General features: G+C 67.0%; 94 protein-coding genes and 3 pseudogenes (1 of these 97 running past the window's edge). 42 read left to right on the forward strand and 55 right to left on the reverse strand.

Annotation, left to right across the window (positions count from 1 at the left end; genetic code table 11):
• On the forward strand, positions 1–256 hold a 256-nt coding region (locus ABE424_RS14195), incomplete at its 5' end, for a DUF1214 domain-containing protein (protein WP_346491240.1).
• Positions 257–261: 5 nt separating this feature from the next.
• Here ABE424_RS14195 and ABE424_RS14200 read toward each other — a convergent pair.
• The 7 genes and pseudogenes from ABE424_RS14200 to ABE424_RS14230 form a co-directional block, all read right to left on the reverse strand.
• Entirely contained in the window at positions 262–1,131 is an 870-nt protein-coding gene (locus ABE424_RS14200; RefSeq protein ID WP_346491239.1) for an aldose epimerase, read from the reverse strand.
• The gene (locus tag ABE424_RS14205; RefSeq protein ID WP_346501940.1) at positions 1,121–2,137 is read right to left on the reverse strand and encodes a glycoside hydrolase family 43 protein; all 1,017 of its coding nucleotides are present in this window, start codon (positions 2,135–2,137) and stop codon (positions 1,121–1,123) included. Before ABE424_RS14205 ends, ABE424_RS14200 begins: the two co-directional genes overlap by 11 nt.
• Positions 2,114–3,583, reverse strand: a pseudogene (locus ABE424_RS14210) (MFS transporter); the annotation flags it as partial. The pseudogene ABE424_RS14210 and the gene ABE424_RS14205, both read right to left, overlap by 24 nt.
• A gap of 10 nt (positions 3,584–3,593) precedes the next feature.
• Positions 3,594–6,218 (reverse strand): glycoside hydrolase family 3 C-terminal domain-containing protein, encoded by a 2,625-nt coding sequence (locus ABE424_RS14215; protein ID WP_346491248.1) that lies wholly within the window; start codon positions 6,216–6,218, stop codon positions 3,594–3,596.
• Positions 6,219–6,289: 71 nt separating this feature from the next.
• Entirely contained in the window at positions 6,290–7,978 is a 1,689-nt protein-coding gene (locus tag ABE424_RS14220) for a glycoside hydrolase family 43 protein (protein ID WP_346491238.1), read from the reverse strand.
• Complete coding sequence (locus ABE424_RS14225) at positions 7,978–10,008, reverse strand: sialate O-acetylesterase (protein WP_346491237.1); 2,031 nt, start codon at positions 10,006–10,008, stop codon at positions 7,978–7,980. The genes ABE424_RS14220 and ABE424_RS14225 overlap by 1 nt, the downstream gene beginning before the upstream one ends.
• A complete protein-coding gene (locus tag ABE424_RS14230; protein WP_346491236.1) occupies positions 10,005–12,119 on the reverse strand; it encodes an alpha-glucuronidase family glycosyl hydrolase in 2,115 nt (704 codons plus the stop codon). Before ABE424_RS14230 ends, ABE424_RS14225 begins: the two co-directional genes overlap by 4 nt.
• Positions 12,120–12,230: 111 nt before the next feature.
• On the opposite strand from ABE424_RS14230, the gene ABE424_RS14235 reads away from it, so the two are divergent.
• Positions 12,231–13,286, forward strand: a complete 1,056-nt coding sequence (locus ABE424_RS14235; protein ID WP_346491235.1) for a LacI family DNA-binding transcriptional regulator — start codon at positions 12,231–12,233, stop codon at positions 13,284–13,286.
• A 17-nt stretch (positions 13,287–13,303) separates the two neighbouring features.
• On the opposite strand, the gene ABE424_RS14240 is transcribed toward ABE424_RS14235, so the two are convergent.
• The 8 genes from ABE424_RS14240 to ABE424_RS14275 all read right to left on the reverse strand — a co-directional run bounded on the left by ABE424_RS14240 (position 13,304) and on the right by ABE424_RS14275 (position 26,784).
• A complete protein-coding gene (locus ABE424_RS14240; protein WP_346491234.1) occupies positions 13,304–15,868 on the reverse strand; it encodes an exo 1,3/1,4-beta-D-glucan glucohydrolase in 2,565 nt (854 codons plus the stop codon).
• Positions 15,865–17,274: a sugar porter family MFS transporter gene (locus ABE424_RS14245; RefSeq protein ID WP_346491233.1), complete on the reverse strand. Its 1,410-nt coding sequence runs from the start codon at positions 17,272–17,274 to the stop codon at positions 15,865–15,867. The genes ABE424_RS14240 and ABE424_RS14245 overlap by 4 nt, the downstream gene beginning before the upstream one ends.
• A gap of 47 nt (positions 17,275–17,321) precedes the next feature.
• A complete protein-coding gene (xylA, locus tag ABE424_RS14250; RefSeq protein ID WP_346491232.1) occupies positions 17,322–18,656 on the reverse strand; it encodes a xylose isomerase in 1,335 nt (444 codons plus the stop codon).
• A 42-nt stretch (positions 18,657–18,698) separates the two neighbouring features.
• The gene (gene xylB, locus ABE424_RS14255; RefSeq protein ID WP_346491231.1) at positions 18,699–20,192 is read right to left on the reverse strand and encodes a xylulokinase; all 1,494 of its coding nucleotides are present in this window, start codon (positions 20,190–20,192) and stop codon (positions 18,699–18,701) included.
• Between the two features lie 64 nt (positions 20,193–20,256).
• Complete coding sequence (locus ABE424_RS14260) at positions 20,257–21,786, reverse strand: tryptophan halogenase family protein (protein ID WP_346491230.1); 1,530 nt, start codon at positions 21,784–21,786, stop codon at positions 20,257–20,259.
• A 13-nt stretch (positions 21,787–21,799) separates the two neighbouring features.
• Positions 21,800–22,819, reverse strand: a complete 1,020-nt coding sequence (locus ABE424_RS14265) for a cupin-like domain-containing protein (RefSeq protein WP_346491229.1) — start codon at positions 22,817–22,819, stop codon at positions 21,800–21,802.
• A 3-nt stretch (positions 22,820–22,822) separates the two neighbouring features.
• Positions 22,823–23,581, reverse strand: coding sequence for a SapC family protein (locus ABE424_RS14270; RefSeq protein ID WP_346491228.1), 759 nt, complete (start codon positions 23,579–23,581; stop codon positions 22,823–22,825).
• Between the two features lie 68 nt (positions 23,582–23,649).
• Complete coding sequence (locus tag ABE424_RS14275; protein ID WP_346491227.1) at positions 23,650–26,784, reverse strand: TonB-dependent receptor; 3,135 nt, start codon at positions 26,782–26,784, stop codon at positions 23,650–23,652.
• A gap of 326 nt (positions 26,785–27,110) precedes the next feature.
• On the opposite strand from ABE424_RS14275, the gene ABE424_RS14280 reads away from it, so the two are divergent.
• Positions 27,111–28,172, forward strand: coding sequence for a LacI family DNA-binding transcriptional regulator (locus tag ABE424_RS14280; protein ID WP_346491226.1), 1,062 nt, complete (start codon positions 27,111–27,113; stop codon positions 28,170–28,172).
• 24 nt (positions 28,173–28,196) lie between these two features.
• On the opposite strand, the gene ABE424_RS14285 is transcribed toward ABE424_RS14280, so the two are convergent.
• Complete coding sequence (locus ABE424_RS14285) at positions 28,197–28,721, reverse strand: GNAT family N-acetyltransferase (RefSeq protein WP_346491225.1); 525 nt, start codon at positions 28,719–28,721, stop codon at positions 28,197–28,199.
• A gap of 145 nt (positions 28,722–28,866) precedes the next feature.
• Between ABE424_RS14285 and ABE424_RS14290 the strand changes: the two genes are divergently transcribed.
• Complete coding sequence (locus ABE424_RS14290; RefSeq protein ID WP_346491224.1) at positions 28,867–29,214, forward strand: hypothetical protein; 348 nt, start codon at positions 28,867–28,869, stop codon at positions 29,212–29,214.
• A gap of 20 nt (positions 29,215–29,234) precedes the next feature.
• Here the strand turns inward: ABE424_RS14290 and ABE424_RS14295 are convergent, their stop codons facing one another.
• From ABE424_RS14295 to ABE424_RS14310, 4 genes are read right to left on the reverse strand one after another with little or no spacing between them, the layout of a single operon-like run.
• Positions 29,235–29,612: an antibiotic biosynthesis monooxygenase family protein gene (locus ABE424_RS14295; protein WP_346491223.1), complete on the reverse strand. Its 378-nt coding sequence runs from the start codon at positions 29,610–29,612 to the stop codon at positions 29,235–29,237.
• Between the two features lie 48 nt (positions 29,613–29,660).
• Positions 29,661–30,485 carry a carboxymuconolactone decarboxylase family protein gene (locus tag ABE424_RS14300; RefSeq protein ID WP_346491222.1) on the reverse strand — a complete coding sequence of 275 codons (825 nt, stop codon included), beginning with the start codon at positions 30,483–30,485 and terminating at the stop codon, positions 29,661–29,663.
• An 8-nt stretch (positions 30,486–30,493) separates the two neighbouring features.
• On the reverse strand, positions 30,494–31,651 hold the full coding sequence (locus ABE424_RS14305) for an MFS transporter (protein ID WP_346491247.1): 1,158 nt from the start codon (positions 31,649–31,651) through the stop codon (positions 30,494–30,496).
• Between the two features lie 50 nt (positions 31,652–31,701).
• Positions 31,702–32,760 carry an alpha/beta hydrolase gene (locus ABE424_RS14310; RefSeq protein ID WP_346491221.1) on the reverse strand — a complete coding sequence of 353 codons (1,059 nt, stop codon included), beginning with the start codon at positions 32,758–32,760 and terminating at the stop codon, positions 31,702–31,704.
• Between the two features lie 106 nt (positions 32,761–32,866).
• On the opposite strand from ABE424_RS14310, the gene ABE424_RS14315 reads away from it, so the two are divergent.
• Positions 32,867–33,760 (forward strand): LysR family transcriptional regulator, encoded by an 894-nt coding sequence (locus ABE424_RS14315; RefSeq protein ID WP_346491220.1) that lies wholly within the window; start codon positions 32,867–32,869, stop codon positions 33,758–33,760.
• Positions 33,761–33,763: 3 nt separating this feature from the next.
• Here ABE424_RS14315 and ABE424_RS14320 read toward each other — a convergent pair whose 3' ends face one another.
• The 6 genes from ABE424_RS14320 to ABE424_RS14345 all read right to left on the reverse strand — a co-directional run bounded on the left by ABE424_RS14320 (position 33,764) and on the right by ABE424_RS14345 (position 39,295).
• The gene (locus ABE424_RS14320) at positions 33,764–34,249 is read right to left on the reverse strand and encodes a DUF2165 family protein (RefSeq protein ID WP_346491219.1); all 486 of its coding nucleotides are present in this window, start codon (positions 34,247–34,249) and stop codon (positions 33,764–33,766) included.
• A 180-nt stretch (positions 34,250–34,429) separates the two neighbouring features.
• A complete protein-coding gene (locus ABE424_RS14325; protein WP_176988916.1) occupies positions 34,430–34,777 on the reverse strand; it encodes an RcnB family protein in 348 nt (115 codons plus the stop codon).
• A 132-nt stretch (positions 34,778–34,909) separates the two neighbouring features.
• Positions 34,910–35,437, reverse strand: a complete 528-nt coding sequence (locus ABE424_RS14330; protein WP_346491218.1) for a DUF6622 family protein — start codon at positions 35,435–35,437, stop codon at positions 34,910–34,912.
• A 95-nt stretch (positions 35,438–35,532) separates the two neighbouring features.
• Positions 35,533–36,714 (reverse strand): serine hydrolase domain-containing protein, encoded by a 1,182-nt coding sequence (locus tag ABE424_RS14335; protein WP_346491217.1) that lies wholly within the window; start codon positions 36,712–36,714, stop codon positions 35,533–35,535.
• Positions 36,715–36,837: 123 nt separating this feature from the next.
• Complete coding sequence (locus ABE424_RS14340) at positions 36,838–37,842, reverse strand: PHB depolymerase family esterase (protein ID WP_346491216.1); 1,005 nt, start codon at positions 37,840–37,842, stop codon at positions 36,838–36,840.
• 49 nt (positions 37,843–37,891) lie between these two features.
• Positions 37,892–39,295 carry a GntP family permease gene (locus ABE424_RS14345; protein ID WP_346491215.1) on the reverse strand — a complete coding sequence of 468 codons (1,404 nt, stop codon included), beginning with the start codon at positions 39,293–39,295 and terminating at the stop codon, positions 37,892–37,894.
• A gap of 181 nt (positions 39,296–39,476) precedes the next feature.
• Here ABE424_RS14345 and ABE424_RS14350 point away from each other — a divergent pair, with 181 nt between their 5' ends.
• The 4 genes from ABE424_RS14350 (at position 39,477) to ABE424_RS14365 (ending at position 46,425) form a co-directional block, all read left to right on the forward strand.
• Positions 39,477–41,651 carry a TonB-dependent receptor gene (locus ABE424_RS14350; protein ID WP_346501942.1) on the forward strand — a complete coding sequence of 725 codons (2,175 nt, stop codon included), beginning with the start codon at positions 39,477–39,479 and terminating at the stop codon, positions 41,649–41,651.
• An 11-nt stretch (positions 41,652–41,662) separates the two neighbouring features.
• Complete coding sequence (locus ABE424_RS14355) at positions 41,663–42,541, forward strand: alpha/beta hydrolase (protein ID WP_346491213.1); 879 nt, start codon at positions 41,663–41,665, stop codon at positions 42,539–42,541.
• Positions 42,538–43,020 carry a MaoC family dehydratase gene (locus ABE424_RS14360; protein ID WP_346491212.1) on the forward strand — a complete coding sequence of 161 codons (483 nt, stop codon included), beginning with the start codon at positions 42,538–42,540 and terminating at the stop codon, positions 43,018–43,020. The genes ABE424_RS14355 and ABE424_RS14360 overlap by 4 nt, the downstream gene beginning before the upstream one ends.
• A 69-nt stretch (positions 43,021–43,089) precedes the next feature.
• Positions 43,090–46,425, forward strand: a complete 3,336-nt coding sequence (locus ABE424_RS14365; RefSeq protein WP_346491211.1) for a PAS-domain containing protein — start codon at positions 43,090–43,092, stop codon at positions 46,423–46,425.
• Positions 46,426–46,466: 41 nt separating this feature from the next.
• Here the strand turns inward: ABE424_RS14365 and ABE424_RS14370 are convergent, their stop codons facing one another.
• A complete protein-coding gene (locus ABE424_RS14370) occupies positions 46,467–47,141 on the reverse strand; it encodes a response regulator transcription factor (RefSeq protein WP_346491210.1) in 675 nt (224 codons plus the stop codon).
• Between the two features lie 88 nt (positions 47,142–47,229).
• Here ABE424_RS14370 and ABE424_RS14375 point away from each other — a divergent pair, with 88 nt between their 5' ends.
• Together ABE424_RS14375 and ABE424_RS14380 are read left to right on the forward strand one after the other, a co-directional pair.
• Positions 47,230–49,083, forward strand: coding sequence for a 3-hydroxybutyrate oligomer hydrolase family protein (locus ABE424_RS14375; protein WP_346491209.1), 1,854 nt, complete (start codon positions 47,230–47,232; stop codon positions 49,081–49,083).
• A 24-nt stretch (positions 49,084–49,107) separates the two neighbouring features.
• On the forward strand, positions 49,108–50,769 hold the full coding sequence (locus ABE424_RS14380; protein ID WP_346491208.1) for a fatty acid--CoA ligase: 1,662 nt from the start codon (positions 49,108–49,110) through the stop codon (positions 50,767–50,769).
• Between the two features lie 72 nt (positions 50,770–50,841).
• Here the strand turns inward: ABE424_RS14380 and ABE424_RS14385 are convergent, their stop codons facing one another.
• A complete protein-coding gene (locus tag ABE424_RS14385) occupies positions 50,842–51,738 on the reverse strand; it encodes a LysR substrate-binding domain-containing protein (RefSeq protein ID WP_346491206.1) in 897 nt (298 codons plus the stop codon).
• A 103-nt stretch (positions 51,739–51,841) separates the two neighbouring features.
• On the opposite strand from ABE424_RS14385, the gene ABE424_RS14390 reads away from it, so the two are divergent.
• Complete coding sequence (locus ABE424_RS14390) at positions 51,842–52,240, forward strand: tautomerase family protein (protein ID WP_346491205.1); 399 nt, start codon at positions 51,842–51,844, stop codon at positions 52,238–52,240.
• Positions 52,237–52,797, forward strand: a complete 561-nt coding sequence (locus tag ABE424_RS14395; RefSeq protein WP_346491204.1) for a DUF4865 family protein — start codon at positions 52,237–52,239, stop codon at positions 52,795–52,797. Before ABE424_RS14390 ends, ABE424_RS14395 begins: the two co-directional genes overlap by 4 nt.
• Before the next feature lie 28 nt (positions 52,798–52,825).
• Here ABE424_RS14395 and ABE424_RS14400 read toward each other — a convergent pair whose 3' ends face one another.
• A complete protein-coding gene (locus tag ABE424_RS14400; RefSeq protein WP_346491203.1) occupies positions 52,826–54,208 on the reverse strand; it encodes an aldehyde dehydrogenase family protein in 1,383 nt (460 codons plus the stop codon).
• A 34-nt stretch (positions 54,209–54,242) separates the two neighbouring features.
• A complete protein-coding gene (locus ABE424_RS14405) occupies positions 54,243–55,898 on the reverse strand; it encodes an acetolactate synthase large subunit (protein WP_346491202.1) in 1,656 nt (551 codons plus the stop codon).
• A 114-nt stretch (positions 55,899–56,012) separates the two neighbouring features.
• Here ABE424_RS14405 and ABE424_RS14410 point away from each other — a divergent pair, with 114 nt between their 5' ends.
• From ABE424_RS14410 to ABE424_RS14420, 3 genes are all read left to right on the forward strand, one after another.
• Positions 56,013–57,200 carry a DUF6708 domain-containing protein gene (locus ABE424_RS14410; RefSeq protein WP_346491201.1) on the forward strand — a complete coding sequence of 396 codons (1,188 nt, stop codon included), beginning with the start codon at positions 56,013–56,015 and terminating at the stop codon, positions 57,198–57,200.
• 132 nt (positions 57,201–57,332) lie between these two features.
• Complete coding sequence (locus tag ABE424_RS14415) at positions 57,333–61,982, forward strand: autotransporter outer membrane beta-barrel domain-containing protein (protein ID WP_346491199.1); 4,650 nt, start codon at positions 57,333–57,335, stop codon at positions 61,980–61,982.
• A gap of 88 nt (positions 61,983–62,070) precedes the next feature.
• A complete protein-coding gene (locus ABE424_RS14420; protein WP_346491198.1) occupies positions 62,071–63,327 on the forward strand; it encodes a membrane dipeptidase in 1,257 nt (418 codons plus the stop codon).
• Here ABE424_RS14420 and ABE424_RS14425 read toward each other — a convergent pair.
• From ABE424_RS14425 to ABE424_RS14460, 8 genes are all read right to left on the reverse strand, one after another.
• Positions 63,308–64,489: an MFS transporter gene (locus ABE424_RS14425; RefSeq protein ID WP_346491197.1), complete on the reverse strand. Its 1,182-nt coding sequence runs from the start codon at positions 64,487–64,489 to the stop codon at positions 63,308–63,310. The genes ABE424_RS14420 and ABE424_RS14425 overlap by 20 nt on opposite strands.
• A gap of 101 nt (positions 64,490–64,590) precedes the next feature.
• The gene (locus ABE424_RS14430) at positions 64,591–65,496 is read right to left on the reverse strand and encodes a LysR substrate-binding domain-containing protein (protein ID WP_346491196.1); all 906 of its coding nucleotides are present in this window, start codon (positions 65,494–65,496) and stop codon (positions 64,591–64,593) included.
• Positions 65,493–66,413: a hypothetical protein gene (locus tag ABE424_RS14435; protein ID WP_346491195.1), complete on the reverse strand. Its 921-nt coding sequence runs from the start codon at positions 66,411–66,413 to the stop codon at positions 65,493–65,495. The genes ABE424_RS14430 and ABE424_RS14435 overlap by 4 nt, the downstream gene beginning before the upstream one ends.
• 141 nt (positions 66,414–66,554) lie before the next feature.
• On the reverse strand, positions 66,555–68,786 hold the full coding sequence (locus ABE424_RS14440) for a TonB-dependent receptor (RefSeq protein WP_346491194.1): 2,232 nt from the start codon (positions 68,784–68,786) through the stop codon (positions 66,555–66,557).
• A 251-nt stretch (positions 68,787–69,037) separates the two neighbouring features.
• Positions 69,038–70,036, reverse strand: coding sequence for a dipeptide epimerase (locus ABE424_RS14445; protein ID WP_346491193.1), 999 nt, complete (start codon positions 70,034–70,036; stop codon positions 69,038–69,040).
• Positions 70,037–70,220: 184 nt separating this feature from the next.
• Positions 70,221–71,663, reverse strand: coding sequence for a serine hydrolase (locus tag ABE424_RS14450; protein ID WP_346491192.1), 1,443 nt, complete (start codon positions 71,661–71,663; stop codon positions 70,221–70,223).
• A 39-nt stretch (positions 71,664–71,702) separates the two neighbouring features.
• Positions 71,703–73,322 (reverse strand): D-aminoacylase, encoded by a 1,620-nt coding sequence (locus ABE424_RS14455; protein WP_346491191.1) that lies wholly within the window; start codon positions 73,320–73,322, stop codon positions 71,703–71,705.
• Entirely contained in the window at positions 73,322–74,380 is a 1,059-nt protein-coding gene (locus ABE424_RS14460) for an alpha/beta hydrolase (protein WP_346491190.1), read from the reverse strand. The genes ABE424_RS14455 and ABE424_RS14460 overlap by 1 nt, the downstream gene beginning before the upstream one ends.
• 175 nt (positions 74,381–74,555) lie before the next feature.
• On the opposite strand from ABE424_RS14460, the gene ABE424_RS14465 reads away from it, so the two are divergent.
• From ABE424_RS14465 to ABE424_RS14475, 3 genes and pseudogenes are all read left to right on the forward strand, one after another.
• Positions 74,556–75,122, forward strand: coding sequence for a DUF2946 domain-containing protein (locus tag ABE424_RS14465; protein WP_346488164.1), 567 nt, complete (start codon positions 74,556–74,558; stop codon positions 75,120–75,122).
• Between the two features lie 251 nt (positions 75,123–75,373).
• A pseudogene (locus tag ABE424_RS14470) lies at positions 75,374–77,293 on the forward strand (TonB-dependent receptor).
• Between the two features lies 1 nt (position 77,294).
• Positions 77,295–78,704: a PepSY domain-containing protein gene (locus tag ABE424_RS14475; RefSeq protein ID WP_346491189.1), complete on the forward strand. Its 1,410-nt coding sequence runs from the start codon at positions 77,295–77,297 to the stop codon at positions 78,702–78,704.
• A 23-nt stretch (positions 78,705–78,727) separates the two neighbouring features.
• Here the strand turns inward: ABE424_RS14475 and ABE424_RS14480 are convergent, their stop codons facing one another.
• Positions 78,728–79,711: a helix-turn-helix domain-containing protein gene (locus tag ABE424_RS14480; RefSeq protein ID WP_346491188.1), complete on the reverse strand. Its 984-nt coding sequence runs from the start codon at positions 79,709–79,711 to the stop codon at positions 78,728–78,730.
• A 95-nt stretch (positions 79,712–79,806) separates the two neighbouring features.
• Between ABE424_RS14480 and ABE424_RS14485 the strand changes: the two genes are divergently transcribed.
• The 6 genes from ABE424_RS14485 (at position 79,807) to ABE424_RS14510 (ending at position 85,971) form a co-directional block, all read left to right on the forward strand.
• Positions 79,807–80,676, forward strand: a complete 870-nt coding sequence (locus ABE424_RS14485) for an MBL fold metallo-hydrolase (protein ID WP_346491187.1) — start codon at positions 79,807–79,809, stop codon at positions 80,674–80,676.
• Positions 80,677–80,687: 11 nt separating this feature from the next.
• Entirely contained in the window at positions 80,688–81,176 is a 489-nt protein-coding gene (locus ABE424_RS14490; RefSeq protein WP_176988891.1) for a cysteine hydrolase family protein, read from the forward strand.
• Positions 81,177–81,316: 140 nt separating this feature from the next.
• Positions 81,317–82,669 carry a TolC family protein gene (locus ABE424_RS14495; RefSeq protein ID WP_346477680.1) on the forward strand — a complete coding sequence of 451 codons (1,353 nt, stop codon included), beginning with the start codon at positions 81,317–81,319 and terminating at the stop codon, positions 82,667–82,669.
• The gene (locus ABE424_RS14500; protein ID WP_176988890.1) at positions 82,662–83,678 is read left to right on the forward strand and encodes an efflux RND transporter periplasmic adaptor subunit; all 1,017 of its coding nucleotides are present in this window, start codon (positions 82,662–82,664) and stop codon (positions 83,676–83,678) included. Before ABE424_RS14495 ends, ABE424_RS14500 begins: the two co-directional genes overlap by 8 nt.
• A complete protein-coding gene (locus ABE424_RS14505; RefSeq protein ID WP_346491186.1) occupies positions 83,675–84,862 on the forward strand; it encodes an ABC transporter permease in 1,188 nt (395 codons plus the stop codon). The genes ABE424_RS14500 and ABE424_RS14505 overlap by 4 nt, the downstream gene beginning before the upstream one ends.
• Positions 84,859–85,971 carry an ABC transporter permease gene (locus ABE424_RS14510; RefSeq protein WP_346491185.1) on the forward strand — a complete coding sequence of 371 codons (1,113 nt, stop codon included), beginning with the start codon at positions 84,859–84,861 and terminating at the stop codon, positions 85,969–85,971. Before ABE424_RS14505 ends, ABE424_RS14510 begins: the two co-directional genes overlap by 4 nt.
• A 28-nt stretch (positions 85,972–85,999) precedes the next feature.
• On the opposite strand, the gene ABE424_RS14515 is transcribed toward ABE424_RS14510, so the two are convergent.
• Positions 86,000–86,356: a YkgJ family cysteine cluster protein gene (locus ABE424_RS14515; protein WP_176988887.1), complete on the reverse strand. Its 357-nt coding sequence runs from the start codon at positions 86,354–86,356 to the stop codon at positions 86,000–86,002.
• Between the two features lie 137 nt (positions 86,357–86,493).
• Between ABE424_RS14515 and ABE424_RS14520 the strand changes: the two genes are divergently transcribed.
• Positions 86,494–86,934 carry a response regulator gene (locus ABE424_RS14520; protein WP_346491184.1) on the forward strand — a complete coding sequence of 147 codons (441 nt, stop codon included), beginning with the start codon at positions 86,494–86,496 and terminating at the stop codon, positions 86,932–86,934.
• Here ABE424_RS14520 and ABE424_RS14525 read toward each other — a convergent pair.
• The 5 genes from ABE424_RS14525 to ABE424_RS14545 form a co-directional block, all read right to left on the reverse strand.
• Positions 86,902–87,486 carry a hypothetical protein gene (locus ABE424_RS14525; protein WP_346491183.1) on the reverse strand — a complete coding sequence of 195 codons (585 nt, stop codon included), beginning with the start codon at positions 87,484–87,486 and terminating at the stop codon, positions 86,902–86,904. The two genes, ABE424_RS14520 and ABE424_RS14525, sit on opposite strands and share 33 nt — an antisense overlap.
• Before the next feature lie 132 nt (positions 87,487–87,618).
• The gene (locus ABE424_RS14530) at positions 87,619–88,890 is read right to left on the reverse strand and encodes a carbohydrate porin (protein WP_346491182.1); all 1,272 of its coding nucleotides are present in this window, start codon (positions 88,888–88,890) and stop codon (positions 87,619–87,621) included.
• A complete protein-coding gene (locus tag ABE424_RS14535; RefSeq protein ID WP_346491181.1) occupies positions 88,887–90,284 on the reverse strand; it encodes a cytochrome c in 1,398 nt (465 codons plus the stop codon). The genes ABE424_RS14530 and ABE424_RS14535 overlap by 4 nt, the downstream gene beginning before the upstream one ends.
• A complete protein-coding gene (locus tag ABE424_RS14540) occupies positions 90,281–91,921 on the reverse strand; it encodes a GMC family oxidoreductase (protein ID WP_179458858.1) in 1,641 nt (546 codons plus the stop codon). The genes ABE424_RS14535 and ABE424_RS14540 overlap by 4 nt, the downstream gene beginning before the upstream one ends.
• A gap of 46 nt (positions 91,922–91,967) precedes the next feature.
• Positions 91,968–92,576: a sugar dehydrogenase complex small subunit gene (locus tag ABE424_RS14545; protein WP_346501944.1), complete on the reverse strand. Its 609-nt coding sequence runs from the start codon at positions 92,574–92,576 to the stop codon at positions 91,968–91,970.
• 119 nt (positions 92,577–92,695) lie between these two features.
• Between ABE424_RS14545 and ABE424_RS14550 the strand changes: the two genes are divergently transcribed.
• The 4 genes from ABE424_RS14550 to ABE424_RS14565 all read left to right on the forward strand — a co-directional run bounded on the left by ABE424_RS14550 (position 92,696) and on the right by ABE424_RS14565 (position 96,774).
• Entirely contained in the window at positions 92,696–92,947 is a 252-nt protein-coding gene (locus tag ABE424_RS14550) for a hypothetical protein (RefSeq protein ID WP_346491179.1), read from the forward strand.
• A gap of 6 nt (positions 92,948–92,953) precedes the next feature.
• Positions 92,954–93,148 (forward strand): hypothetical protein, encoded by a 195-nt coding sequence (locus ABE424_RS14555; RefSeq protein WP_346491178.1) that lies wholly within the window; start codon positions 92,954–92,956, stop codon positions 93,146–93,148.
• Between the two features lie 189 nt (positions 93,149–93,337).
• Positions 93,338–94,924, forward strand: coding sequence for an SDR family oxidoreductase (locus ABE424_RS14560; RefSeq protein WP_176988875.1), 1,587 nt, complete (start codon positions 93,338–93,340; stop codon positions 94,922–94,924).
• Between the two features lie 125 nt (positions 94,925–95,049).
• A complete protein-coding gene (locus ABE424_RS14565) occupies positions 95,050–96,774 on the forward strand; it encodes an EAL domain-containing protein (protein WP_346491177.1) in 1,725 nt (574 codons plus the stop codon).
• Here ABE424_RS14565 and ABE424_RS14570 read toward each other — a convergent pair.
• Positions 96,764–97,435, reverse strand: coding sequence for a ChrR family anti-sigma-E factor (locus ABE424_RS14570; RefSeq protein ID WP_346491176.1), 672 nt, complete (start codon positions 97,433–97,435; stop codon positions 96,764–96,766). The two genes, ABE424_RS14565 and ABE424_RS14570, sit on opposite strands and share 11 nt — an antisense overlap.
• Positions 97,432–98,058 carry a sigma-70 family RNA polymerase sigma factor gene (locus ABE424_RS14575; RefSeq protein WP_346491175.1) on the reverse strand — a complete coding sequence of 209 codons (627 nt, stop codon included), beginning with the start codon at positions 98,056–98,058 and terminating at the stop codon, positions 97,432–97,434. Before ABE424_RS14575 ends, ABE424_RS14570 begins: the two co-directional genes overlap by 4 nt.
• A gap of 163 nt (positions 98,059–98,221) precedes the next feature.
• Here ABE424_RS14575 and ABE424_RS14580 point away from each other — a divergent pair, with 163 nt between their 5' ends.
• The 3 genes from ABE424_RS14580 to ABE424_RS14590 are packed head-to-tail and all read left to right on the forward strand — an operon-like array spanning position 98,222 to position 100,977.
• Positions 98,222–99,361 carry an SPFH domain-containing protein gene (locus ABE424_RS14580; RefSeq protein ID WP_346491174.1) on the forward strand — a complete coding sequence of 380 codons (1,140 nt, stop codon included), beginning with the start codon at positions 98,222–98,224 and terminating at the stop codon, positions 99,359–99,361.
• Between the two features lie 21 nt (positions 99,362–99,382).
• Positions 99,383–100,729 (forward strand): TFIIB-type zinc ribbon-containing protein, encoded by a 1,347-nt coding sequence (locus ABE424_RS14585; protein ID WP_346491173.1) that lies wholly within the window; start codon positions 99,383–99,385, stop codon positions 100,727–100,729.
• Positions 100,726–100,977 carry a hypothetical protein gene (locus ABE424_RS14590; protein ID WP_179458850.1) on the forward strand — a complete coding sequence of 84 codons (252 nt, stop codon included), beginning with the start codon at positions 100,726–100,728 and terminating at the stop codon, positions 100,975–100,977. Before ABE424_RS14585 ends, ABE424_RS14590 begins: the two co-directional genes overlap by 4 nt.
• Positions 100,978–101,039: 62 nt before the next feature.
• Here the strand turns inward: ABE424_RS14590 and ABE424_RS14595 are convergent, their stop codons facing one another.
• Positions 101,040–101,504 (reverse strand): prepilin-type N-terminal cleavage/methylation domain-containing protein, encoded by a 465-nt coding sequence (locus tag ABE424_RS14595; RefSeq protein ID WP_346491172.1) that lies wholly within the window; start codon positions 101,502–101,504, stop codon positions 101,040–101,042.
• Positions 101,505–101,701: 197 nt separating this feature from the next.
• Between ABE424_RS14595 and pip the strand changes: the two genes are divergently transcribed.
• Positions 101,702–102,649, forward strand: coding sequence for a prolyl aminopeptidase (gene pip, locus ABE424_RS14600; protein ID WP_346491171.1), 948 nt, complete (start codon positions 101,702–101,704; stop codon positions 102,647–102,649).
• 9 nt (positions 102,650–102,658) lie between these two features.
• Positions 102,659–103,411 carry a sulfite exporter TauE/SafE family protein gene (locus ABE424_RS14605; RefSeq protein ID WP_346491170.1) on the forward strand — a complete coding sequence of 251 codons (753 nt, stop codon included), beginning with the start codon at positions 102,659–102,661 and terminating at the stop codon, positions 103,409–103,411.
• On the opposite strand, the gene ABE424_RS14610 is transcribed toward ABE424_RS14605, so the two are convergent.
• Entirely contained in the window at positions 103,341–104,816 is a 1,476-nt protein-coding gene (locus ABE424_RS14610; RefSeq protein WP_346491169.1) for a serine hydrolase domain-containing protein, read from the reverse strand. The two genes, ABE424_RS14605 and ABE424_RS14610, sit on opposite strands and share 71 nt — an antisense overlap.
• A gap of 231 nt (positions 104,817–105,047) precedes the next feature.
• On the opposite strand from ABE424_RS14610, the gene ABE424_RS14615 reads away from it, so the two are divergent.
• Together ABE424_RS14615 and ABE424_RS14620 are read left to right on the forward strand one after the other, a co-directional pair.
• A complete protein-coding gene (locus tag ABE424_RS14615; RefSeq protein ID WP_346491168.1) occupies positions 105,048–106,271 on the forward strand; it encodes an MFS transporter in 1,224 nt (407 codons plus the stop codon).
• A complete protein-coding gene (locus ABE424_RS14620) occupies positions 106,268–106,948 on the forward strand; it encodes a hypothetical protein (RefSeq protein ID WP_346491167.1) in 681 nt (226 codons plus the stop codon). The genes ABE424_RS14615 and ABE424_RS14620 overlap by 4 nt, the downstream gene beginning before the upstream one ends.
• On the opposite strand, the gene ABE424_RS14625 is transcribed toward ABE424_RS14620, so the two are convergent.
• Positions 106,905–107,702 carry a helix-turn-helix transcriptional regulator gene (locus ABE424_RS14625; protein ID WP_346491166.1) on the reverse strand — a complete coding sequence of 266 codons (798 nt, stop codon included), beginning with the start codon at positions 107,700–107,702 and terminating at the stop codon, positions 106,905–106,907. The two genes, ABE424_RS14620 and ABE424_RS14625, sit on opposite strands and share 44 nt — an antisense overlap.
• A gap of 104 nt (positions 107,703–107,806) precedes the next feature.
• A pseudogene (gene xth / locus ABE424_RS14630) lies at positions 107,807–108,583 on the reverse strand (exodeoxyribonuclease III); the annotation flags it as partial.
• Between the two features lie 182 nt (positions 108,584–108,765).
• Here xth and ABE424_RS14635 point away from each other — a divergent pair.
• The 4 genes from ABE424_RS14635 (at position 108,766) to ABE424_RS14650 (ending at position 111,728) form a co-directional block, all read left to right on the forward strand.
• On the forward strand, positions 108,766–109,386 hold the full coding sequence (locus ABE424_RS14635) for a DNA-3-methyladenine glycosylase (RefSeq protein WP_346491165.1): 621 nt from the start codon (positions 108,766–108,768) through the stop codon (positions 109,384–109,386).
• 17 nt (positions 109,387–109,403) lie between these two features.
• Positions 109,404–109,967 carry a M23 family metallopeptidase gene (locus ABE424_RS14640; protein ID WP_319206497.1) on the forward strand — a complete coding sequence of 188 codons (564 nt, stop codon included), beginning with the start codon at positions 109,404–109,406 and terminating at the stop codon, positions 109,965–109,967.
• A 93-nt stretch (positions 109,968–110,060) separates the two neighbouring features.
• Complete coding sequence (locus tag ABE424_RS14645) at positions 110,061–110,558, forward strand: ferritin-like domain-containing protein (RefSeq protein WP_346477328.1); 498 nt, start codon at positions 110,061–110,063, stop codon at positions 110,556–110,558.
• A 90-nt stretch (positions 110,559–110,648) separates the two neighbouring features.
• Complete coding sequence (locus ABE424_RS14650; RefSeq protein ID WP_346491164.1) at positions 110,649–111,728, forward strand: catalase family protein; 1,080 nt, start codon at positions 110,649–110,651, stop codon at positions 111,726–111,728.
• 15 nt (positions 111,729–111,743) lie between these two features.
• Here the strand turns inward: ABE424_RS14650 and ABE424_RS14655 are convergent, their stop codons facing one another.
• Positions 111,744–112,637, reverse strand: a complete 894-nt coding sequence (locus ABE424_RS14655) for a LysR family transcriptional regulator ArgP (protein WP_346491163.1) — start codon at positions 112,635–112,637, stop codon at positions 111,744–111,746.
• A gap of 102 nt (positions 112,638–112,739) precedes the next feature.
• Here ABE424_RS14655 and ABE424_RS14660 point away from each other — a divergent pair, with 102 nt between their 5' ends.
• Positions 112,740–113,357, forward strand: coding sequence for a LysE/ArgO family amino acid transporter (locus ABE424_RS14660; protein ID WP_346491162.1), 618 nt, complete (start codon positions 112,740–112,742; stop codon positions 113,355–113,357).
• A 3-nt stretch (positions 113,358–113,360) separates the two neighbouring features.
• Here the strand turns inward: ABE424_RS14660 and ABE424_RS14665 are convergent, their stop codons facing one another.
• The 3 genes from ABE424_RS14665 to ABE424_RS14675 all read right to left on the reverse strand — a co-directional run.
• Positions 113,361–113,984 carry an AAA family ATPase gene (locus tag ABE424_RS14665; protein ID WP_346491161.1) on the reverse strand — a complete coding sequence of 208 codons (624 nt, stop codon included), beginning with the start codon at positions 113,982–113,984 and terminating at the stop codon, positions 113,361–113,363.
• Between the two features lie 3 nt (positions 113,985–113,987).
• A complete protein-coding gene (locus ABE424_RS14670; protein WP_179458839.1) occupies positions 113,988–114,329 on the reverse strand; it encodes a type II toxin-antitoxin system prevent-host-death family antitoxin in 342 nt (113 codons plus the stop codon).
• Positions 114,330–114,421: 92 nt separating this feature from the next.
• A protein-coding gene (locus ABE424_RS14675) for a GH92 family glycosyl hydrolase (protein WP_346491160.1) crosses the window boundary here: on the reverse strand, positions 114,422–115,343 show its final stretch. The gene runs 1,373 nt beyond the window's last position; 922 of the gene's 2,295 nt are visible here — the last part of the coding sequence; its start codon lies off the right edge, out of view; it ends in the stop codon at positions 114,422–114,424.

Genomic DNA, 115,343 nt, shown 5'->3' on the forward strand with positions numbered 1-115,343 from the left:
CAACCGCTATCTGATCAACTCGCCGATGCTGGCTGGATTGAAGAAGGATCCTGACGGTGGGCTGACGATCTACATCCAGGCGGATTCGCCCGGCAAGGAGAGGCAGGCCAACTGGCTGCCCGCTCCCAAGGGACCGTTCGTGATGTTCATGCGCTACTACCGTCCCCAGCCGGCGCTGTTGGAGGGCCGCTGGACCACCCCCGCCGTGGTCAGAACGACCGACAGCGGAGCAGCGGCGAAACAAGCCGATCAGTGACCCGGCTAGCGATCCCCGGGCGCCGGAACGTCGCCAGTGTCGATCTCCCACCTCAGCTCAAACGTCAGCTCAAGCCGCTGACTTGGCTGCAGGTGGTTCGGCGCCAGCGTGAACCCATCGGGCGGGCCGGTCTGAGGCTCCACGCAGGTGGCGTGCGCGGCGCCGTCGTAGATCACCCAGTGATCGGTGTCCGCTCGCATGCGCAGCCGCTGGCCGGCTGAGACGAGCATGACGTCGGCGGGGCTTACAAAGCAGTCATCCCAGGGGCCGGGCGCCGGACTCACACAAGGCAAGGTGGCGATGCCCTCCCCGTCCCGGGGGTACATCGCCTTGGGAGCGAATAGCAGTTGGTCCGGTTTGCGGAACCAGGGATGCCAGCCGAGTACGGCTGGCATGGGCTGGTCGCCAGCCTGCACGGCAAGTTGCAGATCGAGGCCGTCGGAATGCACGTGGATGGCCTGTGTCGCTGTGCCACCGAAAGGCCAATACCCATTCTCAGGAAGCGCCAGCGACAGCGCTGCGCCGTCCGCCCCGAGACTGTCGATACGCCACGGCCGTGAGAAGCCCACCCCGTGGATCGCGTGCCCGCCAAAGTTCCGCGGCAGCGCATACGGCTTGCCATCAAAGGCAAAGCGCCCCTGCCGGATCCGCCCGGCCCAAGGCACCATGGGATAGCACCCCCATCCGATCGCAGCCGCCCCACCCTCCTGCTCGCCCACCAGCCAGTCGACCCCGTCGTACCGTATCTGCGCAATGCGTCCACCGGCTTCCGGTGCGAGCGCGACCTCCAGCTTTCCTGCCCGCAACCAGTACAGGCGGCCACCCGGCAGCGGCGCCTGCGCATCGTCTTTCGGTGACGCCGCTTCAAGCGCCATACGGATCGATCGTCCGGATGCTGCCGTCGGCTTCCATCTGCAGCGGCGTGTACTTGACCGAGCGCAGGTGGGTCACGCCGCCCGACAACAAGGCGTCATGGTAGAAGAGATACCACTGCCCCTTGAACGCGCAGATGGAGTGATGCGTGGTCCAGCCCACAACGGGCTTCAGGATCACCCCGGCATAGGTGAACGGTCCATACGGGCTGTCACCGATGGCATAGCACAGCAGGTGCGTATTGCCCGTGGAGTACGAGAGGTAATAGCGGCCCTGGTACTTGTGCAGCCACGGCCCTTCGAAGAACCGGCGCGCATGGTCATCGGCACGCAGCGGCTGTCCGTGCTCGTCCAGGATGACGACCTCGCGCGTGGGCTCCGCCAGCCGCGTCATGCCCGCGTCCAGTCGGCCAACACGCGGTCCGAGTGCCGGGGCCTCCCCGGTCGGCTCTTCGTGCGTCGCATCAAAGCGGTTGTCACGGTACTTCTGCAGCTGGCCGCCCCAGATGCCGCCGAAATAGAGGTAATGCGTGCCGTCGTCGTCTTCGTACACGGCCGGGTCGATCGAGTACGTGCCCTCCATCGGGTCGGGTTCGGCAGTGAACGGCCCCTCCGGGCGATCCGCGACCGCCACGCCGATCCGGAACATGCCCTGCCCGTCCTTGGCCGGGAAATACAGGTAGTAGCGGCCGTCGCGGTGAGCCGCATCCGGCGCCCACATCTGCTGCGCGGCCCAGGGTACGTCGCGCACATGCAGCGCCATGCCGCAATCGATGGCATCGGCCTCGGGCGAATCCATCCGCAGCACGTGGTAGTCCTCCATGCCGAAATGCCCGCCCTCATCGTCGAAGGGCGCGCCGCCGTCGATATCGTGCGACGGATAGATGTACAGGCGCCCCTCGAATACGTGGGCCGAAGGATCGGCGGTATAGATGTGGGTCACCAGCGGCTGGGAAATGGCATGCGCCGCGAGCTGATCGAGGGTGCTTCCCTGGCGACGCAGATGCAGGTCATGCTCGATGCGCGTCTCCATGCCTTTGTCGATCCTGTAGAGGAAGAGCAGCGCAACCGCGACCAGGAAGGGAATGGAGCAGTAGAGGCTCACGGTCAGGCGGATGCCGTCCACCACGGCCTGGGGCTGCTGTTCCGCGCCGGCCTGATAGCCGTGGTGCGCGAGAATCCCGGCGACCAGCGCCCCGCCGATGCTGAGCCCGATCTTCAACCCGCACAGCATCGCGGAGAAGATGATCGCGGTGGCGCGGCGATGGTTCTTCCATTCCGAATAGTCGGCAACGTCGGCGATCATCGCCCACAGCAGCGGGATGGTGATCCCGTAGCAGAACCCGTGCAGCATGAAGGCGCCAAAGGCCACGCCGACCGCCGTGGGCGGAAACAGGTAGAACACCAGCAGGAACACGGTGGACACCAGCAGCGCGCCGCCGAAGACATCACGCTTGCCGAAGCGGTCGGCCAGGCGGCGGGACACGCCGATGCCCAGGATCATGCAGAGGATGCCGCAGGCGTTGAACAGGCTGAAGGCCGACGTCGCCGGATCCTCCGGCCAGGTGAAGCCGGACAGGCCCCATCCGTTGAGGGCCGCGTTCACTCCTGCGATGAAGCCGTTGAAACCGGAGGCGTCGAGAAAACCCGCCAACGCGGCCTCGCTCATGTAGTACTGGAAGTAGTAGATGTAGGTGCCGCCCTTCAGGGCGAGGTTGATGAAGACCAGCACCGTCAGGGCCAGCATCACCTTCCACGGCCGGTTGTGCAGCAGGTCGGACAGGTCCTGCATCACCCCGCCCGTCTGCTCCTTGGCCGGCACGATGCGCTCGCGGGTGGTGGCGAAGGTGATCAGGAAGAACAGCGTGCCCACGACGGCGAACACGGTCATTACCCGCTGGAAGCCCTGCACACGGTCCCCGTCGCCCAGGATCAGCACCAGCGGCAGCAGCAGCACCTGGATGATGAACTGCGCGATCATCACCGCCACGAAGCGGTAGGCCGACAGGCTGTTGCGTTGGGCCATGTTGCCGGTCAGCACGCCGCTGAGCGCGGAGTACGGCAGGTTGTTGGCCGCGTACACGAACATCAGCAGGCCATAGGTCACCAGGGCGTAGATGACCTTGCCATGCCCGCCGAGGTCCGGCGTACTGAAGGCAAGCAGCGACAGCGCGCCGAAGGGAATCGCCGTCCACAGGATCCAGGGCCGGAACTTTCCCCAGCGGCTGACCGTGCGGTCAGCGGCAATGCCGATCAGCGGGGTGAACACGAAAGCGCCCAGCAGGCCGATGACAAGGATGATCGTCGCCGCCGTGGCGGGCGGCAACCGGTACACATCGGTGTAGAAGAACGCCAGGTAGGTGATCAGCGTCTGGAAGATCAGGTTGGCCGCGAGGTCGCCCAGGCTGTAGCCCAGCTTCTCCCGGACGGACAGCGTGTGCTCGGGAATATCCATGTGGCGGGCCTCAGTCACGACGTGCCTCCACGGTGAAGCGGCTCTGCACACGGGCATCGGCGCTGGAGCCGCCGACCCTTACTTCGTACTCCCCCGGCGGGACCGCATAGGTGCCGCGTGCGTCGTCGTACTGGCGCAGCGCCTGCTGTGCGTGCAGATCGAATGCCACGGTGCGCCGCTCGCCAGGCGCCAGGTGGACACGCTGGAAGCCCTGCAAGGTCTGCTGCGCATCGCCTGCGCCGGCCGCCAGCCGGCGCACATATACCTGCACCACTTCGTCACCCGCGCGCTTGCCCGTGTTGGAGACGTCCACCTGCACCTTGAGCGTGCCGTTGTCGGCGATGCGGGGCGCATCGAGACGGAGTTTGCCGTAGCCGAACCGGGTATAGGACAGCCCATAGCCGAACGGATACAGCGGTGTGCCGCGGAAGTAACGGTAGGTGCGGCCTTCCATCGTGTAGTCGTCGAAGGCCGGCATCGCCTGGTCCGCAGTGTAGAAGGTCACCGGCAGCCGGCCCGCGGGATTGGTGTCGCCGAACAGCGCTTCGCCCACTGCGGTGCCACCGCGCTGCCCGGGATACCAGCTCATCAGGATCGCGGAGAGGTTTGCCTGGGCCCACTCCACCGCCAGCGCCGAGCCCCCGGTCAGCACCATCACCACCGGCTTGCCGGTGGCATGCAGCGCTTCCAGCAGGGCGCGCTGGGTGGCGGGCAGGCGCAGGTCGGTGCGGTCGCCGCCGGCGAAGCCCGGATAGTTCACCGTCATCTCTTCGCCCTCGACATCGCCGGTCAGGCCGCCGACGAAGACCACCACGTCTGCATTGCGGGCGGCATCGACCGCTTCCTCGAACGGCGGCTTCGCGCCGGGCATGCGCCAGCCCAGCCGCACGCCGGCGTCGCGTTCGTTATCGAAGTACTCCAGCGTGAGCTCGTAGGCGCGGCCCGCCTGCAGGTCCAGGTCGACACCGTCGCTGCGCAGGCGATCACTGTTGGCCCAGTGGTCCAGCACCCGCTTGCCATCCACGTAGAGACGGAAGCCGTCATCGGCGGCGGCCTCGATCCGGTAGCGACCCGAGACCGGCGGCAGCAGCTGGCCCCGCCAGCGGATACTGAAGCCATCGTTGGGAATGCCCTGCCCCGGCGCCGCTTCACCGCGGGCCAGCAGGTTGTCGGTGGGTGAACCCCGGTCCCAGCGGAAACCGATCTGTGCGTCGGTGCGGACCAGCGCCGGCGTCCCTGACAGATCCGGCGTGCGGAAGTACTCACCGCGCAGGCCACGTTCCGGGGAATCGGCCGACGGCCGCAGGTATGCCGCCTCGATCAGCGGTGTCGCACCGGGATCGTCGCGCCCTTCGACCAGGTCGACGCCGCGTGCGTACTGCACCTCGACGCCCTTGGCGGCGTCGCGGATTCCCTGCAGGATGGTCACCGGCGCGGCCGGCGTGCCGAAGTAGTTGCCGAGCAGGGCCATGGTGTCATCGGCGGTCGGGCCGACCACGGCAATGCGCTTGAGGCTGCGCGACAACGGCAGCACGCCATCGTTCTTCAGCAATACCAGTGACTGTTGCGCGGCCTTCAGGGCCAGCGCGTCGTGCGCCGGGGCCTGGTTCACCGAGGCCGGTATCCGCGCCCAGCGCACGCGCTCGGGCGGATCGAACATGCCCAGCCGCATCCGCGCGGTGAACAGCCGCGTCACCGCATCGTCGATCTCCGCTTCGCTGATCAGCCCCTGGCGTACCGCGGCCGGCAGCGTGGCGTATTCCTGGCCGCACTCCAGCTCGGTGCCGTTCTTGACCGCCAGTGCCGCTGCGGCCTCGCGGGTCGGCACGATTTTGTGATGCTTCCAGATATCCACGATGGCCCAGCAGTCGGACACCACGTAGCCCTTGAAGCCCCAGTCCCGGCGCAGCACGTCGCGCAGCAGGAACCTGCTGGCGCTGGCGGACTCGCCGTACACCCGGTTGTAGGCGCCCATCACCGCGTCGACCTGGCCTTCCTTCACCAGCGCCTCGAAGGCCGGGAGGTACGTGTCGTACAGGTCGCGTTTGCTGGGGCGCGCGTCGAAGTGGTGGCGGTCGGCCTCGGGTCCACTGTGCACGGCCAGGTGCTTGGCCGTGGCGTCGAGCTTGCGGTACACCGGGTCGTCGCCCTGCAGGCCGTGCACGAAGGCGACGCCCATGCGCGCGGTCAGGTACGGGTCCTCACCGTAGGTTTCCTGGCCACGGCCCCACCGCGGATCGCGGAAGATGTTGATGTTCGGCGACCAGTAGGTCAGGCCCTGGTAGCGGCCATGCGACCCCTCGCGTACGAACTGGTGATGCTTGGCGCGCGCCTCGTCGCTGATGGTGGTCGCGACCTGCGCCATCAACGGCACATCGAAAGTGGCAGCCAGCCCGATCGCCTGCGGGAAGACGGTGGCCTGCCCTGCCCTCGCCACACCGTGCAGGCCCTCGTTCCACCAGTCGTAGGCCGGAACGCCCAGGCGCTCGATGGCCGGCGCGGCGTTCTGCATCTGGGCGGCCTTTTCCTCCAGGGTCATCTGCCCCACCAGCGCGGCGGCGCGGGTTTCAAAGCTGGCCGAGGTGTCCAGCCAGGGCTGGGTTTCCGCCGCTTGACCGGCGGTCGCCGATGCCATGGCGGCGCACAGCGCCAGGATGCGGAAGATCGGGCCACGACGGCCACTGCAGAGGTAAGGCGCACGCGTCATCATTTGCTCCTCAAGGCGCGCTCGTCGCGCGCGAATGGTCCCAGCAGCGCGCCGACAAAGCCGCCTGCGCGATCCGTACTCAACACCGTTCCGTCCACGTCGTCAGCGAGCGTCTGCCAGCCTTGCCCATCACCCGTGTCGAACGCGAACGCATAGCTGCCCTCGTCACCGGCGATCTTCAGGCGCAGCGACGTGGACGCCGTCGCGGTGCGCGTGGCCAGGGTGCGGGTCGCCCCGCTGCCATCGCGCCCTTCCAGGAACACCGCCACGCGATCCCCGCCGAGGCTGCGCACGCCCAGGAAGTACCAGTAACTCTCGCTCTGGAACGCAGCAAGGCCCGCCGCCACATCCGTCGCCGGTCGCGTCATTTCAGTGCTGGCCTCGAAGCGCAGATGCTGCTGACGGTGGCCAAGGAAGGCAGGGTTGCGCAGCGTGTCGAGGTTCTCCGGCAGCGGATGCACGGCCAAGCTGCCCGGACGCATACCCAGGTCTGCCCACGCCTGTTTGGGGACCCGCACCTGCAACCATCCCGTGCCGAGCGTCGGTGCATCGAAACCGTCGCGATCGACGAAGTTGCCGGTTGATGGCGCCTGCAAGGCATCGCCCCGCATCCATGACGGCGCCTTGACCACATACGGGACGGCCTGCTCGGCCGGCAGGATCACCGGCCAGCCATCCCGCCACTGCACGGGCAGCAGATACGTCTCCCGGCCCGTGTTGTAGTGGCGCGTCTGGTAATTGCGACTGGCCAGGAACACCGCCCACCAGGTGCCGTCCGGACCTTCCACCAGATCGGCATGGCCGGCATTGGTGATCGGCAGCGGCCGGTCGTCCGGCAGGTCGCGCTGGGTAAGAACCGGATTGCCCGCGTACGGGAGGTACGGCCCCCAGACCTTGCGGCTGCGCAGGACCACCTGGGAATGCTGCGGCCCGGTGCCCCCCTCGGCGTCGGAGAGGTAGTACCAGCCATCGCGCTTGAAGACATGCGGCCCCTCGATCCAGATCGGGTTCTTCGCCGGCTCCACCCCGCCGTCGATGAGCACCCTGCGCGGCCCCACCGGCTTGAACGCGGCCAGATCGATCTGCTGCATCCAGATGGCGCGGTGGCCTTCGTAGCGCTGCGGACCGGGCGGCACATCGTTGTTCACCAGGTAGACGGCGCCGTCTTCGTCGAAGAACAGGGACGGGTCGATGCCCTCCACGCTGGGCAGCCAGTGCGGGTCGGACCAGGGGCCGGCCGGGTCGCGCGCGGTCGCGATGAAGTTGCCGCCACTGTCGACGGCCGTGGTGACCACATAGAACATGCCGTCGTGGTACTCGATCGCCGGCGCGAAGATGCCGCGCGAAATGCTCAGTCCATCGAAGTCCAGCTGCGTCGGGCGGTCGATTACGTTGCCGATCTGTTTCCAGTGCACCAGATCGATGCTTTCGAATACCGGAATACCTGGGAAGTAGGTGAAGCTGGAATTGACCAGATAGAAGCGGTCATTGGCGCGGACGATGCTCGGATCCGCATGGAAGCCGGCCAGGATCGGGTTGCGGTAGTGACCGGTGGGCAGCGGTGCTTCAAAGGCCGCGTCGTGACCGGCGTATTCAAACCAGTCGAAGAAGACCGGCGGCGCCGCCGTGGCACCGAGCGATGGCGCAGCAGGCAGCAGCAAGAGCAGCGTGGCAATCAGCAGGCGCATCAGGGAACCTCGGCGGCAGTGAGGGGAATATCGAAGGGCCCGGCCGGCGCACCGCTGCTGTCGCGCAGCGTGCAGACCGGGCCGTCGGCCCAGCAGTAGCGCACACGCAACGCGCCGCTACTGTAGTGCCGGCCGCTGGCCGGCTCCACGCAATCCACGCAATCCAGGCAATCCCGGCATGACAGCACCACGTCGCGCCCCTCCAGCACCGCCTCGGCATAGCGGCAGTGGCGTGCGTCGGCGTCACAGAGCTCGAATCCTATGGGGCCGTTCGCACCGGTCGTGGCCAGGGTGCCGGTGACGTTGTCGAACGCGATCCTTGTTTCGCCCTGCGCGCGCGACGCGGTGCGAACCGTCGGGCCGGAAGGTGCCAGCGCCCGTTCGCCGTAGACCACGTGACGTGCCACCCGGGCCAGGCGCCGGCCCAGCTCCTGTTTGTTGGGCGGGTGGATGTCGTACGCGTCGCCGATGTCGATCGCCACCGCGAGCCCGGTATGGGGGTCTTCCGCCGCGACGCGACGCTGCGCCTCGCGCACCTGTGCCCAGCCACTCTCCACCGGCGCCTGGGGCGGCTGCCCATAGCCGGCCAACTGCACCACCAGCAGCGGCATCCGCGCACCGAACCGGCTGCGCCAGTCGTCGCGCAGGCTGCGCAGCCGGTTGGCATAAGCGGCGCCGTCGCCCGTGTTCGACTCGCCTTGGTACCAGAGCATCCCACGCAGGCCATAGCCCCCGAGCGGCGCGATCATGCCGTTGTACAGCGTCGACAGACCCGTGGCGGCATGCCAGGGCGCCAGCGGCGGCGCCTGTGCACCGGGCGCCACCCGGTAGTGCCACGGCGCGTCAAGGACGATGCGCGTGCCGTCGTCCAGCTCCACCGCGTGGGCGGCGGCCGGTCCCGACAGCCCACCCTCGCCGTAGGTGTCCAGCACGTTGATCACCACCGTGTTCTCACCGGCGTTCAAGAGACCGGCCGGAAGGGTGTAACGCCGCGCCTCCCCTGCACCGTACTGGCTGCCCACCGCCACGCCGTTGACCCAGGTCATGTCCGTCTCATCGATGGCGCCCAGCGCAAGCCGTGCGCCCTGCGCCGCCTGCGCGGCGGTCAGCGTGACCTGGGTGCGGTACCAGACCATGCCGTTGTACGCGGCAAGCGCCGGCACGCCCCAACGCTCCCAAGCCCCCAGTGCGGCGGGTGCCGTGTGCCATGCCGTGCTGTCTGTGCCCGGCTGCCAGGGGGTGTCGCCTTGCTGGGCTCCCTCGCGCTTCGACCACCACTGCTGCCATACCTCGCCCCAGCCCGCGGTTGCCGCCGCAGGGTTGCTTGCGTAGAGCGTGAGCAGGTCAAGCGCAGGGTCCATGCCGCCCTGCGCACGCAGCGCGTCGGCGCTGGTCCACGCCTCGATCCGCGAGCCGCCCCACGCCGCCTGGATCAGCCCCATCGGGACGTCGACGGTCTTCTGCACTTCACGCGCAAAGTAGAAGCAGGCGGCGGAAAAGGCGCGCACCGCGGCGGGCGGCGCCGGCTTCCACGCCGTCGGCGCCCGGAACGTGCTCTGCGGCGTGACGGCTGCCGCCTTGGGCACGGTGAACAGGCGGATCGTCGGGTGCGTGGCGGAGGCGATCTCACTGTCTGCGTCTAGCGCGCGCCACACCGGCAGTTCCATGTTCGACTGCCCGGAACACAACCAGACATCACCCATCTGCACGTCATGCACGATCTGGGTGGTCTGCCCTGCGCGGACGGTCATGTCGTGAGGGCCGCCTGCGGGGATGGGCTGCAGCGTTGCATGCCACTGGCCGCCGGCATCCGCGCGCGTGGTGACGGTTTGTCGCGCGAACGCCACGGAAACCGGAATGCCGGGCGCAGCATGGCCCCAGACCGGAATCTGCTGATCGCGCTGCAGCACAGCGTGATCCTGGAACAGCGGATGCAACAGTGCTGTGGCCGGCTCCTGTGCCACGGCCGGCATGGCGCAGCACATCACGATGGTCGCCAGTATCCAGCCCATCCACGCTGTCCGACTCATCGCCCATCTCCCGGCGCGGAAGGAAACTGCAGGCGCTGGTACCAGCCCAGCGCGTGTGGCGGCGCGGTTTCGCCCGCAGGCAAGGGCCTGCCGCTGACCGACTGGAAGTACGCGACACTGGCATCGCGCCACCACTGCGCTTCGCGCCGCTGGATGCCGAGGAAGGCGGCGACCTGCGCATGCCGCTGCGCATCCACCCTGCCCTGCAGGCCTGCCCAGGTGGCCTGCATGCCCTCTACCTGGCGTATACCCAGGGAGTAACGCCCCACCAGTTCGTCCCACAACGGTCGTCCCGAGGCCATGCGGTGATCCCACGGGACATGGTGGAACCACAACAGGAGCGGCTCCGGCACCCGCGCCAGGTCGCCGTACACGGCGGCCACCTCGGGGGCGTACTGGGCCACCGCGTCGCTGCCGCGCGCGGTGCGATCGAAGCCGATGCCATCGCGGTCGGCGCGGTGGTAGTACACGGCGGTCCAGTCCGCGCGCGGACCGCCGTCCACCCAGGGGCCGGGCCCGTAATGATGCCCGCGCGCCATCAGGTGGTGCAGGCCCAGCGGCGTCATGTAGTTCACCGCGGCCTCGCGCGAGGCCATCATCATGTCGACGATGGGCGCCACCACCTCGGGATCCGACGCGAACGTCATCGCTGCCCAGTCCGCCGCGATGTCGCGGGCGGACTGGTCCGGATTCCAGGCGAGACGGCCGAAGGCGTACCAGTTGGCCTGGTCGAAGTGCGACCCACTCCAGGTGCGATCGTTGCCGATGTTGGCCACGCCGGCAATGCCGGTCAGGAGCTGCGCGACCGTGGCGCCCGCGCCGCGTGCGTGGGTATCGGACTGCAGCACCTCCTCGTACAGCGGCCCCAGGTACACCAGATGTGTGGCGAAGCCGAGATACTCCTTGGTGATCTGGACCTCCATCATCAGCGGCGTGCGTGGCATGGCCCCGAACAGGGGATGGAACGGCTCCCGCGGCTGGAAGTCGATGGGCCCGTTCTTTACCTGCACGATCACGTTCGGGCGGAAGTCACCGTCCAGGCCGACAAATTCGGTGTAGGCCTGCGTGGCGCGGTCCTCGGGCACCTCATGCGCGTAGACGAAGGCGCGCCACATCACCACGCCGCCATGCGGTGCCAGCGCGTCAGCCAGCAGATTGGCGCCGTCCGCATGCGAGCGGCCATAGTCCTGCGGTCCGGGCTGTCCTTCCGAATTGGCCTTGACCAGGAAGCCGCCGAAATCCGGAATGCGCGCGTAGATCTCGTCAGCCTTGTCGCGCCACCAACGTTGCACGTCCGGGTCGAGCGGATCGGCGGTTTTCAGCCCGCCCAGCTCGATGGGGGCGCTGAAGCGCGCGCTCAGGTACACGCGGATGCCGTACGGCCGGAACATGTCCGCGAGCGCGGCCGCTTTGATGAGATATGCCGGCGCAAGGCTCTGCGCGCTCGCGTTTACATTGTTCAGCACGGTGCCGTTGATGCCGAGCGAGGCGTTGGCACGCGCATAGTCCGTATAGCGTGGGTCCCGCCACTCCGGCAGGGTCTGCCAGTCCCACAGCGAGCGGCCCGCGTAGCCGCGCTCCACGTAGCCGTCCAGGTTGTCCCAGTGGTCGAGCACGCGCAGCCGGAGCCGTGGTGCTTCGCGAACCTCGAGGGCATCGAGTGACGCACCGGTCTGCAGCAGTCGCAGCAGATGGAACACGCCATACAGCACCCCGATATCCTCGCGTGCGGCCACCAGCAGCACCTCGCGCCCGCCGATGTGCGCACGCCTGAGCAGGTAGCCATCGTCGCCGAGTGAGTCCATCTCCTTGCGGAGCGGCGCGATCACGGCCGACGAATCGGGGGTGCCCAGCACCACGCTGGGGTCCGCGCTGGGCGCCCTCTGCATCCGCGGCGCGCGACCCAGCAGGCCGGTGAGGCCACGCACAAGTTCCTCGCGCGCGGCACGTTGCGTCGGGGTCTGATCGGGGGCCACGACCCCGCCCAGCCGTGTCCGGTAGTCGGTCGCGAGGGCAGGTTCCAGCGGTGCATAGCGCAGCCAGAGGGCGTAGCCGTCCTCCGCGCGCACGCTGCCCGCGCAGGCGAAAAGTGCCAGGGCGACACCCAACATCCAGTGACACCGCTCGACATTCCGGCGGAGCAGCAGTGTCGCCAGCAAACCTTGTAAGCTGCGGACGTGCCCGCCTCGCGGCAGCGTCACAAAGAAGAAAGGCAACACGCATTGGACAAGCCGAAGAAATCGGTCCGCCGCAAAACCAGCGGCGTGACGATCGACGAGGTGGCTGCCCTGGCCGGGGTCTCGCCGATGACCGTGTCGCGCGCGATCAACCAAGGCAAGGTGCGCGATGTCACGCGCGAACGGGTGATGCGCGCGGTGCGCGAACTGGGTTACACGCCCAACCTGGCCGCGAGTTCGCTGGCGGCGGCGCAGCACACGCGGATCGCGCTGATCTACACCAACCCCAGCGGCGCCTACCTGCGGGAGCTGCTGGTGGGGCTGCTGCGTGTCGCGTCCAACGCGGCCATCCAGCTGGTCATCCACTACTGGGACAACTTCGACCCCGAGGCCGAGCGCAACGCTGCGCGCGCCCTGGCGGGCCGTGTGGATGGCGTCATCCTGCCGCCCCCGCTGTGCGAGTCGCAGGCGGCCGTGACCGAACTGGTCAGCGCGGGCATCCCGGTGGTCGCGATCGCGTCGGGGCACCTGAGGGACGATCTTTCCTGCGTCCGCATCGACGACTTCCACGCGGGCAAGGAGATGGCCGAACACCTGATCCAGCACGGGCACCGTCGCATCGGCTTCATCTGCGGCCGCAGCGACCTCAGCGCGAGCGCGCGCCGCTACGATGGATTTGTCACCGCCCTGCAGGAGGCAGGGCTGCAGGTAGAACCCGGCCTCGTCGAACAGGGGGATTACACCTACCGTTCCGGGCTTGCCGCAACCGAGAAGCTGCTGTCCCAGCGTCGGCCGCCGACGGCCATCTTCGCCAGCAACGACGACATGGCCGCAGCGGCCATCTCCGTTGCACACCGACGCGGCCTCGAGGTGCCCCGTGACCTGTCGGTGGTGGGCTTCGATGACACGTCGGCGGCAACGACCGTCTGGCCCGAGCTCACCACCATTCATCAACCGATCGCTGCGATGGCGGACGCCGCCATCGATATCCTGTTGCGCATCATCCGCCGCAAGGGCGATGACACGCGCGTGTTGACCGATCACGTCATGCCGCACCGGCTGGTGGTGCGCGACTCGGTCGCGCGCCCGCCCAAGCGCTGAGGGCGCACGCCGCATCGTCACGCGCCGGGGCATGCGATGGTGGCCTCCGCTTCGTTCAAGGCGCCCAGGGCAACGCGTGACACCGAGAGCGTCATCGCGCCTGCCGTCCCGATCGCCCAGGGGCGATCCAGCTTGCCGACCGCCGCGCCTGCCGCCGCCAGACACTTCAAGGGCACGCCCACGCGGGTCCATTGGCCCACGGGCAGCGTTGCCAGCGCCGGTCCGAGCGCGACGCGCGCCGAACAGCCCGTGCCGCAGCCCACGGACAACCACGCCTCGCCCTGGGGGGCGGCGTCGACGCGCATCGTGGTCAACAGCATCAGATCGCCGTTGCTCTCGCGCTGCAGGTCCAGTGGCGTGTGCGACTGCAGCGCGATGATCGCCTCACCCTTGCCCGACCACGCGAGACGGCGGCCATCTTCCTGCGCCAGGTGATCCACGCCGGTGACCTTCAGCAGATCGCCTTCGAGGGATTCCGGCACCTGGGTGACGGTCACCCCCTGCCCTGTGCTGCCCTCCAGCCGCAGGGCCATGCCGGAGCCGGCATCCCCACGCGCGAAGAACACACCGACGGCTCCTTCGTTGCCCGTCACGCCCGATGCTTCCGGCAGCGCGGCCAGATCACCGTTGTCGGCATAGGTCAGGCCGAAGCCGAAGGCGAACAGGGGGTTGTAGTCCTTCTGCCCGACATTGTTGGCGTACTGCGTCGCGGTGCGCGGCCAACTGAAGCTCAACGTGCCTTTGAAGTCGTGCTGCACGCTGCCATCCGGCCTGCGCAGCAGCACATCGGCAATGCCGGCCCCTTCCGAACCAGGCAGCCAGGCCGCCACGAAGGCATCGGCGGCATTGATCTCACGGTTCACCCAGAGCGGGCGTCCGCTGAGGAACACCGCGATCACGGGGATGCCGTCGGCCTTGAGCCGCTTGATCAACGCGAGATCCGCGTCGTCGCCCGGCTTGTAGGCCAGGGTGGGCAGGTCGCCCTGGAACTCCGCATAGGGGTTCTCGCCGAACACCACCACGGCCACGTCCGGTTTCGTGGTGTAAGCACCATCCACCGCCAACTGCGCCTCGCCGCCAGCGGCCTTGGCCTGCTGCGCAATACCTTCGTAGATCGTGTCCGCATTCGGGAAGTCTTTGCGGGTGGTGCCGGTACCCTGCCAGTTCAGCGTCCAGCCGCCCGCCTGCTTGCCCACGTCGTTGGCACCGTCACCGGCCACCAGGATGCGTTGCTTCGGCGACAGCGGCAGCACGCCGCCCTGGTTCTTCAGCAGCACCAGCGATTCGCGCACCGCCTGGCGTGCAACCTGACGATGCTCGGGCGCGCCGACGAGTGCGAACTGCCCACCGACGGCGCGCGACGACGGCTTGCCCGCCTCGAACAGGCCCAGCCGCATCTTGACCCGCAGGATCCGGCGCACTGCGTCGTCCAGGCGTTGCTGGGGAAGCGTGCCGTCCTTCACTGCGGCCAGCGTGGTCTCGTAGAAGCCCTTCCAGCTGTCCGACGCCATGGCCATGTCCAGGCCGGCATTGATCGTGGCCGGGCAATCGGTGGTGGTGCAGCCCTTGACCTGCCCGTGGCCGTTCCAGTCGCCCACCACGAAACCGCCGAAGTGCATGCGCCCCTTCAGCGCATCGGTCAGGTACGGCTTGTTGCCGTGCATCTTTTCGCCGTTGACGCTGTTGAAGGACGCCATCACCGTCTGCGCGCCCGCCGCGATGGCGGGCGGATAGCCGGCCGCGTGGATGCGCACCAGCTCGGCCTCGCTGATCCGGGTATCGCCCTGGTCCTTGCCATCGGTGGTGCCGCCATCACCGAGGAAGTGCTTGACCGACGCGATGACATGGCGACCGTCAAGGAAGCCTGGCGAGCCCACCTTGCCCTGCAGGCCCTCGACCATCGCGCCGGCATAGCTGGCCACCACCTCGGGCGACTCGGAGTACCCCTCGTAGGTACGCCCCCAGCGGTCGTCCTGTGGTACCGCCACGGTCGGCGCGAACGCCCACTCCATCCCGGTCGCACGGGTTTCCAGCGCGGTGATCTCGCCGATGCGGCGCAGCAGGTCCGGATTGCGGGTCGCGCCCAGGCCGATGTTGTGCGGGAACAGGGTCGCGCCGGTGATGTTGCTCTGCCCGTGGACGGCGTCGATGCCGAACAGCACCGGAATCGCCTTGCCGCCTTGCGAGGTGTCCATCGAGGCCGCATAGAACGCATCGGCCAGCGCCAGCCATTCGGCCGGCGAGGCATCGTAGCGGCCGCCGGGGTCGGAGTTGCCGCCCGCGAGAATGGAGCCGAGCCGGTAGGTGCGCAGGTCCTCCGGCGTGATGCTGGCGATATCGCCCTGCACCAGCTGACCCACCTTTTCCTCCACCGTCATGGTGTCCATCAGGTCGGTGATCCGCTTCTCCAGCGCGGCATCCTGGGGCAGCGGCCAGGCCACCTGCGGCCACGGATCCGGATCGGCCGCCGCCGGTGCAGCAGCCTTGTCATCGTTTCCGCAGGCAGCCAGCACCCCGATCAGTGCGGCCAGCAGCACGCCACGGCGGGCGTGGGTAAGGGGTCGATTCGTCATCGTGTTCATCCTTCCATCTGCTCCAGTTCCTTGCCCTTGGTTTCGTGCACATACCTGAGCACGAAGAAGACCGAGATGACGGCCGACGCCAGGTAGAGGCTGTAGGTCGCCGCGAGCCCGATGGCGGCCAACAGAATGGGGAACGTCACCGTGACGGCGAAGTTCGCGGTCCATTGCGCCGCACCCGCCACGGCCAGTGCCGAGCCGCGGATCTGGTTGGGGAACATCTCGCCCAGCATCACCCACATCACCGGGCCCCAGGAGAGATTGAAGAACACCACGTAGGCATTGGCCGCCACCAGCGCCAGCGTGCCCATGCTCCCGGGCAGCTGCAGGCGCCCATCGACCAGCGAGCCACTCGCGAAGGCGACCACCAGGAGCGCCAACGACACCGCCATGCCGGCCGAGCCGACCCATAGCAGCGGCTTGCGCCCGATGCGGTCGATCAGCAGCACGGTGACGATGCAGGCGCCGATGCTGAGCGCACCGGACAGCACGTTGATCAGCAGTGCGTCGTTCTCGGAGAAACCGACCGCTTGCCAGAGCACGGCGCCGTAGTAGAACACCACGTTGATGCCGACCAGTTGCTGGAAGATGGCGAGGCCGATGCCGACCCAGACAATCGGGCGCATCTTCCCGGTGGCCTTGCTGCGGAGATCCGACAGCCGCGGGCGATGGTGATCGGTCGACAGCGAGGCGTCGATCTCGGCCAGCTTGGCCTGTGCCTCGGCACCGCCGAACAGCCGCGTCAGCACGTGCAGCGCCTCGTCCTTGCGGCGCTTCACCACCAGGTAGCGTGGGCTCTCCGGAATGGTCAGCAGAAGCGCCAGGAACAGCAGCGAGGGCACCGCCTGCATCCAGAACATCCAGCGCCACGCCGCGTACCCACCCCACAGCGCCTCGGTCGAGGCACCGGCGGTGGCCGCCAACAGATAGTTGGACAGGAACGCGACGGTAAGTCCGCTGATGATGGCGATCTGCTGGACCGTCGCGAGGCGGCCACGGTAACGCGCTGGCGCGACTTCGGCGATGTACGCCGGCGAGATCACGCTGGCTGCGCCGACCGCAAAGCCCCCCATCACCCGCGCGATGATGAACATGGTCGACGACGCCGCCGCGCCCGCTCCGATCGCCGACAGCAGGAACAACACCGCCGAGACGATCAGCACGTTGCGGCGTCCCAGGCTGTCGGACAGCCGGCCGGCGCTGAAGGCACCGATGGCGCAGCCCAACAGCATCGAGGCGATCTCGAACCCCTGCATCCACTCGCCGGACCGGAACGTCTGGTGCAGGCCGTCCTGGGTGCCGTTGATCACGCCGCTGTCGAAGCCGAACAGGAATCCGCCAATCGTCGCCACCACGCTGATCAGTACGATCAGCCGGGTGTTCTCCCCACCGCTCACTGCCTGGTTCATTGCCCTGCCCCTCCCCGGTTCGGTGTCATCGCTGCGAACTGTCGCGCTCAGCGCAGCAGGTACTGGTTGAGCAGGTTCTCGTAGCGTTCCTGCTTGCCGCTGGTCTGGTTGGGCTCACCGCCCTTGGCACCCAGTGCGGCCAGGTCCGTGAGGCTGAGCGCGCCTTGCGCGAACTCCTTGCCGGCACCAGTGTCGAAGCTGGCGTAGCGCGCCGTGCGCCACTGTTCCAGCGGCGAGTCGTTGAGCAGCGCGTGGGCCACTTCCAGCCCGCGTGCGAACGCGTCCATGCCGCCGATGTGGGCGATGAACAGGTCTTCCATGTCGGTGGATTCGCGACGCAGCTTGGCGTCGAAGTTCAGGCCGCCCTCCAAGCCGCCCTGCCGCAGGACGACCAGCATCGCGCCCACGGTGTCGTAAAGGTCGGTCGGGAACTGATCCGTATCCCAGCCGTTCTGCGCGTTGCCGCGGTTGGCGTCGATGCTGCCCAACAGGCCGTGGTCCGAGGCGACCTGCAGATCGTGCTCGAAGGTGTGGCCGGAAAGCGTGGCGTGGTTCGCCTCGATGTTGAGCTTGAAGTCCTTGTGCAGACCATGCTCTTTCAGGAAGCCCGCCACGGTCGCGCTGTCGAAGTCGTACTGGTGCTTCATGGGCTCCATCGGCTTGGGTTCGATCAGGAAGTTGCCCTTCAGCCCGATGCTGCGGCCATAGTCGCGCGCCATCGTGAGGAACCGCGCGAAGTGATCGACTTCGCGCTTCATCTGCGTGTTCGCCAGCGAGGCATAGCCTTCGCGGCCACCCCAGAACACATAGTGTTCGCCGCCCAGCTCAACCGTCGCCTCCAGGGCCGCCTTCACCTGCACGGCGGCGCGCGCCACCACGGCGAAATCCGGATTGGTGGACGCACCATTCATGTAGCGCGGGTGTGAGAACAGGTTGGCCGTGCCCCATAGCAGTTTCATGCCGGTCGCATCCTGCCGTGCCTTGGCCAGGCCCACCATGTGCTTCAGGTTCTTCTCGTACTGGCCGACGTCGTCCGCATCCGGCGCCAGGTCGATATCGTGGAAGCACCAGTACGGCACGCCGAGCTTGGTGAAGAACTCGAACGCCGCGTCCACCTTGGCCTCGGCGGTCGCCATCGGCGAGCCGGTTTCCCACGGGAAATTGCGGGTGCCCGGACCGAACGGATCATGCCCGGCGTTGCAGAAGGTGTGCCAGTAGCAGGCCGCGAAGCGCAGATGCTCCTGCATCGTCTTGCCACCGATGACCTTGTCCGCGTCATAGACCTTGAACGCGAGCGGATTGTCCGAGCCCCGGCCTTCGAAGGGGATGCGGCCGATGCCGGGGAAGTACTCATTGGCGCCGATGAAGGGTTGATTGCTCATGGTGCGTCTTCCTGTCGTTGTGCGAGGTGGTGCGTAGAGGGATCAGCCGCGATACAGCGGCGTGAGGGCGTCGAGGTGTCGCAGGAAACGTGCATAGGCCGTGGCATAGGCGTGCGTACGCATCGGATCCGGGTGAGCGGACTGCAGCGGATCGACCGCAACGTGCTGGTCCGCGATGTCGGCGATGGAGGCGGCGTCACCGCGCGCGTGCCCCAGCGCCCACAGGGCCTGCAATGCCGCACCGAACGCCGCCCCCTCGGACTGGGTCGGCACGTCCACCGGCAGGCCGAAGACATCGGCCACCATCTGCCGCCACTGCGCGCTGTTGCTGCCGCCACCGGTCAGCACGATGCGGTCGAACCGCATGCCCGCGCGGACGAAGGCGTCGTATCCATACTTCAGGCTGTAGGTGGCGCCTTCCATGGCCGCGCGGTAGAGGTGCGCCGGGGTCATGTTCGTCGTGTCCAGACCGGCCAGGACGCCCTTGCCCAGCGGCAGGTCCGGCGTGCGTTCGCCATTGAGGAACGGCAGCATCACCAGGCCGTCGGCACCGGGCGAGGTCGCCCGCAGGTGGGCATCACCGTCGCGGGTGCTGAAGCCGAAGGCATCGGCGACCTGTTCGGTCACCACGGTGCAGTTCATCGTGCAGATCAACGGCAGCCAGCCACCGGTGGACGAGCAGAACGCGGCCCAGGCGCCGTCCGGATCGACCACGGGCGTGTCCGAATAGGCGAACAAGGTCCCCGAGGTACCCAGGCTCATCGCCAGGCGGCCGGGCACGACGCAGCCGGTACCGATGGCCGCCATCATGTTGTCGCCCCCGCCGACCGCAACCTTCACCGTCCCGGGAAGCCCCAACACGCCTGCCGTGGCCGGCTCGATGTCGAACAGCTCGTCGGGCGCGGCGATGCGCGGCAGGCAGAGGGCCAGGTCGCGCTCCGGATCGGTCGCGCGCAACAGCTCGGCCGACCAGGTGCGGGTTCGCACGTCCAGCCAGCCCGTGCCCGACGCGTCACCATGTTCGCAGAAGCGCTGGCCGGTCAGCACGAAGTTGAGGTAGTCGTGCGGCAGCAGGATCGTGGCCAGCCGGGCGTAGGCGTCGGGCCGGTGCGTCTTCGTCCAGGGCAGTTTGGATGCGGTGTAACCGGTCAGGATGGGGTTGCCGGCCAGCGCAATCGTGCGCGCTGGTCCGCCGAGTGCGTCCATGATCTGCACGCACTCGGCCGAGGTGCTGGTGTCGCACCACAGCTTGGCCGGCGCGAGGACCTCACCCGCGGCGTCGACCGGTACGAAGCCGTGCTGTTGCCCCGAGATCGCCAGCGCGGAAATGCGGGATCGAACCGTGGAATCGATCGCGCGGAAGCAGTCCTGAAGGGCTGCGACCCACGCGGCCGGCTGCTGCTCACGGCTGCCATCGGCGGCGGACGCCAGCTCCAGGCGCGCGCTCGCGCTGGCAATGACTTGCCGCCCGGCAGGGTCGTACACCACCACTTTCAGACTCTGTGTACCTGCATCGATTCCTGCAACCAGATCCATCTATCTCATCCCGTGGGTGTATGGAGGTAGCGCTACCATTTCTGTGCAGCAGCGTGCTGCCCTGCTAGGCCAGGGCTGGGGCCCGTGGCCAGACGTCCTGCGCCGCCCTGCAGTAGCGTTCAATGAACGCTGCCTGCGACGGCATCGTCGCGACCGCCTGCTCCACCGGCTGGCGGAGCCGCATCAACAGCGTGCGCAGGTCCGCATCGCTGATGGCAGCGGCAAGCGGATGCGGAGGTCCCGGCTGGATCCCCTGCCCCATCAGCACGCTCGTCCAGGAGTCCACCCGGAACAACTCGCCGGGGTCCTGCCAGGCATGCGCACGTTCGCGCCAGGCGCGCAGGCGGACAGCGAGCGATTCGGGCAGTTCCATCTCCCGACAGGCCTTCCACATCGGCTCGTCGCGCTGGTTGGCGTGGTAGTGCAGGATGATGAAGTCGCGCACGTGCTCCATCTCCTGGCGGCTGACATCGTTGTACAGGTCCATGAGCGCCGGGCTGATACCGTCGAACGGGAACAGCTGGATCAGGCGCACCACGGCACTGATGGTCAGGTGGATGCTGGTCGACTCCAGCGGCTCGATGAAGCCACTGGCGAGGCCCAGCGCTACCACGTTCCTGTTCCAGGCCTTCAACCGGCGCCCGCTGCGGAACGGCACCAGCCAGGGATCGCGCAGCGGCGGCCCGTCGACGTCACGCAGCAGCTTGGCCTGCGCTTCGTCGTCGGACATGTGGCGGCTGGAGAACACCACGCCACAGCCGACCCGGTGCTGAAGCGCGATATGCCATCGCCACCCCGCTTCGTGCGCGATGGCGCGGGTGTACGGCACCGGCGGGCCGACCGACTCGGTCTGCACCGCGACGGCGCGGTCACTGGGCAACCATTCGTTCCAGTCCTCATAGCCGGTATGCAGGGTCTGCTCGGTCAACAGGCCGCGGAAGCCGGTGCAGTCGATGAACAGATCGCCCTCGATGACCTGCCCGTCTTCCAGCACCAGGGAGGCAACGGAGCCGTCATGCGGATGTTGCCGCACCTCGCGGATCTTGCCTTCCACCCGGCGCAGCCCGTGGCCTTCGGCTTTGCGGCGCAGGAACTTCGCGTAGAGCCCGGCGTCGAAGTGATAGGCGTAGTTGACCTGGGGCTGGGTCTGCAGCGAGAACCGGTCCTCCCGCGAGGCCACGCTTTCCAGGCAGAAATCGCCCAGGTCCGACGGCATGCCGCGGCGCAGGCTGTCCAGCCAGAAGTGGTGGAACGGCGTGGCCCAGGTGCCCTGCCCGATCGTGCCGAACGGATGGATGAAGCGGTCGCCGGGCCGACGCCAGTTCTCGAACGAGATCGAGAGCTTGAACGTGCCGGCGACGGCCTGCAGGAACTCCTGCTCATCGATCTGCAGGAAACGGTGGAACGTGCGGATGGGCGGCACGGTCGACTCGCCGACACCCACCGTACCGATCTGCTCGGACTCCACCAGGGTGATGTCCAGCTGGTCGCGGAACTGGTGCGCCAGCGCACAGCCGGCCAGCCAGCCTGCGGTGCCGCCACCGGCGATGACGACCTTGCGGATACGCCCTTCGGTTGTGTTCGCCACGTTCAATGCGGTGCTCCCATCAGCGGTTGAGTCGGGACAGCAACTGGGCGCGCATGCGGCGCGCCTGCGTCTCGTCGAACGGTGCCAGGTCGCCCCGGGCGGCGTCGGGCAGGTGCTGTCCTGCGCGCTCACCCGGACCGAATACGTAGTACTCGAAGATCTTTGCCCAGGCCTGCTTCTCGCGCGCAGGCAGATCGCGCACGGCCCACATCGCGTGATGGAGTGCCGGCAGCGGTGAGGAAAGGAAGGCCGGCGAACTGCGCCACCAGTAGTTCACCAGCACATTGAACGGCGCGAGGCTGCGCACGTGATGCCACCACAGGCCGGGAATGAAGATCGCATCGCCCGGTTCCAGCTCGGCGGTCCGTGCGCTTGCCAATGCATCACGGAACCGTGGGTGGCGCGCGAAGTCCGGGCGGTCGAAATCCACCACGCTCACCACCTGCCCGCCCGGGGTCGGTTCCAGCGGTCCGGGATACAGATTTTCGATCTGCTCGGGCGGAAACAGCGTGAACCGGCGTCGGCCCACGGCGCAGCACGCCAGGTTGTCGGGGGTGTCGAAATGGCAGGAGGCGGTCACGCGGTTGCCGATCCAGATGCTCGCCGAGGCCTCGATGCCCTGCCCCGCCAGCCCGGCGTCGTTGGCCTCCGCGAACCCGGGCAGCGCCCTATCGATCAGCAGCGACGCGAGATAGTAGGTGGGTGGCCTCGGGTCGTCGAGATGATCGGCAATCCCGTCCAGCACCTGGCTCAACAGCCCACGCCGGACCTCGACGTTCAATCGGGTGAAATCCGCGGTGTAGAACGGGCGCCCCTCGATCTCGGGTCCGCCGAAGGAGTATTGGACCGGGATTCCCGCATCGAAGCCGCGCAGATACCCCATCGCCGCCTGCGTGGAGCGCAACCCCGCCTGCACCAGCCCCCAGTCGCGCGCGATGCCGCGCAGCACCACCGGCTCGCCGGCGGCCACCAGCGCCTCCAGCGGAAGCGCGCCGGGCTCCAGGTCTTCCAGCGTCTGCATGGCAATGTCGTCCAGCACCGGTCAGTTCCTGCCCGCCGCCGCAGCGGCATCCTGCAGGCGCAGACGTTTCTGCTTCTCGGCGATCAGGCGCCGCATGTTGTGCAGCGACGCCAGCATCAGGTACGCGCCTTCCAGGTAGCCGGCGCGGTTGAGCTCGGCCAGTGCGGAGCCGTCCAGCTGGCCAAGCCGGTCACGGTCGATGGCGTGCAGACCGTTGACACCCACCCGATGCTCCTGGGCAATCTGCACGTCGAGCGTGACCGGTTGAATGAGTCCTTTGGCATCGAGCGCGGCACACATCTGCGCGCCGAAGGCGTGGCCATCGTGAATGCCACGCAGCACACCTGCGATATGGTCCAGATACGGCGTGTTGCCCCCCTGCGGCAGGAACACCGGCTCGCCCTGCATCGCATTCACGCGCGGATGATCCAGATCCACGTGCAGCACCGCTTCCTGGACGAGCGCGCCATCGATGCGGTTTTCCTGGAAGCCGATGAGGAACGGCCCCTTGGCCGCCGCCCCGGGCAGGTAGGACGCATTCCAACGGCCGTCCTGCAGGAACAGATTTTCGTGCTGCTCGAACCCGAGCAGGACCACCGACTGCCACTCACCCGTGGCGGCGTCCCTGCGAAGGAAAATGGGATATTCGCGCTGCAGTTCGGCGAACTCGCTCGGGTAGGCCGGGACCATGCCGACCGCGTCGCCGAACTCGGGGCCGAAGTCGGTGGCCACGCGCAGATCGCGGTGGGCGATGTTGTTGAGCATTTCGTAACGCGGCATGGTGTTCTTTCAACCCCATCAGGACCCTTGAACGGGTGCCGCCACCAGGGCAGCGGCACCCCCACACATCAGAACCGGTACCGAACGCCAAGCATATAACGCGGACTCTGGTCTGCCAGCTTCACGATCATCTGCGAGGTGCGCGAGCGCCAGCGGACGTCCTCACCGGTCAGGTTGATTGCCTCCAGCCCAAACGACCAGTGATCATCCAGGGTGTAGTTCACGCTGAGATCCCACTGTTCGTACGCTTCCACATAGTACGGATTACGGCTGGCGCCCTGGTTGGCCAGGATCAGATATTGATCACGCCAGTTCCACGCCAGGCGTACCGACCAGCCGTATTTTTCGTACATCAGCATGGCGTTGGCGGTGTCACTGAGGCCGGTCAGCGAGAACTGGTCGATGCCCGGGTCGCCCCCGTTGTTGTACCCGACATCGCCGTTCACGAGGGTGTAGTTGGCCAGGACGCCGAACCCGGTGTCGCCGAAGAAGTACTGCCCACCGAGCTCCCAGCCATGCAGCTTGGACTCGTTCTGGTTGATGGGCCGGTTGACGTTGAACTGGTACAGCGGGTCGGCCGCCGTGCCATACAGATCGTAGCTGGCTTCGGTGGCCAGGACCTGCGCGTCCGTACCGTTGTAGGCACCCAGTCCGGCGGGATTGTTGCGCAGCAGCGCCAGCGCGGTGAACAGCGCGGTGTCGTTGCCGTTGCAGGCCGCCGCATTGGCCGAACCGACCTGGGTCACGCAGGCGCCGCTGTTGAGGAACGCCAGCGCCGACTGTGCATCCGGACCGGAAGTGGGATCCCGCAGGCCGTACAGGTTCTCCTGGACCACGGTGTTGCCGATGAAGTTGGCGACCCGCTTGTTCCAGTAGGTGACCGACACGTAGCTCGCGTCAGCGAAGTACCACTCCAGCGCAAGGTCGAGGTTGTCCGACTCCAGCGGCTTCAGCTGCGGGTTCTGTGCCGTGCCGCTGGCCCGCGAAGACGGATCGATCAGCACCGAGCCGAACGGCTGCTGTGCGCTCGGGCCTGCATAGAGGTTGCCGATCGGCGCGCGCGCGATGCTCTTGCCGAACGAGACGCGCCCCTTCAGGTCGTCCATGAGGTCGATGCTGAAGTCGAGGTTGGGCAGGATGTAGCTGTAGCTGTTCTTCTCGGTGAAGGGCTGTTGTTCGTCGGACAACACCACGCGGAAGTCGTTGTTGGACTGCCATTCGATCGCCTCCGGAATGGCGATGACCGACGTCGACACCACATCGGTGGTTTCATAGCGCACGCCCAGGCGAGTGTTGGTGCGCAGGCCGCCCAGCTCGCCGTCCAGCTCGACCTGGAAATAGGCCGACTTGGTCTTCTCCTCCACCAGGTTGTCCGCGGCACGCTGCGGACTCACGCCGAGACTGGCGCCATAGTTGTCCGCTGCCCATTGCGCGAGGCGGCCAGCATCGCCGCGCCAGGCGGTGAAGCTGTTGGCATTGAAGTCGTTGAACAAGCCGACGATGTTGACCGGCTGCAGCAGGTCCATCAGACCGTTGGCGACATCCCCGTCAACGTTGGCCACGCCCCAGTCGCCCAGGGTGTTGTAGTTCTCCGCGGCCTGGATGCGGTGGGTGGTCTGCTTGCTGGAGTCCACGCCAAACTGGAAGCGGCCCTTGTCGAAGCTCCACTCACCGTCGACGCGACCCTGCTTGATCTCGCTGATCTGGGTCTGCGAGTTGATGCGCAGCACCTGCGACCCGATCTCGCCCGGCACGAAGCCCGGATTGACCACGCCGTTGGTCTTGGCGAGGGCATCGGCCGTACTCGGGTACCAGACCTGGGTGCCCACCGGCAGGCCGTTGTTGAAGTTCATTTCCTGCACCCAGGACCCACCGCAATGCGGTCCGGTGGTGCAGTTGTTGGTGCCGGCGATACTGCTGAAGATGGATCCGCCCCCGGTGAGCGGATCGTTAGGCCGGCTTTCGTTCTTCGAGTCGTGCGCGTCGAAGCTCAGCTTGAAGCGGTCGGTGACGTTCCACTGGGCATTGAAGCCGAGCGATCCCAGCTTGTACTTCTGCATGCTGCGCTGCTGTTCAAGCCCGAAATCCTTGGTCCCCGCGACTTCGCGGATGTAGATCGGGGTTGCGACCGCGCCGCTGGTGTCGAAGGTGACATCGGTGTAGTTGCTGTTCTGCAACCACATGCCCTGTTCGCCACGATTCTCGGTGATCTCGTTCGTCGAATAGGTGTAATCGAGGGTCAGGGTCACCGCGTCGGTCGGTGCGAACTGCAGCACCGCCTGGCCATTGACGCGCTCACGCTCGAACTCGGAGAACGCATAGCGGAGATCGTTCGGTCGACCGTACAGCGCGCCTATCGCCGGTGCATTGACCACGGTCGGGTTGCCCGGCATCGTGCCGGTCCACGGCTGGATGTTCCAGTAGTTGTTGGTGGCCTGCACCGAGCCACCCTTGCGCTTCTGGTAGCTCGCACTCACGCCAACGCCGAAGGTCTTTTCCGGGTTGCTGTAGCTGAAGATGCCGGACAGTTCCGGCGTCAGGTCGCTGTCGAACGGCTGGCTCTGGTCGGAGACGACCTTCGCACCAGCACTGGCGACGGTGCCATCGTGGTCGAACGGCCGCGCCGTCAGGATGTTGATGGTGGCGCCGATGCCACCGCTGGGCACATTGGCCTGGCTGGTCTTATAGACCTCGATGCCGTTGATGGCCTCGGCGGCCAGCTGGGCGAAGTTGAACGCGCGGGTGCCGCCGTCGACGCCGCCGATGGCGACCTGTCCCGAGGCACCGAACGCATCTGCACCCGGCATCTGGCGCCCGTTGAGCGTCACCATGTTGAACTGCGGGCCAAAACCTCGCGCCGTGACCTGCGCGCCTTCGCCATCACGTCGCTCGATGGAGATGCCTGTGATGCGCTGCAGGGATTCTGCCAGGTTGGTGTCCGGGAACTTGCCGATGTCCTCGGCACTGATCGCATCCACCACGCCGGCCGAGTCGCGTTTGATGTCCATCGCCTGGCTGAGGCTGTTGCGGATGCCGGTGACCTGCACGGTATCCAGCTGCGTCGGGCTGCTGGGCTGGGCCTGCGCTTGGGCGACGGGCGCCGGCGTTGAGGCGTCCTGTGCGAAGGCGGGATTGATGACCAGGACGCCGCCCACAAACGTGAACATGGCCCTGGAGGTGAACTTCGCCAGCGTGCGGCTCATGAACGAGCCCCCCGGCCTTGGGTACGACGGAACGTAGAAGCGCTCATGACTCTCCCCTCTGACATATACGATCGAATGGATGTACCGCCCCTCCTGGGGGCACGTACGGGCGATGCCCGTCTTCCACACCGAACATCGCAGTGCGCTGTGCGCTCACTGCGACTCACACTCGCTTTCAGGCTTGCCAGAACAGCCGTGTGGTAAAGGGGGGGTACCCACTGGCCCTTACCCCGGCCAGGTGGTAGCGCTACCATCACGTCACGGCCGCAGACTAATCATCCGGGGTCGCGCTTGTCATCATGCAGCGCAGCAAAGGAAACGAGCCCTTGAAGAACAGCCACAGAACCGTCCGTCGAAAAGCGAGTGCCATCACCATCGACGACGTCGCGGCGCACGCCGGGGTATCCGCCATGACGGTGTCCCGCGTCATCAACGGCCATGCCGGGGTACGCGAAGGCAACCGCGAGCGTGTCATGCGCAGCGTGCTCGAACTGGACTATCGGCCCAATCCTGCGGCGAGCGCCCTGGCGGCGGCGCAGCACACCTGCATCGCGCTGATCTACACCAATCCCAGCGCCAGCTATCTTCGCGAGCTGCTGGTCGGGGCCCTGCGCGGCTCCACCCGGGCCGCGGCGCAGCTGGTGATCGCCACCTGGGACGACCTGGGCGCGCAGGCGCGTCGCGAGGCGGCGCGGCAACTGTGCAGCAGCGTGGCGGGCGTGATTCTTCCCCCACCCCTGTGTGAGTCGAAGGACATCGTCGACGAATTCCTGCTCGGCGGCATTCCCGTCATCTCCATCGCGTCCAGCCATTTCAGTGACAGGGTGTCCTGTGTGCGCATTGATGACCGCCAGGCCAGCCATGACATGGTGTCGCACCTGATCCGCCAGGGACATACCCGCATCGGCTATATCAAGGGCGATCCGAATCAGACCGCCAGTGCGCACCGCTGGCAGGGCTACCGGGATGCGCTGGCTGACGTGGGCATCGCGTACGACGCTGCACTCGTCCAGCCCGGCTGCTTCACCTACCGCTCCGGACTGGAGGCGGCCGAAGGGCTGCTGGCCCTGCCGCAGCCACCCAGCGCGATCTTCGCCAGCAACGACGACATGGCGTCTGCCGTTGTTTCCGTGGCGCATCGTCGCGGCCTGGAGGTGCCGCGCGATCTGTCGGTGGTCGGTTTCGACGACACCTCCGCGTCGACGATGGTGTGGCCGGAACTGACCACGATCCGTCAACCGGTGGCGGAGATGGCGGACACTGCCATCGACATCCTGTTGCGCGAGATTCGACGCCCCTCTGCTTCGGCGCGCGGCATCGTCAACCATGTGCTTCCGCACCAGTTGGTCACGCGGGCGTCCGTATCGCGGCCTTTGCCGGACCTCTAGCCGTCTGGCGCGGAGGCGGCCACCTTAGAGGCGACGGTCCAGAACCTGGCCCGGCCACCCGTCTATGTTGAAGGTCGACAGCCTTTCGTAACCGCACGATTCGTAGAAACGCACCAGGTCGCCACTGCCTCCGCCATAGCAATCCACGCGCAGGTAGGCGACACCCGCGGCACGTGCCTGCTCGTCGGCGAACGCCATCAGCCGGCGGCCGATACCGCGCACGCGCGGATCCCGCGAAGCAACCAGCACACGGACATAGAGCTCTGGCTGGGTCGCCGCGGGCACGTAAGGCATGGCCTCGCCCAGCGCCAGGAATGCGCGTACCTCACCCTGCCCTGTTTCAGCCACCCAGGCACCGGGCAGCGCGCAGGCATCGGTCACCTGGGTGATGCGGCGCGGAATGGACGACCATGCTTCGCTGCCCCACTGCTGCGGGTTGCCGATGGCCACGAACCACGCAATCACTTCGTCGAACAACCGCAGCACAGCGGGCGTATCGGTCACGCTGGCGCGACGGATGGTCAGCGCTTCCTTTCCTGGATCAGTCACGCATGTCACTCCTGCCGGTGGCGCTACGCCACGTCCAGCAGTAGTTTGCCGCCATCTGTGGCAGACACCAAGTCTACCGACGCGATGTCTGCGCGATATCGTGCACTGTTATCATGGGTGGCTGTATGGACAGGGATGTTGAAGGATGTTGAAGCTGCGGCTGGCGCAACGCTGGAAGCGATTGGGCAATCGTGATGCCGACGTCGGCGTGATGCTGTTGTTCGCACTGCTCGCCGCCTTCCTCGCCTGGGGCGCCTATACGATGGCCTATCCCGAACACGGCTGCATGCGGATGGGCAAGGGCAACAGCGGCCCGCTCCAATGCGACCCAGGGGAGCTGATGAAAGAAGCGATGTGGCCGATGTTGCTCAGCGCCCTCAGCGCCTACGCCGTCTTCTATGTTCTGTGGGACTGGATCAAGGACATGGCGAGGCCGCTGACGCTGGACGGCGATACGGCCAGCGCTCCGGATGCCGATCAGCAAGAGCCTTGAGCGGGCCGCTGCCCGTCGGCTCACTTGATCTTCAACGCCGGTAGCAGCGGATCGACGTCCACCAGCTCCAGCGACGTGACCATGTGCAGTGTTCCGTTCTTGTACGCGAGGAAGTGCGGGCTCTTCACATGTGCTTCGTAGGCCCGGCGGTTGGCATAGATCTCCAGGATGGTCAGTCGTGTCGGATCCTCCTGGTCAAAGACCGCATACAGCGACAGAACACCAGGCTCAAGCGCCATTGAAGCGCGGACCTCTTCAGCCAGCGCCTCCCGATAGGCGGGGAGATGGGCAGCGTCCACGGTGATCTTCGACAGTCTCGTCATCTGTACCTCCTCCGCGCGAGCGCTGAAGGAAAGCGCGATCAGACAGATTGAGATGCCCCACATTGCCTTGTTCATTGCTCTCTCCGACGCATGCGCGTCATGTAATGAAAACCTGTTTCCGCGTCATTCGGTGCGCAGGGAGTCCAGGTGACGTTCAATGGCATCGCGCGCACGCGTTGCCGCCTGCGGGTCGAAACGTGCGTCAAGAACATCGGCCAGCTCACGCAGTTGCTCGACGCTCACGCCGATGTTCATGCTTATCCCGACGTGGGACTGCAGCTGGGGTTCCACCCCGGACATCGCGGCCAGCATGCTCACGGTCGCCAGCTCGCGGCTCTGCCAATCCAGGTTGTCACGTTCGAAGATGTCCCCGAACAGGTGGGTCCGTAGATAGGCGTTGGCCTGCGGCGCGAACTCGAACAAGGGTCCGGCGACCGGCGCACCTGCCAGCGTGGTTTGATTGGCCGTCCCTGCCGCCAGCAACGCATCGCCCTTGGGTATCGGCTTCACCGGTTCGCGACCGGCCTCATCGTGGATGCCGCGCTGCCTGCGTGCTTCCACCACCTTCATCATCTCGCCGAGTGCATTGAGGCTTCGGGGAAAGCCGGCATAGGCGTACACCTGTACGAGGATCTCGCGCGCCTCGGCCACGCTCAGCCCCGCGTCCAGGCCGTGATTCACTGCCTCGCCAAGGCGGGCCATGTCACCCGCCGCTGCGGCGGCGCTGATCGGAATGATGGCCTGCTGCCTGGCATCCAGTGCGGTGGCCGGCTCGTTAGTAGAATTGATGTTCATCGGTTTCTCCTTCGTATGCATGTCGGAGTGGACCTCCGGGTTGGACGCTACCTTCGTGAGCGCCACGATGTGATGATTCTGCTCGACCGACCCTGCCGGCAGCGCACCGAATGCGAGGCAAACGCTCAGCAGCTGCCCAGTGATCGACGTCATGCGCCTCATCAGCTTCGGGCCTCCGCAGCCACCGCCGACGGGGCGGCGGACCCGGCGTCCGCGGCCGTGACATAGGCCAGCAGCGCCGCAAACACCAACACGCCGGCACTGGCCAGGAATGTGCCGGCGAAGCCGACGCTGTCCAACAGCAGGCCGCCGAGGGTGGAACCCAGCGCGATCGAGCACTGCACCACCGCCACCATCAGCCCCCCACCCGCTTCGGCGTCGTCGTTGCTGAAGGTGCGCGCCAGCCAGCTCCACCACCCCACCGGTGCCGCAGTGGCCAGCAGGCCCCATGCTGAAAGCAGTGCGGCCGTTGGCCACAGCTGCGGACCCAGTGGAACCAGTGCCGCGGCAATCACCGCCATCAGGGCAGGAACCGTCACCAGCGTGCGGTAAAGCCCGCGCCTGAGGAACGCCCCGATGGCGAGTGTCCCGACCAGGCCGCTTACACCGATGGCCAGCAGCACCAGCGGGACAGTGGCATCACCCGCGTTGGTGACCCGTTCCAGGAAAGGTCGCACATAGGTGAACAAGGCAAACTGGCCCATGAAAAAGGCGCCGCACGCGGTCATGCCCAGCGCCACCACCCGCCGCCGGAGCAGCACGAGCACGCCGCGTTGTGGCTGCCTGCGCTCCGCTGCCATGGACGGCAGGCAGGCCCACTGCCACGCCAGCGCGACAGCCGCCACCGGCAGCAGGCACAGGAATGCCCCGCGCCACCCGATCACACCGCCCAGGTAGCTGCCCAGCGGCGCGGCGATCACCGTTGCCAGCGCGTTGCCGCCGTTGAAGATGGCCAATGCGCGGGGCACCTGCGCTGCGGGCACCAGCCGCATGGCGGTCGCTGCGGACAGTGACCAGAACCCACCGATCACCACGCCGATCAGCGCACGGCCGATCATGTAGACCGGATAGTTGGGGGCCAGCGCCACGACCAGACCCGACACCGCCATCAACGCAGTCAGCGTAAGAAGCAGGGTTCTACGGTCGATGGCACCGGCCAGCCGGGAGATCGACAGGCTGGTCAGCACCGCGAAGGCGCCCGAGATGGCAATCCCATAGCCGGCAAGGCCCTCGGTCACGCCAAGGTCGGCGGCCAAGGGTGTAAGCAGGCTCACCGGCATGAATTCGGATGCGATCAACGCGAAGACGCACAGCGTCATCGCGAGCACGCCGCCCCAGTTGCCCTTGTCCACGGTGGTGTCGGGACGACTCATTTCCGGGCCAGGCTCTGCTGGAAGAACGTGGTCAGCTTGGCGAACGGAATCAGGTCGGTGCGGTCATACAGGTCCACGTGCCCGGCACCCTTCACCCAGTAGAGCTCCTTCGGTTGGCCGGCCCGCCGGTACGCGTCTTCGCTGAACTCACGGGAGTGCGCGGTGTCGCCGGAGATGAAGAGCATCGGCCGTGGCGAAAGGGTCTCGATGTCGTTGAACGGATGGAAGTTGATGAACTTGACCAGGCTGCTGAGCAGCGGCTGCGTGGTCAGTTCAGGGCGCTCGCCGGCGGCCGCGTAAGCGCCGCGCGGCGTGCGGTAGAAGTCGAAGAATTCGCGCTGCACGTCCGGGGTATCGGGCTCGAGCGTGTTCACGGTCCCGGGTACATACACGCGCTGCCCGCCCTTGAACTCCACCAGACGCTGCTGCGCGGCCGCCTGGATCATCTCGTTCCGCTGCTCCAGCGACTGTGCCTTGTTCAGCCCCTGGCGCACGGCGGCGCCCATGTCATACATGCTGACCGTCGCGATGGCCTTGATCCGCGGGTCGATCTTGGCCGCGCTGATCACGAAGCTGCCGCTGCCACAGATGCCCAGGCCGCCCACCCGTTCCGGGTCCACGAACGACTGCGTGCTCAGGAAGTCCACGGCCGCACTGATGTCGTCCGAATAGATTTCCGGCGATACCAGGTGACGCGGCGTACCCGCGCTTTCACCCCAGAAGGACAGATCGATCGCGAGCGTCACGAAGCCCTGTTCGGCCAGCTTCTGTGCGTACAGCTGCGAGCTCTGTTCCTTCACCGCGCCCATCGGATGACCGACCACCACGGCCGGCGCGCGGCCGTCGCGTCCCAGACCCTCGGGCCGGTACAGCGTGCCCACTACCTCCATCTGGTACTGGTTCTTGAACCGGACGCGCTCGCCGGTCACCCGGTCGCTCCTGTAGAAATTGTCCGCCCCCGTGGTCCTGGTGGCCGCTGGCGCGTCAGAAGCCCACGCGGAATGTGGAACGAGGTGACTGGCGAGCAGCGCCAGCAGCAGCGTGGTGGGTTTCATGCGGACCGCCTCTGGAGGAGTGAGGACGCCAAGATAGGCCAGGGCCGTTACCGCGATAAGCCGGCTGAAAGTTGATGCATTACTGAGTTGAGCTCACAATTGGCCCATGAGCGCAGTGAAGACCAACGACCTGCAAGCCTTCCTGGTGGTGGCGCAGGAGCAGAGTTTCACCAAGGCGGCGGCTCACCTGGGCGTCACCCCGTCTGCGTTGAGCCATTCGATGCGGCTGCTGGAAGAGCGCCTGGGCATCCGGCTGCTGGCCCGGACCACCCGCAACGTCTCCCCGACCGAGGCGGGTGAGCGCCTGATGCGCTCCATCGCCCCGCACTTCGAGGCCATCGGCGCCAGCGTCGAGGCACTCGGCGACCTGCGCGACCGCCCGGCCGGGACGCTGCGGATCTCCTGCACGGACGACTCCATGGAGACCATCATCCGTCCCCGCCTGGCCGGGTTCCTCGCCGAGTATCCGGACATCACGCTCGAGTTCTATGTCGACTACGGCTTCACCAATGTGGTGGAACAGCGCTTCGACGCCGGCATCCGGCTGGGCGAGGCGCTGAGCAAGGACATGATCGCGGTCCGGGTGGGTCCGGATTGGCGGCTGGTCGTGGTGGGGTCTCCCGATTACTTCGAGACGCATCCCAAGCCCAGGAAACCTGCCGACATCACGCGCCACCGTTGCGTGAACATCCGGCACCGCCCGAACGGCGCCATCTATGCCTGGGAGTTCGAGGAAAAGGGCAAGGAGTTCACCGTGCGTGGGGACGGGCCGCTGGTGTTCAACAGCATGGTGCACGTCATCAATGCCGCACTCGACGGGCTGGGCCTGGCGTATGCGCCCGAGCCGATGGTGGCCGATCACATTGCCGAGGGGCGGCTGGTGGCCGTCCTGGACAAGTGGTGTGTGCCCTTCCCCGGCTATCACCTCTACTATCCGAACCGTCGGCAACCCTTGCCGGCATTCTCGGCGCTGGTCGCGTGGCTCAAACGGGATGCCTAGCGCTCACGCCCATGACCCGTTGAACAGGAAGAATGCGCCCAGAATCCAGACGAGCAGCATCAGGTGCCCGCGCTGCAGGTCGTCCTGACGGATCCAGTACGCAAACCAGAGTCCGCCGAGGTGCATGGCCAGCAGCAGGAGGGTGAAGAAACTCAGCGCCAGGTTCAACCACGGACGGGCCTGATCGATGCCACTCGCAAACAGAAGCAGACAGCATCCCATCACCATCGCTGAAAGCGCCAGGAGCTTCAGGGCCAGCAGCGCAAGGGCTGCGATTCTGCTCAGGACACTGGACGTCACCGCACGCGTCGCAAGCGCCGTCTCTACCGGCGGTGCCTGCCGCAGGAGTGCCATGGACAGGGTGAGGCCCACCGCACCGGCCAGTTCGCGGAATGCTCTGATGTTGTCGATGACGGCGATGGCCAGCCAGACAGTCAAGCCCGTCGCGTAGACGGATTGGAACAGCCAGATCGACGTCGGCAACGACATGGGAGAACCATCCTGAGGTAGCTGGGCTGAGCAGCCTATTACCTCAACCGCGATTCAGGTCAACAGCGACCTCTTCCCCTTCGCGCTAAACCCCAGCCCGACCTCATCGAGGCGAGGGCTGGGGCAGTCTGACCGTGCGACGCCACGACCCGCCGTGGCGGCCGGCCGGGGGGCGTGTTCCTATCGGTGCAGTGCGTCGATGATCACGCCTGTTGCGATCTCCACCAGCAGGTACTCGGTATCCGACTGTCGAACCCAGCGATGACCGCGACCAGGGTCCCGCAGACGATAGTGCGCGTAGTCATCCACCCAGTAGCGGCGGTCGACCTCAGCCCAAGGCAGCCTCTCCCCGCGTCGCCATGCCTTTTTCTGCCATCCCGGCGGTGGGGCATCGCGGTTGTGGGGGCCGCCGGCGTGAGGGGGGGGGCCATTGCCCCGTGCGTGGTGCGGCGGGTCGGCCCAAGCGGGAGCTGTGGCCATCGCCACTGCCGCCATCAACGTAATGCCAAGCAAGCGTCGGGTTTTCATAGGACAGCCTCCACTTCGGCCGCAGCGCGGCGTCACAGCGGCGAATATAGGCCGCTGCGTGTGAATGGATCGACGCGCCCTGCCCTGACCCCACGGGTGCCCCGGTTCCACGTCGGCCAGGGCTTCACAGGCTCAGCCCGCCGCTTCCAGCTTTCCGCTTGGCATGACACGCCGCGCGGCGCGCAGGTATCGCACGTACTTGCCAATGAAGATGCCGGTGAAACCGCCCGACAACAGCAGGTAGGCCGCGCGGAAACTGCCATCGGCGCTCAGTGAAGGAGACGCGGAGAGCGCAACCTCGAAACCGTACTTCACCGCGAACGTGACCAGCAGCAGCGGCAGCAGGCTGTAGTCCGGACTGCGCCACAGCTTCCCCGTTGAAGCGTTCATGGTGAGCGTTGCGCGTCGCAGCAGCATCCACCCAAGGGCCATGCCCGCCCCGATGCCCACCAGCCACTCGGCCCACGCGTCCCAGGAACCGCCGAAACGGTGGCCGAGCGACCAGGCTCCCCAGGCAGTGAAGAGAGCCGGCACGATGGCCAGTTTCGTGAGCGAGGTTTCACCGGGTTTCATGGCAGCGATGCCGCGGCTGACCAGGAAGACCAGAAGCGCCCAGACCCACACAGGGGTGTTCGAGAGGAGGTGCTGCAGCATGATCACGGGGAGTCCTTGATGGGGGTGGGTGCCGGCGATGCAACGCCGCGCGGGAATGGCTCCATTCTCGCTTTGCACCGACCTATCACAAGTGACAGGTGTCAGGCATCCGGAATTACTTCACCCTTGACGGCGCGGTTCTCCCGCGCCGCGATCCTCTCCACCAACGTATCGATCGCTGTTTCCATGGCGCGCGCAGTCTGGTCGCCGCTCTGGTTGGTGATCACGAAGATGCCGAGGTCGTACTTCGGCAGGATGTAGACATAGCACTGCGAGCGCGGCACGCCACCATGGTGCGCATAGTAAGTGCCCTTCAGGGGGTCGCCACGGACGATGTTCCAGAAGTAGCCGATGCTGGACTCGGCATCAAAGGTGACCAGGGTACGATGCGATTCCTTTGCCACGGGCCCGTCGGCCAGCTGGAACTTCAGGTATTTCACCATGTCGGGAAGCGTCGCCTTTGCGTTCCCGGATGCCCCCCACGGCAACTGTGGCATCGGCGTGGTCGGTGCTGTGTTGTCGCTGTGATAGCCGACCGCAAGACGGGGCGCCTCCTCATCGCTCAGCCTGATCCTGAGGCCCGTCATCGCCGCAGCGTCGCCGAGGTATGCGCGCAACAGCGACTCGTAATCCTTCTTGTAAACCACTTCCAGGACATGTGCCGTCAGCTCCGTCCCGGCACTGGAATAACCATAATCCTTCCCCGGCACCCGGGGAATCTCGACCGTGTGCAGGTCCCGGAGGAAGTCCGCCTTGTCGTAGCGCGCATAGACGGCATTGAGCGCGTCGGGCGTACGGTGATCCGTAAAGTCGGCGAGCACCGTGTTCGCGCGTTCCGGCAACATGTTTGGCAAGCCACTGGTGTGCGACAGCAAGTGCCGGATGCGGATGGGGTCGCCTTCGTACTGCAGATTCGGATAGTCACCCTGCAGATACATCCGAACGTCGTCGTCCAGCCCCACCCTCCCGTCCCGCACGGCATTGGCCATCAGCGTGCCGGCCAGGGTCTTGCTCAACGAACCGATTTCGTAGAGGGTCGCATCGGTCGGCGCGCCCGGCTTCCCGGCTTCCATGTCGCCGCGATGCCGGATGAACGCCTTGCCCCGGTACACGACGCCGATCGAGGCTGAGTGGAGCAAGGGCTGTTCGACCAGCGCTGCGGCGACCTCATCGATCTCCGCCCCGAGATCCTTCGTTGGGCTCTTTCCGCCCGCGCAGCCCACGGCAAGAAGCGCGGCAGACAGAACGAGGCAGCGCAACCACGCACTACTGGGAACACTCATGGACGTCGCGTGCATGCGTAGGCGCTTGAGAAGGATGTGGCAGAGCGCGATCTTAGAGGTGCTGGGGCCCTGCAACAAGACGATGGAACCCGGCAATGGCCGCCTGCTCTCCCCCTGCAGCCATCAGCGCTGCTGATCCCTCAGGAACAGCCAGGTAATCAGAGTGGCGTCCGGCCCCTTCGGATCGGTGAACGGCAACCCGGACTGGCTGCCGCTCCAGGCATGCCCCATCCCCTGCACCACGTAATGCTGGGCCAGCGTCCTGCCCCCATAGGTGTACGTGTCCACCGTGTAGGCGCGCCCGCCCGGCACCTGGCCGTGGAACGTGCTCGTCGGCAGATACTTCACCGAATCGTTGTCAACGCCATCGTCGGCCAGGTCATTGGTCTGCAGGAACTGGCGCACGGCCTGCTGTCCGTTCACCGGATTGACCGTGGCATCGGCGCTGCCATGGAACACCAGCACCGGCATCGGTCGCGGCGACGGTGAACCGGCGCACTGCCAGGCAAGCCGGCCGTTGCTGTCCGGGGAGTAGATGCTGCCCGCCAACAACGCATAGGCGCTGCCGGACACCGTGGTGGCGCCCTTGTACATGCCGCCGGAATGCACCGCGCCAGCGGCGAACACGTCCGAGTAGCACGCCAGCATGATCGAGGTCATCGCCCCACCGGCGGAGATGCCGGTGACGTACACCCGGCGCGGATCGATGCTGTAGCCCGCCTTCACCGCATCGACGATCCCGGCCAGGATCGACGCTTCGCCGCTGCCGCGCGCCTGGTTGATCGGCAACTGCCAGTTCCAGCAGCGTGCGGGGTTGGCGGTGACGTTCTGTCGTGGGTAGACCACGATGAAACCTTCCGTATCGGCCACCTCGTTGAAGCCCGATGCCTCGCCCATCAGGTTCGGCCCGTTGACGCAGCCGTGCAGCACCAGCAGCAGGGGCAAAGGTTGGCTTTCCTGGTAGCCGGCCGGCACCCACACCTGGTACTCGCGGCTGCCGAACACATTGCCGTAGAGGCCCACATCCCAATGCCCAGCGGGGCCTGCAGCAAGGGCGCTGCCCGCCGTTGCCAGCCAGATGCACACCACCAGAAGTGCCGCCTTGATCGAATCGATTCCAGATGTCATCGCCAGATCCTCATGCGTAAGTTGTGGGTAGGGTGTTGCGACGCCGCCGTCAGACCCAGCCGGTGGCGTAGTAGATGCCGATCACCACGAACACCGCGAGGGTCTTGATGACGGTCACGGCAAAAATGTCCTTGTAGGCCTGGCGATGGGTCAGCCCGGTCACCATCAGCAGGGTGATGACGGCACCGTTGTGCGGCAGGCTGTCCATGCCGCCCGAGGCCATCGCGGCGACGCGATGCAACACCTCCATCGGGATGCCGGCGGCCTGCGCATTGGCAATGAAGGTGTCCGACATCGCGGCCAGGGCGATGCTCATGCCGCCGGATGCTGAGCCGGTGACGCCGGCCAGGCCGGTTACCGTGACCGCCTCGTGCAGCAGAGGATCCTTGATGAAGCCCAGCGCGTTGGCCACGACCATGAAACCCGGCAGCGCGGCGATCACCGCACCAAAACCATATTCCGACGCGGTGTTCATGGCGGCCAGCACCGCACCGCCGATCGCGGCCTTGGTGCCCTCGGCGAACTTCGTCACCACCGGTCGCCAGGCCAGCGCCAGTACCGACAGGATGCCGACCAGCAGCGCACCGACGACGGCCCAGATCGCCCCGATCTTCGCCACGTCCTGCACCACCGGTACGGAACTGCCCAGTACCGATGGCACGAAGCTGTGCTCGGCCCCATACCAGTGCGGCATGCCCAGGGTGAACAGCTTGTTGGAGACGAACACCAGCGCCAGCGGCAGGATGGCAATGCCCGCATGCGCCAGATGGGTGCCGGTGAACGGTGCCGGCTCGTTCACCAGGGTGGCCGGATCGCCGTATCCCTCGCCGTTGCGCAGCGCGACCCGGCGGCGCCACTCCAGGTAGGTCATGCCCACCGCAAGCACGAAGACGCTGCCGAGCGTGCCCAGCACCGGGGCCGCCCAGGTATCGGTGCCGAAGAACGTGGTCGGGATGATGTTCTGGATCTGCGGCGTGCCGGGCAGCGCGTCCATGGTGAAGCTGAAGCCGCCCACGCCCAGCGTTGCCGGAATCAGGCGCTTCGGGATGTCACTCTGGCGGAACATCTCGGCGGCGAACGGATAGACCGCGAACACCACCACGAACAGCGACACGCCGCCATAGGTGAGCAGGCCCGAGACCAGCACGATCGACAGCATCGCCCGCTGCGGCCCGAACAACCGGATCGCCGCACCGACAATGGAGCGGGAAAAGCCGGACAGTTCAATGAGCTTGCCGAACACGGCGCCCAGCAGGAACACCGGGAAGTAGAGCTTGAGGAAACCGACCATCCTGTCCATGAACAAGCCGGTGAACATCGGTGCCACCAGCGAGGGGTCGGTCAGCAGCACGGCGCCGAGCGCGGCGATGGGCGCGATCAGGATCACGCTGTAACCCCGGTAGGCCGCCAGGATGAGGAAGCCCAGTGCTGCAAGTATGATCAATAACGACATTCGGCGCGTCCCGCTGAGGATGCGCCCAGTATCCCGATCTGGCGGTCGCTGCCGACTGGACCTAGGTCCACTCGCCGGTGTACCCCGGCACCGCTAGCCTAGGCTCCAGGGGTGGCAATGGGCCATCTGCAATGCACATGCCTGGGGGGAGGACCGAATGAAGCGGAACTGTTTGAGCCTGATGATCGGCACGCTGTTGGCCTCCGGGCCGGTACTGGCGCAGGACGCACCACAGGCCGCGCCGTCGGCGGGCAGGACCGCATCGGCCACCACGCTGGACAGCATCACGGTCACCGCGCGCAAGCGCGAGGAAACCCTGCAGGAAGTCCCGGTGGCCGTCACGGCCTTCACCGCCGAAGCCCTGGACAGGATGAACGTGCAGGACATCAGCGACCTGGATGGACAGCTGCCCAACCTGACCATCTACGCTGCACGCGGTGCCAGCAGTACGGTCACCGCGTATATCCGCGGCGTCGGCCAATCCGATCCGACCTGGGGGGCTGACCCGGGCGTGGGCATCTACCTGGACGACGTCTACATCGCGCGCCCGCAGGGTGCGCTGCTGGATGTGTTCGACGTATCGCGCATCGAGGTGCTGCGCGGCCCGCAGGGCACGCTGTATGGCAAGAACACCATCGGCGGCGCGATCAAGTACATCTCGCGCGGGCTGCCGACCCAGACCGAAGGGTTCGCCCAGATTACCGCGGGCAACTACAACCAGCTGGACGCCAAGGCGGCCATCGGCGGTCCGCTGGGCGGGCCGGACAGTGGCCTGCGTGCCCGCGTAGCGGTGGCCAGCATGAATCGTGACGGCTTCGGCGAGAACACCTTCAACGGCCAGCCGGTCAGCGACAAACAGATCAATGCCGCGCGCTTGAACCTGGGCGCGTACGCAGGCGATGATCTTGACGTGCAGTTCGCCCTGGACTGGGTCGATGACCAGTCGGGCATGCGGGGTTCCAGGATGCTGGCACCCAACCCGTTCCTGCGGGCGTATCCGCCGATGGATGACCGCTACGACATCCGTTCGGGCATGCGCAACCTCAACAGCGTGGAGACGAAGGGCGCCTCGGCGACGGTGAACTGGCGACCCAGCGAGGACGTGGCGCTGAAGTACGTGGTGGCCAAGCGCGAATCGGACAGCGAGGCGAACATCGACTTCGACAGCACGCCGGTGAAGCTGGCCGACGTTGGCGGTACCTACAACGACAACCAGGTCAGCAACGAGGTGCAGCTCAACTACGATGCGGGGGGCCGTGTGCGCGGCGTCGTGGGCCTCTACCAGTTCAGCGGTGAAGCCGGTGGTCAGATCCAGAACAACTACTTCAGCGCGCAGTTCGCGGACAACCAGGGCAAGGTGCTGACCGACAGCATCGCGCTGTATGCGGACTGGACCTTCGACCTGACCAGCAGGCTCAAGCTTGACGCAGGCGCCCGCTACACCGACGAAGACAAGCGCGCGATCGTGCTGAACCGCCTCTATTCCGATCCGACCTTCAGCCGGCCGGTCGCCGTGACGGCGGATTTCGACAAGAAGACCAACTTCAAGAACGTCTCGCCGAAGGTCTCGCTGGACTATCAGGTCACGCCGGACATCATGGTCTACGGTCTTGCCACGCGGGGATTCAAGTCGGGCGGCTACAACATCCGCGCCAATGCCGTGGCGGTGCCGCGCTCGGCCGAACCGTTCGATGACGAAACCGTCGACAGTTTGGAGATAGGCAGCAAGATGGCCTTCCTCGACCAGCGTCTGTTCCTGAACCTCTCGGCCTTCCACAACAAGTACAAGGACATCCAGCTGTCCGTGTTCACCGGCATCGATACCAATGGCGATGGCGTGGATGACGGCTTCTTCGGCGACTTCACCAATGCCGGCTCCGGCACCATCAATGGTCTGGAGATCGAGTACCAGTACCTGCCCAGCCAGCACTGGTTGATCTCGGGCAACCTGGCCTGGCTGGATGCCAAGTACGACGAGTACCTGGATCGCGGCGTCAACGTCGCCGACCAGATGAAGTTCACCAACGCACCGGACTTCTCGGGCGCGTTGAACGTGGAGTACCGCACCGAGCTGGCCCGCGGCGGCACTCTGTCCGCACGCGTGAGCTACAGCTACCAGAGTGAAGTGTGGCCGACCACCGACCTCAGCCCGGTGATCCGCCAGGACGGCTACGGGCTGGTCAACGCCGGTGTGATCTGGAAGCTCGATGAGGCCTGGACGTTCTCGCTGCAGGGCACCAACCTGGCCGACAAGGCGTATCGGACCACCGGCTACAACATCCCGGCGGTCGGCACGCTGATCGGGTTCTATGGTCCGCCGCGCCAATATAGTCTCAGTGCCCGTTACGATTTCTAGGAAACACCTGCATGACGCCGTCCTACGATGATCTGTACTGGAACAGTGACGATGGCCTGCGTCTGCACGCGCGCGACCATGCGCCGCAGCCGGGGCAAGCGCACCGGGGCACGGTGGTGTGCATCCCCGGTCTGACCCGCAACGGGGCCGATTTCGATGCGCTGGCCGGTTCACTGACCGAGACCGGTTGGCGCGTGATCGCTGTTGACCTGCGCGGGCGCGCAGGTTCAGAACGCGCGCCGGACCCGTCCGGCTACAACCCGCGGGCGTATGCCGACGACATGGTGGCGCTGCTGCGCTCGCAGAACATCGACAAGGCCGTGTTCATCGGTACTTCGCTGGGCGTGCTGGTGACCATCACCCTCGCCTCCCGTGCGCCCGGACTTATCGCCGCGGCGATATTGAATGATGCCGGCCCCAAGGTGCCGCGCGAGGCCCTGGCACGGATCGGCATATACGCCGGCAAGCCCGTGCCGCCGATGGATCCTGCGCAGGCCACGGCCTACGTGGAATCCATCGGCAAGGCCGCGTTCCCCCGCTTCACCGTCGAGGACTGGCGGGCGATGGCTTCACGCACCTTCCGCCAGCGCGAGGATGGGATGCTGGTGCTGGACTACGATCCGGCGGTGATCCGCACGACCCGGCCGTGGGTGCTGTGGCTGCTGCGCCCGGTGCTGTGGCGCGCGGTGCGTGGGCTGACGGCACGCGTGCCGGTGCTGGTGGTGCGCGGCGCGTTGTCGGACATCCTGCCTGCCGATGTGGCACGGCAGATGGCCGCGACATCGACGAACGCCCGTCTGGTCGAAGTGCCGGAGGTGGGCCATGCGCCGACCTTGTCCGAGCCGGAGGCGCGTGACGCGATCCTGGCCCTGCTGGAGCGCGTTCGATGAGTACCGCTGCATCGAGCGAAGCGCTGCCTGCCGCCCTGCAGGCCCTGCAGCAATGGGCGGCCAACGAGCGGCTGGGCGCCGTCAGGCGGATCGCGCAGCCGCGCATCGATGCGTTCGCGGACGCCACCGGTGACCACAACTGGATCCACGTCGATCCGGTCCGCGCAGCGGCCGGGTTGCCGGGCGGGCAGACCATCGCGCATGGCTTCCTCCTGCTCTCGCTCACGGTGGAAGAGGACGTGGCCGCCCTGGTTGGCTTCCCCGGCATCGCCCATGTACTGAACTACGGGTTGAACAAGGTGCGCTTCCTGGCGCCGGTGCCCAGCGGCTCGGAGGTGCGGGTGCGCTCGCGGCTGCTGTCGTTGGAAGCGCGCCAGCCGGGTCAGTGGCTGCTGACCCAGCGCAAGACCGTGGAAGTGGTCCCCGGCGGCGAGGTGGCACTGGTCGCCGAGCAGCTGTCGTTGATCGTCGCCGGCTAGTCCCGCTCCGCCCCACAGCGCATGGCGGGCGTGCTGCACGCCGGCTGCGGTTCTCTCTACACTGGAGCGATGTTGACGCCCTCCATCGTCCTGTTCGCCTGCATCGCGTGGACCGTGCTGTTGTTCGGCGTCGCGCTGTGGGGCGAACGCCAGGGACACCGCCTCACGAAGGCATGGCCCGCCATCTACGCGCTGTCGCTGGGCGTGCACTGCACCGCATGGACGTATTACGGGGCAGCCTCGCAGGGCGTGCAATGGGGCTTCCCGATCCCGCCGACGCTGATCGGCATGGCGCTGATCTTCGCATTCGGCCTGCCGTTCCTGGCGCGGCTGGGGCGGCTGGCCAAGCAGCACAACAGTGCGACCATCGCCGATCTGGTAGTCGCGCGGCTGCGTGCCGATCAAGGGCTGGGCGCCACCATCACCCTGGTCGCGTTGTTCGGCATCATTCCCTACATCGCGCTGCAGCTCAAAGCGGTCAGCCAAGGGCTTGGCACCTTGCTCGGCGATCAATTCGCGCCCGTCGGGTGGCAGCTGGACATGTCGTTCTGGTTCGCGCTGACGATGGCGGCGTTCACCACCCTGTTCGGTGCGCGCAAGGCGTCGGCCACCGAGCACAACCGCGGCATCGTGGTCGCGCTGGGCCTGGAATCGCTGTTGAAACTGGCGGCGCTGCTGGCGATCGGCCTGTATGCCGGGCTGTCGGTGCACCAGGCCGGTACGCCCCTGCTTGAGAAGATGGCTGAGTTGCCGCCGCCAGCGGTCGTGCCGGACTACCTGACCATGGTGGCACTCGGTGCGATGGCGGCGTTCACCCTGCCCCATCAGTTCCATGTGGGTGTGGTCGAGCTGCGCCAGTCGTCGGACCTGAAGACGGCGCGCTGGCTGTTCCCGGTGTATCTGCTGCTGATCGGACTGCCGTCGGTGCCGATGGCGCTGGCCGGTGCCGCGCAGCTGCCGCCCTCGGTGTCGCCCGACCTGTACGTGCTGGCGCTGCCGCAGGCGCGCGGGCACCACCTGCTGGCCTTGCTCGCCTACCTGGGCAGTCTGAGCGCCGCCACCGGCATGATGATCCTGTCCGGGCTGACCCTGTCGATCATGCTCGGCAACCATGGCGTGGGATCACGGCTGCTGGGAGGCGTCCATGGCGTCAACGCCGGTGCCGACCTGCGTCCCCGCGTGCTGGCCTTCCGCCGCGCCGGCATCCTCGCCGTGTTCCTGATGGCGTGGCTGTACAGCCGCGCGATGAGCGGCACCGAGGCGCTCAGCGATTTCGGCCTGATGTCGTTCACCGCGCTCTCGCAGCTGGCACCGGCGGTGCTGCTGGCGGTGTACCGCCCGCGCACACCCTCCCCGGCGATCATCGCCGGCATCGTGCTGGGATTGCTGGTCTGGCTGTGGCTGGTGTTGCTGCCGATGGTGGTCCCGACCCCACCGCCGTCGGCCAGCCCGGGCGGGCTGCACTGGCTGGCGATGTTCTCGTTGCGTCCGCAACCGGGTCATATCGCCATCAGCATGGGCGCCAGCCTGGCGGTCAACCTGGTGACCGTCGTCCTGGTGTCGCGTGCGGTGCGCCCCTCGCTGCCGCGACAGCGCGACGCGGTGGCAGCGGCGTCGTTGCGCAAGACGGCCGGTCGCTTCCTCGGCCAGGAACGGGCACGGCAGCTGATGGACGGACACGCCGGGCAGATGCTGGATGACGACCGGGTCACCGCCATCGAACGTGAACTGACCGCCGTGGTGGGTGCGGGCATGGCGCGGCTGCTGGTGGAAGCCGCACGCGATGGCGGCGCCGCGCCCCTGGACGCGGTCACCCGCGCGGTCGGCGAAGCCACCCAGGTGCTGCGCTTCAACCAGCGCCTGCTGGAAGCGGCGCTGGAGAACATGAGCCAGGGCATCAGCGTGGTCGACGCGCAGCTGCAGCTGGTCGCCTGGAACAGCCGCTACGCCGCACTGTTCAAGTTCCCCCCGGAGCTGCTGCAGGTGGGACAGCCGGTGATCAACCTCACCGCGTGGGCGTTGGGACAACTGAAGATCGGGGATGCCCCCGGCGACACGCCCGACAAGGCACTGCAGCGCCGCGTGGTGCACATGCGGCGCGGCACGCCGCATCTGTCCGAACGGATCTTCCCGGATGACACGATCGTCGAGATCCGCGGCAACCCGATGCCGGGGGGCGGTTACGTGGCGACATTCACCGATGTCACCGCCTTCCGCCGGGCCGAGGACGCACTCAAGCGCAGCAACGAAACGTTGGAACGCCGCGTGCAGGACCGCACGGCCCGGCTGGAGTTGGCCGTGCACGAAGCCGAGCGCGCGAACGTGGCCAAAACCCGCTTCCTGACGGCGGTCGGCCACGATCTGATCCAGCCCCTGCACGCGGCGCAGTTGCTGACCGATGCGATGTCGCAGCACATCGACTCCGAGTTCCTGGACAGCTTCCTGCGCCAGATCCGTGGCGCCCTGGACTCGACCGACGACCTGCTGTCGGGCCTGCTGGATATTTCACGGTTGGAAGCCGGCGGGCTGGTCGCCGATCCGCGCCCGTTCGCGCTGTCCACCGTGCTGGATCCGCTGGCGCAGGAGTTCGCCGTGCTGGCCGCCGCGCACGGCCTGCAGTTCCGTTATGTGCGCACCCGCGCCTGGGTGCACAGCGACCCCTTGCTGCTGCGCCGCGTGTTGCAGAACTTCCTGGCCAATGCCATCCGCTACACCCGCGTCGGTGGTGTCCTGCTGGGGGTGCGTCGCCAGGGCCACGGGCTGTTGATCGGGGTGCATGACAGTGGACCCGGCATCGCGCCGACGCAGCAGGCGGTGGTGTTCGAGGAGTTCCATCGCGGCGATCGCAGCATCGGCCAGGGTCTGGGTCTTGGCCTCACCATTGCGCACCGGATCGCCGCCCTGCTGCATGCGCCGCTGCACCTGCACAGCGTGCTCGAGCGCGGCTCCGCGTTCTCCATCACCGTGGCGCGGGCAGTGCCTCCCGCGGTACCACGAACGGAGCCCGCCGCCAGCGGCAGCAGCGCCATCAAGGGCCTCCGGGTGCTGGTGGTCGATAACGATCCGGACGCGCTGGAGGCCATGCGGCAGATGCTGCTCTCCTGGGGCTGCGACGTCATTGCAGTGTGCGACCCGAGCGCGCTGGAGGTGTCGGCGCACGAGGCCGCGTTGTGGTTGTTCGACTACCACCTCGACGATGGCGATACCGGCGTCGCGCTCTGGAAACGGCTGGTTGCCGTCCATGGCCCGCGGCCGACCGTGATTCTCAGCGCCGATACCGGCGGTGACACGCGCGACGCGGTGCGCGAGGTGGGTCTATCGCTGCTGAACAAACCGTTCAAGCCCTTGGCGCTGCGCTGGGCCATCAATCACCTGCTGGCCGTGCCGGGCACGGCAACGCGCTGAGGCCCGGCAATGCGCTGGCCAAGCGATGTCCACGCCGCGGATCAGGCGTCCTGTGCCGCTTCGATCTGTCGGGATGGATCGGTCAACCCCATTTCGTGCAGCACGCGGATGGCCTGCGCACGATTGCGCACCCCCAGGCGGCCCATGATGCGGGTCATATGCGCCTTGACGGTGCGCAGCTGCACGCCCAGCCGGTCCGCGATCTGCTTGTTGAGCAGTCCTTCGGCCACCAGGCTGAGCACCTTGTATTGATGTGGAGACAGGCTGGCCAGGCGCGCGGCAAGATCGGCGTCCTTGCTGAAGGGCGCCACCCGCGCCACCGGCTCGCGCAGCATCGCCGGGATCCAGCGCTCACCTTCCAGCACGGACTGCAGCGCAGACTGCAGATCGGTCAGCCCCGAACTCTTCGGCAGGTAGCCTGCCGCACCCAGGTCGATCGCGCGGCGGATGACGTGTGGCTCTTCGTTGGCCGATACGATGATGATCGCCAGTCCAGGCTGCAATGCCCGTATGGTCGCCAGCCCGGCAAGCCCGTGGTTGCCCGGCATATGCAGGTCCAGCAGCATCAGGTCGATCTGCTGGTGCTCGATCGCTTCCAGCACGCTGTGCAGTGAATCGGCCTCGCTGATCTGCAGATCGACCACCGCCTCCTCGGCTGCGCGATGCAGCGCGGCGCGGAACAAGGGGTGGTCATCGGCGATGAGCAGGGTCGGCATGTCCAGCCGAGGTTAGCAAATCGTCCGCGATCGGGCACGGGTACCTAGGTACGCTGGCGCGTCCCGACCGGCTTGCTAGTGTGGCGCCATGAACATCCGTCGCCCCGTTGTACTGCTGTGCGCCGCGCTGCCGCTGTTGTCGGGGTGCCTCGCCGTTGCCCATGCCGCCCAACCCCGTGCGGATGGTGCCGCCCCGGTGTTCGAACAGTGGCGGGAAACCACGCATCGCGGCGACGATGACCTGCTGACGGCAGGTTTGGGAATCGATGCACTGCGCTCGGCGACCGCACCGGCGTTCGCCAGCCCGGCGCGACCGACGGCCGGGGAAGCACGGCGCCGCGCGATCTGGAGCAGTTGGCGTGGCATCGCCGACCTGACCCCGGGCGGTGGCTTCGGCGATGTCTACGGCAGCCTGCAGCCGGCCCCGGGTCGCGAGTTCTCGGCCTACGCGCGCGCCCCCGGCGCCCGCCATCCCCATCGTGTGCTGGTGCAGGTGCCCGACAGCTTCGATGCCTCCAGACGCTGCCTGGTCGTCGCCGCCTCCTCCGGCTCGCGTGGCATCTACGGCGCGATTGCGGTTGCCGGCAGCTGGGGCCTGGCCCATGGGTGCGCCGTCGCCTACACCGACAAGGGCGCCGGCAGCGATTACTACGACCTGGACGCCCGCATCGGCGTCCAGGCCGACGGCACGCCTGCTGGCGAGGGCGCATTGGCTTTCGTTCCCGCGGCCACGGCGGCCGCGCACGGCGTCGCGTTCAAGCACGCGCATTCGGGCGACAACCCCGAGGCGGACTGGGGCCGGCATCTGCTGCAGGCAGTGCAGTTCGGGCTGCAGGCGCTGGACCGCGCCTACCCCCGCTCCGCTCCCTTTACCGCGGCGACGACGCGCACGCTGGGGGTCGGCGTATCCAACGGCGGTGGTGCCGTGCTGCGTGCGGCGGAGATCGAGGGCGCCGGGTTCGATGCGATGGTGGCGGGCGAGCCCAACGTGTCGGTTGCAGGCGCGCCACCGCTGTACGATTTCGTTACCCGGTCGGCGCTGCTGATGCCCTGTGCGTTGCTGGCACTCGATGATCTGCCACACCCCCCCCTGCAATCACAGGCAGCACCGGCAGGCGCGCAGCGCTGCGCCCTGCTGAAGTCCGGTGGATGGGTGCAGGGTGATGACACCGCGGCACAGGCACAGTCTGCACGCCAGCAGCTTGCCGACGCAGGGCTGAGCGACGGCGCCCTCCGCGCCGGCGCGTTTCCGACCGGGTTCGATCTGTGGCGCGCGATCGCGGTGACCTACGCATCGGCCTATGGGCGCTACGGCCCGGGCGAACATCCCTGTGCGTACCGCTTTGCGGCCGCCGCTGCTGACGGTAGCCCCGGTCCGGCGGCTGCAGAGGGTCGTTCCACCTGGTGGAGCGAAGGCAGTGGCATCCCGCCGGGCAGCGGCGTGGTGCTGGTGGACGGCGACGCGGCTCAGTCGGCAGAGGATCCGCTGCAAGGCCTGACTTGCCTGCGCGCGCTTGGCAGTGCCGACAGCGCCGATGCGCGGCGGGTACGCGCCGGCATCGCCGAGGCGGCGGTCAAGGCCCCGCGCCGCGGCCTGCCGATCGTGGTCATCCATGGCATCGACGACGGCCTGGTGCCGATCGGGATGACCAGTGATCGTTACGTGGCGCTCGCACGCAGTGCCGGAGCGCAGATTGCGTACTGGCGGGTGGACAACGCCCAGCACTTCGACTCGCTGCTGGGCTTCCCGGACTACCGGAAGCGTTACGTGCCGTTGCTGCCCTACATGTTCGCCGCCCTGGACCAGGTGTGGGATCACCTTGAGGATCCCGCCCGCGCTCTGCCACGGGATGCGCTCATCCAGCCGACACCCCGTGCGGACGCCCCGCTGCTGCGCGACACCCTGTCCATTCCCGCGCCCCAGGCCAGTCCCGGCCGCTGACGCGCTGTTTCCCAGGAAAACCCCATGTCGCTGTCCACCGCCGCGTCCTCGTCCCTACCCGGGCCCCATGCGTATCCGCTGCTGATCAAGCAGCTGTTGCATACACCACTGGCGGTGCGTCCGGAGCAGGAGATCGTGTGCGGCGATTGGGTCCGCTTCGACTACCGCACCTTGCAGGCGCGCATCGGCCAGTTGGCCGGCCTGCTGACGTCGCTCGGGGTGAAGCACGGCGATACCGTGGCGGTGATGGACTGGGACAGCAACCGTTACCTGGAGAGTTACTTCGCGGTGCCGATGATCGGTGCGGTGCTGATGATGGTGAACGTCCGCCTTGCTCCCGAGCAGATCGCCTACACGCTCAATCACAGTGGCGCGCGGGTGCTGCTGGCCAATCGCGAGTTCCTGCCGGTGCTCGAAGGCATCGATGAACAGCTGCCGGATCTGCGCACCCGGATCCTGCTGGATGATGCCGGTGGCCCGCTGCCGACCGGTTTCGCAGCCGAGTACGAAGCCGGCCTGCGTGAGGCCACGCCCATCACCTGCTTCCCGGACTTCGACGAGAACACCCGCGCCACCACGTTCTACACGACCGGCACCACCGGCCTGCCCAAAGGGGTCTACTTCAGTCATCGGCAACTGGTGCTGCACTCACTGGCGGGGATGGCGGCACTGGGCAGTGCAGCCAGCCAGGGGCGCCTGCATCGCGACGATGTCTACATGCCGATCACGCCGATGTTCCACGTCCATGCCTGGGGCCTGCCCTACGTGGCCACGCTGATGGGCCTCAAACAGGTCTATCCCGGCCGCTATCTGCCGGGCCGCCTGCTGGAGCTGATCGCGCGCGAGAAGGTGACCTTCTCGCACTGCGTGCCGACCATCCTGCATATGCTGCTCGACCATCCCGTCGCTGCACAGACCGATCTGGGCGGCTGGAAAGTGGTCATCGGCGGCGCTGCCTTGCCCCGCGCACTGGCGCAACGGGCTCTGGCCCGCGGCATCGACATTTTCGGCGGCTACGGCATGTCCGAGACCTGCCCCCTGCTCACCCTCGCCCAGATCGATGCCGAGGCCGTGGCGGGTTCGGATGAGGCGCTGTCGTTGCGGACCAAGGCTGGCATCCCGGTGCCGCTGGTGGACCTGCGGATCGTGGACGACACCATGAACGACGTGGCCCACGATGGCATCGCCACCGGCGAGGTGGTGGTGCGCGCGCCCTGGCTCACCGAAGGCTATCTGCACGACCCGGATGCGTCGGCGGCGCTATGGGCGGGCGGCTATCTGCATACCGGAGACATCGGCAACATCGACGCCGGCGGCTACCTGCGCGTCACCGACCGCATCAAGGATGTGATCAAGACAGGCGGCGAGTGGATTTCCTCGCTCGCGCTGGAAGACATCATTGCGATGCATCCGGCGGTCAGCGAGGTCGCCGTGATCGGCGTCAGCGATGCGAAATGGGGCGAGCGACCGCTGCCGTTGGTGGTCACCCATGCCAACAGCGCGGTGACCGAAGCCGAGATCATCGAGCTGGTCGCAGCCCGCAGCCGCTCAGGTGATATCTCCCGCTACGCGATCCCGGACCGGGTCAGCTTCGTGGAGGCGATAGAACGCACCAGCGTCGGCAAGATCAACAAGAAGAAGCTGCGCAGCCTGCATGACCAGGGCGTGGCCAACAACGCCCGCTGATGCTCGGCTGCAGGGCGCGGGCACGGATCAGCCCCGCGGTCCGGCTGATGCCCCGATCCAGCAGAGAGCTGCTCACCGCAACAGCCAACCGCCAGGCAGCGTCGCATGCAACGCCTGCTCGATGATCTCGGCCAGGTGCGCGGCCGGCGCGCTGTTCTGCTGCGGCGCGCGGTGCAGTGCCAAGCCCAGCGACGGCAGCGGGGGCAGCCCATGCGCACCGGGGGGTAGTGCACGCAGCGTGCTCGGCAGTCCGATCGGCGTGCGCAGCGCGACGCCGAGCCCGGCGGCGGTGGCTGCCCACAAGCCACCCAGGCTGGGGCTGGTGAAGGCCAGCCGCCAGGCGATGCCGTGCCGGTCCAGCGCCTCGCAGGCCAGGGTGCGCATCAGGCACGGTGCCTCCAGTGCGATCAGCGGCAACGGCTCGCCGCTGTTGCGGTGCCAGCGTGGACCGCCGTCGGCCGCGCTCAGCCAGCACAGCGGTATCGCCGCGATCCGCGCCGCCGCGGCATGGCCCTCGTCCCACGCCAGTGCCAGGTCGAGCTGGCCGCTGGCCACCTTGTCAAGCAGCTCGGCATTGCGTGCGATGCGGCCCTCGATGCGCACCTGCGGATGGGCCTGTGCGAACTGCCCCAGCACCTGCGGCAGCACGCTTTGCCCGAAGTCCTCCTGGATGCCCAGCCGCACCCAGCCCTGAAGCGGCTCGCGGCGCAGCGCCGCGACTGCCTCATCGTTGAGGCCGAGCAAGCGCCGCGCGTAGGACAGCAGCACCTCGCCCTCCCCGGTCAGGCCCAGCCCGCGGCCGGAGCGACGCAGCAGCGGCACCCCGGCCTGCTCTTCAAGTTTCTTCAACTGTGCGCTCACCGCCGAGGTGGAGCGGCCCAGACGGTCGGCGGCGCGGGCGTACGAACCGGCATCAAGGCCGGTCACGAAACTGCGCAGCGCATCCATGTCGAGATTGGTCAGACGCATATAATTGTCCCGTATTGAGGGATTGTCGATCCCGAATAATCCGATTTTCAGGATGCCCCAGGCAGGCGAGAGTACACCTCCCCGCCCCGCTTCGGAGCTTTCCGTGCCCTTTACCCGCATCTCGCTCCTGGCCGGCCGTTCGTCGGCCTACCTCGGGGCGCTCACCAACGCCCTGGACCGCGCACTGGTCGAAAGCTTCCAGGTACCGCCACACGACCGTTTCGTGGCTGTGCACCAGCATGCCCCGGGCGAACTGGTGTTCGACCGCCATTACCGTGGCGGCCCGCGCTCGGACCAGTACGTGCTGTTCCATATCACCACCGGCAAGCCGCGCAGCGCCGCGACCAAAGCGGCGTTCTTCCGGCGACTGGTCGATGAGCTGGAGCAGGCGCCGGGCATTCCCGCCCAGGATGTGATGGTGGTGATCGCCGAATCGGGCTGGGAGGACTGGTCGTTCGGTGGAGGCATTTCGGCGGCCGATGACAGCGGGACAGCACCATGATCGCCATGCAATACAGCGTCGTTCTGGACGACGCCCATGACATGGCGCAGATCGACCGTCGCATCGCCGACAAGGGGCCGCTGTTCGACGGTTACCCGCAACTGCGCATGAAGGCCTGGCTCAGTGCGCGCCGGCAGGCGGGTGTGCACGGCAGCGCCAATCTGTACGCGCCGTTCTATCTGTGGGCAACACCGCAGGCTCAAATCGACTTTCTGGCCAGCGCGGCGTTTGCCACGCTGTGCCGCGACCTGGGGCGGCCGACGGTGCAGACCTGGTTGCCGTGGCATGCCGAACTGGCGCCGGGGCTGGCGCAGGCGCGCCACGCCAGCCGCACCCTCACTCCGATCAGCGCCGACGCTGATCTGGCGGCACTGCGCGCCCAGGCCGTTGCCGAGGCGCGCGATGCGATCGCACGCGGTGCGCTGGCGGTGGTGAATGGGTTCGATCCCGCTGGGTGGACTCAGCTGCGCCTCCAGCTATGGAAGCAGGCTCCTGTCCTGGAGGACGCGGCGGCGCAGGTGTATGCAGTCGGGCATGTGTCGTTGCCGACCGCGTGAAGGCACGTCCTCGCCCAGCACGCCTCACTCAGCTCCTGCGCATCAGGATCATCTTCTCCTGCGACATGTCCCGCATCGTGTACGGAATGCCCCCCGTGCCGTAACCCGACTCGCGGCGGCCGGCGAAGGGCATCCAGTCGGTGCGGAACGCCGTGGGGTCGTTGATCATCACGGCCGAGGCATCCAGCCGGTTGGCGGCGCGCAGGGCGACGTCGATATCCTGGGCGAACACACTGGCCTGGAATGCGGTAGGCAGGGAGTTGGCGCGCGCGATCGCCTCGTCGAGTTCGGTGTAGCGATAGACCGCCACGACCGGGCCGAAGATCTCCTGCGTGGTCACCCGGGCGTCACTGGCCGGATCGAGCAGCACGGTGGGCTGCAGTGTGGTCTCGGAAAGTCGCTTGCCGCCCGCGGCGAGCTGCGCGCCGCCGCGCACGGCCTCCGCGATCCATTCGGCGACGCGGTCCGCCTCGCGTGGCTGGATCAGCGGGCCCACCTCGGTGTCCTTCAGCGTGGGATCGCCGGTGCGCAGGCGTTCGACCCGGGCGATGAGTGCCTGGGTGAAGTCATCGGCCACAGCGTCGTGGACAAAGATGCGCTGCGTGGAGACGCACACCTGGCCCGCATGGTAGTAGCCGCCCTTGACGATCGGCTCGATGACCTTGGCCAGATCGGCACTGCGGTCGACGATGGCCGGCGCAACGCCGCCGTGCTCCAGCGCTGAACGTGCACCGTGTGCCAGCTTGGCATGCAGCGACCACCCTACCCGCGCCGAGCCGATGAAACTCAGGAAGGCAACACGGCGGTCGGTGGCCAGCGCTTCGGCAAGGTCGTTGCCTTCCGGGAGGAAGCTCTGGCACCACGGTTCGGGCAGCCCGGCCTCATGCACCATCGCCACGAATTCCAGGCAGGACAGCGGCGTTGCCGAGGCCGGCTTGATGATGACCGGGCAACCGACCGCGATGGCCGGTGCCACCTGGTGCACGATGAGGTTCAGCGGGTGGTTGAACGCCGAGATCGCCGCCACGACGCCGATGGGCTCGCGGGTGGTGAACGCCCAGCGTCCCTCCGACGCTGCCGACAGCCCCATCGGTATTTCGCGGCCGGCAAAGTTGCGCAGCTCATCGGCGGCGTTGTGGACGCCATCGATGGCGCGCGTGGTCTCGATGATGGCATCCGGCAGCGGCTTGCCGCCCTCGCGGGCAATCTGCAGGGCGAGGTGGTCGCGCCTGGCGTCCATCAAGGCGGCAAGCCTGCGCAGGATCGCGATGCGCGCGTGCGGCGCAAGCCAGCCGTCGCGGTCCTTGAACACCCGCTCGGCGGCGCTGAGCTTGTGCTCCAGCGCGGTGGCAGTGTCGAAGCCGATTTCTGCGATCGGGGCGCGGTCGAAGGCCTGTACGACGGTCAACATGCGGGACTCCTTGAGGGTGTGGCATCGGAGGCGATCATGCGCAGCCTACGTTCGGGGTGCGGTTGCGCAGTTCATCCACCAGCACGCGGGTGTTCTCGGAATAGTCGATGGGCACGTCCAGCACGTGGACGCCGCCGCCCGCGAAGGCGGCTTCGATCATCGGCACCAGCTGGTCGACGGCCGTCACCCGGCTGCCCTTCGCGCCGTAGGCCTCGGCATACTTCACGAAATCGGGATTGCCAAAGCGCATTCCGAAATCCTCGAAGCCATCCACCGCCTGCTTCCAGCGGATCATGCCGTAGGCACTGTCGTTGAGGATGACCACGACCAGGTTGAGCCCGAGCCGGACGGCGGTTTCCATCTCCTGCGAGTTCATCATGAAACCGCCATCGCCGCACACGGCCATGACGCGCCGCTGCGGGTACAGCATCGCGGCCATCATGGCGGACGGCAGGCCGGCCCCCATCGTGGCCAGCGCGTTGTCGACCAGCAGCGTGTTGGCGACATGCGTGCGGTAGTTCCGCGCGAACCAGATCTTGTACATGCCATTGTCGAGGCAGACGATGCCGTCGTCCGGCATGGACTGGCGCACGTCATGCACCAAGCGCTGCGGCGTGACCGGGAAACGGTCCTCCTCCGCGCGGTCGTTGAGCCGGGCCAGGATGTTCTGCCGCAGCTCGATCATGCCGTCATCGGCCGTCAGGCGCCCTTCCAGGCGCCCGGCCAGGGCATCCACCGAGGGGCCGATGTCGCCCAGCACCTCGATATCGGGGTGGTAGACCTGCTCGACCGTGGCCGACTGGAAGCTGATATGGATGACCTTGGGGCCACCGCCGCTCTTCATCAGGAAGGGGGGCTTTTCAACGGTGTCATGGCCGATGGCGATGATCAGGTCCGCGCGGGCGACGGCCTCATGTACATAGTCGCCCTCGGACAGTGCGGCCGTGCCCATGTAGAGGTTGGAGCCGCCGGTCACCGCACCCTTGCCCATCTGCGTGTTGAAGAACGGCAGCCGCGTGCGCGCCACGAACGCGGACAGCGCCTCGGTGAGCCACGGTCGGCTTGCGGCCGCGCCGATCATCACCAGCGGTCGCTTGGCGGCCAGGATGGCGGCTTCCGCCCGATCCAGCGCGGCAGCTGGCGCGATCGGACGTTCCAGGGGATGCACCGGAATGACGGGCACATCGTCCACTTCCTCACCGGCGACATCCTCCGGGAGCTCCAGGTGTACCGGGCCGGGGCGTTCTTCCATCGCCACGCGGAATGCATCCCGCACCGTGGCGGGAATCGCGGCCGGGCTGACGATCTGGCGCGTCATTTTCGTGAGCGGCTTCATCGACGCCACGATGTCCACGATCTGGAAGCGCGCCTGCTTGGCACTCATCACGGCCTTCTGGCCGGTGATGAGAATCATCGGCCATGCACCAAGGTGGGCATAGGCCGCGCCGGTCGAGAAGTTCAGTGCGCCGGGGCCGAGCGTGGCCAGGCACACGCCGGGCCGCCCGGTGAGCCGGCCGTGGGTGGCGGCCATGAACGCGGCCGCCTGCTCGTGACGGGTGAGGACCAGCTGGATGCGCGAGTTCCGCAGCGACTCCAGGAAGTCCAGGTTCTCCTCGCCCGGCACGCCAAAGATGCGGTCTACGCCTTCGTTTTCCAGCGCCTTGACCAGTAGATCCGAGCCCTTCTGCATAGCATTGATCCTTGCGGTGAGGATGGCCTCACTATACGCCGGGTTGTTTTCCCGCCCGGTGACAGTCGATATCCCGTGTGAAATCATGCAACGTTGTCCATCCGGCAACAGCGCGTGTTCAAGCGTCTCTTCAAGAAAAGCAACAAGGGGGTTGCGGCCGAGCAGGGTCTCGACATCCGCAGTCAACGTCCTTCAGCGGGTGAAATCCGGGTCCAAGGTCTGAGCGAAACCCTGTTCCTGTCCCCGTTGCCGGTTCACACCGGCCAGGTCCAGGCATCCCGTCGAAACTTCTCGGACGTGAACGATGTGTTCCTGGAGATGGGCGGAAACAACTGGGGAACGGTTGAAGGGGGCAAGATTCTGGCCGGGTCCATCTCGGTCTTCCTGTTCGTCGTCGTTGGCGTACCGGCCCTCATCGTTCTGTATTGCGTGCTCGCTTATCCGCAGAACTGGCCGGATCCCTGGGGGGAGTTGAAATCGTTCATCCAGGTCTTTGCGCTGGGGTCGCTTGGCGGCCTGCTTCCCTTGGGGGCTTACGCCTACGGCCTGCTCGGTGATGCATTCAAGCGTGACAAGCCCTACCCGGTGCGCTTCAACCGCCAGCGCCGCGAAGTCTGTTACATCGACCGCAAGACCCACCGCGTCCTGATCGTGCCATGGGAAAGCGTGGTCGCCTGGGTCTCCAATTCCCAGGGCGTGACCGGTTATGGCGCGATCCGCCAGTACACCTTCGGCATGGGGCTGGAGGATGAAGAACAGGACAGAGTGCAGTTCATCCTGTTGTCTCAGGCGAGTGATTCGCACTCCCTGGGCATGTGGACGGCGATACGCAACTACATGGAAGACCATCAGCAGTTCAATGCGCCAAACCCGTGGTTCAAGGCACTGGGCCTCACGCCGAGCGCGGATCGCCTGAAGACCTACGAGGGGATGCACACGTTCGAGATCGAGCGTGAGGATGCTCGCGCGATGGGTTCGCTGGACGATGGCGGCGACGATCTGACCCCGGAGCAACGGGAGAAGTACGGATACAGCACGCGCTCCTACTGGCCGCTTCGTCGCTGGTACCTCTGGCGCGTACTGACATTCTGGAAGGCGCCTTATCTGCTGGCCGAATGGGTTCATCGCCGGGACCGACCTGTGCTGCCGGACGCTGTGGTTGCCTGGTCCCAGGCACTGCCCGAAGCGCAATGGGCCACGCCCAGCGCCGCGCTTGTGAAAGCCAATCAGATCGTGAAAACGGCGATGGATAAACAGGGCGCGACCTTCGTCGATGCCTGCAAGGCAGCGGGACTGCAGTGAGGTGCCACGGTGGCGGCGTCCGTAGTTTTACTGCCCCCACCTCGCACGTATTGCGGTTGAGCCCACAGGGTGTTGTGACCAGACTCGGGTGGCACGCGGCGCCCCGCACGCGTCACGACAGGGGGAGGTCCCATGGCCAACACCCGCTGCACGCGGCAACGCGTGGCGTCCCGCATCGTGTCGCCGCGCAGCAGCCTGCTCCTGGTGGGCTTGGCGGCATCAGCACCCTGGTACGCACTGGCACAGAGCGTGGACGCGGCGAGCTGCGTGACGGTGCCCGCGACCGTGCCGGCCCAGCAGGTCCGCGCCGATGGCACCGTGCTGACGATCGCCGGGGGCACCTACGCGCCGACCACGGCGGGTGCGCCTGCGTTCTATGCCGCCAACGCCGGCGTGATCAACGCGACCGGCGCGGTGGCACTGATCACCAGCACGGCCAACACCGCAACCGTGTGCTCGACCCGCGGCGGCGCGGTCAGTTTTCTGGCCGCCGGCGCCACGGTCAGCCGGCTGGGCGCCGGTGGCCCCGCTGCGCGACTGGAAGCAGGCACCACGCTGACCTCGACCGGCACGCGGTTCTACACCTCGCAGGCCAACAGCGAAGGCATCCAGGTGGCCGGCGGCAGCTTCACCGGCAGCGGCGATGTGATCGCCACCGGCATCGTGCTGGGCACCCAGCCGGGCACGCCAGGAACCTACGGGCTGCCGGTGGACGCCGGCGGCACCCTGGTGACCGATCCCGCGGCCTACGTGGGCAAGGCGGCCACGGCGGCGCATGGCATCAGTGCCATTGACGGGACGGTGCGGCTGAACGTGGATGGTGCCGGCGCCCCCACGGGCGGGACCACCTCGATCTACATCCTGGGCACCGGGGCCGGCGCCAGCAATGGCAGCCACGGGCTGTTCGGCAGCAGTGGCGCGCAGTTCGATGTGCACGCCGTGAATATCGTGACCCGCGGAAACAACAACAGCGGTGGGCGATTTGCTACCGGTGCGCGGCTCCAGGCGTCGCAGCTCGCCATCGACACGACGGGGACCGGCGCGACCGGGCTGGCGTTCGTCGATGCGCAGGGGGTGCTGGCCGGTGTGACCATCAACGCCACCGGCATCACCGCGCACGGGGTGTCGGCAACCGGTACCTCGCAGGTGCAGCTTGATGGACTGGACATCCGGGTGGCGGGACAGAATGCGCACGGCGTGCTCGCCGGCGGCGGCAGCACGGTGACCGTGGGTGGCACGCCCGGGGTCGTGATCGCTGCGGGTCAGGGTGGCAATGCGCTGCGCGCCGAAGGCAACGGCAGTGCGATCACGGCGAACGGGCTGCGCCTTTCCACGCTGCGCAACGCCGCCATCGGCGCCCACGCACTGACCGAAGGTACGCTCACGTTGAGCGGCAGCGAGGTCTACACGTCAGGCATTGCCGGCGGCAACGCAGCGGTTGGCCTGCAGGCGGCCAGCGGCGGCACGGTGGTCAGCCAGGGCAACACCCTGCTGACCGGCGTGCAGCTGGGCACCGATCCGTCCGCCGCCAGCTATGGCCTGCCGGTGGATGCCGGCGGCAATGCCACCACGGATCCTGCCGCCTATGTGGCCACCGGCACCACCGGGGCGAACGGGGCGCAGGTGTCCTCCACGGGGGGCGCGCTGCGGCTGGACGTGGCGGCCGATGGCTCACCGTTGGGCACCACGACACGTATCGAGACCTACGGCAACAACAGCACCGGCGTGCTGGTGGCCCAGGCGGCGGCTGCGACCTCGCTGCTGCAGGCAGCCAACACGGTGATCACCACGCACGGGGTGAACTCCAATGCCGTACTGGTCCAGGGCGCGGCCGGCGGGGTCGGACCGCAGGCGGCGTTGCTGCGCCTGGACACGCGCACCACCGATCTCAATTCCCATGGCGTGTACGGCCAGGCCGGCGCGCAGATAAGCATCGCCGACAGCACCCTGACCTCATCGGGAAGTGGCGCGGGCATCCGTGCCGATGGCGCGGCCACCCGCGTCACCGCACGCAATCTCTACATCGGTGGCGGCGGTCCGGGGGGCATCGGCCTGAACGCCACCGGCGGCACCATCGACAGCGCTGGAACGACCATCATCAACTCAGGCCGCCCCGGGATGACGCTCAACGCCAGCGGCGGCACTGCCGGCACGCTGATCTCCAGTGGCGACACGATCCGTACCGGCGTGCTGCTGGGAACCGACCTGGCGCTGCCCACCTTCGGCCGGCCGATCGATGCAGGCGGCAACCCGGTGACCGACCCGGCTGCCTTCATTGCGTCCGGCATCTCCGGCCACGGGGTGTATGTGGGCACGGCCGGGGGGCGCGTCTGGATGAACGTCGATCCGGCGACGGGCCAGGCCGACGGGGCGCGCAGCAGCATCACCACGCTGGGCGATGCGAGCGAGGGCTTCAACATCCAGGGCGTGGATGCGATCGCGACCGTGGCCAATGGGAGCATATCCACGCGCGGCATCGATTCCATCGGTGCACGTGCGGCGGGCGCTGGCCAGATCCGTGCCAGCGGCATGACCGTCACGACCAGCGGATTGCATGGCTATGGCCTGGCCGCGTATGCCGACAGCCTGCTGACCGCCACAGCGAGCACCATCACCACGGAGGGCGTGCAGGCGCACGGGCTGATCGCCTGGGCCGGCAATGGGCGCCTGCTGCTGGGCGGTGGCAGCCGTGTCACTACCCGCGGCGCGCTGGCCCACGCAGCGGTGGCATGGAACGGCGGTCGCGTGGAGGTCGCCGATGCCGCGCTGGCCACCACCGGCCCCGGCGCGGCGGCATTGCTGGTACGCGGCGACCCGGCCGCAGCGTCGGCCTCGGTCACGCAATCCACGCTTGCCGCTGCGGACGGCCCCGGGGTGGGCGCCATCGGGGCGGCGCAGATCGACCTGGCCGGCACCACGGTGCAGGGCCGCGACCTGTGGCTCAAGGTCGGTGCCATCGCCGATTTCGACGGGCTCGACGCCGCTGTCCCGCTCCTTCCCCCGGACCTTCCGCCCGATGATCCGCCAGTGCCCCTGACGATGGCGGTACCGGCGCCGCCGGTGGTGTTGCCGGCGGCCGACACGCCGACGGTCGCCACCATCACCGCGACCGGCAGCGTGCTCACTGGCGCCGCGATCACCCTGCCCGGCAGCATCTCCAACGTCGTGTTGCGTGACACGCTGTGGAACCTGACCGGCAACTCCACCCTCACCACGCTGGTCAACGACCGCAGCCGGATCGCGTTTGCAGCGCCGGCCGGCGATCCTGCGCAGGCGGTCGGCTACAAGACCCTGACCGTGTCGCGTTACAGCGGCAATGGCACGCTCGCTCTGAACACCTGGCTGGGCGACGATGCCTCGCCCTCGGACCAGCTGGTGGTGGTGGATGGCAGCAGCAGTGGCCTAGGAGCCCTGGAGATCCACAACACCGGCGGACGTGGCGACCGGACGCTCGCCGATGGCATCCGCGTGGTGCAGGCAAGCAACGCCACCAGCACGCCCGACAACTTCGCGCTGGCGGCACCGGTGGTGGCGGGTCCGTACGAGTACTTCCTGTACCGCGGCGGCGCGGCCACGGTCTCCGGCGCGGATGTGGAGAACAGCTGGTACCTGCGCTCGGTGATCGATTGCGCCATCCCGGGCGCGCCGGTACCGCCCTGCCCCGCCCCTCCACTGCCGCCGCCACCGGATCCCGCACCGCCGGATCCAGCGCCACCGGAGCCGCCCAGCCCCTCGCCGCCGCCGGCCTATCGGCAGGAAGTCTCGCTGATCGCCGCCGCGCCCGCGATGGCCCAGGTGTACGGCCGCACCCTGATCGACACCCTGCACGAACGCGTCGGCGACGAGCAGCTGCTGCATCAGCGCGGCGACCTGGATACCGTACGCAGTGGGTTCAATGGCGCCTGGATGCGTTACCTCGGCCACGACGGCGAACATGATGGCGGGCGCCGCGGCATCTACGGCGATCGCGGCCCCGACTTCGACTATCGCTTCGATGCGCTGCAGATCGGCACCGACCTCTACCGCCGGGTGGATGCCGAGGATCTGCGCCGTCGCCACGCCGGCGTCTATCTCGCCTACGGCAAGGGCAAGGGCGACGTGCGGCACAACTTCCTGGAGTATCGCTTCCACGCCGGGACGGACCGGTTCAAGGCGGGCTCGATCGGCGGCTACTGGACGGCGTTCTCCGCCAAGGGCGCCTACATCGACGCGGTCGCTCAATACACCTGGTATGACATGCGCCTGCAGTCCCCGCGCACCGCCGACAGTTTTGTCGATGCCGACGGGCTGGCGCTGTCGCTGGAAGGCGGCTGGCCGTTCCTCCTCGATCAAGACGACGGATCCGCCGGCGAGAACGGACGCTGGCGGCTGGAGCCACAGGCGCAGCTGATCTGGCAGCAGATCGATGTCGACGATCTGGACGATGCCACCGCGCAGGTGCACTTCAGCGACGGCGACTCGCTGGTCGGGCGCGTCGGTGCGCGATTGAACCGCACCGGCCAGCGCGAGACGGCGCAGGGCGATGCCCGCAGCAGCAATGCCTGGCTGCGCGGCAATGTCTGGCACGAGTTCCGCGGTACGCCCCGCGCGACGTTCGCCAGCAACAGCGGCTACGTGCCGTTTGCGGTGGACATGGGGGGGGCGTGGGGCGAAGTCGGCATCGGCGGGACCTGGCAGGTCACGCAGACCGGCTACCTGTATGCCGACCTCGATTACAGCTGGAGCTTCAACGGTGACGAGACGGCGTGGAACGGCAAGGTGGGCATGCGCTGGAACTGGTAGGCACGACGCGAGGCGCCCTGCCGCCGGTCACTTGCGGTGAGGACCGTCAGCGTCCGAACATGCTGCGGACACCTCCGCGGAGTGGCCGATGACGCCGTTCACTCGGCGAGCCGCCACCCGGCCTCCAGCCACGCAAGCAGGTACAGACCCGATGACGTTCCAGACTGATGCGATGACGAACGATCCCTCCGACGCGGAGCGATCGCGGCGACGTTTTCTCGGCGCCTGCGCGCTCGGTGCTGCCGGCGCCCTGCTGCTGCCGGCGCAGGCAGGCGCCGCTGCCCCGGCGGCTTCCGCACGCCCGCAGTGGCCGGGCTATCGGCGCGCCACCGTGATCGATGCGCTCAGTGGCGGGCCACTCGATACACGGGAGGAAGCCGACTATGCGCCGCTGAGTGCACGCTCCCTGGCCGACGCGCGCGCCTCCGGGCTGACCGCATGCACCATTACCGTCAGTGGCGTCGGCAGCTACCTCAACGACTATGCGTTGACGATGCGCAACATCGCGTACTGGAACGGGCAACGGGCGCTGCATGAGGACGCCCTGAGCCTTGTGCGTACCGGTGCCGACCTTCTCGATGCGAAGCGCAGCAGCCGCCTTGGCGTGATCTATGGCTTCCAGGATGCGACGCCGTTCGGCGAAGATGTTGAGCGCTTCGACACCTTCCATGGCCTGGGCGTACGCGTCTACCAGCTCACCTACAATCGTCGCAATCTGGTCGGTGACGGCTGCCTGGAGCCGGCCAATGCAGGACTGAGTCGATTCGGTCGCGAGCTGGTCGAGAAGATCGATGCCGGCCGAGGGCTGATCGATCTCTCGCATGCTGGCCAGCGCACCACGCTGGATGCGATCGCAGCGTCCCGGCACCCGGTCACGATCAGTCATACCGGCTGCGCCGCGCTCGCCGACAACCCGCGCAACAAGAGCGATGAGGAACTGCGCCAGCTTGCCGCGCGGGGCGGTGTCGCGGGCATCTACCTGATGCCGTTCCTGCGCGAGCAGGGGCAGCCGACGGCGGACGATCTGATCCGCCACATCGAACACGCCATCAACGTCTGTGGCGAGGACCACGTCTGCCTGGGCACCGATGGCATGATCTCCTCGATCGATCTGACCCCGGCGTACCGCGAGCGGCTGCGCAGCGTCGTCGAGGAGCGCATCAAGCGCGGCATCTCCGCGCCCGGTGAAAGCGGCGATGTGGTCACCTTCCTGCCCGACCTCAACCAGCCCGATCGCTTCGACCGCCTGGCGTTCCTGCTGTCCCGGCGCGGGCACAGTGACGGGCGCATCGAGAAAATCCTGGGCAGCAACTACGCCCGGCTGTTCACGGACGTATGTGGATGATGGCGCTCATCCGTCGCCGCTGCAGATACAGCACGATGCCCGCCAGGAGCGCGGCCACGGCCCCTGCCAGCGGCACCGATGCCAGCGTCGCGTAGCTGATCGTCAGGCTGCCCACGGCGCCGCCCAGCGCGGTGCCCAGGTTGAACGAGGCGATGTTCAGTCCGGCCGCCACCGAGCTGTAGCCGGGAATGAAGTGCTGGGCCTGCTTGAGCAGGCGCAGGGTCAGCAGCGTCACGATGGAGAAGAAGCAGATGCCCAAGGTGCCGATCAGGAGCATCATCAAGGCCGGCACGCCTGCGAAGCCGTACAGCCCGAGCAGGTTCACCGCCAACGCGACCAGCGCCAGCCGGAGGCTGCGATCCCCGTCCATCGCATCGCCGAGGAATCCGCCGAGCAGATTGCCTGCGATGGCGCAGACACCGAACAGCAGCATGCCCAGGCTCAGCCACTGCACGTCCACGCCGGTGATCTGCTGCAGATAGGGCGAGACGAAGGTGAAGAACGAGAACGTGGCGACGCTGACCAGCGCGCCGATGCCCGCCGTCATCAGGAGCTGCGGGTGGGTGATGGCTTGGATGCCCTTCCATGCGCCGCCTCGGGCGGACGGATCAGCAGCCCCACCCCGCGGCATGCACAGCGCCAGGCCCAGCATGCCGGCCACGCTGAGCGCCCCGATGGTCAGGAAGACCACCCGCCACGACCACACGCTGCCGAGGTAGGTTCCGATCGGTACCCCGAACGCCAGGGCGAGCGTCAGTCCGATCCAGACCACCGACAGCGCCCGACCGGACCGCTGCGGCTCGACCAGCCGGGTCGCTGCGTCCGAGGCCACCGCCATGAACACGCCATGGCCGAGGCCGACCACGAAGCGGATCGCCAGCAGGGTCACCAGATTCGGCGATGCACTCATCAGCAGGCTGCCCAGCCCGAGCAATGCGGTGGCCAGCAGCAGGATCTGCCGGTCCCGCCAGTGGGCGACCAGGGCGGTGATGAAGGGGGCACCGATGGCCGCGCCCAGCGCATAGGCCGCGATGGCCGTGCCGACGAGGGAGATCCGCGCATCGAGATCATCGGCAATGGCGGTCAGCAGCCCCGCGACAACGAATTCAGACAGACCGAACGCGAAGGCGCACAGCGAAAACACATAGATGGCAGCAGGCATTGCGGATCCTCGACGGCGGAGCTGCCGAAGACTAGTGCCTGCTGGGATGTGGGTGAAGGACCGTCTGCATACCGCGGCAAGATGCGGCGCGTCTCATCGTTTCACGGCGGTGGCAGCGCCTGCAGCACGGCGTCGATCAGCCGGTCGCGGATCGCAGAGGCGCGGTTCTCGTTCCATGCCATGAACAGATCCAACCGTGCCATGGCCTTGGGCGCATCGACCTGGAGCGGACGGAACACAACATCCGGCCGGACGTCCGTCGCCAGCGAGGCGGGCAGCAGCGCGATGCCGAACCCGGCGGCCACCAGGGCGATCAGGGTCTGCATCTGCCGGCCGTGCTGCACGATGTCGGGCACGAACCCGGCGGCCTGGCACAGGCTGATGAGCTGGTCATGAAAGCCCTTGCCCAGGGTCCGGGGCGAGGCGACGAAGGCCTCGTCCCTGAGCGAGGCCAGGTCGACGATAGGGCTTGCTTCAAGGCGATGGCCAACGGGCAGCGCCACGCAGATGGGCTCGTTCAACACCGCAGCCAGGCGCAGGTGTGGTGTCGTCGTTCCCGGTGCCCGCATGAAGGCGATGTCCGCCCTGCCCTGCTCCAGCGCGTTGATCTGCTCCTGGGTAGTGGCCTCCCGCATCGTGAAGGTGATGCCCGGGTTGGCCTGTCGAAACGTGCGCAGCACGCGCAGCAACAGGACATACGGGGTGATGTTGATGAAGGTCAGGGTGAGGTGGCCTTCGATGCCCTGTGCGACCCGGCGCGTCTGCGCGACGCCCTCTTCCAGGGATTGCACCGTGCGGCGGGCGGTCTCAAGGAAAGCCACGCCGGCCGGGGTCAGCGCCACGCTGCGGTTGGTCCGTTCGAACAACGGCGCGCCCACGAGGCCCTCGAGCCTGCGGATGGCCTGGCTCAGCGGCGGCTGTGCCATGTGCAGTCGCTCGGCCGCGCGATTGAAATGCAGCTCCTCGGCCACGGCGATGAACTGTTGGAGCAGGCGGGTCTCGATCACTTGGACGTCTCCGCTTCCATCAGCTCCCGGCGCTCGGCCTCGCTCCAGGCGTCGCCGGCGGCACGTGCCTGGGCATCCCGTTCCTTGTTCTGCCGCTCGATCTCCTGATACTCCGCCCATACCTCGGGCGTGATCGTGTCGAGTCGATGGTCGGAACGCAACGCGATCGAGGGAGCGGCGCCCGTGGAGACCGTGAAGTTGTCGAACAGCCATTGCCGTCGCTGCTCGGGCGAGGCATGCAGCAGGTCGGGCTCCGCATAGGTCTGCATCGGCAGGGTCTGCTCGGCGAGCGCGGTATCCGAAGAAATCCGTGCCAGCCTGACGACGAGGCGCTCATGGTCCCGGTCCTTCCGGTACAGGGCGACGGTGTCGCCGTCGATCCACAGCGCGTACCAGTACCCCGCGATGGGATGGACCTGGAAGGGCCGCTCACGGACCAGGATCAGATCGCCGGGGTCCTGGTAAAGCGCCCGCCAGCCCGGAGCTGCCGGGCGGATGCTGCAGTCGGCCGTCCCTTTCATGATCGTGTCCAGCGTCGGCGTGCCATTGCGTGCTGCAAGCCGCGTCGTCCAACAGCGTGAGCCGTCACGGTTATGCGAGGCGATCAGCACCGCGTCTTCGTCCAGCACCACGGCATCGGTATGCACGAACTGATCGCCCGCCGCGTCAGGATCCTGCAGGAGCGCCGAGAATCCCTGATCGGACAGCCTGTTGCCGTCCACGTACAGCACGTACGTCGTGTAGTGCTGATACCGGCTGACGTTGATGTCCAGTCGGCTTTCGGTCACGGCCACGACCTTCAGCGTGTCCGAGGACAGCACGGTTTCCCGGTGGGTCCGGGCACATCCCGTCAACAGCGGCGCCGCACACAGCAACAGTGCGGCGGAACGCAGGAGGGAATCCAGTCTGAAGCTCATCGCGCTGCGGCCTGCGGGTGTGGGGCGGACCCGTGCAAGCATATCTGCTTCGGCGACGCGTATCGGCCTGCATTGCAGGCCTTCGCGGCGTTGTCGGCCAGCGCGGCACCGGAAGGTGCCGCGCCGCCCTGCCCCGCTCGATCAGAAGCTGTAATCGAGCGACACACCCACCGTGCGCGGCTGCATCATCACCGCATTCCAGCGCCGGTACTCCTGCGCGCCTGCCGCAGGAATCGTCCTGCCTGCCGCCACGTAGATGTCCTTGTTGGTGAGGTTGGTGATGAAGAAGCGCACGGTCGTGTTCTGGCTGCTCACTTCCGCGGTCAGGTCGACGGTGGTGTAGCTGGGCAGATCGAAGGACTGCGTCGACGCCACCGAGGCCGCGCGCTCGCCGTAATAGCGCAGCGCGCCACCGACGCTCCAGCCCCACTCGCCACTCGTCGGGAACTGGTAGTCGGCCTGCAGGCTGCCTGCCCATTCGGGCACCTGCGGCAGCTGTGCACCGGATTCGGCCTGGTTGGGGCCGCCCGGGCGGGCCGGGGGAATCGGCGCGGTCAACTTCGCATCGGTGTAGGTCAGGCTGCTGCTCAGGCGCAGGCCGTCCACCGGCATCAGCGCGCCGGTGAATTCAACGCCCTGGCTGCGCGCTTCGCCACCATTGACGCCGTAGGAGATGCCCTGGGGCGTGAGCAGGTTCAGGCGGATGTCGTCCCAGTCGATCCGGAACGCCGCCACTTCCACCAGCGCCCGCCGATCCCAGAAGTGGGTCTTGAGGCCGGCTTCGTAATTGATCAGCGTGTCCGACTTCACCTGCGACGGCACATCGGGGGCGGCCGGCAGGATGGGGTTCGGGCTGCCGGCGCGGTAGCCGGTGGCCACGCGCACGTAGGCCATGGTGTCCTCGCCCAGGAACAGCCGCGGACTGGCGCTCCAGGTGGTCACGCTCTCGGAGGATTCGGTGATGCGCTGCACCCCGTCGCCGCCCAACGGACCGCCGAGCGTCTGGCGGAACTCCTGGTCATTGCGCGCATGGCGCACGCCCAAGGCCAGGTCGAAGCGGTCGGTGAATTTCCAGGTGGCGTTGCCGAACAGGGCCTTCTCTTTATAGGTGGTCAGCACCGAGGCGGTGAACAGATCGAGCACCGGGTTGAACGCCGGACTCAATGCACTGCCACGCTCGGTGTAGGTGGCATCCTCATCGGTGTAGAACGCGCCGAGCTGCCACTCCAGGCGGCTGTCGCCCTTGGACGTCAGGCGCAGTTCCTGGGTCCACTTCTTCAGTTCGATATCCGTGTCCAGGCCGGCATAGGCCATCACCGGACCGACGCCCGGCTTCTGGGCGAGCAGCGGGATGTATTCCACCGACTGGTCCTGCAGGCGCCACGAGTTGGATTTCATCCAGCTGCTGGCAGAGGTGAAATCGGCCCAGCCCAGATCCCAATCCACCGTCAGGCCGTACACGTCGTATTTGATCGTGCTGGGCTGCAGGAACAGGTATTCATTGGCGTAGCCGGGCAGCTTCGGTTTGAAGGTGGCCGGGTCCAGTGCGACCGTCGCGAAATTGTCGCCCTTGTTTTCCTGGCGCATCGCGGTGAGCAGGACATCCACCGTGTCCGACGCCTTCCACAACAGCGAAAGACGGCCGGCGTTCTGGTACACATCGTTGGTGTCGCGGCGATGCAGGACGCTGTTGTCGATCCAGCCCGGGCTGGTCTGCTCGGCGTAGCTGGCGCGCAGGGCCAGCTGACCCTGCACCAGCGGCACGTTGACGGCGGCGCGCTCGGAATGGCCGACCCGGCCGCCATCGTCGACAACGCGCATCGTGGCGCCGGCGCGGCCCGAGAAGTCCTCGAGGTCCGGCCGTTTGGTGACGTACTTGACCACGCCGCCCAGGGCACTGGCACCGTACAGCGTGCCCTGCGGCCCGCGCAGCACTTCCACGTTCTGCACGTCGTAAGGCAGCAGGTCGAACATGCCTGAGGTGGCACCGGACAGCGAGCCGTTGGCGGTCAGCGGCACGTCGTCGACATAGATCGAGGTCGAAGCGGTGTTGCCCATCGGGGTGATGCCGCGGATCGAGATCGTCGAGCGGCCCGGCGCGCCGAGGCTGGTGATCTGCAGGCCGGGGACCAGCCCGGCCAGGTCGTTCATGTTGTTGACCTGGAGGCGGTCGAGCTGCTCTTCGCTGATGACGCTGATGGACATCGGGATATCGGTCACCACTTCCACGCGTTTCTGCGCGGTCGCGGTCACGGTGCCCAGGGTATGTACCTCGTCGCGGTTGGGGTTCTCGGCGGCGACCTGTGCCAGTGCCGTGGCGCTGCAGCCCAAGGCCAGGATGCCTGCAGTGCAGGCCAGCGACAACGCGTTCATTCGGAGCGAACAGTGACTCATGTGATGAGACCTCGGTAGCGAAGCTGGACGCCCACGGCAATGGGCACGGAATGCGGCAGTCAGGGCACCCCGTCGTGCTGGGGTGGTGCCGGCCTGGCAGTGACGCTCCTGGGATGAATGGCTAGTTACAAGCCCATGTAGGACACAATAGTCCTGTTCAGAGAACTGTCAATCCTGCGTCGCAGCATTGACATCATTTCGTGCGCCAGGCGCGCCCCGCGCCCCGCGCCTCAGCTCCCGGCGCCCCAGACCGCGTCGTCGCACCAGATCGTGCCGTCGCGATAGACAACTCCCGGGGTACGGTCCTGCTTGAGGAAGGTCGGACCGTCCAGGTCGACGAGATCACAGCGCTGCCCGACCACGAAGCCCGGCGCGGCCCCCAGGCTGCTGCAGACCATGCAACCGACCATCACGCCCAGCTCCGCCTCGCGCGCCGCGGCCGCGATCAACAGGGCTTCGGTCAGGCCGCCGCATTTATCGAGCTTGATGTTGAATACCTTGAAGCGGCCCTTCAGTCCTTCCACGTCCGCGAGGGTGAGCGCACTCTCGTCCGCGGCGAGCGGGATGGGCGACACGAATCCATCGAGATCGGCTTCGCGCCCGCGCGCCAGTGGCTGTTCGATCAGCGACACATCGGCTGCCATCATGGCCGCCACCAGGCGGTCGAGATCGCCGATCTGATAGCCCTGGTTGGCGTCCACGCCCAGCCAGACATCCGGGCGCACCGCACGGATGGCCGCGACGCGCGCGATGTCAAGGTCCAGCTCACCGGTCAATTTGACCTTGATGGAGCGCGCCTGCCGATACGCAACCGCGGCCGCCGCCATGGCTGCGGGGTCGTCGGCACCCACCGTGAAGGTCGTCGGCAGCGGCCGTGGTGGAGCGAGCCCGGCCAGCGCCCAGACCGGCGTGCCGGTCTGCTTGGATTCCAGTTCCCACAGCGCGGCATCGACCGCGTTGCGTGCGCCGCCGGCGGGCAGGATCGCGCGCAGCTCCTCGCGTGTCGGATGGGCTTCGATCGCATCGCGCGCCGCTTCCAGCTGGACGCGCATGGTCTCGATGTCTTCGCCCAGGTAATAGACCCCGGTCGCCTCACCGCGGCCGACATGCGTGCCGTCGTCCAGGGTGACCAGGCAGGCCAGCCGGGAGTCGAACACGTGACTGGCGATGCGGAAGGGGGCTGCGAGACGCAGGGCGTCGACCGCGATACCGAGTTTCAGGCGGGCCATCAGACGTTCACCCCGTCGGCGGCACGGTCACGCGTGATCGGGGGCGTCGCCAACAGCTTGATCGAGCACATCTCGTTTCCCTGCCTGAAGGTGAGTAATTCTCACATTGAGACAGTAGTTCTCTATCGAGAGAACTGTCAATGGGCGCCGCTGTGGGCGCCCTCCTTCTTCTCTTCGCTTCCGGCTACTTCGTCGGTGCGACGGCCGGGGCGAGCGCCGCCGCGATCCGCGACAGATGCTTGTTCCAGTCGAACTTCTGCCCTTCCGGGGTCCAGCCCAGACGCACGATCACGGCATCCTGCGAGGGGATCACCGCCACGATCTGGTGGTTGTGGCCCATCGCCATGAACGCATCGGGTGGCACATCCTGCAGCACCTTGCGGCCCGCTTCCGTGGCTTCTGCGCGGTTCAACCACAGCTGCGCGCCGTAGGAGGGGCGCGGCGATGCAGGGGTCGGCGTCAGCGCGAAGTCGAGCCATTCCTGCGACAGCAGCCGCTTGCCACCGACCTGACCGTGGTTCAGGTGCAGCAGCCCGTAGCGTGCCCAGTCGCGCGCCGTCGCATAGCCATAGGAACTGCCGACCAGCACACCGGATTCGTCCGGTTCGATCAGCGCGCTGCGCATGCCGGCGGGCTCGAACAGCCGCTGCTGCGCGAAACGGGTCATGCCTTCCAGGGTGCCGCCGGTCGCCTCGAAGACGATCCGCGACAGCAGGTTGGTCGTGCCCGACGAATAGCTCCAGAACGTCCCCGGGGCGTGCTCCAGCGGCGAAGCAGCCGCCAGTGCGCCCATGTCGCCTGCCTCGAAGAGCATCTTGATCGAGTCATTGCCGGGCTTGTAACTTTCGACGAACGCCAGCCCGCTCGACATCGTCAGCAGCTGGCGCAGCGTGATGGCGCCACGCGGATCGCCCGCACCCTTCCACTCCGGCACCGGCGCAGGCTCATCCAGCTTGAGCACGCCATCATCGACCAGCAAGCCGACCAGCGTGCCCATGAAGCTCTTGGTCGCCGACCAGCCGAGCATGCGGGTGTTCTGGTTGAAGCCGGGCGCATAGCGTTCGGCGACGATCGCGCCACCCTGCACGACCAGGATTGCGCGGGTGTCCGGATAACCATCCACGTTCTGCTCATCGAAGGCGGCCTGCACCGCTGCATCGAGTGCGGCCCGGTCGAGGTGCGTTTCAGCGGCGGCCTGCAGTGCCGGCACGGGCTGGTCCCCCTGCGGCCACGGGCGTGACGACAGCGGCGACAGCGGTTTGAGCCGGGCCGTCTGGGCCTTGAGTGCGGTGAGCGGCACGTCGCCGGTGGTCAGCGTGCAGCCGACTGCCGGACGATGCAGCGCCGTGCGGGTGGGCGTGCCAGGCGCGGAGGCGGTGACGGTACCCGCCCTGCGGTCCACCGACAGCGTCACCGCCTTGGTGAAGGGCGCCAACGCGTGGATGTCATCACGCAGTACGTCGGCCTCGGCGCGGTTGGCCACGAAGATGCCCGCGCACGCGATCTGCGCCGAGACGGCCGTGCCCAGGTCATCCGCGCTGGCAATCGGGGGCGCGGCAGCGAATGCCGGCGCAGACGTGGCCAGCGCCAGGGCGAGAAGGCTCCCGCCGGTGGAATGTCGGATCATGAGGTGTGTCCTGTGTGTGTGTTGGGGCGCGCACGTTCTTCAGCGCGTGCGGCATTGATGGCGCAGCGCCGAGCCGGCCCTGGCGCCGGTGTGCTTGCCGCCCTCGAAGCTGACCACGCCGTTGACGATCACGGTTTCGATGCCGGTCGGCGCGCCAGCAGGTGCATCCCAGCTCGCTACATCATCCAGTGTGTCCAGATCGAACAGCACGATGTCCGCGCGCATGCCCTCGCGGATCAACCCGCGATCGCTCAGCCCCATCCGCTGCGCCGGCCAGCTGGTCATCTTGCGCACCGCATCCTCCAACGTCAGCACGTGCTGTCGTTTCACATACTCGGCGAGGATGCGCGGGAAGGTGCCATAGGCCCGCGGGTGCGGCAGACCGATGGCGCCGTCGCTGCCGTAGTTCACCGCCGCCGCGGCATCACTGCCGATGCTGACCCACGGTTGGCGCAGGGCGAGCTGCACGTCCTGTTCGCTGATCATGAAGTACAGCGCAACCGCGCGATTGGGCAGCCCTTCGAGCGCGATGTCCCAGGCCGCGTCCGCGGGATCGAGATTCAGTTCCTTGCCGATCTCGGCCAGCGTCTTGCCGTGGAACCGGCGATATTTGTCGCTGAAGCTGTTGGCCAGGCGCACGTTCTGGAAACCACCCGACGCGTGTACCAGGTTCGACCAGCCGGGCATGGACCCCGCCGCGACCTCTTTCTTCATCCGCTCGCGCACCTTGGGGTCACGCACGCGTTCAATGCCTTTCTCGAGACCGTCGGCCCAGACCCAGCTGGGCGCGATGATTTCCAGGCCGGTGCCACCGGCGGTGTAGGGATACAGATCGGCGGCGACATCGACGCCACGGTCGCGTGCGGCATTGATCGTCGCCAGCGCCTGCGGCATCAGCTTGCCCCATTCCGGCGCGTAGGCCGCCTTGAGGTGGAAGATCTCCACCTTGACCCCGCCTTTCTCACCGATCTCGATGGCTTCCTCGATCGCCTTGACCACGCCCTCGCTCTCGTCACGCATATGCGTCGCGTAGAAGCCGTCGCATTGTGCGGCGACCTTGGCCAGCGAGATCAGGTCCGAGGTGCTCTGGAAGCTGCTGGGCGCATAGATCAGCGCGCTGGAGATGCCGAACGCGCCGGCCTCCATCGCCATCTTGACCTGCTCGCCCATGGCATCGAGCTGCTTGCGCGTGGGCGCGCCCGCGGCATCACCCATCACATGCACGCGGGCCTGGGTCGAGGAGTAGTAGGTACCGAAGTTCACCGCGATACCCTGCGTTTCCAGCTGCTTGAAGTAGCCGGGCATCCCGGACGCAGGCACCGGCGGGCCGCCCTCGCCGCCGATCAGCGTGGTCACGCCCATGCGCAGTTTGTTTTCCGCCGCGCCGTCCTTGAGCAGCGCCGCACCGGACTGGTCCATCATGTCGATGAAACCGGGTGATACATAGCGCCCGGTGGCGTCGATCTCGCGGGTGCCGTGTCCGGGAACCTGGCCGACCTGGACCACCCGGCCGTCCTTGATCGCCACATCGGCGCGGACCCACGGATTGCCGGCGCCGTCGAGCACGCGACCACCACGGATCACCAGGTCATGGTCGGCAGCCGCCACGTGGGTGGCCAGCAGCATGGACAGGCCCGCCCAGAGCAGGGTGCGCTTCATCATTTCATCTCCTTGTCGGTACGCCCGTCATCGCGCACGTCATCCACCACCTCGCGGACCGCAGCGACCACGCGATCCGGCTGATCGATCTGGATGTAGTGGCCCGAGTCGCTCACGATCTGTTGCTGCCCGCGGCTGGACAGGGCGGCCTGCTCGGCATGCAGCGTGCGCCATTCCTGCTTGAACCGGGCCCCCTCCTCTGCCGACAGGCCCATCTTCTCCAGCTCATCGGGCTTGAACGGTTTCAACGCGGTCAACACGATCACCGGGCGGTCGCCAAACGACGTGACCGCGCGGGCATCGTCCATGGTGCTGTCGAAGCCGTCGAGTTCGGCGGTCGCGCCGGTGACCGAGGCGCTGGAGAAGGCGGTGATCTCCGCGGCCTCATCCTTCGGACGCGGGCCATGATCGGCGCGCGAGAACAGGAAGCGGACCAGGCCGGTCCGCGACAGTGCGGTGGCGGTGTGCATCAACAGCGACACCTTCTTCGGATGGACATCGATGCTCACCACGCTGCCGAGCCGGGCGATCTGGTCGGGGTGCGAGGGGTCGACCATCACCAGGCCGGCCACCTGCCCGCCGTAACGCCCGACATAGGTCCGGATGTACGGCCCGCCGATGGAGTGACCGACCAGCACCAGCGGATCGGTGATGCCGGCGCCTTTCAACAGGGCATGCAGGTCATCGGCCACAGCCGACGCACGCTGCGGGGTGTCCTTGGCATCGCTGCGCATGATGCCGGCGCGATCGTAGGCGCAGGCACGGGTGAAGCCGGCGATCCGGTCGTGTACCCGCGTCCAATCCATCGTGCCGCCCGTGCCGAGGCCGGATTCGAAGATCACGGTCGGCGAGCCGCTGCCGCGGCACTCGATATGCATCTGGCGCCCGCCGATATCGACCATCTGCCCACGCAGCGGATGGTCGGTCGCCGCGCTCCGGCGCGCCAAGGCCTCGTAGACCACCCCGATGAGGGTGAGCAGGACCACGACCGCCAGCAGACCGAGCACGATCCACTTCACCCACCGACGAAACCGCCGCCAACCCTTCACTGCTGTCATGTCGTGCTCTCTTGAATGGCGTGCTGAAGCCTGCGTTGGGACGCAAGCGGTTGAGAATCCTGTGACCTGCCGGCCCTGCCAACGCAAACGACCGGGGATGGATTCAGGCCCATATAGGATATAAGCGTCCTATTTGGAGAATTGTCAATGTGCAGTGCGGGCACGGGGCCGGTCCATGAGCCGCTCCAGAGTTCACGCCGCCCAGCGCCAGACTGCGACAAACCGTCGCAATCGAGCAAAAAAGGTGCATTTTCGCCGGGAATCCCGACAACCATGCCTTACCATCGGGCCGGTGCATGCGTCCCTCCTCCACCGCTGGCTTCATGCCTGGGCCTTCCTGGCGATTGCGCTGGTGATCGTCGCGCCCATGGTCAGCCGGGCATTGGCGCCGGTGACCGCGCCCGTCATTGAAGCCTCGCCTGCACCCCATCCCCATGCGGCGCATCACGCCATGACGGATGCCGACGCGCACGCGGGCCATCACGCGCATCACGATAAGGATCAGGGCGAGGCCCGCCCCGCTGCCGAAGCGCCTGCCGATCCGCACGCCAACCATGACATGGGCGTGGAGTGCGAGTACTGCCTGATCGCGGCCCGTCTCATCAGCCTGCTCGTGGCGCTGCTCCTGCTGCTGACGCAGTGGCCGGCCGTGTTTCGATCGCTGTCAGGTCTGGTCGAGCGTCGTCGCGCTCCCGCTCAAGGCACCCTCGGCGCACGCGGCCCACCTGTTCTGGTCTGCTGATCCGGCAAGTATCCGGTGCAGTCTTGCTGCGCCCTGCCGGCTCGTGCCCAACGCTCTGCGCCATCCGGCCCGTCGGCCGGACCTTGTCCCTGCCCCGGTCACGCTGACCGCGGCATCGAATGCTGTGGACCATGACAACTTCTTTTTCGTATCGACCTTTGGCCAAGGCCATCACGGCCGTGCTTGCCGCTGCCCTTCTTCTTCCCGTCACCGTCGCTGCCCAGAACGGTACCGTGCTGACCCTGGGCACCGTGCAGGCGCGTTCGGCCGCCGAGCGCGAGCTGTCGGCCCGCTCGGTATTCACCTCGGTGGATCTCATCGGCGGCGATGTCCTTCAACCGCAGAAGGTCGACCATAGCTGGGAGCTGCTGATGAATGCCCCGGGCGTGCAGGTCACCCAGTTCAAGATGGGCACCGACGCCGGCCGCTTTTCCTTCCGGGGTTTCAACGGCGAGGGCCGCATCAACGCGGTCAAGCTGCTGATCGACGGTATTCCGAGCAATGACAATTCGGGCGGCATGCCCTACCTGGATGCGGTGTTTCCGCTGGACATCGCCGCGCTCGAGATCGTGCGCGGCACCAACGATGCCCGCTACGGGCTGCATGCGATTGCCGGTGACGTGAATGTGTTGACCCGCCAGGGCGGCAATGACGGCCAGCTGAGCATCACCGCCGGCAGCTTTGGCACGCAGGATGTGCAGTTGGCCAAAGGGTTCGAGCGCGGCCCCTGGTCACAGAACTATTTCGTCGGCTGGCGCACGTCCGGCGGCGAGCGCGACCATGCCAATGGCACGCAGCGCAGCTTCGCCGGCAAGTGGTTCTACACCGACCCTGACGGCCGGTGGCGCGCAGGGCTGACCAGCCGCTACTACAAGAATGCCGCACTGGAAGCCGGCTACCTCAGCTATCCGGAGGTGCAGGCCAATCCGACGCAATCGCCGGCCTACGCACGCGATGACCGCAGTGAGCGCGAGACGGTTCAGACCGCCGTGCACATCGATGGCGCACTGGGCAGCGACTGGAGCTGGAACGCCAAGGCCTACCAGAACGACTATCGCAACCAGCGCTGGGTGACGTTCACCGCGGGAGGCGCTCAACAGGAACGTTTCAACGATGAGACCCATCGCGGCCTGCTCTTGAACACCACCTGGCGCCCGGACTCGCGGCTGGCCGAGTTCGTCCTCGATGCCGGCGTGGATGGGCAGTGGCAGGACAACACGGCCCGCCGCTACAGGACCGTCGCGCGCGAGCGCCAGGCGACCCTGCGCGATTGGGACTACACCCTCGATACCCGGGGTGCCTACGTGCAGGCGGTGATCCGGCCGATGGACGCGCTGAAGATCGTGCCCGCCTACCGGGTCGATCGCATGTATGGCGACTTCCACAATGGGGCGACCGGCCTGCGCGCACCGGTGTACGACTATGGCCTGATCAAACAACCCAAGCTGAGTGTGTCCTACGATCTCAGCCCGACCACGGTTGCGTACGCCAACTGGGGGCGAACGTTCCAGATCGGCAGCGGCAATGGCGCGTATCGTACGCAGCTGAACGATCTTGCTCCGTCCCTCAACGAAGGCTGGGAGGCCGGGATGAAATGGGCGCCCGTGCAGGGGCTGCAGACCCGCATCGCGTACTGGGAGCAGCGGGCCAGCGATGAGGTCGCCACCGTCCTGGGCGTCAATGCCGTGGTCGGGGCCAATGAGGTCGGCAACGTGGGCCAGACGCTGCGCCGCGGTTGGGACGCCCAGCTGACGTGGCAGGCCAGCGCACAGTGGCGCGCCTAGGCCGCGTACTCGCGGCAGAAGGCGGTGATCGAGGTGCCCGACCCCAGTGCGCCGCAGACCCGCGGGCGGCAGATCGAGAACGTGCCGAACTGGCTGGCCAGCGCAGGTGTGGACTACGCCCCGACGGCCGACTGGGCCTTCAGCGCCTGGGGCAATGGCCAGGGCGACTACTTCGTGGAAAGGACCAACACGCTGGGACGCTACGGCGGCTATGCACTGTTGAACCTGAGCGCCACGTATCGGCTGGACGCGCGCAACAGCCTGGCCCTGCAGTTGAAAAATGCGACAGATCGTTTCTACGTGTATGCCTGGTACGACAGCGGTTCCTCGGGTTACTCACCGGGTGACGGCCGGGCGCTGTACCTGAGCTGGACCCGGGAGCTCTGACATGCCAACCCCTGCTAACCCGCGTGCATCGGATCGCTGGCGTTTCTACCGCGCGGTGTGGCGGTGGCACTTCTATGCCGGCCTGTTCGTGCTGCCCTTCATCGCCTGGCTGGCGCTGACCGGCGCGGTATACGTCTACCAGAAGCCGATCGATCGCTGGATCCATTACGATCTGAAGGTAGTGCAGAACGCAGCGGTGCCACCCTCGCCTGCCAGCGCCCAGCTGGCGGCCGTCAACGCCGTCAGTCACGGGGAGATCTTCCGTTACACCACTCCGGAGTACGCCGACGGCAGCATCGAGATCGGCGTACAGGAGGCCGACGGTCGACGGCAGGTCTACTACGTCGACCCGGGCACCGCGCAGGTGCTCGGGCACCTGCCGGACAAGGGGACGTTCTCGGGCGTGGTGCGGCAGCTGCACAGCCTCGATCTGCTCGGTGATTACGCCAGTGCACTGATCGAGATCGCCGCCGGCTGGGCCATCCTGCTGGTGGCGACCGGCGTGTACCTGTGGTGGCCGCGCGGACAGACCGGTGGGATCACCACTGTTCGCGGGCAGCCGCGACAGCGGCTGTTCTGGCGCGACCTGCACGCGGTGACCGGCGTCTGGGTGGGCGGTGTGCTCGTGTTCCTGGCCGTCACCGGCATGCCGTGGTCGGTGGTCTGGGGCCATCAGGTCAATGCCTGGGCGAACGGTCACGACTATGGTTACCCGACGGGAGTGCGGGTGGACGTGCCGATGTCCGCGCATCGGCTTGCCGACACCACCACGCCAGCGTGGTCGATTGAGCAGGCACAACTGCCGGTCTCAGCGGTGCCGCATGTCCAGCACGCCGCTGCCGATGACGGGCATGCCGCACATGGTGGCGGCCCACTCGGCGACCTGTCGACACAGCCCGGCGCGCTCGGCATCGACGCGGCCATGCGCCGGTTCAACGCGCTGGGCCTTGCGCCGGGCTACAGCATCGCGCTGCCGCGTGGGCCCATGGGGGTCTACACCGCCTCGGTCTATCCGGAGGATCTTTCGCGCCAGCGGGTGGTGCATCTGGACCAGTACAGCGGCCGGGTTCTGCTGGACATGGGCTACGCCGATTACGGTGCACTTGGGCGTGGACTGGAATGGGGCATCAATGTCCATCTCGGCAACGAGTACGGCACGGTCAACCGTGTGGTGCTGATCGTCGCGTGCGCAGCGATCCTCCTGCTCTGCCTCAGCGGTGCGGTGATGTGGTGGAAGCGGCGGCCCATCGGTGGGATCGGCGTGCCGCCACTGCCGAAGCACGGGCGAAGCGTGGCGGGTGTCTTCGCGCTGCTGTGCATCGGTGGCGTGGTGTTCCCGCTGGTGGGCCTGTCGCTGTTGGTCGTGGGTGTTCTGGATTACCTCGCCACCCGTGGCTGGCGCGCGACATGAATCAACCGTTGCCAGCGCCTGCCTTACTCGGTGAGCGTGAATGCCCGCCGCCACTCGCGCGGGCTCACCTGGAACGCCCGGTTGAAGCTCTGGCGGAACGATACCGCCGAGCGGAAGCCGGATTGCTCCGCTACCTGATCGATCGATAGCGAGGTGGATTCAAGCAGGTCCTTGGCCCTGCGGAGGCGTTCGGCATCCAGCCAGCCGCCGACCGTCATGCCGGTCGCTTTGTGGAAGCGCCGGGTAAACGTCCGCCGGCTCATGGCCACCTTTTCGGCGAGTTCATCCAATGACTGATCCCGCTGCAGGTCTTCGCGCATGTAGTCGAGCAACCGGCTCAACAGTGCATCCTGCGGCGATGCCGGCATCGGCTGGTCGATGTATTGGGACTGGCCGCCCTCGCGATGGGGAGGCAGCACCATGATGCGGGCGATTCTGTTGGCATGGCGCGCGCCACAGAGTTTGCGAACCAGATACATGCAGCAGTCCAATGCCGCACCGGTGCCGGCCGACGTCACAATTCGGTCTTCATCGACGTACAGGGCATTCATGTCCAGGCTGACTTCTGGGAAACGCCCGTGGAAATCGGCCTCGGCCAGCCAGTGCGTTGCGGCCACGTGCCCGTCCAGCAATCCTGCATAGGCCAGCGCATAGGCGCCATAGCAGAGACCGACGACATGCGCGCCCCGGCGATGTGCTGCGATCAGCCGGTCGGTCAGGCCCGCGCTCGGGGCGAGGTGCAGATCCGCCCACCCCGGGACGATCACTACATCTGCCTGGTCAAGCAGTTCCAGCCCCCCGTGGGGCGTTACACCTACCTGCCCGCCCGATAAAATGACGTCCGTGCGTTCTGCGGCGATGCGCAGGTGGAACAAGGTCTGACCCTCCGGCTGGATCTCGAAGATCATCAGCGGCACGGACAGATGGAACGCGCTGACGCCCTCGGGCGCCAGCACAACGACCTGCAGCGGCGTGACCGCAGGGGGGTATGAACGGTCGCTGGCCATGGCCCGATTCCATCGATGTTGGTCTCTCAGGCCAGTATTCACAGGTTCGCGCGCGCGTCAATCTGGGTGCCATTAGCTCACCCTGAGAGAAACGCATGAAACTCCTGTCCCTCGCACTTGCCACGGTGTTGGCCCTGGGTATCCAGGCCAGCTCACACGCCGCAGGCCCGGCATCCACGACCACCTCGATCCAGCAGATCCGCAATGCCACGGCCAAGATCACCTACGGCGATACCGTGCTGCTGGTGGACCCGATGCTGGCCGCCAAGGGTGCCTATCCAGGCTTCCCGGACACGTATCGCAGCGAGCTGCGCAACCCCACCGTCGAACTCCCCTTCGATGTGGGCCAGGTGCTCAAGGACGTGGATGCCGTCCTGCTGACCCACACCCACCTCGACCACTGGGACCCCGCCGCTGAGACGCTGATCCCGAGGCAGATGCCGATGTTCGTCCAGCATGAAGCGGACGCGGCCCTGCTTCGCGGCAAGGGGTTCGCTGACGTCCGCATCCTGCCCGCGCACGTCACTTTCGACGGCGTGACGATTTCGCGCGTCACCGCACAGCACGGTTCGGCGGCCATGTTCCAGGTGGAGCCGCTGGCGACGATGCTCGGCAGTGTGACCGGCTTCGTGTTCCAGAAGCCCGGTGAGCCCACCATCTACCTTGCTGGCGACACCGTGTGGACCGGCGACGTACGGGACGCGATCAAGCGGTATGCCCCCGATGTCATCGTGCTCAACACGGGCGATGCACGGGTCAAGGGCTTCGATAACGGCATCATCATGGGGGTGGAGGACACCTCGCGTGTCCATGCGTTGGCGCCGACGGCGAAGATCGTCGCCGTCCACATGGATGCGGTGAATCACATGACCGTCTCCCGTGCGGACCTGCGCCGCTACGTCCGTGAGAAAGCACTCCAGGACAGCGTGCTGATTCCTGAAGATGGCGAAACCCTGAACTTCTGAAGGAGCACAACATGAAAACTGCACTGATCGTGGTCGACATCCAGAACGACTACTTCGCAGGCGGCCGCTTCCCGCTGGAAAACAGCGAACAGGCCTTGGCTGCAGCGTTGGACGTGATCGCGCAGGCCAGGCAGGCCGGTGAGCTGGTCGTGGGCATCCAGCACATCGCACCGAGCGATGGTCCGTTCATGGCCGCAGGAACCCAGGGCGCGGAACTGCATCCGGCCATTGCCGAGGCGCTGGAGGGCTGTCCAGTGATCGAGAAGCATCAGGCCGACAGCTTCCTCGGCACTGCGCTGGGCGAAACACTCGCCGCCCGGAACGTCTCGGCCATTCGACTGGTCGGGATGATGACCCAGCACTGCATCACGCATACGGCACTGTCGCCGGAAGCGGCGGGCGTTGACGTCACGATCATTGGTGCGGGCTGCGCTGCGCCGACCGCGATGATCAGTGGCATCGCGCTCTCCGGATTGGCCGGGCGCTGCAAGGTGGTGTGACCCGCAGGAGGTGCCCGCGTGAAGACTCGTGCTTCACGCGACGCACACTACCCTCTTGCCGTCACACCCCACGGAGCTGCCCCCTCGTGAGCCGGCACTGGCCGCCAACGCGCGCTTTAAAAGGACTTACCAGTCTCCCCCTGCTGCTCTGCAGTGCTGTTGCCTTCGCCCAGGTCGCACCGGGCGACGCCGCCATTCCCGCTCTGGACTGGCAGCAATCCCAGCAGCGGCTGGAACAGGTGTCCGATGCCCTCGCCGCTGCGGATGCCTCGGTGCGCAACAAGCAGGACCTGCAGGACGCCACCCGCCTGCTGCGCCTGCCGGAGATCACCGGGGAAGTGCGTCGCCTGCAGTTCCAGAAGACCCTGACCCTGCCCCTCGGCTCGCTGGCCCCGGTCGCCGAGGCCTTCGGCATCGACTCGCCCCTGCAGTTCACCGAGCGCGACTGGCGGACCCGTCCGGTGGTGACCGCGGTACTGCCGCTGTACACCGGTGGCCTGATCCCGGCCGCGCAGCAGGCGGCGGCCGGTGCCACCGACCAGGCCAGCGCCGAGCGCGAATCGCAACGGCAATCCTTGAGCGTGCAGTTGGCCCAGGCCTATTTCGGCCAGCGCCTGGCGGAACAGGCGGTGGACGTGCGCCGTGACGTGCGCGACGGCCTGCAGCGTCACCTCGACGATGCCCTGAAACTGGAGCGCGAAGGCTTCGCCACCCGTGCCCAGCGTCTGCAGGCCAACGTGGCCCGCGACAAGGCCGAGCGCGAGTACCAGAAATCGCTCAATGATCTCCAGACCCTGAAGGCGGCGCTGGCCACCCTGCTCCGCAGTGGTGGCGAAGTCCGGCCGCTGTCGCCCCTGTTCGTGCACCGGGCGCCGATCGGGGCGCTGCCCACGTTCGAACGCGATGCGCAGGCCCGGCAGCCACAGATCGCGCGGCTGCGCGCCCTGGTTGCGCAGGCCGAGCAAGGCGTGCGGGTGCAGCAGGCCAAGCTCAAGCCCACCGTCTTCCTGTTCGGCCAGTACGATTTCCGTCGTCGCGATGAAATGCTGACGGATCCGGACTGGGCGTTCGGCATCGGCCTCAAGTACACCTTCCTGTCGCCCAGTTCGCGTCCCGCGCAGATCAGCGCCGCCCGCGCGCAGCAGGAGCAGGCCGAAGCCGGCCTGCGCGAGGCCGAGAACCAGGTGACACTCGGCGTCCGCAAGGCCTGGTACGAACTGGATACCGCCCGGCAGCAGTACCTGCTGCTGGACAGCAGCATCGAACAGAACCGTGAGAACCTGCGCCTGCAGGAGCTGGCGTTCCGCGAAGGCCAAGCGACCTCGCTGGACGTGATCGATGCACGCCTGGGACTGGGCGGCGCGCAGGTCGAGCGCGCGCAGGCGGCCTATCAGTATGACGTGGCACTGGCACAGCTGCTGGAGATCAGTGGACAGATGGATCGATATGAAGAATTCCGCCGCCGCGGCGACGAGGTGATCGCGCATGAATGACACATTGCAGGCACCGGCCGACGCGCCGCCGCCGAAGAAGCGCAAGCTCGGCATCCTCATCGTGCTGGTGCTGGCGATCGTGGTGGTGGTCGGCCTGTGGCTGGCCTGGCGTACCCCGGCCGAACAGTTGCAGGGCATGGCCGACGCCGACACTGTCAACGTCGCCGCCAAGATCACCGCGCGGCTGGCCGAGCTGAAGGTGCGCGAGGGCGACCGGGTCAAGGCCGGCCAGGTGCTGTTCGTGCTGGACAGCCCGGAAGTCGCCGCCAAGGAAGAACAGGCGCATGGCGCGCTGGACGCGGCGCGCGCCGTGGCCGACAAGGCCGACGAAGGCGCCCGCAGCGAGGATATCCGCGCCGCGCAGGCGAACTGGAAACGCGCCGAGGCCGGTGCCACCCTCGCCGACGCCACCTATCAGCGGGTGCAGAACCTGTTCAACGAAGGGGTGATGACGCGGCAGAAACGTGACGAAGCCCTGGCCCAGGCGCGCAGTTCGCGCGAGTTGTCCAATGCGGCGCGTGCGCAGTACGACCAGGCGCTGGCGGGTGCCCGCGACCAGGACAAGCGCGCCGCGCAGGGCCAGGTGCGCCAGGCACAAGGCGCGGTGGCCGAAGTCAACGCCGCCCGCGACGAGGTCAACGGCCGCGCACCGGTGGCGGGCGAGATCAACAAACGCATGTCCGACATCGGTGAGCTGGTGCCCGCCGGCTACCCGGTGTTCACCCTGGTCGACATCGATCACATGTGGGTCTCGGTGAACCTGCGTGAGTCGCAGATGCGCGGCCTGAAGGTGGGCAGCCGGCTGCGCGGCAGCGTGCCCGCGCTGGATCGCGATGCCGAGTTCGAGGTGTATTTCATCAATCCGGCCGGCGACTACGCCACCTGGCGCGCCACCCGCCAATCCTCCGGCTATGACGTGCGCAGCTTCGAGATCCGGCTGCGCCCGGTCGCCCGTATCGAAGGCTTCCGACCGGGGATGAGCGTGCTGTTCGCATGGCCGCAGGGATGAACCGTCCGGTGTGGGCGGGCATGACCGCCTCGCTGCAGCGGGAACTGCACCACCTGCGTCGGGACCGCGCCGATCTGCTGCTGGTCACCCTGCTCCCGGCGCTGATGCTGGGTGTGATGGCCTGGTTGTTCGCCGCCTCGGTGATGCGTGATATTCCGATCGCGGTGGTCGACCTCGATCGCAGTGCCGAGAGCCGCCAGCTGACGCGCATGCTCGATGCCAGCCCGGGCGTGCGCGTGGCCAGCCAGCCGTCCAGCCTGGCCGATGCGCAATCACAGATACGCCGGCTGGAGGTATTCGCGGTGGTCCTGGTACCGCGCGATGCGACACGCAATGCGCTGCGCGGCCGCCAGGGCACGGTGTTTGCGTACTACAACGCCACCTACCTCACCACCGGCCAGTCGGCCGTGCGCGATATCGTTGAAGCGGTCAGCGCCTGGAATGCGCGGTTGCTGGGCGAGCGCATCGCCAAACAGGTGGGTCCGGCCACGCTGCGCGCGCCGCCGATCGCGGTGCAATCGGACATCCTGCACAACCCGGCACGCAGCTATGAGCTGTTCCTGCTGCCGTTACTGTTCCCTGCGGTCCTGTCGCTGGGGCTCGCGCTTGCCGTGGCGGCCAGCCTCGGCCGTGAAGTCCGTGACGGTCACCTGCGCGACTGGCTGGGCGCCGCACCGTGGGCGGCCATCGCCGGCAAGATCGCGCCGTATGTCGCGCTGTTCTCGCTCTACGGTGCGCTGGGCGTGCTCTACCTGGCCCTGCTCCGCGGCGACGGCATCGCCGGCAGTGCGCTGCTGCTGATGCTGGCCCAGCCGCTGTTCTATCTGGCCTGTGCGGCGGTGGCGCTGCTGTTTGTCGGGCTCACCCGCGACATGGGCACGTCCCTCTCCGCGATCGGCCTGAGCATCGGCACGGCCCTGGCATTCTCGGGCGCCACCTTCCCGGTAGTGGATGCGCCGTTGTTCACCCGGATCTGGAACGTGCTGCTGCCGCTCACCGCTTACGTCAAGGTCCAGGCCCAGCAACAATTCGTCGGCGCGCCCTGGAGCGTCTCGCTGTGGCCGTTGGGCACCTTGCTGCTGATGGTGCTCGTGGCCGGCGGCATCGGTGGCTGGCGCTTGATCGCCGCCGCCCGCAGCCCGGATCCGCTACCGCCGGCGGCGCAGAACGAGGCCGGCGCATGAACCGTTTCGCCGCCAGCCTGCGCTTGACCCTGCGCACGGTGCTCACCGACCGCTATGCGGTGGTGCTGATGGTGGGCGCGGTGGTGCTCTACTCGTTCTTCTACCCCGCCGCCTACCGCCACCAGGTGGCCAGCAACCTGCCCATCGTGGTGGTCGACCATGACCAGAGCGCCACCAGCCGGGAACTGCTGCGCCGGGTCGATGCCCTGCGCACGGTCCGCATCGTCGACCAGCCGGCCAGCGTCGACGAGGCGCGCGAAGAGATGGAGGCCGGCCGGGCCGAGGGCATCCTGCTGATCCCGGCCAACCTCGAACGCGACATCCTGCGCGGCGGCCATGGCTACCTGGTGCTGATGGGCAACGGGGCATACCTGGGCCGCGCCAGCTGGGTGCTCGGCGGCGTGGCCGATGCCCTGACCGCCTTCGCCCGCGAGGCGGCGGTGTCGCAGGCGGCGTTCATGGGCGCGCCACAGGCCCCGCCGATCACCCTGGTGCAGCGCCCGCTGTTCAACACCCAGGAAGGCTACGGCAGTGCCATCGTGCCCGGCGTGGCCGAACTGATCGTGCACCAGACCCTGCTCATGGGCATCGGCGTGCTGCTTGGCGCCCGTCGACTGGCGCTGGGCCGCCGCCTTCGCTTCGACCTGCCGACGCTGGCCGGCATGGCGGTGGGCTTCGGCACGATCGGCCTGCTCGGGCTGCTCTACTACGCGGGATTCACCGCCTGGGTGCAGGACTATCCGCGCGGCGGCAATCCCATCGGCCAGTTGCTGGGCGGCACGTTGTTCATCGCCGCCACCGTGGCGTTCGGGCTGTTCGTCGGCAGCTTCTTCGCCACCCGCGAGCGTGCGTTCCAGGTGGTCATCGCCTGCTCGATCCCGCTGTTCTTCCTGGCCAACCTGTCCTGGCCGGCGGTCACCTCGCCGCCTGCGCTGGTCGCGCTGGCCCACCTGCTGCCCACCACGCCCGGCATCAACCTGATGGTGCGCCTGAACCAGATGGATGCCGGCCTGGGCGAAGTCAGCCACGAACTGTGGACGCTGGTGGCGCTGCTGGTCGTGTACGGCGGCCTGGCGGTGTGGCGCCTCGGCGCACGCAGATCAAACTGACGGGGTGCGCGCCCGGTTCCGCTGCCGGCTAGATCAGCACCTGCCGGGTACTGCGCAGGAACTGATGGATTTCCTTCTCGACGGCCTCGTCCAGCATGTACACCGGCCGCTGGCCGTTGGGGCAGCGAAGCGTCGGCGTGGTACCAAACATGCGGCAGATCAACGGCCGCTCTTCGTAGACCTCGCAGCCGTTCTTGCCGAGATACGGGCAGCTCAGCTCGGCCAGCGCGGCGGCATGCTCGGCATCGCTCTTGACCGGCAGGCGCGCCACTTCCTCGCTGGAGGCGGTGACCGGGCCACAGCAGTCGTGGCATCCCACCACGCAGCGGAACGAGGGAATCTGCTCGCGCAACCGCTGTATCGCGTCGCGGTTGGTGTAGGGCATCGGGATGGGCCTCGGCGGCATCAACGGGAGGTCATTTTACAACCGTGGCGCCCGGGGTACGCATCAGGCGCCGGCCGGACCCGTGTCAACGAACAGGAAAACGGCCTTGGCCCGTCGTTGACACCCGAAGGCAGACCATGCCTGTCTCCTATTCCGCCCCCGCCCCCATGAACCGTTCTGCTGTTGCTTCTGCTGGTCGTACCGTACTGGTCGTCGAAGACGAGATCGAGCTCTCCCGGCTGTTCATCGAAGTGCTGAACGAGTCGGGTCATACGGCGATTCCCGCCTATTCCGTGAGCGATGCGCTCAGCGTCATCGCCCACCAGCGCTTCGATGCCGCCATTCTGGATGTCGAGCTCCGGGACGGGCCGGTGTTCCCCGTGGCAGACCGCCTGGCGGCTCTTGGAACGCCCTTCCTGTTTGCCTCGGCGGTGTATTACCAGGTCGTGCCACGCGCGCATCAACAGGTGCCGTTCGTGAGCAAGCCGTTCGACGTCAAGGTGCTGCAGCAGCGCGTCGAGGAGGCACTGGCCAGGCGGCCGGCGTCATCGGGTGGTGTAAAGGCAGCCGGCGACTGAGATGGGCGACGGGTCGCTCTCGATCCGATCCGCTACCAGCGCGATGACCTCGATGCCATCACCGTGCTCCTCGGGCGCGGAATGGACCACTCGCATCCCGCCCGGCGGCGCTTCTGCCCCCCGGCCCTCCAGCTCCAGCGTCCCGGTGAGTTCCCTGGCAACGTCCGGATCATCGAACGCCGCGACGATGGACATGCGCGACAGGATCAACCGGGTGGTCTCATGGCCGAAGACCCGCACAGGGGCCGGCAGCCGCATTTCCGCGATGACGCCCATCATGCCGCCCGGCGGCATGCCATCGCCCTCACCTTCGGTGGCGATCGGTTGCCAGCCCGCCTTCGCTTCCCCACTGTCTTGAACGTCGCGCATGGCGAACGCCAGGGTCCTGAAGGCCTTCCGATCGGCCTTGCAGTTGATGAGCTTCAACGCCTGATTGATCTGCGTCCGGGTGGGAACCGAGGCGCCGGCGGGGTTCGACGCCAGCGCCATCGGCGCGGACGCGAGTCCGATGACTGCCAGAAGCAGCACGGACGTGAGAGTGCGGGGATTCAACGGGGAAGGTCCTGTCTGTGGCCGCATAGTGTAGCGACCCTCACTCACCGCCGGTTCTGCACACCGCGAAGGTGACACGCCGCGATACCGCGAGGCCGGGCGCCCGCAAGACGGACGCCCGGCCCTCGACCCTCACAGCGTCGCCTGCGCCTGCAGCGTGAACACCCAGCTATCCGGACGGCTTTCATACGCCCCGGGGCGCGCGACGTACTGCACCGCGGGCCGCAGGATCAGCCACGGCGTGACCTGCACGCCATAGTTCAGTTCAACGAACTGCTCGTTGCTCTGCACGTCCTTGCCGGTGATGCGCTGGTACTGGGCGAGCCGATCGGAAATATCCAGGCGGGTCCACGCCAGGCTGAGGACATCATCCTCGCGCGATGCCACCACGCCGCGCCAGCTCAGCCCGGCTTCCCACGAGTACCGCATCAGGCCGGTCCTGGCATCCGCGCGTGTCGCCACCCCGAACACCGACAGCCCGCGCACCGTGTCGCCCTCGGGCTTCAGGACGCGCTGCGCCAGCTGGATATACGAGCCGCTGCGATGGGACGCGCGCGGTGCGGCCGGATTGCCGATGTCGTCGGCATTGGACGTATCCAGGTAATAGCCGACCTTGTAGGTGCCGCCGTAATGCTCCCCGGTGTTGCCGTGGCTGTAGCCCACTTCCACGGGCAGGAACAGGCCGGTCTTGCCACGATCGGACACGCGGAACCCGCTGTTGGCCTGCTTGCGCATCGGAACGACATCGTAGATGCCGGTCTGCGCGTACCAGCCCGAGGGATCGGCCCACTTCACCCGCAGGCCCCACTGGCCGGTCGGGTTGTCCAGCCAGCCGGAGCTGTAGATCGGTCCCAGCGGATGGCCGCATTGGCCGTTGTTGTTGAAATTGCAGGTGTACGGCAAGCCGCCGAAGTCGTTGCCCATCGAGTAGAACCCACCCTTCAGGCTCAGCCGCTTGTCCAGCAGCCAACGCTCATAGGAGAGCTCGTTGAAGCGCAGGTTCTGCCCCTGGCCATAGAAGGCCTGGTTCTGCACATAGGAGCCGGTCGAACGGTCATTGACCGCATTGCCGAAACGGTCGGAGAGCACCACGCGCATCGTGCCGTCGAAGCCGAAGGCCTTGCCGGTATCGATGAGGGCGCCAACATCGACGTGCTCCGCGGTCGACCAGCCGGTCCCTTTATAGCCATCGCTGTTGACACCCGTGGCGATCACGATGCGGGCGCTCGGCGTCACGCCACGGTCCTGCAGCCAGATCCGGGCCGCCCAGTCGGCACTGAGCGGCGTCTGGGCAATGGTGTCGACGGGCTTGGGTTTGGGCGCGGCCGGGTCGGCCGCCCACGCCGGCACGCTGGCCGCGACTGCCGCCAGCGCGAGGCCGGCCAGGAGAGACGTGCGCTTCATGCCGAGGTCCTCCGCTGCGTGCGTTTTTTCCAGGCGCGTCGCAGCAGCAGGATCACCCCTATGAAGGCCGCAAGCCCCAGGATGAGCAGCGGCAGCCACAGGCGTGCGATCTTGGCCAGCAGTGGCTTCTCGCCGCCGTCGCGGATCAGCGCGACCTGCGCTTCCGTGACCTGGTCGCCGGGGCCGAAGCTCGTCCGCACGTAGCTCGCGACGGCCGCGACGTCGGCATCGCTCAGGGCCTGGACGAACGAGCCTTCCGAGAAATGCGGCATCAGCACGTGCTCGCCATCCACTTCGCGGTCGATGCCGCCGATGATGGTGGCCACGAGATTCTGTGGACGGGCCATGCCCACGGTGCTGTTGTGGATCAGCGACGGGTAGTATCCGTCCTGGCTGCCCTCGCCTCGCGAACCGTGGCAGCTCGCGCAGAGGCCGGAATACAGCACCGCACCGGACGCGAGGGGGGCGTCCGTGCCACGAACCGGCTGCTCGCCTGGTGTCCTGGCGGCATCGCCCCAGGCAAAAGCAGCACGGGTGGCGTCCTTGTCCGCTACCGCCGGCACGGTGCGCAGGTAGGTCACGATGGCACGGATGTCCTCATCGCGCAGTCTGGAGAGGCTGTTGGTCACCGCCTCGGCCATGCCACCGCCCGCCTGCCCCTTGCCGGCCACGCGGCCGGTTTTCAGGTACTGGGCGAGCTCGTCATCAGTCCAGCCGCCGATGCCACTGATCGGGTGCGAGGTGATGTTCGGCGCATACCAGTCGCCCAGCGAGCCGCCGGCGAAGGCCTTGCCGCCCACTTCCTGCATCATCAATCCGCGCGGACTGTGGCAGCTCGAACAGTGCGCCAGCCCTTCCACCAGATACGCGCCGCGATTCCACTGCGCGTCTTTTGCGGGATCGGGCTGGAAGGGTTTCTTGTCCAGGAACAGCAGATTCCACACCGCCATGGACGAGCGGACGCTGAAGGGGAATGGCAGTTCGGTCGCGTGGGCCTCCTCATCGACCGGCGCCACCGCCTGCATGAAGTAGACGTACAGCGCGTGGATGTCCTCGTCGGTCAGCTTGGCATACGAGGTGTACGGCATCGCCGGATACAGATGGGCACCGTCCTTGCGCACGCCCTCGCGGACCGCCTTGGCAAAATCGGCCTCGCTGTAGGTGCCGATGCCGTGGCTCTTGGACGGGGTGATGTTGCTGGCCCATATCTCGCCCAGCGGCGAGGCGATTGCGTAGCCGCCCGCATACGGTTTGCCCTGCTTCGGGCTGGTATGGCAGGCCACGCAGTCCGCCGCGACGGACAGGTAGCGCCCGCGCTCCACCGTATCGTCGGCGCGCACGGTCTGGCTGAGGCCACCCAGCAGCGCCATCGTGGTGAGCAGGAGGGTCTTCATGCCGCACGCTCGATGGCATCGGCCGCGCGCAGGGCCAGCGCGGCCATGGTCAGGGTGCTGTTGACCACGCTGGCCGAGACCATCGCGCTGCCGCCCGGCAGCCACAGGTTCGGGTGGTCATGCGCGCGGCAATCGCCGTCGACCACCGAGTCACGCGGATCGGCACCCATGATGGTCGAGCCCATGATGTGATTGTTGGCGTTGAGCGCCGTGGTGATCACGAACTCTTCCGCGTTGAACAGCGTACCGATGTGCCGCAGCTGCTCGCAGGATTTGTCGTAGCCCTTGCGCGCGTAGTCGCCCAGCGAGTAATGGATGTCCGGGCAGGCCAGGCCGTGGCCGTCGACACGGGTCTTGGACAGTGTCAGCCGGTTGGTCGGATCGGGCAACGGCTCCAGGCTGATCGACAGGTCCACCCCGTAGATCGCGCGGCGGCGGATTTCCGCGTCCAGCGCCTCACCGGCCAGCCCCATCTTCAGCGCCTGGTCGGTGGCGATCGCCACGCGGCTGATGTTGTTGAGGATGATCTTGGTGGCCGAGTACTCGGAGCGGAACGCACCATCGCGCGGCCCGACCATGCAGCTGGACTGCGCCGGCCCGCGCCCCAGCCAGATCGGCCGATCCGCAATGAACGAGCAGTGGAAGCCGGAGTGGTCCAGCATGTTGCGCCCGACCTGGTCGGACGAATTGGCGATGCCGTTCGGGTTCTGTTCGTTGGCCGCGAGCAGCAGCAGGCGCGGCGTCTCCAGCGCATTGCAGGCGATCACGAAACTGCGGCCGGTGGCCTTGTGGCTGACCTTGTCGCTGTCATACCAGTGGATGGCGGTGACCCGGTTCTGCGCGTCGGTGTCGATTTTGTACGCCACGGCTTCGGCCAGCACCTTGGCGCCCAGTGCCTCGGCGGCCTCGACGGTATGGACGCCGTTGTACATCGCCCCGATCGGGCAGATCGGCTGGCAGTTGTTGTTGCCACAGCACGCGGGACGATCGTTCCAGGGCTTGATCATGCGTCCCTGCGGGATCGGCACCAGATTGTAGCCGTGCGGATTGACCACCTCGGCGAATACCTTGTCACCGTTCCCCCACGGAATCATGTCGGCCAGGTAGGGCTTGGACCGCTCAGACGGACTCTGCTGCGCCGGATCGTTCGGCCCGGAGACACCCATGGCCTCTTCGGCGCGGCAGTAGTACGGCTCGATGTCCTCGTAGCTGATCGGCCAATCGCGGCCGACGCCGTAGGCGGACTGCATCTTGAAATCGACCGGGAGATGGCGCCAGCAGGAGGCCGCCCAGTGCCAGGTGGTGCCCCCGACCGCCTTGATGAAGCCCTGGTGGAAGCTGCTGGCATCGGGGCCGGTCAGGCCGACGTAATCGTTGGCGGGAAAATAGAGCGGTGCCGTCGCGAACTTCGATTGCGGGTACGGCCCCTGGAAGTCGCTGCCGATCCGCCGTTCGAAGCTGGCGTTGCGCCAGTTCTCGACCACATCGGAACGGTTCAAGCGCGGGCCGGCCTCCAGGACCAGCACGGATTTGCCGGCACGCACCAGCTGGTGGGCGATCAACGCACCGACGACGCCCGAACCGACGATCACGACGTCGGCATCGGCGTCGCCATCACGGAAAACCGGAGCTTTCATGAGAGGGATTCCAGAGCTATGAAAAGTGTAAGAGAACCGCGCAGGCTTATGCGTGGGCTCGAATCGGGGCCGGCGGCGCGGCGGTCCACCAGGCGGGTCCGCCCTGGACGTAGGTCGGGGGGGAGAGGCCGTCGTCCACGCAGCGCTGCATGAGCGCATCGCGATAGGACACGATCACGGCATGCACGCCCTTGCCCACGGTGCCGGTGTACCACGCGGTAATGATCGCCAGCGCTGCGGGCTTGGCCTCGCCCGCGGCGGCGACCAGCGCAGTGGCACCACTTACCTGCCCAGCCAGCGTGGCGAGGGCGGGGAACTGCGCATGCAGCCCGGGCTGAAGTTGGGCGAACGCCTTTTCGATCCGGTCGGCCGTGGCCGGATCCAGATCGGTCTTGCCGGTGAGGGCATGGGAGAGGTCGAGGAAGGCGGTATCGGCCTTGGCCGCAGGGGGCGTCGCAGCAGCGGTGGCCACTGGGGGCGCTTTGTCACCGCAGGCCGCGAGCAGGGAAGCCGAACCGACCGCAAGCAGGAAGCCTCTTCGTGTGAGGCTGTGCCCCCGCCGATTCTCGTCCAATCCCTCGGGAATACTCATGATGTGAACTCTGCTCCGTAACACGCCGGCTCCCCGCCCGTAGACCACGGAACGGCTAAGCATCGACGCCGGCAAGGGTACTCCATGCGCTTGTCATCACAGAGTGATCATCGGCGTGATCACGCATCGCCAACGGCGTCGGCGCTACAACCCGGGTTCGTCATCACTGCGGGAGAATCGTCATGCGAATCGTGTTGTTGAGTGCCCTCGCGGCGCTCGCGCTGTCGGCCTGCAGCCAGGACGAGCATACCGAGCAGGGCAAGCATGCCGATGCGATCGAGCAGCCTGCAGCGGCTACCGCGCCTGCCGACGACGCGTCCGCCCGCAACGTGCCCGGGGGCGGCAGTGGCACGGCCGCCTCCGAAGAGCAGGACTCCGGCCACGGCACCGAGACCTCCGCGGAGCCGAAACACGCGTCGCCGCCGAAGCCATGACCCGTCATGACGCCGCTCGATAAACCGTTGCGCCGGGAAGTCCTTATTGGCGACGAGAGCTACACGCTAACGATCGACCCGGACGGCATGAAGCTGGTGCCCAAGGGCAAGCGGAACAGTCTGACCCTGAAGTGGACGGAGCTGGTGAACGGTGACGCGGCCCTTGCCACCGCGCTGCAGGCCTCGCTGTCGGCCGGTTGAGTGCGCCGGCCGGGGGCCGGACAGGGCGCGCCTGCGTTTTCGGCCGCTGAACATCCGATCCGGCATCAAATCCCAGGATCAGGGACAATACCCGCCCACCGTCTGCCCCGGCCTGCCGGCGAATGCCCGCCCAGGCGGCCATTGCGCGGCCGTGCACGCCTGCCTTCCTGCCGCTTTTCCGGATCCGAATTGAATACCACCGCCCTGCCCCTTGCCGATGACGACCTGCCCCTGACCGACCGCCTGCGCACCGCGCTGGACCTGCTGGAGGCCATCGAAGCCGACCGCAGCGTGCTCGATACGCTGCCGGAGGCTGACCGCGTCCGCCTTCACCAGGTCGTCGCCAAGGTCTACCACCCCGAGCCCAAAGCCCGCCGGGCGAAGCTGAAGCAGCAGGCCAAGGCGCGTCATCAGGAGAAGGTGGCCAAGGCCGAGGCACTGCTGGAGCAGACCGGCATCCGCGCCCTGCGCCGCAAGCCGGTGTTCAGCACCCCGAACTATTTCCCGCCGCACGCCGCCGGCCTGCACGATGCCTCCAACGGCGAGCATGCCGACGCTACGCCTGAGCCGGTGCATTCGCCGGAGCTGCGCCACTGCTATGTCTGCAAGCAGAAGTTCACCCAGCTGCATCACTTCTACGACCAGATGTGCCCGGCCTGCGCCGAGCTGAACTTCTTCAAGCGCACCGAAACCGCCGACCTCACCGGTCGCGTCGCGCTGCTGACCGGCGGGCGGGTCAAGATCGGCTACCAGGCCGGCCTGAAGCTGCTGCGTGCCGGTGCGGAACTGATCGTGACCACGCGCTTCCCGCGTGACTCGGCCGCGCGGTACGCCGAAGAGCCGGATTTCGCCGAATGGGGTCACCGCCTGCAGGTCTACGGCCTGGACCTGCGCCACACGCCGAGCGTGGAAGCCTTCTGCAACGAGCTGCTGGCCACGCGGTCGCACCTGGATTTCATCATCAACAACGCCTGCCAGACCGTGCGTCGCCCGCCGCAGTTCTACGCGCACATGATGGCCGGTGAAACCGCTCCGCTGCAGGAGGTGCCCGATACGCTGCGCAGGCTGATCGGCGATTACGAGGGCCTGCGCAGCGCCGAGCTGCTCGGTACTACCGGGTCGGCCGCGCTGCCGGTGGTCCAGGGCCGCGACTTCAACGCCGCCAATGGCCTGACCCGTGCAGCCGAGCTGTCCCAGGTGCCGCTGCTGGACGATGAGCTGGTGGCCCAGCAGCACCTGTTCCCGGACGGGCGCCTGGATCAGGATCTGCAGCAGGTCGATCTGCGCGGCCGCAACTCCTGGCGCATGCTCATGGCCGAAGTGCCGTCGGTGGAACTGCTGGAAACCCAGCTGGTCAACGCCATCGCGCCGTTCATCATCAATGCGCGCCTGAAGCCGCTGATGCTGCGCACGCCGGGACGCGACAAGCACATCGTCAACGTCTCGGCGATGGAGGGGCAGTTCTACCGCAACTTCAAGACCACCCGCCACCCGCATACCAACATGGCCAAGGCCGCGCTGAACATGATGACGCGCACCTCGGCGGCCGATTACCAGAACGACGGCATCCACATGAACAGCGTCGACACCGGCTGGGTGACCGACGAGGATCCGGCGGATATCGCGGCCAAGAAGGTCAAGGAAGAGCGCTTCCACCCGCCGCTGGATATCGTCGACGGCGCCGCGCGCATCGTCGATCCGATCATCCACGGCATCAACACCGGCGAGCACGTCTGGGGCCAGTTCCTGAAGGATTACGCGCCCACGGACTGGTAACTGCATCCGGAACGGCGTTTGGCGCGTATGGAATGGACAGAAGGCCGCTGGCCCCCGCCCCCCTCCGATACGACATGAGTCCCCCACCCTCCCCCCTGGATGAAAGACGCGCGGTGCTGAGCGCCATGCAGGTCGACAGCGTGGCGTCGCTGCCTGCGCTGGACCGGCTCACCGCGCTTGTTGGCTACACCTTCAACGCGCCGGTGGCATTCGTCTCGGTCCTGGGGGATGTGAAGCAGCGCTTCCTTTCCCGGATCGGTCTGCCCATGGCGCAGACCGATATCCGTTCGTCGATCTGCGCCCACGCCGTCACCTCCGACGGTGTCCTGGTCGTCCCGGATCTCGAGCAGGACGCTCGTTTCCGGGACAACCCGCTGGTGACCCACAGTCCCCACCTGCGTTTCTATGCGGGCGCGCCGCTGGTAGCCAAGAATGGCGTCGCCATCGGTGCGCTGTGCGTCATGGACACTCGTCCGCGCACCTTTGACCCGCGCGATCAGGAACAGTTGGCCACCTTGGCGGAGCTGGTGATCGCACAACTGGAGCTGCGCAACCTCTCCGGCAACCTCGATCCGGTCAGTGGCCTGCCCAGCCGGCACCAGTTTCATGCGGATCTGCCGGGCATTCTCTCGCGCTGTGCGGATGGAAGGGCTTACGCCGTGGCGGTGGACGTGCTGGATATTCCGCGCGCCAACCAGGTGGGCCAAGTGCTGGGGCTGCGCCCGTTGGAAGCACTGATCCGGCGTGCCGGCGTCCGTCTGCGCACCGCGCTGGAGGACGTCGCAACGGTGTACCACGTCGGGGTAACCCGGTTCGCGTTCGTGGTCGACATGCCGACAGCAGGCCATGTCGAGAGCCTGGTCCTGGAGCTGAGGACGCGAATGCTGCGCCCGTTGATGGCTGCCGCGGTACCGATGTCCCCCCGCTTCCATGCCGGCATCTGTGCCGTCGATGCGGATGAGCAGGACAGTCACGACGTGCTGCGACGACTGCTGGTCAGCATGCAGGGCGCGTTCGACGCTCGCCAGGCGCTTTGCTGGTACTCCGAACAACGCGACGAACGGATGCACCGCGCCTACCGGCTGGCCTCGGATGCCGAGCGCGGGCCGCAGAACGGTGACTTCCATCTCGACTACCAGCCCCGTTTCACCCGCGACGGTCGGCGCCCGGTCTCGGCAGAAGCCTTGATCCGCTGGAGCCACCCCACCCTGGGGCCGATCAACCCGGGTGAGTTCATTCCGGTCTTCGAGCGGACCGCACTGATGGACGAGGTGACCACCTGGGTGCTGGACACGGCGCTGGATCAGGTCCAGGCGTGGCGCGCCCAGGGACAGGACATTCCGGTCTCGATCAATCTGTCCAGCAGTTATCTGTCCAACGCCTCGGCATGGCATGACATCCGCAGCAAGCTCGAGCACAGGGCGCTGCCGTTCTCGATGCTCGAACTGGAGATCACCGAGGGCGAATGGCTGCGTCCGGGGTCACCGGCGATCGACCACATCGCGGCGATGGCGGAGGCCGGCATCAAGGTAGCGATTGATGACTTTGGCAGTGGCTACAGCAACTTCAGCTACCTGTCAGACCTCCCTATCCACACCGTAAAGCTGGACAAGTCGCTGATCGATGGCATCGCCGACAATCGGCGCGCACGCGCCAAGGTGTCCGCCATCCATCATCTGGCCCATGAGCTGGGCTATCTGACGGTGGCCGAAGGGGTCGAGCAGGAAGCGCAGATGGACGTTCTGGCCGACATGGGGATCGACGAAGTGCAAGGCTATCTGCTTGCGCGGCCCATGTCCCCGGCCGCGGTGAGGCAGGTGTTCGAACAGGGCGCGGGCGTCAGAGCTTGAACACCTGCTGCAGCTTGCGGGCGAACCAGCCACTGAAGACCAGCGGCGCATCCAGCGCTGAAACGCAGATGCACGCCACCCCAGGCGTGGTCACCGGCTGATGCTCGACCTCACTGTCGAGATCGGCCACATCGCCCGGTGCGAAATGCCCCAGCGAATCGTCATAGGCACCGCGGAGGATCTGGGTCAGCTCGCTGTTGCCATGGCTGTGCATGGGCAGGCATTTACCGGGCGCGATCTTCAGCATGATCAGCGACGGCAGGTCCGGGGCGCGGATGCAGTGCACGCCCGGCGCCATCCACCGCCATTTGAGCGAACGGTAGGACGTCCCGAAATGCGGTGCCAGCGCGGAGGGCAGCTGATCGGGATCGTGCGAGCCCACCCGGCTGCGCTCGACCTCAACCCGCGCCACCGCGGGCGGCGCCGCATCCAGCCTGCCGAGCATCGCCTCCCGCAGCGCCGCCTGCCGATGTTCTTCCGACGGGGGCGATCCTTGCTGCTCAAGCAGCACCCCGCCCAAGCGCTCGGCCGAGCGCAGCTGCTCCCGGCACTGGGCGCAGGACTCCAGGTGCGCGGCAGCAACCACGGACATCTCCGCTGCCAGCGTGCCGGTCGCAAACGCCAGCACGGTGGCCGGGTCCAGATGGTGGCGAGGATTCACCGCTTCTCTCCCATCAGCGACTGCAGTTGCAGGAACGCCCGCCGGATGTGCGATTTGACTGTTCCCAGGGGCATGTTCAGTTCGTCCGCGATCTCGGCATGGGTCTTTGCTTCGAAGTACGACATCCGGATCAGCCGTGCCTGTGTGGCGGAAAGTTCGTCCAGCCGTTGCTTGAGCCGGACCTGCTCGGTGTGCAGCTCGGCCAGGGAGCCCCGCCCGTCATCCTGCTCGGCAGCCTGCTCGACCACCTCGTGGGCATGCACCCAGATGTGTTCCCGCCGCACGCGGTCGATATGCAGGTTGCGGGCGATGCGATAAAGCCAGGTGCCCAGCCCGCTCCGCGACGGGTCGTAGAGATCGGCGCGGTTCCACAGTTTCAACAGGACCTCCTGGGCCAGATCCTCCGCCACCGCCTGGGGCGCCCCCAGTCCACTGAGATACCGGCACAGGCGCGGCATGAAGTGGTCGTAGATGCGCATGAAACACTCACGGTCACGCGCGCCCGCCACCGCGGCCACATCCGCAGCCCAGGTCTTCAGCTCCGCAGTGTGTTGCGCGGGAATGGCACTCATCCGGGCCGCCTCGAAAGGCGTCAACCTTGCAGCAGAGGGATCGGCGTCCATCGTAGGCCAGTTCCGGGCGATCGGCGACTTGGGGTTCATGGCTGCTTGTACGGACAACGGGGCGGATTGGATGCAGGCGCCTCCTGCCGCCCCCCTGGCTGCTGATATAGTCAGCCGGGCATGGCGGGCACGGTGTCCGGCCACGAATCACAGGGAGCGGGTCATGGGTCTTCGTCAGGCAGTGGCAGGGGCAGTCGGTGGCGTTCTGGCCGACCAGTGGAAGGACTTCTACACCGTGCCGACGGGCCTGCCCTCCACGGCAGCGCTGTTCGCGGCCGTGCCGCGCGGCACCAATGCCGGCCGCGGGTCGAACACCAGCGCCTCCTCGAACATCATCACCAACGGCTCGAAGATCGTCGTTCCGGAAGGCTATGGGCTGCTGCTGTTCCAGGACGGTGCGATCACCGGCTTCGTCGCCGAACCGGGCGGCTACGAGTGGCGCTCGGACGATGCCAATTCGCAGTCGATCTTCGCTGGCGACGGCTTCGTCAGCCCCCTGATCAAGCAGAGCTGGGAACGCTTCAAGTTCGGCGGCCAGCCAGGGTCCCAGCAGGCGGCCTTCTTCGTCTCCCTGAAGGAACTGCCGGACAACCGCTTCGGCACGCAGTCCGAAATCTACTGGGACGATGGTTTCCTCGGCACGCAGGTCGGCGCGGTCACACGCGGCTCGTACACGCTGAAGATCGTCGATCCGATCCTGTTCGTGAAGAATTTTGTGCCGGCCAGCTACCTGCAGCCCGGCCAGGTGTTCGATTTCACCGATCTGGACAACGCCGCCGCCAGCCAGCTGTTCAATGAAGTGGTGGGCTCGCTCGCGCCAGCCTTCAGCCTGTATACGAACGATCCGGGCAAGGGCAACCGCATCACCAAGCTGCAGCAGGATTCGCTCGGCTTTGCACAGAGCCTGTCCGCTGCCGTCGAGCAGGGTTACCAGTGGAAGTCCGACCGTGGCCTGGCCATCGTCAAGACCGCCATTGTCTCGATCGAGTACGACGCCAACACCCGCGAGCTGCTCAAGACCGTGCAGCGCGCCGATGCGCTGGCCGGCTCGCGTGGCAATTCCAACCTGCAGGCCAGTGTTGCCCAAGGCATCCAGTCGGCGGGCGAGAACGGCGGCGCGGCCGGCCTGGTCGGCGTGGGCATGGCCTCGGGCATGCTCGGGGTCGGCGGCATGCAGCAGCCGGTCGCCCCGGCGGCGGATGATCCGGTCGCCAAGCTGAAGAAGGCCAAAGAGATGCTGGACCTCGGCCTGATCACCCAGGACGACTACGACAAGCTCAAGGCCAAGGCGCTGGGGCTGTAAGACACCGAGCGCACCGACACCATGTCCGACCCCAAGATGCCCCCGCCGATCCCGGCGGTCCCGCCGCCGTTGCCGCCCTCTCCTGCGGCGCCGGTCACCGGCCCGGGCTCGCCCCGGGATGTGCCACCACTGCCGGGCAGTTTCCCGGTCGATCCAGCCACCCTGCCCCAGCCCATCCGTGATGAGGTGCAGGCGCCGGACCCGGTGGCCTTGGACACCTCGGCGGCAGAGCTCAAGGATGGCCTCAACCGCTGCCCGAAATGCGGCTCCAGCGATATCCGTCTCAAGCTGGGCAGCGACGTGCTGGTCTGCCAGTTCTGCCGTCACGAATGGCATGGCGACCGCGTGGAGGAGGCCTTCGGGTTCGGCGAAGGCATCGGCGAGCTGCGCGGCACGGTGGTCGCCTCGGGTGCGCGCGACATCGAGGCCGATACCGCCAGCCTGATGAGCTTCAAGTGCACCGGCTGCGGTGCCGAAGTCACCATCAACACCGAGAGCACGATGACGGCGCGCTGCCACTGGTGCCGCCATGTGTTCGGGGTCAACGAGCAGATTTCCAATGGCGCGGTGCCGGACGCGGTGCTGCCGTTCCATATCAGCAAGGACGATGCGGTCGCCCGCATCCGCCAGTTCGTGGACAAGCGCCGCCTGTTCGCGCTCAAGGCGTTCAAGGACCAGTTCACGCCGGAGAACGTCACCGGCGTCTACCTGCCCTACATGATCGTGGACAGCAACGTCAGCGCCAGCGTGTCCGGCAAGGGCGAAATCCAGACCCGTCAGTACACGCGCGGCACCGAGAAGAACAAGCAGACCTACTACGACGCGGATGTCTACCAGGTGGATCGCCAGGTGGATTTCACCGTGGACGATCTCACCATGGAATCCTCGGCCGAACGCGGCAACCTGGATACACAGGCCAACACCAACAACATCATCAACGCGATCCTCCCGTTCGATACCAAGAATGCGCTGAAGTGGAACGCCTCGTATCTGGCGGGATTCACCTCGGAAAAACGCAACCTCGACGTGGAGAAGCTGCGGCCGCGGCTGGAAGATCAGCTGCTGTCGATCGCCCGGGCGCAGGTCGAGGGCTCGGTGCGCCGCTACGATCGCGGTGTGCGCTGGGAGCGCGAGCGCGTGGATGTGCACGGTACCCGCTGGGTATCGATGTACCTGCCCGTGTGGCTTTACTCGTATCACCAGCCTGGCCGTAATGGCGGCATGCTGCACTACATCGCGGTGAATGGCCGCACCGGTGAAACCATGGGCAGCGTGCCCGTGCAGCAGTGGAAGCTGCTGCTGGCGGCGCTCACCACTGGGACGATCATTGAAGCCCTCGTTCTCTTCTTCCTGGTAGCTGCCTCATGAGCGATGACAGTGGACTCTGGCTGCTTGCCGCCGGCCCGGCCGGTGCGACGGCGTTGTACTGGGCGTTGTACCGGTACTACCGCAACACCGACAAGTCGCATGCGTTCGAGCATGAAACGACCATTGAAGCCAAGCCGGTGACGGGCGCGGACCGCAAGGTCGATACCGTGACGGGGACGCAGGAGCGACGCATCCGGGGTGACAACGTGGGTGCCTATCGGACGCGGGTGCAGCGCGACAGTAGTTGAGCGCGAGCACACTCACTGCCGCGAAGATGGACGGCGAAAGCGTGCTCTATCGACAACATGGGTTACGGATCGGGGGGGAGGTTGTAATGACGGCAGCCTTCCGGCGCCCAGCCCTTTAGCTCGTAGTTGTCGACAAGACATGTCCACCCCTCCTCGCTCTGGTACCACAAATCCACATATCCGTAGCGTCCATAATTACAACCTAGCCTCAGGCCCCTTGAGTGAGTACTGACCTGGATCCTCTCGCAAAGTTCGCTCGACTCCTGCAAACCCAATGCTGCGGGCGGGATATCGGAGGGAAGGTACCCGCCATCTGATTCGGCTACCAATAACACCACGGCCGCTTTGGCGCGGGAAAGCTCCTCCACCATCGCGGTCATCCGTGCGCGGGCGATGTAGTTCTTGTACGCGGGAAAGGCAATCGCCGCCAGGATGGCGATGATCGCGACCACGATCATCAACTCCACCAAGGTGAAGCCGTGCGCGCTTCCGGCCGCTGACCTGTTGCTGGCGGAGAGTCTCTTCATGGTTTCTACGCTTCCTTGGCCGCATTGGATGCAGTGATCCGATGGAGAACAGAAGAGCACCTGGATGCGGCAGCCACCATGCAAGAACTTGGAAAAGGCGTCGCTCGTTGCGGATTTGCAAGTTCTTGCAGACGCGCACATGACGATGAAAACAGCGACGGTTATCCTCACGTCGACCTGCTGCCGAGATCCGCACCATGCGTACCCTGTATCCGCCTGCCACCCCTTACGCCGAGCACCGCATCGCGGTGGATGCGCTGCATGCGCTGCATGTCGAGGAGTGCGGCACCCCCGACGGCATCCCGGTGGTGTTCCTGCATGGGGGCCCGGGTGCAGGCGTATCGCCGGTCCATCGGCGCTTCTTCGATCCGGCGCGCTACCGCATCGTGCTGATCGACCAGCGCGGCAGCGGCCGCTCCACGCCGTTCGGTGAGCTGCGCGACAACACCACCCAGCACCTGGTGGCCGATGTCGAGATCATCCGCGCCCTGCTCGGCATCGAGCGCTGGCTGGTGTTCGGTGGCTCGTGGGGCTCCACCTTGGCGCTGGCCTATGCGCAGGCCCACCCGGACCGCGCGACGGGCGTGATCGTGCGGGGCGTGTATCTCGGCCGTGCCGAGGAAAACCGCTGGTTCGCCGAGGCTGATGGCGGTGCGCGATGGGTGTTCCCGGAACGTTGGGCGCGCTACGAGGCGCATATCCCCGAAGACGAGCGCGGCGACATGATCGAAGCGTACTGGCGCCGGCTGGACAGCCCCGACCAGGCGACCCGCATCGCCGCGGCGCAGGCCTGGCTCGGCTGGGAAGACCACGCTGCCACCCTGGAGCATGACGTCGATGCGGTGTCCAGCGATGACCCGCTGCACACGCTGGCCAAGGCGCGCATCGAAGCGCACTACTTCCGCAACCATGCCTTCCTCGATCATGGGCAGCTGCTGCGTGATGTCGACCGCATCCGGCATCTGCCGGGGGTGATCGTGCAGGGCCGCTACGACATCATCTGCCCGGCGCGCAGCGCGTGGGACCTGGCGTGTGCCTGGCCGGAGGCCTCGCTGCAGATGGTGGTATCTGGCCACAGCGCGATGGAACCGGCGACCGCCGATGCTCTGGTGCGTGCGACGGATGCCTTTGCCGACCGCCAGTAGGGAGTCGTAGTGGATTCGATCTACCTGGTGGTGGCGCTGGGCGCCATCGTGGCGGGCTTTGTGCAGGGGCTGTCGGGCTTCGCGTTCGGGCTGGTGGCGCTCTCCTTCTGGGCCTGGGTGCTCGACCCCAAGCTCGCGGCTACCCTCTCGGTGTTCGGTGCCCTGACCGGCCAGCTGCTGGCGGCGTTCACCGTGCGCCGCGGCTTCAATCTGAAGACTCTGCTGCCCTTCGTTCTGGGCGGACTGGCCGGGATTCCGCTGGGCGTCTACCTGCTGCCGATGCTCGACATGAACTGGCTCAAGGCCATCCTGGGCACCCTGCTGGTGCTGTGGTGCCCGGCCATGCTGCTGTCCCGCCAGCTGCCACGTGTCACCGCGGGCGGGCGCGCAGCGGATGGCGTGGTCGGGTTTGCCGGCGGCATCATGGGTGGGCTGGGCGGCTTCACCGGCACCCTGCCGACACTGTGGTGCACGCTGCGCGGCTACGAGCGCGATGTGCAGCGCTCGGTGGTGCAGAACTTCAATCTGTCGATGCTGCTGGTCACCATGGGCACCTATGTCGGCACCGGCATCGTCACCCGCGAGATGCTGCCGATGTTCGCCATCGTCGCGCCGGCCATGTTGATTCCGACCCTGCTGGGCACGCGCCTGTACATCGGCATCAGCGACCTGCGGTTCCGGCAGATCGTGCTCAGCCTGCTGACGGTCTCGGGGATTGCGTTGCTGGCGTCGTCGCTGCCGGCGCTGCTGGGCTGGCGCTGAGCCGACCGGGTTGCAGCGGCAGGCGGTTGCCGACGAAGTTGACCACGTTCTCCATCGCGTCCGGATCGACATTGCTCAGCCCGAGGACTACGTAGCCCTGGCTGGGCAGCACGATGAGTGCAGCATTCGCACCCGGCGCCCCGCCCTCGTGGCCGTACTGCCCTTGTCCGCCCTCCCCGCTCACCATGAATCCATAGCCGTACCAGCCTTTGGTGTTCTGCGGCGAAGTAGCAGCCTGCAATCCCGCAGAAGAGATAAACCGGCCACTGCGCAGCGCCTCGGCGAACCGGAGCAGATCGTCGGCCGTGCTGTAACCACCGCCTGCAGAGGTGCCACGCAACGGCAGCGTCTTGGTTTCCCGCACCCACTGGCCGTCGCTCAGCGTGTAGGGAACCGCCCGGCCTGGAACCACGGTCGCCTCGGCCGCCGATCCCGTCGATGTCATGCCCGCCGGATCAAAGATGTGCTTCTCAACATAGGCGTCGTACGACTGCCCCGATGCAGCCTCGATGATCGAGCCGAGCAGGATGTAGCCGTAGTTGGAGTACTGATCCTGCGTTCCGGGGGTGAAGGCCGGTGCCGCGGCGCCATAGACGCCCCAGTAATCGGACAGCGTCTTGAGCGAGGCCTTCCGTGTTCCGAAGGCCTCGTCGAAAATCTCGCCCAGACCACTGGTGTGGTTGAGCAACTGCCGGAGGGTAACGGCAGTGGCAACGGCCTGATTGGGGTAGCCCTCGAGGTGCCGTGCGATGGTGTCGTCCAGCGAGAGTTTGCCCGCCTCCGCCAGCTGCAGGATCGCCACCGCGGTGAACATCTTGTTCAACGAGGCCAGTCTGAATTTCGTGGCGGCATCGACCGGCACACCCTGCTCGCGGTCGGCCAGGCCGCCCTCCCATGCCATCAGCACCTTGCCGTCCTTCGCCAGCAGGAAACTGCCGGAGAGTTTGTCCCGCGCCTGCAGGGCGTCCAGTCGCGCGCGGGTCTGTGCGAGAAGCACAGGCATCGCAAGGCGCGTTGGCTTGAACGCGTCGGGCAGCTCAACCCCCTCCAGCTGCAGCGTCTTGAGCCGCGGCCTGTTTGCTGGATCAATCGCCACGGTGATCAGTACCCCGCGATCGCTGGATGTGCCACGCATGATGGCCGCAATGGCATCGGGCGTGTCTAGGGTTCTGGTCAGCACATCGAACGGGCCGAAAGTCTCGCGGATGTCCAGATACCGCTGCGCGGTGTGGTCGATCCCGTAGGTCGACAACACCGCCTGCAATTCCTGGCTGTCACCTGTGTTGTAAGCGGCCAGCCAGCGGGTGAAGATCTGTTCGGCCTGCACGGGCTCGGCAGGCGGTTTCGCCCAGGTGGTGGCGCTGAAGAGCAGCAGCGCCACAACGAGTGTTCTGATCGGCACCATCCTGTCCTGCCTCCTGCAAGCTAGTGACCGCCCTCCGGCGGCGAGTTGATTATGCAATGGCAGCGGGAGCGCTGCCGCGCTCAAATGCAATGTCCTAATCGCGACGAGCACCGCCCAATTCGCGAGAGACGGGGCATCCCCTCCGGCCTACGCTTGGCATCCTGTTTCGCGCCACGGGGCACGCTTTCTGGCCTGACTCCGTGGGTAACCCCCGTTCCCGATCGTGCTCCCATGACCCCTGAAACCGCTGCCGCCCCCGTCATTCCCGCCGAACCGCTCAGCCCCGCGCCGAACCAGGGCTTCGCGATCCGCATCGTCGGCGCGGCGGCATTCGCGCACCTGCTCAACGACATGATCCAGGCAGTGCTGCCGGCGGTCTATCCAATGTTCAAGGCCCAGTTCTCGCTGACCTTCGGGCAGATCGGCATCATCGCCCTGGTCTACCAGGTCACTGCCTCGCTGCTGCAGCCCTGGGTGGGCATGTACACCGACAAGCGGCCGCTGCCCTATCTGCTGCCGTCCGGCATGATCGCGACCTTCGTCGGCATCGCCCTGATGGCCACGGCGACCCGTTACGAAATGCTGCTCGTCGCCGCGGCGGTGGTCGGCATCGGGTCGGCCACCTTCCATCCGGAGGCCTCGCGCGTGGCGCGCATGGCCTCGGGCGGTCGCTTCGGTACCGCGCAGTCCACCTTCCAGGTCGGCGGCAACACCGGCTCGGCGATTGGCCCGCTGCTGGCGGCGGCCATCGTGATTCCGCACGGGCAGCGTGCGATCGCCTGGTTCATGCTCGCCGCCGCGCTGGCCATCACCGTGCTGTTCCGCCTCACGGGTTGGACCATCCAGCACGGCCAGGCCAAGATGAAGGGCCTGGCCAGAAGCCACGGCATCGGGTTGAGTCGCGGCAAGGTCATCCAGGCGATCGCGGTCATCGCGGTGCTGATGTTCGCCAAGTTCGTCTACATCGCCTCGTTCACCAACTACTTCACCTTTTACCTGATGGAACGTTTCGGCCTGAGCGTGCGGCAGAGCCAGATCTACCTCTTCATCTTCCTGGCCTCGGTCGCGCTCGGCACCTTCATCGGGGGTCCGGTCGGGGACCGGATCGGGCGCAAAGCGGTGATCTGGATTTCCTTCCTGGGCGTGGCCCCGTTCGCGATCGCCCTGCCCTATGCCAACCTGATGGGCACGGCGGTGCTGGCGGTGGTGATCGGGCTGGTGATGTCCTCGGCGTTCGCTGCGCTGGTGGTGTATGCGCAGGAAGCCGTGCCGGGGCGCGTGGGCATGGTCTCGGGGCTGATGTTCGGCCTGATGTTCGGCATCGGCGGTATCGGTGCCGCGGGGCTGGGCAATCTGGCGGACGTGCACGGCCTGGTGTGGGTTTACCACTTCACCTCGTACCTGCCGCTGCTTGGGCTGGCGACCGCGTTCCTGCCGAAGACCAGACTGCCGTGACCCCTGTCGAACTGCACTACACCCTCACCCCGGCGATGACCCGGCTGCGCGTGGCCGAGGCCTTGGCGCACGAGGCCCGAAAGGACGCGGCGTTGCTGGATGCGGTCGCGCGCGGGCAGCCCGGTGCACTCAAGGTTCTGCTGTTGCTGCCGTTTCCTGTGGCCAGCGCGTATCTGCTGCTGCAACGCGATGCGACATCCACCACGATGGTCACTGCGGTCGTGCTTGCACTGCTCACGCTGCCGCTGTGGCGTCTTGCCGATCGCCTCCTCGCGCCCCTCCACCGGCGCATCGAGATGCGCGCAGGCAGGCGCGCCGGCCGTCTGGGTGCGCTCAGCCTGCGCTTGGCCGGGGTCACATTGCGCACACGTCTGGCGTCGCAGGAAGGCAACTACGCGCTCCGCTTTGATGACCACGGCTTCCGCCTGGGCCGCGACCCTCAGCATCCGGTGACGTTGGCCTGGACCGAGATCGTGCACGCGGCCGAAACCGAGCACTTCCATCGCATCGCCTGCGCCGCGCTTCATCGCCGCGGCAAGGCCTACTGGATTCCGAAGCGGTCCGAGGCAATGGAGCCCGCCGCCTTCCAGCAAGGTCTCCAGCTGTTCCTGCAGAGGATTCCTGCGGCCGCCTTCAGTGAAAAAACTGACTCGGCAGCTGCCCGAAGCGCTTCTTGAACATCGCCGTAAACGCGCTCGGACTGGCATAGCCCAGCGAGAGCGCCACGTCGATCACTTTGTCACCGTGCGCCAGCTGTTCCAGCGCACGCAGCAGGCGCGCCTGTTGGCGCCATTGCCCGAAGGTCATGCCCAGTTCGCGCGCACACAGGCGCTGGATGGTTTTCACGTCCACGCCCAGGCGGGTGGCCCAGTCCTGCAGCGTGGACGGATCCTCCGGCGTGGATTCCAGCTGTCGGCCGATCACCCGCAGGCGCGGGTCGGTCGGCTGCGGCAGGTGCAGCGGCAGCACCGGCAGCATCTGCAGCTCATCCAGGATCAACTGCATCAGCCGCCCATCGCGTGACGCCGTCGGGTACGGCGTCGGTACATCCATGGCGGCGTGGATCAGTGCAGCCAGCAACGGCGTCACCGAGACCGTCGATGCGCTGGCCGGCGGCTGGGCGATTGCCTGCGGCAGGATGTACAGGCTGCGCATGCCGACCGCGCCGATGCAGCTGACCTTGTGCCCCATACCGGCCGGAATCCAGATCGCGCGCGTGCTGGGTACCACCCAGCGCCCTGCCCCGGCCTGCACCACCAGCACGCCGGATTCGGCGTAGACCAGTTGATGGCGGTCCGGGTGGTGATGCAGCGCGATGATCGTGCCCGCCGGATACTCACGCGCCCGGCAGAACACCGGCGTCTCGGGGCCGGCCGGCAGTCGCCTGCCCTCGCCGACGCCCGGGGCGATGTCCCTTCTTCGATATGGCATGGCAATACCCTTCAAAACAACCTGCCACGCGACTGTACCGCCTCACGCCCGTTTTCGGTATGGACGTCGACCAGCTATCGGGGTTTCGTGGGCGCCAGCACCTCGATCCAGGTGGGCGCATGGTCGCTGGGCTTTTCAAGGGCGCGCACCCACCGGTCCACGCCCGCGTCTTTCAGATTGGGCGCGAGCACGGGATTGAGCAGCAGATGGTCGATCCGCAGGCCGCGGTCGCGGGCGAAGTGCTCGCGGAAGTAGTCCCAGAAAGTGAAGATCTGTGCGTCACCGTGGACGGCGCGCAGGCTGTCGGTCCAGCCCTGCCCGAGCAGCGCCTGGTACGCCTCGCGCACCTCGGGCTGCAGCAGCGCGTCCTTCCGCCAGGACTTGGGATCGTAGATGTCCGCATCGGTGGGCACGACGTTGAAATCGCCGATCAGTGCGACGGGATGCGGCAGCGCGACCAGGCTCTTGGCGTGCTTGTGCAGGCGCTGCATCCACTTCAGCTTGTAGTCGAACTTCGGGCCGGGCTGCGGATTGCCATTGGGCAGGTACAGGCCGCCCACGATCACGCCGTGCGCGGCGGCTTCCAGATAGCGGCTCTGGTCGTCCTTTGGATCGCCGGGCAGGCCACGCCGGCTTTCGATCGGGTCCTGGCCGCGTGCCAGCAGCGCAACCCCGTTCCAGGCGCGCTGTCCCTGCCAGATGCACCCGTAGCCTGCATCGCGGATGGCGGCCTCCGGGAATGCCTCCTGGGTGGCCTTGAGTTCCTGCAGAGCGACGATATCCGGTTGCTCGCGCCCCAGCCACGCGAGCAGATGCGGCAGCCGAGTCAGCACGCCGTTGACGTTGAAGGTCGCGATCTTCAGGCGTTTTCTGGCGGGCATGGCGCGTGCTTCGTGGCGGCGGGATACGAAGCCGAGGATTGCCCCGCGACGATCAACCTGCCGCGAATGTCGGGCGAGCATCGCGTGACGATGGTGGCGCGTTGATCGCGTATTGACCCGTGGCGCGTCACAGTAAGGACTCGTTTCGGACTGGAAAAGGTATCTCCATTGCGCGGATTGGCATGAAGAAGTGGACCGTTCTGCCGCGACGCTTTTACCAGCGGCACCCCACCGAGGTGGCGCCCGAACTGCTGAACAAGCTGCTGGTGCGCGATGACGGTCGGGCCGGCCGCATCGTCGAGGTGGAGGCGTACGCCGGTGACCAGGATCCTGCGGCGCATTCGTACCGCGGGATGACCGCGCGCACCGCCACCATGTTCGGTGAGGCCGGGCACCTCTACGTCTATTTCAGCTACGGCATGCACTGGGGGGCGAATGCGGTCTGCGGTGACGTCGGCCAGGGCTGGGGCGTGCTGCTGCGGGCCCTCGAGCCGGTGGCGGGGCTGGAGCTGATCCGCGCAGCGCGTCCGGCCATCCAGCGTGATCGCGATCTGGCCAGTGGCCCGGGGCGGTTGTCGCAGGCGATGGGCATCACCAAGGTGCTGGATGGTGCGGATCTGGTGCGCAATGACCGTGGCATCCGGATCGTCTCCGATGGGATGGCGCCGCCAGAGGCGCCGGTGGTCGGGCCTCGGATCGGCATCAGCAGGGCGATCGAGTTTCCGTGGCGCTGGCATGTGCCGGAGCATCTGCATGTGTCGGGACGCACGGCTGCGAAGAAGTCGCGGGAGCCCGTCTCGTGAGTCCCGCGACGCCGCCCGTGCGCTCCTCGCCTGCACGCCGACTGCGGCGCTGGCTGCTCCGTTTGCTCGTCCTCGTCGTCTGCATAGTGGTAGCCGGCGTGCTGTGGAACAGCCCGATCGCGGAATCGCCCCGCGCGCTCTGGCGCCTGTCACGGATGCCAGTACCCACCGCCCTGCCCGTGCCGGTCGCCGGGGTGACTGCGCGGCAGGTAGCGGATACCTTCGGCGCGCCGCGCGGACGCGATCGTACGCATGCCGGCGTGGACATCTTCGCCAAACGTGGCACCGAGGTGCGCAGCGCCACACCCGGCATCGTCGCGGATATTCGTGAGAGTGGGTTGGGTGGCCGCCAGGTGTGGGTGATGGGCCCGGCGCGTGAGCGCTACTACTACGCGCATCTGGACGACTGGCGCGAAGGCTTGGCGCGCGGCGATGTCATCGAACAGGGCGCCGTGCTGGGCTACGTCGGCGATACCGGCAACGCGAAGGGCACGCCACCGCATCTGCACTGGGGCATCTACGGCGCCGACGGCGCTTACGATCCGCTGCCCCTGCTGAAGGCGTGGCCCGACGCGCCCTGAGCGTGCGTGCAGGGCCCCTTCACAACAAAGCGCACCGGGCTAACACCCACGCGCCTAGCGTCAGTCACTCGACACCCACCGGCAGCACCTCCCATGGCGATCAAGACCGCAGAAGACCTGTTCATCCACGAGCTCTCGGATATCTACAGCGCAGAAAAGCAGCTGACCAAGGCGTTGCCCAGGCTGGCGCGGGCCGCCTCCAATCCCGACCTGGCCGCCGCCTTCACCACGCATCTGGAGGAAACCCAGGGCCAGATCGAGCGCATCGACCAGGTGGTGGAACTGCTGGGCATCCGGCTCAAGCGCATCAAGTGCGCCGCGATGGAAGGGTTGGTCGAAGAAGGCAAGGACGCGATCGACAGCATCGAGGAAGGCCCGGTGCGCGACGCCGCGCTGATCGGTGGCGCGCAGAAGGTGGAGCATTACGAAATCGCCTCCTACGGCACCATCGCCGCGCTGGCCAAACAGCTGGGCTACAAGGCGGCCGTGCCGCTGCTGCTGGAGACGCTCAAGGAAGAGAAAGACACGGACGAGAAGCTGACCCTGCTGGCCTTGTCCGGTGGTGGCAATGCGAAGGCCGCTGCGGCCTGAATCCAGCAAGTGTCCCGTTGCGCGGGGAGCCTGTCTCCCTGCGCAACGCGTTCCCCTCTTCATGTCCACCTTGATCACACAGGAGCCTCCATGACGTTGCGCCCACCCGTCCTTTATCACGCCTCGCTTGAGCACGCCGATGCGGACGAGGCCACCCACATCCGTGAGCTGACCGAAGTGTTCGCACGCATGGCACTGACGGTGGCCGAACAGGAAGGCCACGCACACCGCGCGGTGCACGCCAAGGGCCAGGGCTTGCTGAAAGGCCGGCTGCGCGTGCTGGATGAACTGCCGGCGGAGCTGCGCCACGGCCTGTTTGCGCGGCCCGGCAGCTACGACGCGCGGGTGCGATTGTCCTCGCCGCCGGCCGAGCAGCTCCCCGATTCGATCTCCACCCCGCGCGCGATGGCGCTCAAGGTGATCGGCGTGCAGGGCCCGCGTGCGGAAGGTGCCGAGGAGCAGCACACGCAGGACTTCCTGATGGTCAACGGCCCCGCGTTCAACACCCCCGGCGTGGCCGGCTTTCTGCGCTCGGCCAAGCTGCTTGCCGCGACCACCGAGCGGATGCCGCGCACCAAGCGGATGATCTCGGCCACGCTGCGGGGAGCGGAGGCGGCACTGGAGGCGGTCGGTGGCCAGAGCGCCCTGCTCAAAGGCATGGGCGGCGAGCCGCAGCACCATCCGCTGGGGGAGACCTTCTTCAGCCAGGTGCCGTTTCTCTACGGTCCGTACATGGCCAAGTTTTCGTTGGCGCCGGTCTCACCTGCCCTGCTCGCACTGAGCGGCGACAAAATCGGTTCGGACGAAGACGCGCAGCGTGACGCGGTGGTGGCCTTCTTCACCGACCTGCCCAATCCGGTCGAATGGGAGCTGCGCGTGCAGCTGTGCCGCGATGTGGAGCGCATGCCGATCGAAGATGCGTCGGTTGCCTGGCCCGAGGCGGACAGCCCGTTCCTGCCGGTCGCACGCCTGAGCGTGGCACAGCAGGAGGCGTGGCAGCGTGACACCTCGCCGGGCGTCGAGGATGCGCTCGCGTTCGCGCCGTGGCATGCGCTGGCCGAGCATCGACCGCTCGGTGGCCTGAACCGGGCGCGCCGCGTGGTGATGGCCGCCTCGCGTCAGTTCCGCTCGCGATTCAATGGATGCCCGATCCACGAGCCCGTGGGCTGAAACACGTCGGCCCCGTCAAGGATCGCGTAGCACCTTGCCTGCCGCGTCCCGCATGGCAGCCGTGATGCGCTGAAGCGTGGTCGAGCGGATCGCGGCGTGCTGCCAGTACAGCGGCACGTCGATCCAGCGTGCTGGATCAAGTTCGACCACCGCGTTTCTCTGCAGGGCAGCGAGTGCGAGTGACTCGGGCACCAGGCACCAGCCCAGCCCAAGTGCGGCGGCCTCGACAAAGCCCGTGGACGTAGGCAGGTAGTGCACCGGCGGGGACAGCGTGGCGCGCGTGACAGCGCGTAGATACCGCGCCTGCAGCCGGTCCTTGCGGTTGAAGACGATCATCGGGGCAGTGGCCAGGGATGCCGCGCTTACGCCCACACCGAAATACGCCGCTTTGAATGCCGGCGCCGCGATCGCCAGATAGCGCATCGTGCCCAGCGGATGGACATTGCAGCCCTGCAGGGCCTTGGCATCCGCCGTCACCGCGCCCAGTGCCGAGCCGTCCCGCAGCAGATCCAGCGTGTGGTCCTGATCGTCCACGCGCAGGTCGAAGGTATCGCCATGCGCAGCATGCAACGCGGCCAGCGCGGGAAGAAACCAGGTTTCCAGCGAGTCGTCGTTGACCGCCAGACAGACGTTGCGATGCCGCACCTGCGCATCCGGCAGGAAGTCGGCGAGCACCTCTTCTTCCAGGGTCTGCATCGGACGTACGCGGCGCAGCAGCTGCTCACCGGCGGGTGTAGGGCGGCACGGTGCCTGGCGCACGATCAGGACCTGGCCGAGACGGTCCTCCAGCGCCTTGATCCGCTGGGAGATCGCGGACTGGGTGAGGTTGAGCCGCCGCGCGGCGGCCTCGAAGCTGCCCTCCTCCAGAACGGCTGAGAACGCGGCGAGTTGGGGATGGAGCAGGCTCATGGCGGCCTCGGCATCAGGAATGCTTATCGTGCCACAGGAAATGTAGCTGGGCTTATCCCCCTCCTGCAGCCACCCTGCATGCCCCTTCCGTGGATTTCCCCAATGCAGCCAGCTGCCGCCCTCGCCGGATTTCTCGCCGGTGCCGGTCTCATCATCGCCATCGGCGCCCAGAACGCCTTCGTGCTCCGCCAAGGCCTGAAACAGCAGCACGTCGCGCTGGTGGTCGCGGTCTGCGCGGCCGGCGACATCGTGCTGATCCTGCTGGGGGTGGCCGGCATCGGCGCAGCCGTGGCGCGTTTCCCGTTGCTGCTCGAGGTCCTGCGCTTCGGTGGTGCCGCCTTTCTCGCAGTCTATGGCCTGATGGCGGCGCGCCGGGCCTGGACTGGCGGTGGCGGGCTCGATGCAGCGGCTGACATGCAGGTGGGCTGGCCGCGCACGCTGCTGGTCTGTCTGGCATTCACCTTTCTCAATCCGCACGTCTACCTGGACACGATGGTGCTGCTCGGCAGCCTCTCCACCCTCTATCCGGGCGACGCCCGCTGGCTGTTCGCGGCAGGCGCGTGCCTGGCCAGCGTGTCGTGGTTCACCCTGCTCGGCGTCGGGGCGCGCTGGCTGCAACCGTGGTTCGCGCATGCCAGGGGGTGGCGCTGGCTGGACGCGGGCATCGCGGTGTTCATGCTGACGCTGAGCGTGCTGTTGCTGCTCAGGCCCCTGCAGTAACGCTTACACCGGGGTATGCAGCTCCATGGCCCGCATCACGATGGGTTTGGCCCAGTCCGGGGTCTGCAGCAACTCGATCGCCGAGGCCGGATAGTGCAGCCCGTTGCGATCCAGCTGCAGCACCGGCAGCGGTTCGGCGCCGTCGGCGTCGGCCGGGGCGCTGTTGTCGTAGACATGCAGTTCCGCCAGGTGCGGCAACAGGGCCAGCAGGTTCTCGCGGGAGGAGTCGTAGCGGGCGCGGATATTGTCGGCGGGAATATCGTGCCCACCGCGACTGACCCGCGCGGCGACGCGTTCCATGTGCAGCTCCACGCTGTGCAGGCCACAGAACCAGATCGCCACGTCGTGCTGTTCGCACGCCTCACGCAGCAGACGCGGGATGGTGTTGCCGCCCAGCGTGGTTTCGAACGCGAAGTCGGTGCCCTCGTCGATCGCCTGCCGCAGCCGGCGCGCGCCTTCATTCCAGGCCGCAGCGTTGGCCTCGCCCAACGACCACCCCGTCTCCACCAGGCGGCGGGTGAACGTATCCGGGTTGAACCAGGTCAGGCCTTCTTCTTCCAGCCACATGCCCAGCAGGGAACTCTTGCCGGCGCCATTGACGCCGGCCAGTACCAGAATGCGCCCCATCGGTCAGAGGGGGCTGCCGAGGGCGACCTTGCGGCCACGGCGGATCGGCTGACCCAGCACCTTGCCCAGCCCGCCATCGCGGCCCAGGCTGGCCAGCGTGGTATCGAACGCGGCGCGCAGGCGTTCCAGCTCGCCCAGCCGCTCATCGGCGTCGCCACCGGCGGCCTTGGCCAGCAGCTCCTGGTAGGTCTTGATGTCCACGATCACCGCTTCGGGGTGATTGTGGTTGGTGATCACCAGGGCCTGTTTCTCGCGGACGGTCCGCATCAGGCTGGGCCAGCCGCGGGTTTTCACCGACGACGCCGTGGCCTTTTCAAGGCCGGGCAGATCCAGTGGCAGGGTCATGGCACGCTCCAGGACGGGATGGCTCTACTATACCCCTTCTGGCCAAATTGGACATAAATCCCATTTTGGCCAGAAGGGCGCCCGGCAGCCGGTCAGCGGGACATCGAATACGGCTGTTCCGCGCCCTGCCCCGGCCAGGCCTTGTTCGGCTCGGCCTGGAGGGTGAAGCGCAGCTCGCCACCGGCCAGGATTTCCTCGTGGCGCAGGAAGGTGCGCTGCAGCGGCTGGCCATTGAGCGTCACCGAGCCGACGTAGTCGTGGCCCTTGCCCAGCCCATCGGTGACGATGGTGAAGGTCTTGCCGTTGGGCAGGTGCAGCGCCGCCTTGGGCAGGAACGGGCGGCCGATGATGTACTCGCCACTGCCCGGTGCGACCGGGTAGAAGCCCAGCGCGGTGAACACGTACCACGCCGACATCTGGCCCAGGTCGTCATTGCCGGCCAGGCCGTCGGGGCGGTCGGCGTACTGGGTGTCCATGATCTGTTTCAGGCGGGCCTGGGTGCGCCAGGGCTGGCCGGCGTGGGCATACAGGTAGGCCACGTGGTGGCTGGGCTCGTTGCCGTGCGCGTACCAGCCGATCAGGCCGGTGATGTCTTCCATATGCTCGAAGATCGCGGGGTCGACCTTGGCCTCGAACACCTGGTCCAGACGGGCCAGCAGCGCGTCGCTGCCCCCGTGCGCGGCGGCCAGGCCGGCTACGTCGTGCGGCACATACCAGGAGTACTGCCAGGCGTTGCCTTCGGTGTAATCCGTGCCGTAGCCGCTGGCGCTCGGGTCGAACGGCGTGCGGAAGCTGCCATCGCGCTTGCGCGCCCGCATGAAACCGGTGTCCTTGTCATAGGCATTGCGCCAGTTCGTGGCGCGCTTCTCGAACTCACCGGCAACCTTGGTGTTGCCCATCGCCTTGGCCATGCGCGCGATGGTCCAGTCGTCGAACGCATATTCCAGCGTCTTGCTGGCGGCCTCGCCTTCTTCATCGATCGGCACCCAGCCCAGCTCGCGGTACTGCGCGATG

Origin of the sequence: Stenotrophomonas sp. TWI1149, from assembly GCF_039673155.1 — a bacterium.
GTDB classification, from domain to species: domain Bacteria; phylum Pseudomonadota; class Gammaproteobacteria; order Xanthomonadales; family Xanthomonadaceae; genus Stenotrophomonas; species Stenotrophomonas maltophilia_AA.

Bases quoted from the DNA above. Each gene is read 5' to 3' on its own strand.
- ABE424_RS14370 (WP_346491210.1), bottom strand. From the start codon at position 47,141: ATGCCGACCCTGCTCATCGCCGATGACCACCCCTTGTTCCGCGCCGCG.
- ABE424_RS14530 (WP_346491182.1), bottom strand. From the start codon at position 88,890: ATGAAGCGCACGTCTCTCCTGGCCGGCCTCGCGCTGGCGGCAGTCGCG.
- ABE424_RS14480 (WP_346491188.1), bottom strand. From the start codon at position 79,711: ATGGCCAGCGACCGTTCATACCCCCCTGCGGTCACGCCGCTGCAGGTC.
- ABE424_RS14635 (WP_346491165.1), top strand. From the start codon at position 108,766: ATGAAGAAGTGGACCGTTCTGCCGCGACGCTTTTACCAGCGGCACCCC.
- ABE424_RS14435 (WP_346491195.1), bottom strand. From the start codon at position 66,413: ATGAGCTTCAGACTGGATTCCCTCCTGCGTTCCGCCGCACTGTTGCTG.
- ABE424_RS14420 (WP_346491198.1), top strand. From the start codon at position 62,071: ATGACGCCGTTCACTCGGCGAGCCGCCACCCGGCCTCCAGCCACGCAA.
- ABE424_RS14225 (WP_346491237.1), bottom strand. From the start codon at position 10,008: ATGAGTCGGACAGCGTGGATGGGCTGGATACTGGCGACCATCGTGATG.
- pip (WP_346491171.1), top strand. From the start codon at position 101,702: ATGCGTACCCTGTATCCGCCTGCCACCCCTTACGCCGAGCACCGCATC.
- ABE424_RS14380 (WP_346491208.1), top strand. From the start codon at position 49,108: ATGTCGCTGTCCACCGCCGCGTCCTCGTCCCTACCCGGGCCCCATGCG.
- ABE424_RS14200 (WP_346491239.1), bottom strand. From the start codon at position 1,131: ATGGCGCTTGAAGCGGCGTCACCGAAAGACGATGCGCAGGCGCCGCTG.
- xylB (WP_346491231.1), bottom strand. From the start codon at position 20,192: ATGGATCTGGTTGCAGGAATCGATGCAGGTACACAGAGTCTGAAAGTG.
- ABE424_RS14670 (WP_179458839.1), bottom strand. From the start codon at position 114,329: ATGACCCTGCCACTGGATCTGCCCGGCCTTGAAAAGGCCACGGCGTCG.
- ABE424_RS14615 (WP_346491168.1), top strand. From the start codon at position 105,048: ATGACCCCTGAAACCGCTGCCGCCCCCGTCATTCCCGCCGAACCGCTC.
- ABE424_RS14555 (WP_346491178.1), top strand. From the start codon at position 92,954: ATGACGCCGCTCGATAAACCGTTGCGCCGGGAAGTCCTTATTGGCGAC.
- ABE424_RS14275 (WP_346491227.1), bottom strand. From the start codon at position 26,784: ATGAGCCGCACGCTGGCGAAGTTCACCTCCAGGGCCATGTTCACGTTT.
- ABE424_RS14295 (WP_346491223.1), bottom strand. From the start codon at position 29,612: ATGAACAAGGCAATGTGGGGCATCTCAATCTGTCTGATCGCGCTTTCC.
- ABE424_RS14660 (WP_346491162.1), top strand. From the start codon at position 112,740: ATGCAGCCAGCTGCCGCCCTCGCCGGATTTCTCGCCGGTGCCGGTCTC.
- ABE424_RS14215 (WP_346491248.1), bottom strand. From the start codon at position 6,218: ATGGCATCGGCGACCGCCGGTCAAGCGGCGGAAACCCAGCCCTGGCTG.
- ABE424_RS14655 (WP_346491163.1), bottom strand. From the start codon at position 112,637: ATGAGCCTGCTCCATCCCCAACTCGCCGCGTTCTCAGCCGTTCTGGAG.
- ABE424_RS14515 (WP_176988887.1), bottom strand. From the start codon at position 86,356: ATGCCCTACACCAACCGCGACGCGATACAGCGGTTGCGCGAGCAGATT.
- ABE424_RS14545 (WP_346501944.1), bottom strand. From the start codon at position 92,576: ATGCTTAGCCGTTCCGTGGTCTACGGGCGGGGAGCCGGCGTGTTACGG.
- ABE424_RS14450 (WP_346491192.1), bottom strand. From the start codon at position 71,663: ATGATCCGACATTCCACCGGCGGGAGCCTTCTCGCCCTGGCGCTGGCC.
- ABE424_RS14625 (WP_346491166.1), bottom strand. From the start codon at position 107,702: ATGCCATATCGAAGAAGGGACATCGCCCCGGGCGTCGGCGAGGGCAGG.
- ABE424_RS14550 (WP_346491179.1), top strand. From the start codon at position 92,696: ATGCGAATCGTGTTGTTGAGTGCCCTCGCGGCGCTCGCGCTGTCGGCC.
- ABE424_RS14535 (WP_346491181.1), bottom strand. From the start codon at position 90,284: ATGAAGACCCTCCTGCTCACCACGATGGCGCTGCTGGGTGGCCTCAGC.
- ABE424_RS14425 (WP_346491197.1), bottom strand. From the start codon at position 64,489: ATGCCTGCTGCCATCTATGTGTTTTCGCTGTGCGCCTTCGCGTTCGGT.
- ABE424_RS14245 (WP_346491233.1), bottom strand. From the start codon at position 17,274: ATGAACCAGGCAGTGAGCGGTGGGGAGAACACCCGGCTGATCGTACTG.
- ABE424_RS14340 (WP_346491216.1), bottom strand. From the start codon at position 37,842: ATGACATCTGGAATCGATTCGATCAAGGCGGCACTTCTGGTGGTGTGC.
- ABE424_RS14665 (WP_346491161.1), bottom strand. From the start codon at position 113,984: ATGGGGCGCATTCTGGTACTGGCCGGCGTCAATGGCGCCGGCAAGAGT.
- ABE424_RS14595 (WP_346491172.1), bottom strand. From the start codon at position 101,504: ATGAAGAGACTCTCCGCCAGCAACAGGTCAGCGGCCGGAAGCGCGCAC.
- ABE424_RS14365 (WP_346491211.1), top strand. From the start codon at position 43,090: ATGTTGACGCCCTCCATCGTCCTGTTCGCCTGCATCGCGTGGACCGTG.
- ABE424_RS14395 (WP_346491204.1), top strand. From the start codon at position 52,237: ATGATCGCCATGCAATACAGCGTCGTTCTGGACGACGCCCATGACATG.
- ABE424_RS14325 (WP_176988916.1), bottom strand. From the start codon at position 34,777: ATGAAAACCCGACGCTTGCTTGGCATTACGTTGATGGCGGCAGTGGCG.
- ABE424_RS14465 (WP_346488164.1), top strand. From the start codon at position 74,556: ATGAGCCGCTCCAGAGTTCACGCCGCCCAGCGCCAGACTGCGACAAAC.
- ABE424_RS14460 (WP_346491190.1), bottom strand. From the start codon at position 74,380: ATGACAGCAGTGAAGGGTTGGCGGCGGTTTCGTCGGTGGGTGAAGTGG.
- ABE424_RS14520 (WP_346491184.1), top strand. From the start codon at position 86,494: ATGCCTGTCTCCTATTCCGCCCCCGCCCCCATGAACCGTTCTGCTGTT.
- ABE424_RS14310 (WP_346491221.1), bottom strand. From the start codon at position 32,760: ATGAAACCCACCACGCTGCTGCTGGCGCTGCTCGCCAGTCACCTCGTT.
- ABE424_RS14230 (WP_346491236.1), bottom strand. From the start codon at position 12,119: ATGTTGGGTGTCGCCCTGGCACTTTTCGCCTGCGCGGGCAGCGTGCGC.
- ABE424_RS14345 (WP_346491215.1), bottom strand. From the start codon at position 39,295: ATGTCGTTATTGATCATACTTGCAGCACTGGGCTTCCTCATCCTGGCG.
- ABE424_RS14355 (WP_346491213.1), top strand. From the start codon at position 41,663: ATGACGCCGTCCTACGATGATCTGTACTGGAACAGTGACGATGGCCTG.
- ABE424_RS14335 (WP_346491217.1), bottom strand. From the start codon at position 36,714: ATGAGTGTTCCCAGTAGTGCGTGGTTGCGCTGCCTCGTTCTGTCTGCC.
- ABE424_RS14510 (WP_346491185.1), top strand. From the start codon at position 84,859: ATGAACCGTTTCGCCGCCAGCCTGCGCTTGACCCTGCGCACGGTGCTC.
- ABE424_RS14400 (WP_346491203.1), bottom strand. From the start codon at position 54,208: ATGTTGACCGTCGTACAGGCCTTCGACCGCGCCCCGATCGCAGAAATC.
- ABE424_RS14315 (WP_346491220.1), top strand. From the start codon at position 32,867: ATGAGCGCAGTGAAGACCAACGACCTGCAAGCCTTCCTGGTGGTGGCG.
- ABE424_RS14645 (WP_346477328.1), top strand. From the start codon at position 110,061: ATGGCGATCAAGACCGCAGAAGACCTGTTCATCCACGAGCTCTCGGAT.
- ABE424_RS14415 (WP_346491199.1), top strand. From the start codon at position 57,333: ATGGCCAACACCCGCTGCACGCGGCAACGCGTGGCGTCCCGCATCGTG.
- ABE424_RS14575 (WP_346491175.1), bottom strand. From the start codon at position 98,058: ATGGACGCCGATCCCTCTGCTGCAAGGTTGACGCCTTTCGAGGCGGCC.
- xylA (WP_346491232.1), bottom strand. From the start codon at position 18,656: ATGAGCAATCAACCCTTCATCGGCGCCAATGAGTACTTCCCCGGCATC.
- ABE424_RS14580 (WP_346491174.1), top strand. From the start codon at position 98,222: ATGGGTCTTCGTCAGGCAGTGGCAGGGGCAGTCGGTGGCGTTCTGGCC.
- ABE424_RS14240 (WP_346491234.1), bottom strand. From the start codon at position 15,868: ATGAACACGATGACGAATCGACCCCTTACCCACGCCCGCCGTGGCGTG.
- ABE424_RS14505 (WP_346491186.1), top strand. From the start codon at position 83,675: ATGAACCGTCCGGTGTGGGCGGGCATGACCGCCTCGCTGCAGCGGGAA.
- ABE424_RS14385 (WP_346491206.1), bottom strand. From the start codon at position 51,738: ATGCGTCTGACCAATCTCGACATGGATGCGCTGCGCAGTTTCGTGACC.
- ABE424_RS14475 (WP_346491189.1), top strand. From the start codon at position 77,295: ATGCCAACCCCTGCTAACCCGCGTGCATCGGATCGCTGGCGTTTCTAC.
- ABE424_RS14360 (WP_346491212.1), top strand. From the start codon at position 42,538: ATGAGTACCGCTGCATCGAGCGAAGCGCTGCCTGCCGCCCTGCAGGCC.
- ABE424_RS14490 (WP_176988891.1), top strand. From the start codon at position 80,688: ATGAAAACTGCACTGATCGTGGTCGACATCCAGAACGACTACTTCGCA.
- ABE424_RS14585 (WP_346491173.1), top strand. From the start codon at position 99,383: ATGTCCGACCCCAAGATGCCCCCGCCGATCCCGGCGGTCCCGCCGCCG.
- ABE424_RS14405 (WP_346491202.1), bottom strand. From the start codon at position 55,898: ATGCAGAAGGGCTCGGATCTACTGGTCAAGGCGCTGGAAAACGAAGGC.
- ABE424_RS14350 (WP_346501942.1), top strand. From the start codon at position 39,477: ATGATCGGCACGCTGTTGGCCTCCGGGCCGGTACTGGCGCAGGACGCA.
- ABE424_RS14445 (WP_346491193.1), bottom strand. From the start codon at position 70,036: ATGGCCCGCCTGAAACTCGGTATCGCGGTCGACGCCCTGCGTCTCGCA.
- ABE424_RS14270 (WP_346491228.1), bottom strand. From the start codon at position 23,581: ATGCCGCGTTACGAAATGCTCAACAACATCGCCCACCGCGATCTGCGC.
- ABE424_RS14565 (WP_346491177.1), top strand. From the start codon at position 95,050: ATGCAGGTCGACAGCGTGGCGTCGCTGCCTGCGCTGGACCGGCTCACC.
- ABE424_RS14300 (WP_346491222.1), bottom strand. From the start codon at position 30,485: ATGACGTCGATCACTGGGCAGCTGCTGAGCGTTTGCCTCGCATTCGGT.
- ABE424_RS14540 (WP_179458858.1), bottom strand. From the start codon at position 91,921: ATGAAAGCTCCGGTTTTCCGTGATGGCGACGCCGATGCCGACGTCGTG.
- ABE424_RS14290 (WP_346491224.1), top strand. From the start codon at position 28,867: ATGTTGAAGCTGCGGCTGGCGCAACGCTGGAAGCGATTGGGCAATCGT.
- ABE424_RS14500 (WP_176988890.1), top strand. From the start codon at position 82,662: ATGAATGACACATTGCAGGCACCGGCCGACGCGCCGCCGCCGAAGAAG.
- ABE424_RS14220 (WP_346491238.1), bottom strand. From the start codon at position 7,978: ATGCGCCTGCTGATTGCCACGCTGCTCTTGCTGCTGCCTGCTGCGCCA.
- ABE424_RS14590 (WP_179458850.1), top strand. From the start codon at position 100,726: ATGAGCGATGACAGTGGACTCTGGCTGCTTGCCGCCGGCCCGGCCGGT.
- ABE424_RS14305 (WP_346491247.1), bottom strand. From the start codon at position 31,651: ATGACGCTGTGCGTCTTCGCGTTGATCGCATCCGAATTCATGCCGGTG.
- ABE424_RS14375 (WP_346491209.1), top strand. From the start codon at position 47,230: ATGAACATCCGTCGCCCCGTTGTACTGCTGTGCGCCGCGCTGCCGCTG.
- ABE424_RS14320 (WP_346491219.1), bottom strand. From the start codon at position 34,249: ATGTCGTTGCCGACGTCGATCTGGCTGTTCCAATCCGTCTACGCGACG.
- ABE424_RS14650 (WP_346491164.1), top strand. From the start codon at position 110,649: ATGACGTTGCGCCCACCCGTCCTTTATCACGCCTCGCTTGAGCACGCC.
- ABE424_RS14440 (WP_346491194.1), bottom strand. From the start codon at position 68,786: ATGAACGCGTTGTCGCTGGCCTGCACTGCAGGCATCCTGGCCTTGGGC.
- ABE424_RS14485 (WP_346491187.1), top strand. From the start codon at position 79,807: ATGAAACTCCTGTCCCTCGCACTTGCCACGGTGTTGGCCCTGGGTATC.
- ABE424_RS14610 (WP_346491169.1), bottom strand. From the start codon at position 104,816: ATGGTGCCGATCAGAACACTCGTTGTGGCGCTGCTGCTCTTCAGCGCC.
- ABE424_RS14455 (WP_346491191.1), bottom strand. From the start codon at position 73,322: ATGAAGCGCACCCTGCTCTGGGCGGGCCTGTCCATGCTGCTGGCCACC.